95 protein-coding genes and 3 pseudogenes (1 of these 98 running past the window's edge) are annotated in these 114326 nt (G+C 71.7%); 38 read left to right on the top strand and 60 right to left on the bottom strand.

All coding sequences use genetic code 11. From position 1 onward, the window contains the following. A protein-coding gene (locus ABZ370_RS25515; protein WP_358625103.1) for a CapA family protein crosses the window boundary here: on the bottom strand, positions 1–24 show its 5' end (the start). Its footprint begins 1095 nt before the window's first position; 24 of the gene's 1119 nt are visible here — the first part of the coding sequence; its start codon is at positions 22–24; its stop codon lies beyond the left edge, outside the window. Positions 25–196: 172 nt separating this feature from the next. On the opposite strand from ABZ370_RS25515, the gene ABZ370_RS25510 reads away from it, so the two are divergent. Continuing rightward, complete coding sequence (locus tag ABZ370_RS25510; RefSeq protein ID WP_358625101.1) at positions 197–2248, top strand: phosphocholine-specific phospholipase C; 2052 nt, start codon at positions 197–199, stop codon at positions 2246–2248. A 41-nt stretch (positions 2249–2289) separates the two neighbouring features. Here ABZ370_RS25510 and ABZ370_RS25505 read toward each other — a convergent pair whose 3' ends face one another. The 4 genes from ABZ370_RS25505 to ABZ370_RS25490 form a co-directional block, all read right to left on the bottom strand. After that, positions 2290–3261, bottom strand: a complete 972-nt coding sequence (locus ABZ370_RS25505; protein WP_358625099.1) for an antibiotic biosynthesis monooxygenase — start codon at positions 3259–3261, stop codon at positions 2290–2292. A 3-nt stretch (positions 3262–3264) separates the two neighbouring features. Further along, complete coding sequence (locus tag ABZ370_RS25500) at positions 3265–5982, bottom strand: molybdopterin cofactor-binding domain-containing protein (RefSeq protein ID WP_358625097.1); 2718 nt, start codon at positions 5980–5982, stop codon at positions 3265–3267. Further along, positions 5979–6806: an FAD binding domain-containing protein gene (locus ABZ370_RS25495; RefSeq protein WP_358625095.1), complete on the bottom strand. Its 828-nt coding sequence runs from the start codon at positions 6804–6806 to the stop codon at positions 5979–5981. The genes ABZ370_RS25500 and ABZ370_RS25495 overlap by 4 nt, the downstream gene beginning before the upstream one ends. A gap of 75 nt (positions 6807–6881) precedes the next feature. After that, positions 6882–7772, bottom strand: a complete 891-nt coding sequence (locus ABZ370_RS25490; protein ID WP_358625093.1) for an AraC family transcriptional regulator — start codon at positions 7770–7772, stop codon at positions 6882–6884. Positions 7773–7894: 122 nt separating this feature from the next. Here ABZ370_RS25490 and ABZ370_RS25485 point away from each other — a divergent pair, with 122 nt between their 5' ends. Genes ABZ370_RS25485 through ABZ370_RS25475 form a run of 3 tightly spaced genes read left to right on the top strand, consistent with a single transcriptional unit; the run spans position 7895 to position 10225 of the window. Continuing rightward, a complete protein-coding gene (locus ABZ370_RS25485) occupies positions 7895–8467 on the top strand; it encodes a non-oxidative hydroxyarylic acid decarboxylases subunit B (protein WP_358625091.1) in 573 nt (190 codons plus the stop codon). A gap of 20 nt (positions 8468–8487) precedes the next feature. Next, complete coding sequence (locus tag ABZ370_RS25480; protein ID WP_358625089.1) at positions 8488–9912, top strand: non-oxidative hydroxyarylic acid decarboxylases subunit C; 1425 nt, start codon at positions 8488–8490, stop codon at positions 9910–9912. A gap of 31 nt (positions 9913–9943) precedes the next feature. Beyond that, complete coding sequence (locus tag ABZ370_RS25475) at positions 9944–10225, top strand: non-oxidative hydroxyarylic acid decarboxylases subunit D (protein ID WP_358625087.1); 282 nt, start codon at positions 9944–9946, stop codon at positions 10223–10225. On the opposite strand, the gene ABZ370_RS25470 is transcribed toward ABZ370_RS25475, so the two are convergent. From ABZ370_RS25470 to ABZ370_RS25430, 9 genes are all read right to left on the bottom strand, one after another. Next, a complete protein-coding gene (locus ABZ370_RS25470) occupies positions 10192–11427 on the bottom strand; it encodes a cytochrome P450 (protein WP_358625085.1) in 1236 nt (411 codons plus the stop codon). The genes ABZ370_RS25475 and ABZ370_RS25470 overlap by 34 nt on opposite strands. A 57-nt stretch (positions 11428–11484) precedes the next feature. Next, a complete protein-coding gene (locus ABZ370_RS25465; RefSeq protein ID WP_358625083.1) occupies positions 11485–11685 on the bottom strand; it encodes a ferredoxin in 201 nt (66 codons plus the stop codon). After that, complete coding sequence (locus tag ABZ370_RS25460; RefSeq protein ID WP_358625081.1) at positions 11682–12374, bottom strand: TetR family transcriptional regulator; 693 nt, start codon at positions 12372–12374, stop codon at positions 11682–11684. The genes ABZ370_RS25465 and ABZ370_RS25460 overlap by 4 nt, the downstream gene beginning before the upstream one ends. A gap of 102 nt (positions 12375–12476) precedes the next feature. Beyond that, positions 12477–13496: a class I mannose-6-phosphate isomerase gene (locus ABZ370_RS25455; protein ID WP_358625079.1), complete on the bottom strand. Its 1020-nt coding sequence runs from the start codon at positions 13494–13496 to the stop codon at positions 12477–12479. 1166 nt (positions 13497–14662) lie between these two features. After that, positions 14663–15676 (bottom strand): tagatose 1,6-diphosphate aldolase, encoded by a 1014-nt coding sequence (locus tag ABZ370_RS25450; protein ID WP_358625077.1) that lies wholly within the window; start codon positions 15674–15676, stop codon positions 14663–14665. Further along, entirely contained in the window at positions 15663–17087 is a 1425-nt protein-coding gene (locus ABZ370_RS25445) for an ADP-dependent glucokinase/phosphofructokinase (protein ID WP_358625075.1), read from the bottom strand. The genes ABZ370_RS25450 and ABZ370_RS25445 overlap by 14 nt, the downstream gene beginning before the upstream one ends. Beyond that, the gene (locus ABZ370_RS25440) at positions 17084–17965 is read right to left on the bottom strand and encodes a carbohydrate ABC transporter permease (RefSeq protein ID WP_358625073.1); all 882 of its coding nucleotides are present in this window, start codon (positions 17963–17965) and stop codon (positions 17084–17086) included. Before ABZ370_RS25440 ends, ABZ370_RS25445 begins: the two co-directional genes overlap by 4 nt. A gap of 3 nt (positions 17966–17968) precedes the next feature. Beyond that, positions 17969–18988, bottom strand: a complete 1020-nt coding sequence (locus tag ABZ370_RS25435) for a sugar ABC transporter permease (protein ID WP_358625072.1) — start codon at positions 18986–18988, stop codon at positions 17969–17971. Beyond that, on the bottom strand, positions 18988–20325 hold the full coding sequence (locus tag ABZ370_RS25430) for an ABC transporter substrate-binding protein (RefSeq protein WP_358625070.1): 1338 nt from the start codon (positions 20323–20325) through the stop codon (positions 18988–18990). Before ABZ370_RS25430 ends, ABZ370_RS25435 begins: the two co-directional genes overlap by 1 nt. Positions 20326–20520: 195 nt before the next feature. On the opposite strand from ABZ370_RS25430, the gene ABZ370_RS25425 reads away from it, so the two are divergent. Next, on the top strand, positions 20521–21330 hold the full coding sequence (locus ABZ370_RS25425; RefSeq protein ID WP_358625068.1) for a DeoR/GlpR family DNA-binding transcription regulator: 810 nt from the start codon (positions 20521–20523) through the stop codon (positions 21328–21330). A gap of 57 nt (positions 21331–21387) precedes the next feature. Here ABZ370_RS25425 and ABZ370_RS25420 read toward each other — a convergent pair whose 3' ends face one another. The 12 genes from ABZ370_RS25420 to solA form a co-directional block, all read right to left on the bottom strand. Next, entirely contained in the window at positions 21388–22671 is a 1284-nt protein-coding gene (locus ABZ370_RS25420; protein WP_358625066.1) for an FAD-binding oxidoreductase, read from the bottom strand. Positions 22672–22696: 25 nt separating this feature from the next. Then, the gene (locus tag ABZ370_RS25415; protein WP_358625064.1) at positions 22697–23362 is read right to left on the bottom strand and encodes a haloacid dehalogenase type II; all 666 of its coding nucleotides are present in this window, start codon (positions 23360–23362) and stop codon (positions 22697–22699) included. A gap of 29 nt (positions 23363–23391) precedes the next feature. Then, positions 23392–24327 (bottom strand): aldo/keto reductase, encoded by a 936-nt coding sequence (locus ABZ370_RS25410; protein ID WP_358625062.1) that lies wholly within the window; start codon positions 24325–24327, stop codon positions 23392–23394. Beyond that, positions 24327–25808: an aldehyde dehydrogenase family protein gene (locus tag ABZ370_RS25405; RefSeq protein WP_358625060.1), complete on the bottom strand. Its 1482-nt coding sequence runs from the start codon at positions 25806–25808 to the stop codon at positions 24327–24329. Before ABZ370_RS25405 ends, ABZ370_RS25410 begins: the two co-directional genes overlap by 1 nt. After that, positions 25805–26779, bottom strand: a complete 975-nt coding sequence (locus ABZ370_RS25400; protein WP_358625058.1) for a M14 family metallopeptidase — start codon at positions 26777–26779, stop codon at positions 25805–25807. The genes ABZ370_RS25405 and ABZ370_RS25400 overlap by 4 nt, the downstream gene beginning before the upstream one ends. 32 nt (positions 26780–26811) lie before the next feature. Further along, positions 26812–28206, bottom strand: a complete 1395-nt coding sequence (locus ABZ370_RS25395; protein ID WP_358625056.1) for an aminotransferase class III-fold pyridoxal phosphate-dependent enzyme — start codon at positions 28204–28206, stop codon at positions 26812–26814. Then, positions 28203–29066 (bottom strand): ABC transporter permease, encoded by an 864-nt coding sequence (locus ABZ370_RS25390; RefSeq protein ID WP_358625054.1) that lies wholly within the window; start codon positions 29064–29066, stop codon positions 28203–28205. Before ABZ370_RS25390 ends, ABZ370_RS25395 begins: the two co-directional genes overlap by 4 nt. Continuing rightward, a complete protein-coding gene (locus ABZ370_RS25385) occupies positions 29063–30001 on the bottom strand; it encodes an ABC transporter permease (RefSeq protein ID WP_358625052.1) in 939 nt (312 codons plus the stop codon). Before ABZ370_RS25385 ends, ABZ370_RS25390 begins: the two co-directional genes overlap by 4 nt. 3 nt (positions 30002–30004) lie before the next feature. Continuing rightward, positions 30005–31105: an ABC transporter ATP-binding protein gene (locus ABZ370_RS25380; RefSeq protein ID WP_358625206.1), complete on the bottom strand. Its 1101-nt coding sequence runs from the start codon at positions 31103–31105 to the stop codon at positions 30005–30007. 28 nt (positions 31106–31133) lie between these two features. After that, positions 31134–32228: an ABC transporter substrate-binding protein gene (locus tag ABZ370_RS25375; protein ID WP_358625050.1), complete on the bottom strand. Its 1095-nt coding sequence runs from the start codon at positions 32226–32228 to the stop codon at positions 31134–31136. Further along, the gene (locus ABZ370_RS25370) at positions 32228–33247 is read right to left on the bottom strand and encodes a succinylglutamate desuccinylase/aspartoacylase family protein (protein ID WP_358625048.1); all 1020 of its coding nucleotides are present in this window, start codon (positions 33245–33247) and stop codon (positions 32228–32230) included. The genes ABZ370_RS25375 and ABZ370_RS25370 overlap by 1 nt, the downstream gene beginning before the upstream one ends. Before the next feature lie 99 nt (positions 33248–33346). Then, positions 33347–34480, bottom strand: a complete 1134-nt coding sequence (gene solA, locus ABZ370_RS25365) for an N-methyl-L-tryptophan oxidase (RefSeq protein ID WP_358625046.1) — start codon at positions 34478–34480, stop codon at positions 33347–33349. Positions 34481–34640: 160 nt separating this feature from the next. Here solA and ABZ370_RS25360 point away from each other — a divergent pair, with 160 nt between their 5' ends. Together ABZ370_RS25360 and ABZ370_RS25355 are read left to right on the top strand one after the other, a co-directional pair. Next, positions 34641–35384 carry an IclR family transcriptional regulator gene (locus ABZ370_RS25360; protein WP_358625205.1) on the top strand — a complete coding sequence of 248 codons (744 nt, stop codon included), beginning with the start codon at positions 34641–34643 and terminating at the stop codon, positions 35382–35384. Positions 35385–35593: 209 nt separating this feature from the next. Then, on the top strand, positions 35594–38284 hold the full coding sequence (locus tag ABZ370_RS25355) for a carbohydrate-binding protein (protein ID WP_358625044.1): 2691 nt from the start codon (positions 35594–35596) through the stop codon (positions 38282–38284). Between the two features lie 36 nt (positions 38285–38320). Here the strand turns inward: ABZ370_RS25355 and ABZ370_RS25350 are convergent, their stop codons facing one another. Continuing rightward, positions 38321–39256: a LysR substrate-binding domain-containing protein gene (locus ABZ370_RS25350; RefSeq protein ID WP_358625042.1), complete on the bottom strand. Its 936-nt coding sequence runs from the start codon at positions 39254–39256 to the stop codon at positions 38321–38323. A 37-nt stretch (positions 39257–39293) separates the two neighbouring features. Here ABZ370_RS25350 and ABZ370_RS25345 point away from each other — a divergent pair, with 37 nt between their 5' ends. Next, positions 39294–40205 carry a maleylpyruvate isomerase family mycothiol-dependent enzyme gene (locus ABZ370_RS25345; RefSeq protein ID WP_358625040.1) on the top strand — a complete coding sequence of 304 codons (912 nt, stop codon included), beginning with the start codon at positions 39294–39296 and terminating at the stop codon, positions 40203–40205. Between the two features lie 27 nt (positions 40206–40232). Here ABZ370_RS25345 and ABZ370_RS25340 read toward each other — a convergent pair whose 3' ends face one another. Next, positions 40233–40994 (bottom strand): hypothetical protein, encoded by a 762-nt coding sequence (locus ABZ370_RS25340; RefSeq protein ID WP_358625038.1) that lies wholly within the window; start codon positions 40992–40994, stop codon positions 40233–40235. 135 nt (positions 40995–41129) lie between these two features. Here ABZ370_RS25340 and ABZ370_RS25335 point away from each other — a divergent pair, with 135 nt between their 5' ends. Next, complete coding sequence (locus ABZ370_RS25335; protein WP_358625036.1) at positions 41130–41636, top strand: DUF664 domain-containing protein; 507 nt, start codon at positions 41130–41132, stop codon at positions 41634–41636. A gap of 16 nt (positions 41637–41652) precedes the next feature. On the opposite strand, the gene ABZ370_RS25330 is transcribed toward ABZ370_RS25335, so the two are convergent. Both ABZ370_RS25330 and ABZ370_RS25325 read right to left on the bottom strand, forming a co-directional pair. Continuing rightward, complete coding sequence (locus ABZ370_RS25330; RefSeq protein ID WP_358625034.1) at positions 41653–42912, bottom strand: MFS transporter; 1260 nt, start codon at positions 42910–42912, stop codon at positions 41653–41655. After that, positions 42912–43616, bottom strand: a complete 705-nt coding sequence (locus ABZ370_RS25325) for a pentapeptide repeat-containing protein (RefSeq protein ID WP_358625032.1) — start codon at positions 43614–43616, stop codon at positions 42912–42914. Before ABZ370_RS25325 ends, ABZ370_RS25330 begins: the two co-directional genes overlap by 1 nt. A gap of 201 nt (positions 43617–43817) precedes the next feature. On the opposite strand from ABZ370_RS25325, the gene ABZ370_RS25320 reads away from it, so the two are divergent. From ABZ370_RS25320 to ABZ370_RS25305, 4 genes are read left to right on the top strand one after another with little or no spacing between them, the layout of a single operon-like run. Then, positions 43818–44870, top strand: a complete 1053-nt coding sequence (locus ABZ370_RS25320) for a LacI family DNA-binding transcriptional regulator (RefSeq protein WP_358625030.1) — start codon at positions 43818–43820, stop codon at positions 44868–44870. A gap of 24 nt (positions 44871–44894) precedes the next feature. Beyond that, positions 44895–46175, top strand: coding sequence for a sugar ABC transporter substrate-binding protein (locus ABZ370_RS25315; protein ID WP_358625028.1), 1281 nt, complete (start codon positions 44895–44897; stop codon positions 46173–46175). Positions 46176–46185: 10 nt separating this feature from the next. Further along, on the top strand, positions 46186–47166 hold the full coding sequence (locus ABZ370_RS25310; RefSeq protein ID WP_358625026.1) for a sugar ABC transporter permease: 981 nt from the start codon (positions 46186–46188) through the stop codon (positions 47164–47166). Then, positions 47163–47990, top strand: a complete 828-nt coding sequence (locus ABZ370_RS25305; RefSeq protein ID WP_358625024.1) for a carbohydrate ABC transporter permease — start codon at positions 47163–47165, stop codon at positions 47988–47990. The genes ABZ370_RS25310 and ABZ370_RS25305 overlap by 4 nt, the downstream gene beginning before the upstream one ends. A 72-nt stretch (positions 47991–48062) precedes the next feature. Here the strand turns inward: ABZ370_RS25305 and ABZ370_RS25300 are convergent, their stop codons facing one another. Continuing rightward, positions 48063–48227 (bottom strand): hypothetical protein, encoded by a 165-nt coding sequence (locus ABZ370_RS25300; RefSeq protein ID WP_358625022.1) that lies wholly within the window; start codon positions 48225–48227, stop codon positions 48063–48065. 10 nt (positions 48228–48237) lie between these two features. Between ABZ370_RS25300 and ABZ370_RS25295 the strand changes: the two genes are divergently transcribed. Next, positions 48238–49065: a hypothetical protein gene (locus ABZ370_RS25295; protein ID WP_358625020.1), complete on the top strand. Its 828-nt coding sequence runs from the start codon at positions 48238–48240 to the stop codon at positions 49063–49065. 54 nt (positions 49066–49119) lie between these two features. On the opposite strand, the gene ABZ370_RS25290 is transcribed toward ABZ370_RS25295, so the two are convergent. The 4 genes from ABZ370_RS25290 to ABZ370_RS25275 are packed head-to-tail and all read right to left on the bottom strand — an operon-like array spanning position 49120 to position 55196. Beyond that, positions 49120–52083 carry a glycoside hydrolase family 2 TIM barrel-domain containing protein gene (locus ABZ370_RS25290; protein WP_358625018.1) on the bottom strand — a complete coding sequence of 988 codons (2964 nt, stop codon included), beginning with the start codon at positions 52081–52083 and terminating at the stop codon, positions 49120–49122. Continuing rightward, positions 52083–52937, bottom strand: coding sequence for a carbohydrate ABC transporter permease (locus ABZ370_RS25285; protein ID WP_358625016.1), 855 nt, complete (start codon positions 52935–52937; stop codon positions 52083–52085). Before ABZ370_RS25285 ends, ABZ370_RS25290 begins: the two co-directional genes overlap by 1 nt. 10 nt (positions 52938–52947) lie before the next feature. Beyond that, a complete protein-coding gene (locus ABZ370_RS25280; RefSeq protein ID WP_358625014.1) occupies positions 52948–53916 on the bottom strand; it encodes a sugar ABC transporter permease in 969 nt (322 codons plus the stop codon). After that, positions 53913–55196: an extracellular solute-binding protein gene (locus tag ABZ370_RS25275; RefSeq protein WP_358625203.1), complete on the bottom strand. Its 1284-nt coding sequence runs from the start codon at positions 55194–55196 to the stop codon at positions 53913–53915. Before ABZ370_RS25275 ends, ABZ370_RS25280 begins: the two co-directional genes overlap by 4 nt. A gap of 127 nt (positions 55197–55323) precedes the next feature. Between ABZ370_RS25275 and ABZ370_RS25270 the strand changes: the two genes are divergently transcribed. The 3 genes from ABZ370_RS25270 to ABZ370_RS25260 are packed head-to-tail and all read left to right on the top strand — an operon-like array spanning position 55324 to position 60694. Continuing rightward, positions 55324–56073 (top strand): DeoR/GlpR family DNA-binding transcription regulator, encoded by a 750-nt coding sequence (locus ABZ370_RS25270; RefSeq protein WP_358625201.1) that lies wholly within the window; start codon positions 55324–55326, stop codon positions 56071–56073. Beyond that, positions 56070–57416, top strand: a complete 1347-nt coding sequence (locus ABZ370_RS25265; protein ID WP_358625013.1) for a 6-phospho-beta-glucosidase — start codon at positions 56070–56072, stop codon at positions 57414–57416. The genes ABZ370_RS25270 and ABZ370_RS25265 overlap by 4 nt, the downstream gene beginning before the upstream one ends. Positions 57417–57427: 11 nt before the next feature. Then, positions 57428–60694, top strand: a complete 3267-nt coding sequence (locus ABZ370_RS25260; RefSeq protein ID WP_358625011.1) for a glycoside hydrolase family 38 C-terminal domain-containing protein — start codon at positions 57428–57430, stop codon at positions 60692–60694. Between the two features lie 252 nt (positions 60695–60946). Here the strand turns inward: ABZ370_RS25260 and ABZ370_RS25255 are convergent, their stop codons facing one another. From ABZ370_RS25255 to ABZ370_RS25235, 5 genes are all read right to left on the bottom strand, one after another. Then, on the bottom strand, positions 60947–62116 hold the full coding sequence (locus tag ABZ370_RS25255) for a damage-control phosphatase ARMT1 family protein (RefSeq protein WP_358625009.1): 1170 nt from the start codon (positions 62114–62116) through the stop codon (positions 60947–60949). A gap of 68 nt (positions 62117–62184) precedes the next feature. Further along, on the bottom strand, positions 62185–62430 hold the full coding sequence (locus ABZ370_RS25250; RefSeq protein ID WP_358625007.1) for a hypothetical protein: 246 nt from the start codon (positions 62428–62430) through the stop codon (positions 62185–62187). A gap of 69 nt (positions 62431–62499) precedes the next feature. Next, entirely contained in the window at positions 62500–63642 is a 1143-nt protein-coding gene (locus tag ABZ370_RS25245; protein ID WP_358625005.1) for an inorganic phosphate transporter, read from the bottom strand. Between the two features lie 84 nt (positions 63643–63726). After that, entirely contained in the window at positions 63727–64935 is a 1209-nt protein-coding gene (locus ABZ370_RS25240) for a flavin-dependent oxidoreductase (protein ID WP_358625003.1), read from the bottom strand. Next, the gene (locus ABZ370_RS25235; protein ID WP_358625001.1) at positions 64932–65330 is read right to left on the bottom strand and encodes a nuclear transport factor 2 family protein; all 399 of its coding nucleotides are present in this window, start codon (positions 65328–65330) and stop codon (positions 64932–64934) included. The genes ABZ370_RS25240 and ABZ370_RS25235 overlap by 4 nt, the downstream gene beginning before the upstream one ends. A gap of 120 nt (positions 65331–65450) precedes the next feature. Between ABZ370_RS25235 and ABZ370_RS25230 the strand changes: the two genes are divergently transcribed. The 3 genes from ABZ370_RS25230 (at position 65451) to ABZ370_RS25220 (ending at position 70644) form a co-directional block, all read left to right on the top strand. Continuing rightward, entirely contained in the window at positions 65451–66371 is a 921-nt protein-coding gene (locus ABZ370_RS25230; RefSeq protein ID WP_358625000.1) for a LysR substrate-binding domain-containing protein, read from the top strand. Between the two features lie 373 nt (positions 66372–66744). Beyond that, a complete protein-coding gene (locus tag ABZ370_RS25225; RefSeq protein ID WP_358624998.1) occupies positions 66745–67686 on the top strand; it encodes a TauD/TfdA family dioxygenase in 942 nt (313 codons plus the stop codon). A gap of 129 nt (positions 67687–67815) precedes the next feature. Next, positions 67816–70644, top strand: a complete 2829-nt coding sequence (locus ABZ370_RS25220; RefSeq protein ID WP_358624996.1) for a BTAD domain-containing putative transcriptional regulator — start codon at positions 67816–67818, stop codon at positions 70642–70644. 36 nt (positions 70645–70680) lie between these two features. Here the strand turns inward: ABZ370_RS25220 and ABZ370_RS25215 are convergent, their stop codons facing one another. The 3 genes from ABZ370_RS25215 to ABZ370_RS25205 form a co-directional block, all read right to left on the bottom strand. Further along, positions 70681–71532, bottom strand: coding sequence for an SAM-dependent methyltransferase (locus tag ABZ370_RS25215; protein WP_358624994.1), 852 nt, complete (start codon positions 71530–71532; stop codon positions 70681–70683). Between the two features lie 53 nt (positions 71533–71585). Beyond that, positions 71586–71918 carry a hypothetical protein gene (locus tag ABZ370_RS25210; protein ID WP_358624993.1) on the bottom strand — a complete coding sequence of 111 codons (333 nt, stop codon included), beginning with the start codon at positions 71916–71918 and terminating at the stop codon, positions 71586–71588. Between the two features lie 155 nt (positions 71919–72073). Beyond that, a complete protein-coding gene (locus ABZ370_RS25205; RefSeq protein ID WP_358624991.1) occupies positions 72074–72955 on the bottom strand; it encodes an alpha/beta hydrolase in 882 nt (293 codons plus the stop codon). A gap of 190 nt (positions 72956–73145) precedes the next feature. Between ABZ370_RS25205 and ABZ370_RS25200 the strand changes: the two genes are divergently transcribed. After that, positions 73146–74096, top strand: coding sequence for a sensor histidine kinase (locus ABZ370_RS25200; RefSeq protein WP_358624989.1), 951 nt, complete (start codon positions 73146–73148; stop codon positions 74094–74096). Between the two features lie 54 nt (positions 74097–74150). On the opposite strand, the gene ABZ370_RS25195 is transcribed toward ABZ370_RS25200, so the two are convergent. From ABZ370_RS25195 to ABZ370_RS25185, 3 genes are all read right to left on the bottom strand, one after another. Next, a complete protein-coding gene (locus ABZ370_RS25195; protein ID WP_358625199.1) occupies positions 74151–74876 on the bottom strand; it encodes a polysaccharide deacetylase family protein in 726 nt (241 codons plus the stop codon). A gap of 91 nt (positions 74877–74967) precedes the next feature. Further along, positions 74968–75915 (bottom strand): DMT family transporter, encoded by a 948-nt coding sequence (locus ABZ370_RS25190; protein WP_358624987.1) that lies wholly within the window; start codon positions 75913–75915, stop codon positions 74968–74970. 7 nt (positions 75916–75922) lie between these two features. Then, the gene (locus tag ABZ370_RS25185; RefSeq protein WP_358624985.1) at positions 75923–76759 is read right to left on the bottom strand and encodes an SDR family NAD(P)-dependent oxidoreductase; all 837 of its coding nucleotides are present in this window, start codon (positions 76757–76759) and stop codon (positions 75923–75925) included. Positions 76760–76933: 174 nt separating this feature from the next. Here ABZ370_RS25185 and ABZ370_RS25180 point away from each other — a divergent pair, with 174 nt between their 5' ends. After that, on the top strand, positions 76934–78058 hold the full coding sequence (locus ABZ370_RS25180) for a galactosyldiacylglycerol synthase (RefSeq protein WP_358625197.1): 1125 nt from the start codon (positions 76934–76936) through the stop codon (positions 78056–78058). A gap of 125 nt (positions 78059–78183) precedes the next feature. Here ABZ370_RS25180 and ABZ370_RS25175 read toward each other — a convergent pair whose 3' ends face one another. Together ABZ370_RS25175 and ABZ370_RS25170 are read right to left on the bottom strand one after the other, a co-directional pair. Then, positions 78184–78990, bottom strand: coding sequence for a prephenate dehydrogenase (locus ABZ370_RS25175; protein ID WP_358624983.1), 807 nt, complete (start codon positions 78988–78990; stop codon positions 78184–78186). Positions 78991–79328: 338 nt separating this feature from the next. Next, the gene (locus ABZ370_RS25170; protein ID WP_358624981.1) at positions 79329–80348 is read right to left on the bottom strand and encodes a 2-dehydropantoate 2-reductase N-terminal domain-containing protein; all 1020 of its coding nucleotides are present in this window, start codon (positions 80346–80348) and stop codon (positions 79329–79331) included. Between the two features lie 73 nt (positions 80349–80421). Here ABZ370_RS25170 and ABZ370_RS25165 point away from each other — a divergent pair, with 73 nt between their 5' ends. Further along, entirely contained in the window at positions 80422–81387 is a 966-nt protein-coding gene (locus ABZ370_RS25165; protein ID WP_358624979.1) for a D-2-hydroxyacid dehydrogenase family protein, read from the top strand. A gap of 9 nt (positions 81388–81396) precedes the next feature. Here ABZ370_RS25165 and ABZ370_RS25160 read toward each other — a convergent pair whose 3' ends face one another. The 4 genes from ABZ370_RS25160 to ABZ370_RS25145 all read right to left on the bottom strand — a co-directional run bounded on the left by ABZ370_RS25160 (position 81397) and on the right by ABZ370_RS25145 (position 86576). Continuing rightward, on the bottom strand, positions 81397–82989 hold the full coding sequence (locus ABZ370_RS25160) for a PucR family transcriptional regulator ligand-binding domain-containing protein (protein WP_358624977.1): 1593 nt from the start codon (positions 82987–82989) through the stop codon (positions 81397–81399). Between the two features lie 97 nt (positions 82990–83086). Then, entirely contained in the window at positions 83087–84469 is a 1383-nt protein-coding gene (locus ABZ370_RS25155; RefSeq protein WP_358624975.1) for an FAD-dependent oxidoreductase, read from the bottom strand. Positions 84470–84508: 39 nt separating this feature from the next. Continuing rightward, positions 84509–85174 (bottom strand): HAD-IA family hydrolase, encoded by a 666-nt coding sequence (locus tag ABZ370_RS25150; RefSeq protein ID WP_358624973.1) that lies wholly within the window; start codon positions 85172–85174, stop codon positions 84509–84511. Positions 85175–85256: 82 nt separating this feature from the next. Further along, positions 85257–86576, bottom strand: a complete 1320-nt coding sequence (locus tag ABZ370_RS25145) for an MFS transporter (protein WP_358624970.1) — start codon at positions 86574–86576, stop codon at positions 85257–85259. A 517-nt stretch (positions 86577–87093) separates the two neighbouring features. On the opposite strand from ABZ370_RS25145, the gene ABZ370_RS25140 reads away from it, so the two are divergent. Then, positions 87094–88068 (top strand): D-2-hydroxyacid dehydrogenase, encoded by a 975-nt coding sequence (locus tag ABZ370_RS25140; RefSeq protein ID WP_358624967.1) that lies wholly within the window; start codon positions 87094–87096, stop codon positions 88066–88068. A gap of 90 nt (positions 88069–88158) precedes the next feature. After that, positions 88159–89220, top strand: coding sequence for a hypothetical protein (locus tag ABZ370_RS25135; RefSeq protein WP_358624964.1), 1062 nt, complete (start codon positions 88159–88161; stop codon positions 89218–89220). A 66-nt stretch (positions 89221–89286) separates the two neighbouring features. Here ABZ370_RS25135 and ABZ370_RS25130 read toward each other — a convergent pair whose 3' ends face one another. Beyond that, entirely contained in the window at positions 89287–91302 is a 2016-nt protein-coding gene (locus tag ABZ370_RS25130) for a spermidine synthase (RefSeq protein ID WP_358624961.1), read from the bottom strand. A 200-nt stretch (positions 91303–91502) separates the two neighbouring features. Between ABZ370_RS25130 and ABZ370_RS25125 the strand changes: the two are divergent. From ABZ370_RS25125 to ABZ370_RS25110, 4 genes and pseudogenes are all read left to right on the top strand, one after another. Further along, positions 91503–91694, top strand: a pseudogene (locus tag ABZ370_RS25125) (plasmid stabilization protein); the annotation flags it as partial. Positions 91695–91944: 250 nt separating this feature from the next. Next, positions 91945–92943 (top strand): dihydroxyacetone kinase subunit DhaK, encoded by a 999-nt coding sequence (locus ABZ370_RS25120; RefSeq protein ID WP_358624958.1) that lies wholly within the window; start codon positions 91945–91947, stop codon positions 92941–92943. A 48-nt stretch (positions 92944–92991) separates the two neighbouring features. Further along, positions 92992–93702, top strand: a complete 711-nt coding sequence (gene dhaL, locus ABZ370_RS25115; RefSeq protein ID WP_358624955.1) for a dihydroxyacetone kinase subunit DhaL — start codon at positions 92992–92994, stop codon at positions 93700–93702. Between the two features lie 169 nt (positions 93703–93871). Beyond that, positions 93872–94957 (top strand): acyltransferase family protein, encoded by a 1086-nt coding sequence (locus ABZ370_RS25110; protein ID WP_358624952.1) that lies wholly within the window; start codon positions 93872–93874, stop codon positions 94955–94957. 5 nt (positions 94958–94962) lie between these two features. Here ABZ370_RS25110 and ABZ370_RS25105 read toward each other — a convergent pair whose 3' ends face one another. Further along, positions 94963–95211, bottom strand: a complete 249-nt coding sequence (locus ABZ370_RS25105) for a hypothetical protein (protein ID WP_358624949.1) — start codon at positions 95209–95211, stop codon at positions 94963–94965. A 245-nt stretch (positions 95212–95456) separates the two neighbouring features. Here ABZ370_RS25105 and ABZ370_RS25100 point away from each other — a divergent pair, with 245 nt between their 5' ends. Further along, positions 95457–96599 carry a S1 family peptidase gene (locus tag ABZ370_RS25100; RefSeq protein WP_358624946.1) on the top strand — a complete coding sequence of 381 codons (1143 nt, stop codon included), beginning with the start codon at positions 95457–95459 and terminating at the stop codon, positions 96597–96599. Between the two features lie 169 nt (positions 96600–96768). On the opposite strand, the gene ABZ370_RS25095 is transcribed toward ABZ370_RS25100, so the two are convergent. From ABZ370_RS25095 to ABZ370_RS25080, 4 genes are read right to left on the bottom strand one after another with little or no spacing between them, the layout of a single operon-like run. Further along, positions 96769–98868, bottom strand: coding sequence for a xanthine dehydrogenase family protein molybdopterin-binding subunit (locus tag ABZ370_RS25095; RefSeq protein WP_358624943.1), 2100 nt, complete (start codon positions 98866–98868; stop codon positions 96769–96771). Beyond that, entirely contained in the window at positions 98865–99860 is a 996-nt protein-coding gene (locus ABZ370_RS25090; RefSeq protein WP_358624940.1) for an FAD binding domain-containing protein, read from the bottom strand. The genes ABZ370_RS25095 and ABZ370_RS25090 overlap by 4 nt, the downstream gene beginning before the upstream one ends. Beyond that, positions 99857–100501 carry a 2Fe-2S iron-sulfur cluster-binding protein gene (locus tag ABZ370_RS25085; RefSeq protein ID WP_358624937.1) on the bottom strand — a complete coding sequence of 215 codons (645 nt, stop codon included), beginning with the start codon at positions 100499–100501 and terminating at the stop codon, positions 99857–99859. The genes ABZ370_RS25090 and ABZ370_RS25085 overlap by 4 nt, the downstream gene beginning before the upstream one ends. Continuing rightward, positions 100488–101558, bottom strand: a complete 1071-nt coding sequence (locus tag ABZ370_RS25080; protein WP_358624934.1) for an NAD(+)/NADH kinase — start codon at positions 101556–101558, stop codon at positions 100488–100490. The genes ABZ370_RS25085 and ABZ370_RS25080 overlap by 14 nt, the downstream gene beginning before the upstream one ends. Before the next feature lie 155 nt (positions 101559–101713). On the opposite strand from ABZ370_RS25080, the gene ABZ370_RS25075 reads away from it, so the two are divergent. Together ABZ370_RS25075 and ABZ370_RS25070 are read left to right on the top strand one after the other, a co-directional pair. Next, positions 101714–103048, top strand: coding sequence for a radical SAM protein (locus ABZ370_RS25075; protein WP_358624931.1), 1335 nt, complete (start codon positions 101714–101716; stop codon positions 103046–103048). Continuing rightward, positions 103045–103563 (top strand): GNAT family N-acetyltransferase, encoded by a 519-nt coding sequence (locus ABZ370_RS25070; RefSeq protein WP_358624928.1) that lies wholly within the window; start codon positions 103045–103047, stop codon positions 103561–103563. Before ABZ370_RS25075 ends, ABZ370_RS25070 begins: the two co-directional genes overlap by 4 nt. A 21-nt stretch (positions 103564–103584) precedes the next feature. On the opposite strand, the gene ABZ370_RS25065 is transcribed toward ABZ370_RS25070, so the two are convergent. After that, positions 103585–105468 (bottom strand): amino acid transporter, encoded by a 1884-nt coding sequence (locus ABZ370_RS25065; protein WP_358625195.1) that lies wholly within the window; start codon positions 105466–105468, stop codon positions 103585–103587. 244 nt (positions 105469–105712) lie between these two features. Here ABZ370_RS25065 and ABZ370_RS25060 point away from each other — a divergent pair, with 244 nt between their 5' ends. The 4 genes and pseudogenes from ABZ370_RS25060 to ABZ370_RS25045 all read left to right on the top strand — a co-directional run. After that, a complete protein-coding gene (locus tag ABZ370_RS25060) occupies positions 105713–106393 on the top strand; it encodes a hypothetical protein (RefSeq protein WP_358624925.1) in 681 nt (226 codons plus the stop codon). 173 nt (positions 106394–106566) lie between these two features. Beyond that, positions 106567–107682 carry a cation diffusion facilitator family transporter gene (locus ABZ370_RS25055; RefSeq protein ID WP_358624922.1) on the top strand — a complete coding sequence of 372 codons (1116 nt, stop codon included), beginning with the start codon at positions 106567–106569 and terminating at the stop codon, positions 107680–107682. A 78-nt stretch (positions 107683–107760) separates the two neighbouring features. Further along, a complete protein-coding gene (locus ABZ370_RS25050) occupies positions 107761–107991 on the top strand; it encodes a hypothetical protein (protein ID WP_358624919.1) in 231 nt (76 codons plus the stop codon). A gap of 93 nt (positions 107992–108084) precedes the next feature. After that, positions 108085–108656, top strand: a pseudogene (locus tag ABZ370_RS25045) (GntR family transcriptional regulator); the annotation flags it as partial. 104 nt (positions 108657–108760) lie between these two features. On the opposite strand, the pseudogene ABZ370_RS25040 reads toward ABZ370_RS25045, so the two are convergent. Beyond that, a pseudogene (locus tag ABZ370_RS25040) lies at positions 108761–108931 on the bottom strand (mandelate racemase/muconate lactonizing enzyme family protein); the annotation flags it as partial. Between the two features lie 100 nt (positions 108932–109031). Here ABZ370_RS25040 and ABZ370_RS25035 point away from each other — a divergent pair. Both ABZ370_RS25035 and ABZ370_RS25030 read left to right on the top strand, forming a co-directional pair. Continuing rightward, complete coding sequence (locus tag ABZ370_RS25035) at positions 109032–111008, top strand: hypothetical protein (protein ID WP_358624917.1); 1977 nt, start codon at positions 109032–109034, stop codon at positions 111006–111008. 155 nt (positions 111009–111163) lie between these two features. Then, complete coding sequence (locus ABZ370_RS25030) at positions 111164–114280, top strand: glycoside hydrolase family 2 TIM barrel-domain containing protein (RefSeq protein WP_358624914.1); 3117 nt, start codon at positions 111164–111166, stop codon at positions 114278–114280. Positions 114281–114326: the final 46 nt, after the last annotated feature.

The raw sequence follows: 114326 nt of genomic DNA, 5'->3' as shown, positions 1-114326 counted from the left end.
CAGCGTCACCGCGTCGCCACGCATGCTTCCACGTTAATGCGCCGCCCGAACGCGCTGCCCGTCGGGAATGTCGCGTCCAAGGTTCAACCAGGCTTTTCCGCCGTTTCTTCCGCATGCCGTTGTAGACGTCGGCCGGGCGGAAGACACTGCCCCGGTTGCCCGCTCCACTTCGGACGCCACAGGAGACCGGATTCTCATGACATCGATGGACCGTCGAAGATTCATGCAACTGGCCGGTACCACCAGCGCCATGTCCCTGCTGTCCACGAGCATCGCGCGCGCCGCGGAGATACCGGCGAACCGCCGCACCGGCAGCCTGCGCGACGTGGAGCACATCGTGGTCCTGATGCAGGAGAACCGCTCCTTCGACCACTACTTCGGCACTCTGCGCGGGGTCCGGGGGTTCGGCGATCCGCGGCCGGTGAGCCTTCCCGGCGGCAAGCCGGTGTGGCACCAGTCCGACGGGACGAAGGACATCCTGCCGTTCCGGCCCGACGCCGACGACCTGGGCCTGCAGTTCCTCCGGGACCTCCCGCACGGCTGGGGCGACACCCACGCCGCGCTCAACGACGGCGCGTATGACAAGTGGGTGCCCGCCAAGTCGGCCACGACGATGGCGTACCTCACCCGTGAGGACATCCCGTTCCACTACGCGCTGGCCGACGCGTTCACCATCTGCGACGCGTACCACTGCTCGTTCCTGGGCTCCACCGACCCCAACCGCTACTACATGTGGACCGGTTACACCGGCAACGACGGGACGGGCGGCGGCCCGGTGCTCGACAACGCGGAGGCCGGATACGGCTGGACGACGTACCCGGAGCGGCTGGAGAAGGCCGGGGTCTCCTGGAAGATCTACCAGGACATCGGCGACGGTCTGGACGCCAAGGGCGGCTGGGGCTGGATCGAGGACGCCTTCCGGGGCAACTACGGCGACAACTCGCTGCTGTACTTCGACCAGTACCGCAGCGCCACGCCCGGCAGCCCGCTCCACGACAAGGCCCGCACCGGCACCGACGCCCGGAAGGGCGAGGGCTACTTCGACCGGCTGAAGGCGGACGTGAAGGCCGGGACGCTGCCCCAGGTGTCCTGGATCGCGGCGCCCGAGGCGTTCACCGAGCACCCCAACTGGCCCGCGAACTACGGCGCCTGGTACGTGGCCCAGGTGCTGGACGCGCTGACCTCGAACCCCGAGGTGTGGAGCCGGACGGCGCTGCTCCTCACCTACGACGAGAACGACGGCTTCTTCGACCACATCGTGCCGCCGTACGCCCCCTCCCCCGGGCGCGGCGCGTCGACCGTGACCACCTCCGGCGAGCTGTTCCCCGGCTCCTCCTCGCAAGGGCCCGGTCCGTACGGGCTGGGGCAGCGGGTCCCGATGCTCGTGGTGTCGCCGTGGAGCAAGGGCGGCTATGTGTGCTCGCAGACCCTGGACCACACCTCGATCCTGCGCTTCATCGAGCGGCGGTTCGGCGTCGAGGAGCCCCACATCTCGCCGTGGCGGCGCGCGGTGTGCGGCGATCTGACGGCGGCGTTCGACTTCGGACGCACCGACCCGAGCATGCCGTCCATGCCGGACACCAGCGGCTACCTCCCCAAGGACCACAACCGGCACCCCGACTACGTGCCCACGGTCCCCGCCGAGCCCGCCCTGCCCCGGCAGGAGTCCGGACGGCGCCCCACCCGGCCGCTGCCGTACGACCTGTCCGCCGACGCCACCGCGGGCGGCGGCACCCTGCGCGTCGACTTCGCCAGCCACGGCCGGGCGGGCGCCCACTTCCACGTCACCTCCTCAAGCCATCCGGGAGGCCCGTGGGGGTACACCGTCGAGGCGGGCAAGCGGCTGTCCGGTGAGTGGAGGGCGGCGCCGGGCACGAACGGCTACGACATCGAGGTGCACGGCCCGGACGGCTTCCTGCGGCGCTTCGCGGGGGAGCTCACGGGCACGGGCCCGCAGGTGAACGCGCGGCACGACGGCAGGACCGGGCAGCTGCGGCTGACCCTCACCAACCCGGGCCGCACCACGGTGCGGCTCACCGTCCAGGACGGCCATCTGGACGGGCAGTCGGACACCTACCGGCTGCGCCCGGGCGCGCGGGCGACGCACACCGCGGATCTGCGCCGCAACCACCAGTGGTACGACCTGACGGTGGTCTCCGACCACGACCGCGCCTTCACGTACCGGCTCGCGGGCCATGTCGAGACGGGCCGCGCGGGGCTGAGCGACCCCGGGCTCAGCCCCGGCTGAACCACCCCCTGACGCGGCGCCCCGGGCTCGGGGCGCCGCCGTCAGGGCAACGTCCAGATCTGGGTCGTCACGACGTAGAAGACCGCGGCCCAGAACACCATCACCGCGGCGACGACGCCGAGGCCGATGAGGTTGGTCTTCGCCGCCGACTGCGCCGGGGACGGCCGCAGCCACCGCTTGAGCAGCCGGTTCACGTAATAGGGCATCGTCAGGAAACTCATGATGAAGCTCGACAGCAGATTCCCCACCAGCAACCCGAGCCAGATCGGCATGTGAAACGGAGACAGCGCGAGCGTCAGCAGCACGACGGTCGGGTACAGGCCGACCCAGACCGCGACGGCGGTTTTGGTTTCGGAGGGCGGCGGCGCCTCCTTGCCGTTCTCCTCGAAGGCGAACCAACTGCCGAACGAGTTGTCGATCGTGCGCAGTTCGAAATCCTTGTACTTCTCGCCCTCGGCGAGGACTTCACGCCGCTTGGCCGACGTCAGCCAGGCATCGAGGTGCTCGGCGTCGTCGAAACGGTACAGCGTGGTCCATTCGTCCTGAAGCCCCTCGATCGGGCGGAAGAGCTCGGTTCCGCGAAATCCTTCGAACTTGCTTTCCTCCTCGTTCAGGTGGCGCTGCCACTCCAGAAAGCCGTCGACATGGTCCGGGTGGACGCGGTGGGTGACCACTACGGTGACCAGCGGGTCCGCGGGCTGGGTGCCGCCTCTGATGACCTGCTGGGTCGCGGGACCGTCGAAGTATTCGCTGCCGGTGTCGAGGAACCTCTGCCTGGTCGCGCTGTTCATCCACGCTTGCAGATGGGCGATCGAATCGAATCGGTAGACCACGACCCAGTCGGTCTGCCGGAGTGTCGGCGGGGAGATCTCGGCACCGAGGTACCCGGCGTAGTCGGCGGCAGCGGCGTTGAGATCCTGCTGCCACTCCTCGTACTCACGCCCCCGTCCGGGCACGACTTTCTGGCCGATGATGACCGTTGCTGCGGCGTCCTCGAGATGTTCGGTGTTCATCGCTCACTCCCTCGGCACCGACTGGTTCTCGTTGAGCCGACGGTAGATCCGTTCCGGGGTCAGTGGCAGGGCGCGATAGCGCATACCAGTGGCGTCGTGGAGCGCGTTCGCCAGCGCGGGGGCCACCGGGTTGATACAGCATTCCGCCATCCCCTTCGACCGCAGGGGCCCGAAGGAATCCGCCGAGTCCACCAGGAGCACTTCGGTGCGGGGAATGTCGGCGTAGGTGGGGATGCGATAGTTGCGGAGGTTCGGGTTGGCCATGACGCCGTCCGCGTCGAGATGGTGGTTCTCGGTCAGCGCGAAGCCGATCCCCTGGGCGACCCCGCCCTCCACCTGGCCCCGGACTTGCGCGGGATTGATGACGACGGCGGCATCGGCCGCCTGGACGCTGCGCAGGATACGGATCTCACCCGTCACCCGGTGGACCGCGATGCGGAACCCCTGCGCGTTGGAGGTGACGCTTCGCGGTGAGCCGTAGGCCTTGCGGGCGGCGGTGAACCGGATTCCGCGTGCCCGGGCGGATGCGACGAGTTCGTCCAGCGACACATGCTGCTCGCCGCAGACGACCCCCGCGTCGTCCATTCGGCACGCCGTGAGCTCGGCACCCGTCTGCGCGGCGGCGAATGCGAGGATGCGGTCGCGCACGGCTTCGGCCGCTCGCAGCACCGCGTTGCCCGACACGAAGAGTCCCGCACTCGCGAAGGCACCGGTGTCGAATCCGGTGCGATCGGTATCGGATTGCACCAGGCGAATCCGCGACGGCGTCGTGCCGAGCTGGTTGGCCGCGAGCTGGACATGCGCGGTCGAGGTGCCCTCGCCGAATTCGACGGTTCCGACGGCCACCTCGTACACAAGGTCGTTCCCCAGCGTGACCCAGGCCTCGGAGATGTGCTCGGTCGGCGGCGCGGTCTCGTGCAGGGAACTCGCGACACCGGTGCCGACGAGCCATTCGGAGCCCGGCGGCGGATCATCGGCGGTACGCGCCAGGGCCTCGCCCACCATATCGAGGCACCGCACGATTCCGTCCTCGGTGAACCTCACGTCATCGGGGCCGTCGTGCAGGGCGATGAGCGGATCGCCCGGCCGCACGACATTGCGCCTCCGCAGTTCGAGCGGATCGATGTGCAGCGCGTGTGCCAGTTCGTCCATCGCAGATTCCACGGCGAACGCCGGTTGCGTCATCCCGTAACCACGCAGCGCCCCGCTCGGAACGGTATTGGTATAGACGGAGAACGCGTCGTACTTCTTATGGGGGCAGCGATAGATCATGACGGCCGCGCCGCCCGCGTACAGCGTCTCACCGCCGTGGTTGCCATAAGCGCCCGTGTTCGACACATTGCGGACCTGCAACGCCGTGAGCGTTCCGTCCGCCTTCGCGCCGAGCCTGACCGTCAGCGTCATCGGATGCCGTGGCGACGCCGTGGTGAACTCCTCCTCGCGGGTGTATTCGAGGCAGACCGGCCGTCCGGTGTCCAGGGTGGCGAGCGCGACCAGATCCTCCGAGATCACTTCCTGCTTACCGCCGAAACCGCCGCCGACACGTTTGCAGAACACCCGGAGCTGGTCGGGACGGAGACCGTACAGGTAGGCGATTTTGGCTTTCGCGATCGACGGCGACTGCGAACTGGTGCGGACGTTCAGGCGGCCGTGCTCCATCCAGGCGATCGAGCCATGGGTTTCGAGGTGGGCGTGCTGCACTCGCGGCGAGGAGTAGGTGCCTTCGTGGATCACGTCGGCTTCGGCGAACCCCGTGTCGACGTTCCCGATATGCGCGTGGATCTCGAACAGAATGTTGCGCACGGGGTCGTGGATGAACGGATCGTGCGTGCCGTGGAGTTGGGGCGATCCCTCGGCCATCGCCTCTTCCGGGTCGAAGACCGCGGGCAGCACCTCGTACTCGACGGCGACCTTTCGGCAGCCCTCTTCCGCGGCCCCGACGGTGTCGGCCAGCACCGCGACGACGCGCTGTCCGGCGAAGCGCACCGTGTCGTCGAGGACGAAGGTGTCGTCCGGATCGACGAGGTGGTCGGTGTGGATCGCCGTGGTGAAACGCTTGCGCGGCACATCTTCCCAGCTGTAGACGCGATGCACACCGGGAACCGCGAGGGCCGCGGTCTTGTCGATCGAGACGATCCGGGCGTGCGCGTGCGGGGAGTGCAGCACCTTGAGGTGCAGCATGCCCTCGATGTGGGTGTCCATCGTGAACTCGGCGCAACCGGTCACCACGTCGTCGGCCGCCGGTGCGCCGACGCTCGTACCGACAGCCTCTCCCGGCACGGCCCGTTCCACTCCGGCGACGCCCTTCACGGCGTCCTCGATGCCCCGATAGCCGGTGCAGCGGCAGAGGTTGCCCTTCAGCGCGCGCGGCAGGTCCCCTTTCTGGTCCTCGGTGAGCGCCGCCGACGTCATGATCATTCCAGCGGTGCAGAAACCGCACTGGAATCCCGGTGCGTCACGGAACTGCCGCTGCATCGGATGCAGATCACCGGGCGCCCCCAAACCCTCGATCGTCGTCACCTCACCACCGTCCGCGCGGAATGCGGGGGTGATGCAGCTGTGTACCGGATGACCGTCCAGCCACACCGTGCACGCCCCGCAATCGCCCGCGTCGCAGCCCTTTTTGACACCGTAGTGACCGAGTGAGCGGAGAAAGGTGCGCAGGCACTGGCCGGGGTCCGGCTCGTCGTCGAAGGTCTTCCCGTTCACGATGTACGTCACGCCGGGCTCCCAGCCATGAGTTCGCGGCGAATGTCCTCGGCGAAGTGCCGTGTCAGATGGTGACGGTGGCCGGGGGTGCCATTGGGGTCGGCGAACCAGATATCGGCGGGAATGGCGTCGATACGCCGCCCCAGGCTTCGTGCGTCGGGCATCGCGTCGAAGGCGATGCGCACCGGCCGGGTCGTACCGGCCGTCACCGTGAGCAGCAGGTCGCTCGTTCCCGGCGTTTGCGTCCCGATGAGGAATACCGTCGAGCGGCCGAGGCGGGTCAGCGTGAAGCGCCGGTGCGCGGTGCGTTTCTCCAGAGCGCGCGCCGGAATGTGGACGCGCCGGAGGATCTCCCCGGGGGCGAGGATGTTCTGGTGGTCCCCGGTCACGAAGTCGGCGGCGTCGACGGCTCGCACGGACCCGTCGGAAGCCCACAGCTCGTACCGTGCCTCCAGGGAGACCGCCAGCGTGATCATGGGACCCGCGGGCAGAGACATGCAGATATTGCCGCCGACAGTCGCCGCGTTCCAGACTTTGAACGACGACAGGAACGCCTCGCAGCTCGTCGCGAAAAGGCCGCCCGCGATCCAATGATCCGGCGGCGTAAAGGCATACACATCGCGGATGGTGCACGTGGCGCCGATTTCAAGGCCCGCGCTACTCGGGACGAGGGGAGCCCACCGCAGTGCTGTCAGGTCGATCAGGCGGCGCAGATCTGGCTGTTCCACGGAGAACAGCCAGGTGCCACCCGCGAGCCAGGCATCGCCTTCTCGCCAGTCCGCGCCCGGCCTGGCGGACGGTCGCCGTATCACTTCGGAGATGGTGTTGAGGTCCATGGGAAGTGATCTCCCTTCTCATCGAGAAAGGACCCCCGGACGCAGTTATTACTCTCAAGTATATCGCTGAACGGTCTACTGGCCTCCGGTACCGGTGGTGCGGGCCCGGAAGCCCGCCGGGGTCTCGCCCGCCCGGCGGCGGAAGAACTTGGTGAAGACCGTGGCGTCCGGGAAGCCGAGCCGCTCCCCGATGGCGGTGGCCGACAGATCGGTGTGCACCAGCAGCCGCTTCGCCTCCAGCAGCACCCGGTCGTCGACGAACCGCTTGGCGCCGCACCCGGCGGCGTCGCGGGTGGCCCGGGTCAGGGTGCGGACGCTGTAGCCGAGCTGTGCGGCGTAGTCCTCGACCCGGTGCGTACGGGCGAAGTCGCGCTCCACCGCCCGCCGGAACCGCCGGAACGCCTCACTGCCGGTGTCGCTCCCGCTCTCCGCGCCCGGCAGATGGGCCAGACGCAGCACGAGCACGGCCACCAGATGGCGCACTGCCTCGATATGCGCCTCCAGGGGCCCGGCCATCACCCGGCGCTCGCTCTCCAGCAGGTCCAGGATGCCGCGTACGGCGTGGGCGGCGGCGCCCTCGGGGACCAGCGGGACCTGCCGGATGTGCCGGTCGAGCCGGGCGGCGGTGGTGGTGGCGGCGTCCAGATAGCCGGGCGGGAAGAGCACGACGGCGCCCTCGGCGGCGGTGAGGCCGGAGCGGAACTGATGGATCTGCCCGGGCCGCACCCACATCCAGCTCCCCTCGGTCAGCTCGTGCTCGGTGAAGTCCACCGAGCAGCGGAGCGTCCCGGAGCGCACGGTGATCAGCTGGTGGAAGGTGAGCCGCATCGGTGCGCAGACGTCGAGGCCATGGGTGCGGGCGCGGGCCAGCAGGCCGGGGAAGTCCAGCACCGCCGCCCCCGGCGGAGCGCCCACGGAGGGCCGGAACGGGACCTCGGTGACCTCAGTGCGTCCGTTTCTGTCCATAGCGCGTCCTCGGTGTACGGCCGCATAACTCCGGATCGAATCTAGCGTGGCATACGAACCGAGGACGCGGTGACCGAAAGAGTCCTCCATCCACCCATTCCGGCGAAAGGGAGCGTGCCGCCGTGCGACTGATCGTGGGCATGACGGGAGCCACGGGTGCCGTGTTCGGCATCCGGCTGCTGGAGGCGCTGGCCGACCTGCCCGACGTGGAAACCCATCTCGTGCTCAGCCGGTGGGCCCGGACCACGATCGAGCTGGAAACCGGCCGGTCCGCCCGCGACGTGGCGGCGCTCGCCGACGAAACGCACTCCCCCGGGGACCAGGGCGCCACGATCTCCTCCGGCTCCTTCCGGACCGACGGCATGATCATCGCGCCGTGCTCGATGAAGACGCTCGCCGGGATTCGCGCGGGCTACGCCGAAGGGCTGGTCGCCCGGGCCGCCGATGTGGTCCTCAAGGAACGGCGCAGGCTCGTCCTGCTGCCCCGGGAGACCCCGCTCGGCGACATCCACCTGGAGAACATGCTCGCGCTGTCCCGGATGGGGGTGCGGATGGTGCCGCCCATGCCCGCCTTCTACAACCACCCGCGGTCGGTGGACGACATCGTCGACCACATCACGGCCCGGCTGCTCGACCAGTTCGACCTGCCCGCGCCCACCGCCAAGCGCTGGTCAGGCATGCGCGCCGCGCACTGACCCACGATCAAGGAGTTCCCATGGCCTACGACGACCTCCGTGGCTTCCTCGACGCCCTCGACAAAGAGGGCCAGCTGCTGCGCGTCCCCGACGAGGTGATGCCGGAGCCGGACATCGCCGCCGCCGCCAACGCCGCCCCACGGCTGGGCGACCAGGCCCCCGCGCTGTACTTCGACAACATCAAGGGCTTCACCGACGCCCGCATCGCGCTCAATGTGCACGGCTCCTGGGCCAATCACGCGCTCGCCCTCGGCCTGCCCAAGGAGACCGGCACCAAGGAGCAGGTCGAGGAGTTCATCCGCCGCTGGGACGCCTTCCCGGTCGCCCCTCAGTGGCGCGAGAACCCCCTGTGGGCCGAGAACACCCTGGAGGGCGAGGACGCCGACATCTTCCGGGTGCTGCCGCTGATCCGGCTCAACGACGGGGACGGCGGCTTCTACATCGACAAGGCCGCGGTCGTCTCCAAGGACCCCGCCGACCCCGGGCACAGCGGCAAGCAGAACGTCGGCATCTACCGCGTCGAGGTCAAGGGCAGGCGGTCGCTCGCGATCCAGCCGGTGCCCATGCACGACATCGCGCAGCACTTGCACACCGCCGAGGAGCGGGGCGAGGACCTGCCGGTGGCCATCGCGCTCGGCAACGAACCGGTGATCTCCATCGTCGCCTCCACCCCCATGGAGTACGACCAGAACGAGTATGAGCTGGCCGGTGCCCTGCGCGGCGCGCCCGCCCCGCTCGCGACGGCCCCGCTCACCGGGCTGCCCGTGCCGTGGGGCAGCGAAGTGGTGATCGAAGGGGTCGTCGAGGGCCGCAAGCGGGAGATCGAGGGCCCGTTCGGCGAGTTCACCGGACACTACTCCGGCGGCCGCACCATGCCGGTCATCCGCGTCGACCGGATCTCGTACCGGACGAACCCGGTCTTCGAACACCTCTACCTGGGCATGCCGTGGACCGAGGTGGACTACCTGATCGCCGCCAACACCTGTGTGCCGCTGTACAAGCAGCTCACCCGGGACTTCCCCGAAGTGCGGGCGGTCAACGCGATGTACACCCACGGGCTGGTCGTCATCGTCTCCACCGAGAAGCGGTACGGCGGTTTCGCCAAGGCCGTCGGCATGCGGGTGCTGACCACCCCGCACGGGCTCGGCTACGCCGCCACCGTGATCGTGGTGGACGAGGACGTCGACCCGTTCAATCTGCCGCAGGTGATGTGGGCGCTGTCCACCAAGATGAACCCGGACGGCGATCTGATCCAGGTCCCGGGCCTCCCGGTGCTCGAACTGGCCCCGCAGGCCCGCACCCCCGGCATCACGGACAAGCTCGTCATCGACGCCACCACCCCCGTCTCCCCCGACAACCGCGGCAATTACGGCGCCCAGGTGCACGATCTGCCCGAGGCGGCCGAGTGGCTGACCCGGTTGCGGAAGCTCGCCGCCGCCCGCTGAACACTCTTGACGACGACACGGAAGGAACGAGATGTCAGAGCTGCCCGAGACTACTCCCCTGTGCCCGCGCTGCGCCCACGAGACGATCGGGCACATCTTCAGCTCGCCCGTCCCCGGGGTCTGGGAAGTGCTCCAGTGTTCGCGGTGCCTCTATATGTGGCGCACCAGCGAACCCGCCCGCCGCACCCGGCGCGACGCCTACCCCGAGGCGTTCAAGATGACGCCCGGGGACATCGCCGCCGCGCCGGAGGTTCCGGCCGTACCGCCGCTGGTGGCGGACTACCAGGTGACCGGGAGCGCGTGGACGCCGTAGATCACCGCGTCGTACTTGAAGGGGATCTTGTCCAGCTCCGTCGCCAGGCGCAGCGTGGGGATGCGGCGCAGCAGGGCCGGGTAGACCACCTGGAGTTCCATGCGGGCCAGCGGCTGGCCGAGGCAGTGGTGGGTGCCCGAGCCGAAGGCCTGGTGGTGGCGGGCGTCGCGGGCGATGTCCAGCCGGTCGGGGTCGGGGAAGACGGACGGGTCCCGGTTGGCCAGTTCGCCGAGCAGGATCACTCCCTCCCCGGCCCGGATGGTGCGGCCGGAGATCTCGATGTCCTCCAGTGCCGTCCGGCGGCGTCCGAGGTGGACGACGCTGAGGTAGCGCAGGAGTTCCTCGACCGCGGCGGCGATCACCTTGGGGTCGTCGGTGTCGCGGACCCGGGCGAGCTGGTCGGGGTGTTCGAGCAGCAGCAGCGTCCCCATGGTGATCATGTTCGCGGTGGTCTCGTGTCCGCCGAGGAGCAGCAGTACGCCCATCGCGACCGCTTCGCGGCGGGTCAGCTCACCGGCCTTGATCTGCTCGCCGAGGCTGGAGAGCAGATCGTCGCCGGGCTCGGCGAGCTTGGCGTCCACGAGCTGGTCCAGGTATCCGCTCAGGTTGCCGTGGGCGGTCTGGCGCTCCTGGGGCGTGGCCACGGCGGAGACGAGGACCTTGCTGTTGGTCTGGAAGAACTCGTGGTCGTCGTAGGGGACGCCGAGCAGTTCGGAGATCACCAGGGACGGGACGGGCAGGGCGAGGGCCTGGACCAGGTCGGCGGGTTTCGGCCCGGCCAGCATGCGCGTGAGGAAGTCCTCCACCATCTCCCGCACGACCGGGCGCATCGCCTCGACGCGTTTGATGGTGAACGCGCCGCTGACCATGCGGCGCAGCCGGGCGTGCTCCGGATCGTCCATCCCGACGAAGCTCAGGTCGGTGGCGCCGTGTTCGCCGCCCGAGTGGTCGACGGGGCTCGGGAAGCCGGGGTGGGAGAAGTCCGCGCTGAGCCGGGGGTCGGAGAGCAGCGTCTTCTGCTCGGCGTGGCCGGTCACCACCCACGGGGTGCTGTCGCCCCAGGACTTGACGCGGGTCAGCGGTCCCCACTGGGCCAGGCCGCGCAGTTCGGGGGACGGGTCGAAGGGGCAGGCGGCGGCGCGCGGCGCGGGGAACTGGGGGATCTCGGCCGACGTGTCGTCGGCCACGGGTGCGGTGGTCATGGTCTTCCTCCGGTGGGCGGTCAGGGGGGTGTGGTCACACACCGACGGCAGGCGCGTTCACGCGGTCCCGCTCACGTCTATCGCGAGAGTCGGGCAGACGCCCGCGGCCTCGCGGACCGCGGCGTGGTGCTCCTCGGCGGGCTCGGCGTCGAGCAGGAGCACGATGCCGTCCTCGTCACGCTGGTCGAACACCTCGGGTGCGAGCAGCACGCACTGGCCCGCGGCGCAGCACTTCGCTTCATCAACGGTGATCTTCATATCTGGTTCTCCTTGGCGGTGGGACGAAGGCTGGGACGGGGTGTGACGGGGGCGAGGAGCAGCCCGGTGATGGCGTCGGTCAGCGCGGCGGCGGTGTCGTCCCAGGACGGCTGGCGCGTACTGGCACCGTCGGCGAGGGCGCGCTCGCGTTCGGCGCAGGTGTGGGTGATCAACTGGCGGGCCATGTCGCCGCGTTCGGCCCGGGTGTCGGCGGACAGGGAGCCGAGGCAGTTACCCAGCCCCTGGAGGATTTCCCACAGGGGCTCGCGGGAGAGGGCCTCTTCGGTGACGATCGCGCGCAGGACGGGGTCGGTCATCACCTGTACGGCGAACCGGGCGTGCCAGGAGGGGACTCCCAGGGTGGCCAGGTGCTCGGGGGCGGGCCGCACCAGGCAGGCGACCCAGTCCCGGACCTCCTGGCTGCCGCGGGTCTCGTCCAGCATCCGCTGCCGGATGGCGTCGATGGCCGCGGAGTGCTTGCGCATGATGGCGCGCACCAGGTCCGCGCGGGTGCCGAAGTGGTAGCCGACCGCGGCGACGTTGCCCTGCCCGGCCGCCTCGCTGATCTGCCGGTTGGACACCGCGACGAGGCCGTGTTCGGCGTAGAGCCGCTCCGCCGCGGCCATGATGGCCTCGCGGGTCTCGGCGGCGCGGTCTGGCTGCGCGGTCCTGCCCTGGGCACCGGCCACGGTGGCCTCCTCACTCGATCGTGCTGAGCTGTGGAAGCCACGTTAAAACACGTGAATTAAATAAAGCAACTGATTGAAGAAACTGATGCCCTGCGGCGGGATTCAGCGCCCGGGCGCGGGCGGGCGGCAGCGCAGGGCGGTCACCGGGCCGGACAGCCCGAGGGGCCCCGCCGCGTGCGGGAGGAGCACGGTCTGCCCCTCCGCCACGTCGAGCGGGGGACCGAAGTCGCAGGTCAGCGTCCCGGCTCCGGTGAGGCAGACCAGTACCGAGAAGCCCGCGTCCAGCGTCGTCGCCGGGTCGCCCCGGCACAGCTCGGCGCGGAAGTACGGGTCGGCGTCCGGCGGGAGCACGCTCCCGGTCCCGGCCGCCGCGCCCGGGCCGCGCAGCCGGTCCAGCGCGGCGGCGGACAGGCCCCGGCGGTCGACTCCGCCGAGCGCCAGGTCGAAGCCGAGGCCGAGATGGCCCTCGGCGGCGCCGTCGATCGCGAAGCCCTCCCACTCCAGCAGCACCGAGAAGTCGGTCGGCTCCTGGAGTTCCACCAGCAGCACCCCGGCCCCGATCGCGTGGGGCATCCCCGCCGGGCACAGCAGCGCGTCACCGGGGGCGACCGGCACCCGGTGGACGGCGTCCAGCATCGCGCCCGCGTCCCCGGCCGCGACCCATGCGGCCAGCTCGCGGGCGGTGACGTCGCGGTCGAAGCCCATCCGCACCTCGGCCCCGGGGGCGGCGTCCAGGACGTACCAGGCCTCGGTCTTGCCGTGCGCGCTGCCCAGATGCGCCCGGGCGAACGCGCGGTCGGGGTGGGTGTGCAGGGGCAGCCGCTGACCGGCGTCCAGCAGCTTGACCAGCAGCCCGGTGTCGGCCCCGTACGCCGCCGCGTGCTCCGGCCCCAGCCACGCCACCGGGTCGGCGGCCACGGCATCGGCCAGCCGGGCCCCGCCGGGCAGCGTGGACAGCCCGGCCGGGGACCGCGCGAAGCGGGAGGTGGTCGAGCCGACCCAGTCCTCGGGCCGGTAACCGTCACCGCCGGGCGCGGTCCGCCGGAAGCGGGCGATGGCGCCGGAGTCACGGTAGAAGGAACGCGGCTGATTGGGCGTCAGCGGGATGGGTGCGGCGGTCATGCAGAACATCTCCCGGTGGGGTACGACCGTACTGAGGGCTCGGGGCCGGACGGTAGCCGGGGGCTGGACGGCCCCGTACCGAGGCTGCGGGTCGTCCCCGCAGGAGTCCGGGAACGTGCCGGACGAGCCCGGCAACGCAGCCAGCGGGGGCCCCAAGGCGGAGGGACGTCCGCGCGGGGCGCCTCCCCCATGGAGCCCGAGACGGGCCCGGACGCTCGGCGGTAGCCAGGGGTTCGCGCGATCGGATCGCTCTCGCGAAGGCGCCTCCCGCATGGAGCCCGGAAATGGGCCGGACGAACCAGACAACGCAGCTCGGGGACACGCACCGGCCGAAGCCGGGGGCGGACACGCGGGGCACCCCGGGCCGAGTCCGGGGCGGGCCCCCTCGGACGAGCCCGACAACGCAGCGAGCGGGGGCACCTCCCGGCGGAAGCGCGGGGAGCGTGCGTCCCAAGGCGGAGGAGCGTCCACGCGGGGGGACTCCCGCGCGGAGCCCGGGGGCGGGCCCGGGCTCGCGGCGTAGCCAGGGGTGCACGCGATCGGGAACGTCCTCGCGAAGGCTCCTCCCCCACGCGTCCGGCAACGCGGCGCGCGGGGACAACACCAGCCGAAGCCGGGGGCGGACATGCGGGGCACCTCCCCGACAACGCAGCGAGCGGGGGCGGAAGCGCGGGGCGTGCACCCCAAGGCGGAGGGGCCGCCGCGCGGGGCGCCTCCCGCACGGAGCTCGGGAACGGGCCGGACGAACCAGGCAACGCGGCGCGCGGGGACACGCACCGGCCGAAGCCGGGAGCGGACACGCGGGGCACACCCCGGGCCGAGTCCGGGGCGTCCGCGCGGGGGCGGGCCCGGGCGCTCGGCCGTGGCCAGGCGTGCGCGATGGGGGCGGACTCGTGGGCGCACCTCCCGCACGCGTCCGACAACGCGGCCAGCGGGGACACGTACCCGCCGAAGCCGGGGCAGCGCGCGACCGGGAACGCCCTCCCGCACAGAGTCCGGCAACGCGGACAGCGCGGACACGCACCGGCCGAAGCCGGGGCGGGCACGTGGGGCACCTCCGCGACGTGTCCGGCGGGCTGGCTCGTGGGGGCGCCTCCCGGCGGGGGCCGGGAGGCTTGTTGGGCCCGGCGGGGTCCGGGAGGCGCCCCCGAGGTTCACGACGGGCGTCAGACGGCCGGGTGCCAGTCGTGGAACCAGCCCTCGGGCAGGCGGTCCAGCGCCTGGTCGAGGGAGCGGCCCGGCAGGAACGGGCGGCCGTGTTCGCGGATGACCGCGTTCAGCTCGTCGAGGCGTCCCCGGGCCTGCTCGATGCCCGCGGCGCGCTCGGCCGGGTCGTGGGTGGAGACGGCGTCGCGCCAGATGGACCGGCCCGCCAGATAGCCGCACGCCCCGGCCTGCGCGGAGATCCGCACCTGGGTGCGGAAGTCCTCGTAGCCGACGCCCGCGGACAGGATCACCCACGGCACGTGCACCGAGGAGTCCAGCTCCTTGCAGGCCGCGGCGGCCGCCTCGCGGCCCCGCTCGGTGTCGACGTAGCCGGGGAACTCGACCTTGAGCATGTCGACTCCGAGCCGGTCGGCCTCCACGGCCGACTGGATGATGCCCGCGACCCGGTGCTCCTTCCACTCCGCCGAGGACGGGTCCTCACCGGGCAGCGGGTACCAGATGGGCTCGACGACCAGCGGCAGGCTCAGCTCGGCGCACTCGGCCACCAGGTCGCGTACCACCTGCCGCTGGTGTTCGGCGGTGGCCGCGTCGCCGTCCGGGCGGTACCACCACAGCAGCTTGGCCACATCGGTCCCGGCCAGCTTGATCTGCCGGGTGGACCAGCCGTCGCGGTGCCGGGTGCGGCGTGGCCCGTCGGGGATGCTGTAGTCCTCGTCCTCGATGCTGGCCATCAGGCCGACGTCGCGGGGCAGGGCGCCGCTCGCGGTGAGGTGGCCGACGCCGTAGTGGGCGTCGAGGAGCACGGCGGTCACGCTGGGCGCGACGGCGCGGATGACGGCGTCCTTCGCCCGGACCACGTCCGCGAAGCCCACCGTGGAGGGGTCCGGGGCGAGCAGTTCGGCGAAGTCCGAGAGATGGTCGAGGGCGCAGATCAGGAAGAACCCGTCCTCGCTGGTCACACGGGTCAGTCCGCGCAGCTTGCCCGGGTCGGTGGTCAGGTCAGGCGTGGTCATCGGGGTCCTTTCGGATACGGGTCCGGGCAGAGCCGGAGTGGAGCGAGCGGGCGAGCAGCAGCCCGCCCACGAACGTGTCACCGAGGCCGATGGTGGCCGTGGGGTGGCTGAGGTGGGGCGCGGGGACGCAGTCCGCGCGCAGCCCCTCCCCCAGCGGCCCGTCGGCCGGGCGGTCCTCGGTGTAGTCGGCCGCCGGTGGCGGCTCCAGGTCGGCGGCGGGGGCGCCGCGCGCGGCCCGCGCGGCGGCGAGCAGGCTGCCCGTCATCAGCGCGGTCCGCTGTTCGGTGGGGTCTCCGCGGTGGACGGCGAGCACCCAGCCGTCCGCGTGCACGCACACCCGGTCCAGGTGGTACGCGGAGGCGAACTGGGCCGCGGCGGCGACGGGCGCGGTGCGGGCCGAGGGACCGGCGAGCGCGGCGAGTTCGGACAGGCTCATGCCGACGGAGTCGGCCAGCGGGGCATACTCCTCGCATCCGGCGCGCAGGGCGCGGACGCTGGCGAACTCGGCGAGTTCGAGGTGGAGCAGCGGCAGTCCGCCGTCCCGCCAGGCGCGGACGACGTCGGCGAGCCAGGCCCGGTCGGCGGTCCCGGTGCCGTCCTCGGGCAGCCCGTTCATGCCGGACAGCAGCCCGGCCGCGGCGGTGCGGGCCAGTTCGCCGGAGCGGGCGGCGAACCATTCGTCGCGCTCGATCCCGTCGTCCACGAACCGCAGGATGATCCGGGAGGAGCGGGGCAGCCCGCCGGGCAGTCCGGGCGCGGGGGTGCCCGCGGCGAACTCCAGGACGCTGTGCGGCTGTTTGGCCGCGCCGGGCCGGGCCACGGGTGCGTCCGCGCCGGGGCCGCCCGAAGCGTCGGCACCCGCGAGGCGCTCGGCGTCCCCGAGACGATCGGCGCCCCCGAGCCGTCCGGCACCCGCGAGCCGCCCGGCGGAGGCGGTGCCGTCCGCGGTGCACAGCGTCACGTCGGGGTGGAGCACCGCGAGCTGCTGCGCACTGCGGTCGGCCAGCGGGACGACGCTGGGCGCGCCGAGCACGGCGAGCGCCCAGGCGGCCTGCGGTCCGGTGCCGCCGAGCTGCACCCGGTCCGGCGCGCCGAGCAGGGTGCCCACCCAGTCGGTGCCGCCGGGCCACGGCAGGGCGATCTCGCCGCCACGGCCGTGGCGGAGGCGTTCCATGACCTCGGCGGCGATCTCACCGGCCGGTCCGACCACGGGGACCTGGGCGGCGAGGGCGGCGATCCGGTCCGGGTCCATCCGGCGGACGTGGTCGACGCAGGCGCTGAACCCGGCCAGTACGGGGGCGGCCTGCCGGGCCCGGGCGCGGACCCGGTCGGCCAGCGCGCGGTACCGCTCGGCCCACAGCTCGTCGCGGGCGACGACGCGCGGGATGGAGAGGCCGGTGCGGGCGGTCACTCCTTCACCGCCCCGGAGGTGACGCCCGCGACGATGCGCCGCTGGAAGAGCATGACGATCAGCACCAGCGGCAGGGTGACCACGACGGACGCGGCGGCCATGTCGCCCCAGGGGACGAAGTACTGGGACTGGAAGCCCGCGATGCCGACCGGCACGGTCTGGTGCTCGGGCGAGGAGGTGAAGGCCAGCGCGAGCATGAACTCGTTCCAGTTGGTGATGAAACCGAGCATTCCGGCGGCCGCGATCCCGGGCAGCGCGAGCGGCAGGATCACACTGCGCAGGGTGCGCAGCAGTCCGGCGCCGTCGATGGCCGCGGCCTCGTCCAGCTGGGTGGGCAGGGAGCGGAAGTGGGCGTACAGGACGAAGATCATCAGCGGCAGCGCGAGTCCCACGTACGAACCGGAAAGACCCGTATAGGTGTCGAGCAGCCCCAGCGAGTTGAGCACCAGATAGAGGGGGACGACGATCGAGATCTGCGGGAACATCGACAGGCCGAGGACGACGGCGAGGACCACGCCCTTGCCGGGCACCGGCAGCCGGGCGAGGGCGTAGGTGGCCAGGGCCGCCAGCAGCAGCCCGATCGCGGTGGCGGTCACCGTGACGATGACGCTGTTGGCCAGGTACTTGCCGAACTCGTAGTCCGTGAAGACGGCCCGGTAGTGCTCCAGCGTGCCGGGGACGGGCAGCCAGTGCGGGGTCACCGAGGACAGGTCGCGGTCCCGCTGGAACGAGGTGCTGAGCTGCCACAGGAACGGCGCCAGGGACCATACGACGACGGCGGTGACGGCCAGCCGGAACAGCATCCGGCGGGTGACCGCCCGGCGGCGGGCCCGGAGGGCGGCGGGCGCGGCGGGGACGGGCGCGGGGATGGCGGTCATGGCTCAGCCCTCCAGGGCGCGGTAGCGCCGGCTCAGGTAGTAGGCGAAGCCCGCGGCGATGAGCACTTCGGTGAGGAAGGCGGCGGTGGCGATCATCGAGCCGTAGCCCAGTTCGAGGCCGGAGAAGAGGGTCTTGTAGCCGAAGGTGGACAGCGTCTCGGTGGAGTCCGCCGGTCCGCCGCCGGTGAGGACGTACGGCAGGTCGAAGACCCGGAAGGCGTCGAGGACCCGGATGAGGGCGGCGATCAGCAGGGCGGGCGCGATGACCGGCAGGGTGACGGAGCGGAAGGTGCACCAGGGCGAGGCGCCGTCGATCTTCGCGGACTCGCCCAGTTCCTTCGGCACGGTCTGCAGCGCGGCGAGCACCAGCAGCGCCATGAACGGGGTGGTCTTCCACACGTCGGCGAGCCCGATGGTGGCCAGCGCGGTGTGCGGATTTCCGAGGAAGTTGACGTATCCGTCGGTCAGATGGAGGCGGGTCAGCAGATAGTTGGCGACGCCGGACTGGCCGTCGAAGATCCAGCCGAACATCCGCGAGGTGACGACGGTGGGGATGGCCCACGGGATGAGGACGGCGGCACGGGCCCAGCCGCGGCCGCGGAAGGACTGGTGCAGCACGAGGGCGAAGCCGATGCCGAGCGCGGTCTCGACCAGGGTGGTGCCGAAGGCGAAGGCCACCGTGCGCCACCAGGCGTTCCAGAACAGGTCGTCCCCGAGCAGCCGGGACAGGTTGGCGGTGCCGGTGAAGTGCGAGCCGCTGGAGAATCCCGCGTCGTGCAGGGACAGCCACAGGGTGCGCAGCACCGGATAGAGGGAGACAGCGAGGACGGCGGCGAGCGCGGGCGCCAGCAGGACGATGCCCGTCAGCCGCGGGCCCGCGGACGAGGACTCGCGCGACGGCACACAGCGGCGCGGCCCTTCGGGGCCGGACGTGAGCTGCGGGTGCTCCAGGGAGGGTGTGCGGTGCTTGCCGCGCAGCGGGGTCTGTCCGGGCGCTCTGTGGAAGAAGGCGAGGTGGCCCATCAGACGATCGCCTCCAGGTCGCGCCGGGCAGTACGGAGGGTGCCGCGCACATCGCCGTAGACCAGGGCGCGGGAGACCGCGGACTGGAGGGCGAGGCTGACCCGGGAGTAGTGCGGGGTGACGGGGCGGGGCACGCCGTTGCCGAACGCCTCCTTCAGCTTGACCATCGCGGGCTGGCCCTTGGCCAGCTTCTTCTCGTCGTAGACCGAGACGCGGGAGGGGGCGTTGCCGAAGTCGAGCGCGAAGGCGAGCTGTGCTTCGGTGCCCGCGAGCCAGTGCAGGAAGTCCATGGCACCTTCCTTGTTGCGGGAGCCCGCCGCGACGCCGAGCTGGTAGCCGCCGAGACAGGAGGAGGACGTGCCGCCGGGGAAACGGGGCAGCGGGGCGACGTCGACCTTGCCGACGACCTTGGACTGGTCCGGGTTCTGGGAGACGCCATAGACATAGCTCCAGTGCCGCATCATCCCGACCCGGCCCGCGGTGAACGGGCGGCGGCTGGGCTCCTCGTCCCAGGAGAAGACCTCGGAGGGGCTGACCTTGTAGCGGTACACCAGGTCCCGCATGAACTGGACGGCCTCGACGCACGCGGGGCTGTCCACGCGGACCGCGCCCGAGGAGTCGATGATGTGGCCCCGGTTGGAGGCGATGAACTCGACCAGGTCGCAGAGGAGGATCTCGGCCTGCTTGGCCTGCCACAGGTAGCCCATGGGCACCCGGCGGTGCTGCATCTCGGCGGCGATGTCGGCCAGTTCGTGCCATTCGGTCGGCGGCTTGCGGCCGAGTGCGCGCATCAGGTCGGTGCGGTAGTAGAGGCCGCCCGCGTCCACGTACCAGGGCAGGGCGACGAGACGGCCCTTGTAGGTGCACGCCTCGACCACACCGGGGAAGAAGGAGCGCCGGAGGCCCGCGGAGATGTCCTGGTCCAGGGGGTGCACCCAGCCCGCGTCGGCCAGTTCGGCGATCCACACCACGTCCTGGGCGAAGACGTCGACCGTGCCGTCCTTACGGGCCAGCAGCTGGGTGAGCTGCTGGTGGCATTCGGTGCTGGAGCTGGGCGGCGGCAGGTTGCGTACGGTCACCCGGTAGCGGCTCTGGGCGGCGTTGTAGCGGTCGGCGAACGACTGCATACCGGCCGCGCCACCGGTGAACGCCGCGCAGGCGAAGGTGAGTTCGGTCCGCCCGCCGCCACCGCCGCCCACCCGCCGGGCCGGTTCACCACCCCCGCACGCGGCGAGCAGGGGCGTGGCGGCGAGCGCGCCGAGGGTCGCGGCGCCGGTGGAAAATGCCCGGCGGCGGGTCCACGGTGGTTCGGGATGGGTGGGTGGGTGCGGCTCCACGGCGACTCCAGTGACGCGACGCAAGCTGTGCAAGGGGGGGTACGCAGAAAGACGTACAAAGAAGCGCTGGTTTCTGCGACTCTCTGCTGCAAGCTACGGCGGCGACACCCACCGGTCAAGGGTCGTGCTGCAGCTTCTTGCGGTAAGGTGCAAGAATCTGCGGTGTTACGCAGGATTACGAAGGGGGACCACACGATGACGTCAGCAGAGGGCACCCGGGTGGCGAACCTGCCCGCGCGCCGCCGGGCCGACCTCACCGCCTTCATCCAGCAGCGCGGCCAGGCCACCATCGGGGAACTGGCGAAGGAGTTCGCCGTCTCGGTGGACACCGTACGGCGCGATCTGGACCATCTGGCGGCGCGCGGCCTGGTGGCGCGCACCCACGGCGGGGCGGTGCCGGGCGGCGAGCTGGCCACGGCCGACAGCCCGGTGGCGGACCGGATGAACGAGCGCCGGGAGGCCAAGGAGGCCATCGGCGCGGCCGCCGCCCGGCTGGTGCGGGACGACGAGACCCTGCTCGTCAACGGCGGCACCACGGTGCTCTCGGCGGTGGCCGCGCTCGGCGGCCACCGGGGGCTGACGGTCGTCACCAACAATCTGCGGGTCCCGGGGATGGTCCCGGCACAGGCCCTGCGCGATCTGTTCGTCCTCGGCGGCGGCTGCCGGACCACCGCGCTGGTCACCATCGGCCCGATCCGCTTCCCCGACACCGCCGGGGTGAGCGCGGACACCGCCCTCATCGCGGTGGGCGGGGTCAGCGCCTCCGGGCTCTCGGTGTCCAACATCCCGGAGGCCCAGATGATCCAGGAGATGATGGACTCCGCGTCCCGGGTCGTGGTGCTGGCGGACTCGGCGAAGTTCGAGCGCCGGGCACTGGCCCGCATCTGCCCGCTCAGCCGCGTCGACGTGCTGGTCAGCGAGCAGCCGCCCAGTGGCGAGCTGGCCCTCGCCCTGGAGCGGGCCGAGGTCACCCTCGCCGGTCCGTACCTCCCCGAGGACGGCTGACCCCGCCGGGCACACGGCTCCGGCGGGGTGTCCGGGGTATCCGGATTACCCGAGGGCTTACGTGAGCCGGTCCTTGGCCTTGTAGTACGCCCCGGCGAAGGGCAGAAACCAGGCCGTCCCGTTGTAGAAGGGGACCGGGATCTTCGGGAAGCCGATGCCGCGCAGCGGATTGGCCTCCGGGTGGCCGTCCATCACCTCGGCCATGGCGCGGCCCATGTACGTGGCCATCTGGACGCCGTGGCCGCAGTAGCCCATGGAGTAGTACACCCCGTCGGCCTGGCCCGCGTGCGGGATGCGGTCGTAGGAGAACCCGACGCTCCCGCCCCACACATAGTCGATGCCCACATGGCTCAACTGCGGGAATATCTCCACCATTTCGCGCTTCAGCACCGCCCCGCTGCGGCGGTCCGAGGCCGGGTCGGAGGGGGCGAAGCGGGCCCGGCCACCGAAGGCGAGGCGGTGGTCGGGGGTGAGCCGGATGTAGTGGCCGATGTTCTTGGAGTCGACCACCAGCCGGGCCTTCGGGATGACCTGGCGGGCCAGCTCCTCGCCCAGCGGCTCGGTGACGATGACGAAGCTGCCGACGGACACCAGCCGCTTGCGGAACCACGGCAGCGACCGGTCGGTGTACGCGTCGGTGGCGGCCATCACCTGCTTCGCCCGCACGGTGCCGTGCCACGTCTCCACCAGGAAGGAGCCGTCCGGGGCGCGGGTCACGGCGGTGACCGCGTTGCGCTCGTGGAGCCGCGCCCCGGCCCGTTCGGCGGCCTCCGCGAGGCCGTGTACGTACTTCCCAACGTGCAACCCGGCGCTGAGCGGGTCCAGCAGCGCGCCGTGGTAGTAGTCCGAGCCGAGTTCGGCGCGCAGCTCGGCCGGGCTCAGCAGCACCGTCTCATGGCCGAAGTTCTCGGCCAGATCGCGCTGCTGGGCCTTCTTCTGCTCGAAGTGCTCGGGCTTGTACGCCACACCGAGGCGGCCGCACCGGTTGAAGTCGCAGTCGATGCCCTCCTTCTCCGTCAACTCCTCGACGACGTCCACCGCCTCGCGGAAGGCGTCGTAGAGCTCGCGGGCGCGCGGCTGCCCGTAGCGCTTGCGCGCCTCGCCGGTGGAGATGGTGATGCCCTGGGTGCACATGCTGCCGTTGCGCCCCGAGGCACCGGAGCCGATCTTGTCCTTCTCCAGGAGCAGGACCTCGGCGCCCTTGCGGGCGGAGTGCAGGGCGGTGGACAGCCCGGTGAGGCCGCCACCGATCACCGCCACGTCCACCGCGTCCGGCAGCTCCTTGCCGGAGCGGTCCGGAAACGGCGGGGCGGTGTCGAGCCAGTACGGGATCTGCTTCATGCGGTGCTCCTAGCAGTTCAGCAGTTCAGCAACCCAGCAGTGCGGGCAGGCCGGACAGGTCGGAAAGTTCGTCGTAGGGCTGGTAGGCGGTGCTGCCCCGGCGGCCGAACCGGTTGATCCACACCCGGCGGGCCAGCCCCAGGTCACGGGTGGGGATGAGGTCGTACTCCCAGCCCTGGGCGGTGTGGATGACCTGGGACGGCTCGACGCCGATGGTCTTGTACGCGTACGCGAAGGTCTCCCGGGACGGCTTGTACGCCCCGGCCTGCTGGGCCGTGATCACATGGTCGAACTCCACACCGATGCGCTCGATGTTCCGCGCGATCAGATCGTCGTTGGTGTTGGAGATGATGGCGATCTCGTAGCGGGACTTCAGCGCCCGCAGCGCCTCCGGCACCTCGGGGAAGGGCCCGAAACCGGCCACGGCCGCCACCAGGGCGTCGCCGTCGGAGGTGCGGAACTCCAGCCCGTGCAGCCGCATCGCCTTCTCCAGGCTGGAGTGGAGCACCTCGTCGTACGGGCGGTAGGCCTCCAGGACGGCCTGGTAGCGCATCACCCGGAAGTTGTCGATGAACGTATCGACGTCGAGCCCGTCCAGATCGAGCCGGTCCTCCAGCGTCCTCAGGGTCGCCGGGACGAGTTCGAAATCGACGAGGGTGCCATAGGCGTCGAAGGTCACTACCTGGCGCATGTTCTCCACCTCACTGGTTGTCATAGGTCTCAGACCACCCGTTCGCCGGGGGCCACGATGTCGTCGAGGGCGGCCAGATCGGCCGCGTCCGGTGTCCAGGTGGCCGCCGCCGCGTTGGCGGTGGCCTGGTCCGGGGTCATCGCTCCGCAGATGACGGAGCCCACCCCGGGAAGCGCGGCGAGCCCGCCGACCGCCACCCGCAGCAGCGGCTGGCCGCGCTCGGCGCCGTAGGCCGTCAGCGCCTCGACCCGGTCGAGGGCCTCGTCGGTCAGCCACCCCTGCCGCCAGGACAGCCTGCTGCCCGGCGGCGGTGGTTCGCCGCGCCGGTACTTGCCGCTGAGCAGGCCGTTGGCCAGCGGATAGTACGGCAGCAGCGCGGTGCCCAGCCGGGTGGCGGCGGGGGTCAGCGCGGTTTCGGCGGTGCGGTCCAGCAGGTGGTAGCGGACCTGGGTGGACACGAACCCGGCCACCAGTTCCGGGCCCGTCATGTTGGAACAGCCGTAGTGGCGCACCATGCCCTCGGCCACCAGCTCCTCCAGCGCGGCGGCGGTCTCGGCGACCGGGGTGACGCCGTCCGGCTCGTGGTACTGGTACAGGTCGAGGTAGTCGGTGCCGAGCCGCCGCAGCGACATCTCCAGGGCGTGCCGGATGTACGCCCGGGAGCCGCGCGGGCCGAAGCGGTCGTATTCCGGTCCCATGGCCATGCCGAACTTGGTGGCCAGCACCACCGTGTCGCGACGGCCCTTGAGGGCGGCCCCGAGCAGCCGTTCGCTGTCGCCCGTCTGGCCGCCCCCGCCGTATCCGCCGTAGGTGTCGGCGGTGTCGAAGAGGGTGATGCCCGCGTCCAGCGCGGCGTGGACGACGGCCCGGGTGGCGTCCTCGTCCAGCCGTGAGCCGAAGTTGTTGCCGCCGAGGCCCACCACCGAGACGCGTGGCCCGGTGCCGCCGAGCTGCCGGTAGCGCATCAGCCCTCCCCCTCGGCGGAGCCCGCTCCGAAGCCGACGCACACGTTCTTCAGCTGGGTGTAGCTGTCGAGTGCGGCCAGGCCCTTCTCGCGTCCCCAGCCGCTGTGCTTGTAGCCGCCGAAGGGCAGCTCCACTCCGGTGCCCACGCCCACCGCGTTGACGTTGACCTGCCCGGCCCGGATACCGTCGGCGAGCCGCAGCGCCGTGGGCAGGTCGCGGGTCCAGACGTAGGAGGACAGGCCGTACGGAGTGTCGTTGGCGAGGGCGAGGGCGTCCGCCGCGTCGTCGAATTCGATGACGGTGATGACCGGGCCGAAGATCTCCTCCTGCGCGGTGCGGGTGTCGTTGGTGAGCCCGGTGAGCACGGTCGGCTCGATGAAGTACCCGTCGGCGAGCGCCGGATCGGCCGGGCGGCCGCCACCGGTACGGATCACGGCGCCCTCCTCGCGGGCCAGCCGCAGATAGCCCTCGACCCGGTCGCGCTGCCGGGCCGAGACCAGCGGGCCCAGGTCCGGGTCGTCCGGGCCCGGCCCCAGCCGCAGCGACGCGGCGTGGGCGACGAGCCGGTCGGTGAACTCCTCGGCGAATCCGTCGCCGCGCTGCAGCAGCAGCCGGGTACCGGCCGAACAGGTCTGCCCGGCGTTGCCGAACACCGAGCCCGCCACCGCGCCCAGCGCCAGGTCCACGTCCGCGTCGGCGAAGACCACGCTCGGGGACTTGCCACCCAGCTCGACCACCGAGGGCACCACATTGGCGGCCGCGCTCCGGGCCACCGAGATGCCGGTGGCCACCGAGCCGGTGAAGGTGACTTGGTCGATGCCGGGGTGTCCGGCGAGGGCCGCGCCCGCCTCGCCGTCGCCCGGCACCACGTTGAGCACCCCGGGCGGCAGCCCGCACTCCAGGGCGATACGGCCGATCTCCAGCGGCGTCAGGGGCGCCTCCGGGGACGGCTTGAGCACCACCGTGCAGCCCGCCGCGAGGGCGGGGGCGCTGCCCCGGGCGGTGTTCTGGAGGGGGTAGTTGAACGGGATGATCTGTCCGGAGACCCCGACCGGCTCCCGCACGGTGTAGTCCAGGAGCCCCGGGCCGAGCGGCACGGTCGTACCGCCCAGCTTGTCGGCCACGCCCGCGTAGAACTCGAAGTAGCGGGCGGCGGCCTCCACATCGGCCAGCGCCTGGCTCAGCGGCTTGCCCACGTCCAGCGACTCCAGCCGGGCCAGGGCGGTGGCCCGGACGCGGATCTCGGAGGCGATCCGGTACAGCAGCCGGCCCCGGTCGGCGGGGCGCAGCCGCGCCCAGTCGGCGGCTTCCAGGGCGCTCCGGGCGGCGGCCACCGCCCGGTCCACATCGGCCGGGCCCGCCTTCGCCACCTCGGCGATCGGGGTGCCGTGGGCCGGGTCGAGGACGGTGAAGGTGGCGCCGTCCGCGGCGAGGACGGGCTTGCCGTCGATGAGCAGTTCGCTCACGGGCTCCGACGTCACGGCCGGATCTCCCCCTCCACGCCGCCGAAGATGACCACCTCGTCGCCGGGCCGTACGGTGCGCAGCCGTCGCACCCACAGCACGATGCCGTCCCAGGGGGCGCGTACCTCCTCCAGCACGGTGCCGTAGTGGTCGGTGATGGTGCCGATCCGGTCGCCCTCCTTGCACTGTTCGCCGGGCGCCGCGTGGGCGAGGAAGAAGCCGCCGTCAGTGGAGCGGGCGAACGTGCCGCTCACCGCCGTGTAGCCGGTGCGCAGTTCGGCGTCGCCCTCGATCATGCCCAGTTGGCGCATGATGTTGCGGACCGAGCCCAGGTGGAGGTCCACGGTCTCCTCACGGTACGTACCGCCGCCCGCCTCGATGGTGATGGCGGGCTTGCCCGCCTGGAGGGTGGACAGCCGGGCCGTACCGCCCCAGGAGCCGCCCTTCCAGATCAGCTCGTGTCCGGCGGCCAGCCCGATGGGGGTGGCCAGTTCCTCGAAGCCGCCCTGGACGATGGTCAGCGGCGCGATTTCCCCGAAGGTGCCGCCCGTGTGCAGGTCCACCAGGGCGTCGATGACGGGGATGACCTGGTCGACGAAGGTGGCGGCGAGCCGCAGCGAGTACGAGCCGTCCGCGTCGCCGGGGAAGATGCGGTTGAGGTTGGCGTGGTCGAGGCCGCTGGTGCGGGCTCCGGCCTCGAAGGCCGGGGTGTTCATGCAGGGGATGCCGACGAGGGTGCCGCGCAGGGTGCCGGGGTCGGTGGCGGCGACGGCGCGGCGGACGGCCTCCATGCCCTCGTACTCGTCGCCGTGGATGCCGCCGTCCACGCACAGCACCGGGCCGGGGCTGGTGCCGTTGACGACGAGCAGCGGGATGCCGAGCTGGACGCCGTAGGAGTGGGCGCCCACCGGGATCAGGCCCTGGGCGCGTTCGCCGGGGGCGCAGGTCACGGGGCCGATGGTGTAGGGAGCGACGTCGGTGGTCGTCATGGGCGTGAAAACCTCGTATGTGTGAGTGCGGATCAGGCGGTGGGAAGGTGGGCGGCGGCCTCGCCGAGGGTGGCGCCGATGATGTCGACGATCCGGTCCAGCAGTGCGCGGTCGCTGATGAGCGGCGGCGCGATCTGCACCAGCGGGGCGGCGCGGTCGTAGACGCGGGCGAGCAGTCCGGCCTCGCGCAGCCGCCGCGGGATGAGGTCGCGTACGAGGGCGGCGCGCAGGGGGTCGCCGAAGGTGCCGTGTTCGCCGTCCCCGGCGAGTTCGACGGCGTAGAAGAAGCCCTCGCCGCGGACGTCAGCGACGATCGGCAGCGCGTTCAGCTCGGCCAGCCGATTGGCGAGGTGGTCCTGGCCGTCGCGGACGCCTGCCAGGATTCCGTCGCGTTCGATGATCTCGATGCTGCGCAGGGCGATGGCCGCGCACAGCGGATGTCCGCCGAAGGTGTAGCCGTGGTTGAGGACCACCCCGGGGCGGTTGAGGACGTCGGCGACCCCGGTGCTGATCATGGTGGCGCCCATCGGGGCGTAGCCCGCGGTCAGGCCCTTGGCGAGGGTGATGAGGTCGGGGCGGGCGCCGTAGCGGGTGCCGCCGAACCATTCGCCGAGCCGTCCGAAGGCGGTGATCACCTCGTCGGCGGCGAGCAGGAAGCCGTACCGGTCGGCGAGGCGTCTGAGCCCCTGCCAGTATCCGGCGGGCGGGGGGATGCAGCCGCCGCGGTTCTGCACGGGCTCGGCGATGAGCATGGCGATCGTCTCCGGGCCTTCGTCCAGGATGGCGGCTTCCGCGTCGGCTAGGAGGAGTTCGGTGAAGGCGGCGTCGTCGAGCGGTTCGGGCAGCCGGGCGCGGTTGGTGTCGGCGATGAACCGGGTGGTGACGGCCGCGGGGCCGTACGGCTGGGTGAGGCCGGGGTCGTCGGTGAAGGACAGGGCGCCGAGCGTCAGCCCGTGGTAGGCGCCGTGGCGGGCGATGGCCTTGGTACGGCCCGGTTCGCCGCGCAGCGCGTGGTATTTGCGGGCGATCTTCCAGGCGGTTTCGACGGCCTCGGAGCCGCCGCCGCTGAAGAAGGTGTGAGTGATGCCGTCGGGGGCGAGCGCGGCGAGCCGGTCGGCGAGGGCGAGCGCGGTGGGGTGCGCGGAGCTGGACCACAGCGGGCTGTAGCACAGCTCGCCGAGCTGGTCGCGGGCCGCTTCGGCGAACTCGGCGGCGTAGCCGTAGCCGAGCTGGGCGCAGTACAGGCCGGAGAGTCCGTCGATGTAGCGGCGGCCGTCGGCGTCGTGGACGTAGGGGCCCTCGCCTCGGGTGACGACGAACAGATCGCGGCCCGGGGCGCCGATCGATCCGTTGGCGGTCATGTTGAGCAGCAGATGCCGCTCCGTGGCGAAGGAACCTGTGGTGGTGAGGGCTTCGGTGCTGGTCATACGGCGTCGCCTCCGGGGGCGAGTCCGGCGGTGTTCTCCACCGACAGCAGCGAGTGCTGCCGTCCGGTGCCGATCCAGCGCACCAGGCCCACCAGGACGAGCGCGAGCACCGCGAAGGCGATGAGCACGGCACTGACCGCGGTCACGCTCGGGTCGACGTCGTAGGAGAGGGCGTTGAAGACCTGCACGGGCAGGGTCACGGTGGTGGCGGAGGACAGGAACTGGGAGATGAAGAACTCGTCGAAGCTGGTGATGAAGGAGAAGATGGCGGCCGCGACGATGCCGGGCGCGGCCAGGGGGAAGGTGATCCGGCGGGCCACGGTGAGCCGTCCCGCGCCCATGCTGGCGGCGGCGTCCTCCAGCCGTTCGTCGATGCCGCGCAGGGTGGCCACCAGGATCATCACCGCGATGGGCGACGCCAGTACGGTGTGGCCGAGCGCGATGGCGAGGGGGCTGCCGAGCATGGAGGCCGGTTCGAAGAGCAGGAACAGGCCGAGCGCGGTGACGACCTGCGGGATCAGCAGCGGGCCGAGGACGAGGGCGTACACCGCGGAGCGCAGCGGCAGTTCGCTGCGGGTGAGCGCGGTGGCCGCGGTGATGGCGAGGACCACGGAGAACACGGTGGTGATGGAGGCCACCAGCACGCTGAGGGACAGCGCGGCGGGCCATTTGCTTCCGTCGGCGAAGAGCGCCCGGTACCAGCCGAGGGTCCAGGTGCTGGGCGGGAACGAGCCGAAGGCGTCGCCGCCGAAGGAGGTGACGACGATGACGATGATCGGCAGGGCCAGGAAGAGCAGGGTGAGGGTGGCGGCCGTGGTGAGCGCGATCCGTCCGGTCCAGGTGCCGCGTAGTCCGATCATGACGTACTCCTCTTCCGCGCCCCGGCTCCGATGGACCGGGCGGCCTTGAGCAGCAGCAGTCCGGCGAAGGTGATGAGCAGCAGGACGACGCCCTGGGCCGCGGCCCCGTTCCACTGGTCCTGCTTCATGACCTGGTCGTTGATGAGGGAGGCCACCATGGTCTGCTTGGTGCCGCCCATCAGGGCGGGGGTGATGTAGTAGCCGAGGCACAGGATGAAGCTGAGCAGTCCGGCGCTGGCCAGGCCGGAGGCGACCAGCGGCAGATAGATGCGGACGAAGATGCGGACGCGTCCGGCGCCCATGCTGGCCGCGGCGGCGAGCAGCCGCCGGTCGACGCCGCGCATCACGCCGTACAGCAGCAGGACGGTGTACGGGAGCATCACGGCGGTGGTGCCGATGACCACGCCGGTCTCGTTGTAGAGCATCCGGAACGGGGCGCCGGGGATTTTGAGGTCGGTGAGGGTCTGGTTGGCCAGGCCGTGGTCGCCGAGCAGGATGATCCAGCCGTAGGTGCGCACCAGGGCGCTGATGAAGTGCGGGACGACGACGATCAGCATGACCAGTCCGGCCCAGATCGGCCGCAGCCGGGAGAGCGCGTTGGCGAGGACGAAGCCGACGGCGAGGCTCAGCAGGGATGTTTCCGCGGAGATCCGCAGCGTGGTGAAGAGGACCGAGAGATTGGCGCCGCTCAGCGCCTCCGCGTACCAGTGCAGGGTGAGCGAGCCGTCGGCGCTCTTCAGGCTGAGCAGCAGGGTGCCGACGATGGGGAAGACGAAGAGGACGAGCAGGTAGAGGACGATCGGCGAGACGTTGAGCAGGCCGATACGGGCCCTGCGGGTGCCCACCAGCCGGTGGCGCAGCCCACGGGGGCGGCTCGGCTTGGGGGCGCTGTGGGGACGTACGGGCGTGGCGGGGCGCACCAGAGATCCGGCCATGGGTCAGCCGTCCGCATCTGCCGGGAAGACGTTGATGTCCTCGGCGTCGGCGGTCAGTCCGACCCGCTCGCCGGTGACGGGCGCGCGCCCGGCGGGCACTTCGAGGCGGAGCAGCGGGGTGTCCTCGGCCAGCCGTACTCCGGTGCGGACCAGGGTGCCCACATAGGTGACGGTTTCCACGGTGCCGGTACAGAACCCCTGGTCCGGGGCGCAGACACGGAGCCGTCCGGGCTGTACGGCGGCCTGGACCGGCTGGCCGGGGCGGATGGGGTGGGGGCGCGCGGTGAGCAGTCCGCCGTGGTCGAGGCGGACCAGGGTGACGTCGTCGTCGCCCTTCATCACCCGGCCGGGGAGGAAGTTGGCGGCGCCGAGGAAGTCGGCGACGAACGGGGTCCTGGGCCGCTCGAAGAGTTCGCGCGGGGTGTCGAACTGGTCGATGCCGCCGTCCCGCATCACCGCGATGCGGTCGGACAGGACGAGCGCTTCTTCCTGATCATGCGTCACATAGATGACGGTCAGGCCGAGTTCGCGCTGAATGGCCTTGATCTCGACCTGGAGCTGGTCGCGGAGTTTCTTGTCGAGCGCGCCCAGCGGTTCGTCCATGAGGATCACCGGCGGGCGGTAGATCAGCGCCCGGCACAGGGCGACGCGCTGCTGCTGGCCGCCGGACAGCTCGCGCGGGCGGCGCCCGGCGAAACCGGCCATGCCCGCCATCTCCAGGGCCTCGTGCACCCGGCGCCGGATCTCGGACTTGGCCACGCCGCGCAGTTGCAGCGGGAAGGCGAGGTTCTCGTAGACGGTCATGTGCGGGAAGAGCAGGTACTGCTGGAAGACGAAGCCGAAGCCGCGCTTCTGCGGGGCGAGCCGGGTGACGTCGCGTCCGCCGACGGTGACGGTGCCGGAGTCGGGTTCGACGAATCCGGCGACCATCATCAAGGTGGTGGTCTTGCCGGAGCCGGAGGGGCCGAGGAAGGTGACGAACTCCCCCGCCGCTATCTCCATCGAGGCGGAGTCCACGGCGACGGCGCTGCCGTAGGTCTTGTGGAGCCCCACGATGGACAGGGCCTTGCCGGTGGGCGACGTCTGCGCGGACGCGGTCGACATGGCGGGTGCGGGATCGGCGATGTGGAGGTCAGGCACGGGACCACTCCAGCCAGCGCTTGAGGATGGCGTCTTCGTTCTTGACCCACCAGGCGACGTCCAGGTCGAAGCCGGACTCCAGGTGGGCGGGCGAGCTGGGCAGCATGGCCTTGACGTCGGCGGAGAGGTGGTCGTACGCGGACGGCACGACCGGGCCCATCGGATAGACCTTGGCGAAGGCGGCCTGGATTTCGGGCCGCAGCGAGAAGTCGATGAGCTGATAGGCGGCGTCGGTCTTGTCGGTGCCCTTGGGAATACCCCAGCCGTTGGACTGCCTGCGGGCGCCGTTCCACTGGTACGCCATCGGGCTGCCGCCCTTGATCAGCGCGTCCAGCCGGCCCTGCCAGACGCTGGTCATCACCACTTCCTTGCGGCCGAGCAGCACTCCGGGGAGCGCGCCGGTGTCCCAGTACTTCTTGACCGACCCCTTGATCCGGTCCATGGACTTGAAGGCGCGGTCCACGTCGAGCGGGTACAGCTTGTCCATGGGTACGCCGTCGGCGAGGAGGGCGAATTCCAGCTCGGGCAGGTCGGCGTCCTGGTTCTGCAGGGAGCGGCTGCCGGGGAACTTCTTGGTGTCCCAGAAGTCCGCCCAGGACGCGGGCTTGCGGCCGCCGAAGGCGTCGGTGCGGTAGGCCATGACACTGGCCCAGTAGTTCTTGCCGATCGAGTAATCGGTGACGAGCTTGCTCGCGATCCGGGCCTTCTTGAAGTTCTTCAGCCGGTCGTGGTCGAGCTGCTGCAGGGAGCCCGCCTTCCCCAGCTTCATGAAGTCGGCCATCGAGTCGTCGATGACGTCGAACTGCGGCCTGCCCTGCTTGATCTGGGCGAGCATCTGGGCGTACTGGATGTTGACGACCTGGATGGAGATGCCGGTTTCCTTGGTGAAGGCGTCGTACAGCGCCTTCTGGTTGGCGTCCCCGTAGGTGCCACCGCTGTTGCGGACGGTGAGGGTCTTCTTGCCACCGCCGCTGTCGGCGCGGCTGGTGCCGGTGCCACAGGCGGCCAGCGACGGCAGGGCGGCGACGGCGGCGAGGCCACCGGCCCCGCGCAGCAGCGCTCTGCGTCCGATCAGGGGATCTCTCATCACTGCACCTCCGGGTTGTGCGGGTCGGGCGGGTCGAGGGGGTTGGGAAAGGACGTGTGCGGGGTCGCGATGGCGGCCAGTTCGGCGCCGGTGGCGACGGTGAGGCCGTGCATCCCGTAGAAGAGGCGGCCGGTGACGGGCGCGGTGACCTTGTGCTCCCGGCCGTCGGCGGGGTCGACGAGCCGGCCGAGGCTCTGGCCTTCGGCCACGTCCCCGCCACGGCCGGTCTCCGGGTACCACAGCCCGGTGGCCGGGGCGGTCACGGACGCGGCCCACACCCACTCCCGGGCGGCGGGCCGCCGCGCGGTGTCCGGCTGCGGGTCGAGGGTGCCCAGGTGGCGCAGCAGCCGGAAGAGGCCGTCGAGCAGGGTGCGTACGGTGGCCGGGTCGCGGTCCCCGAGCTGACCGGTCTCGACGAGGATGGCGGGCACGCCCCGGCGGGCGGCGGCGGCCTGGCTGTTGCCGCCGGAGGCGTCGGTGCCGAGGATGACGTCCGGGTAGCCGACGGCGTGGGCCATACCCCGGGTCGTGGCGTCCAGTGCGGCGTCCCCGGTGAGGCGGTAGCCCACGAAGTCGGTGAGGGTCTCGTCGATGCCGCCGCTGTGCAGGTCGGCGTAGGCGTCCGCGCCGGGCAGCAGATGGGCGAAGAGCCAGGCGGCCAGCCGCTCGGTGGGCCCGCCGTCCGGGTCGCCGGGGAAGACCCGGTTGATGTTGACGCCGTCCAGCGGGGACGCGCCCAGGCGGCCCTGGTAGACGGCCGGAGGGTTGGCGACGGGGCAGAGCACTACCTGTCCGCACACCTCCTCGGAGGTCAGCAGACCGGCGAGCTGCGCGGCGGCGTCGACACCGGCGAACTCGCCGCCGTGGACTCCGCCGGTGAGCACGACGCGGGGGCCGGGGCGGGCTCCGTTGACGAGCGTGACCGGGAGGCCGACGGTGACCGGGCCGAGGTCGACGGGGACGGTGCCCCGGGCCTTGCGGCCGGTATCGGCGGTCAGCGGGCCGACGGTCAGTGTCATCTCTTACCTTCCGTGAGGGGTTCGTGCGGTGGGGGGTTCGGGCGGTGGGGGTTCGGGCCGTGAGGGGGGCGGCGGCCGTGGGAGTCAGGCCGCGACGGGTCAGGCCGTGGTGCGGTCGCGCGTGGACAGGAAGTCGATGGGCTGGAGCGTGTCGCCGTCCAGCGCCAGGTCGGCCGCGATGTCGCCCATGGCGGGCGAGAGCTTGAAGCCGTGCCCGGAGAATCCGGCCAGCAGCACGATGTCCTCGCAGCCGGGAAGTGGGCCGACCAGCGGGCGGCTGCTCTCGGTGTAGCCCTCCATGAAGACCGAGAGCCGCACCGGGTCGGGGTGCAGATCAGGCATGAAGCGGCGGGTCAGCTCGGTGAAGACCGCCAGTTCCTCCGGTTCGACGGTGCGGTCCAGTCGCTCCGGATCGGACACCGCGCGGTGCAGGACGCGGGAGAGGCCGAGCTTGACCGAGATGCCGTCGGGTGAGGGCAGCCCGTAGCAGTGGGTGGGCGCGGTGCGGATGAAGGCGGGCGCCTCGGCGCCGTGCCAGTCGTGGGCGGTCGGCAGGAACCAGGCGTTGATCAGCCGCCGGATGTCCACCTCCCACTCCAGGTCAGGCAGGAGTTCGTTGACCCAGGGGCCGACGGTGACCACGGCGGCGTCGTACGTCTCGGTGCCCTGGTCGGTGCGTACGGCCACGCCACCGCCGGAGGGGGCCACCTCCCGCACCGGGGTGTAGCGGTGCAGCCGGGCACCCAGCCGCTCGGCGCGGGCCGCGGCGGTGTGCACGCTCAACTCGGGGCGCAGAAACCCGGCGTTGCGGTCCAGTACGGCGGCGTCGCCGTCCTCGATACGGAACTGGGGGAAACGTTTCGCCAGCGCGTCCGCGTCCAGCACCTCGTGGTCGAGGCCGTGCTCGGCGATGGACTCCAGGACCGTGCTCATCTGCTGGTGTTCGGTGGGGCCCATGAGCAGACATCCGGTGAGCCGCCGCAGCTCGCGGCCGGTCTCCCGCTGGAGCTCCTTCCACAGCGCGTCGGCGTGGCGCAGCAGCGGTACGTAGCGGGAGTCCTCGAAGTGGGCGCTGCGGAAGATCCGGGTCTCGCCGCCCGCCGCGCTCCGGTCGTGGCCGGGGGCGTACCGGTCGTAGCCGGTCACCTCCGCGCCCCGGGAGGCCAGCCGCCACATGGCCTGGCTGCCCATGGTCCCGGTGCCGATGACCGCTACCCGCTTCCTCGTTGCCACGGATGCCTCCTGGGGTGGAGTGAGGAGATTTCCCAGACGGCCTGTTCCACTATGTGGCACGCCGTGCTAGATTGCAGCATCAATGTCGCAGCGCCCCAGGGACCGGTCAAGAGCTCGTGCAGCGAATAATCCAGAACTTAATGGCGGAAACCCGATGGAAATGAAGAGCGTGATCCGCAGTCTCCGCATCCTCGAAGCGGTCGCCCAGCATCAGCCGGTGACCGTCGGCGAGCTGACGAAGATCTTCGGACTGCCCAAGTCGACCGTGCAGCGCACCCTCGTGACGCTCAACGAGGCGGGCTGGCTGCGCGCCAGCCGGGGCGACACCACACGCTGGGAGGTCGGCGCCCGGGTGCTCGCGGTCCGTCCGGCGGCACATCAGGGGTCGAGCCTGTTCGCGGCGGCGCGCGAGCCGATGTGCCGGCTGCGCGACGCGGTCGACGAGACCATCCATCTGTCCGTCCCGGACGGGCTGCGCTGCATGGTCATGGTCGACCGGGTCGACTGCACCCAGGCGGTGCGCACCTACCACCAGGTCGGCGACACCTCGCCGATGCACGCCACGGCCACCGGCCACGCGGTCCTCGCCCTCCTCCCCGCCGACGAGATCGACGAGGTCATCACGGACGGCCTGGACCGCTACGGCGATGCCACCATCACCGATCCGCAGGAGCTGCGCGCGGAGCTGGAGCGGGTCCGGCGGGACGGCTACGCCGTCAATCGCAACCAGTACCTGCCCGACGTCTGCGCCATCGCCGCGCCGATCGTCGCGGGGAGCGGGGCCCCGGTGGCCACCGTCGCCATTTCCATGCCCGACTCCCGCTACGACCCGCACGAGGTGGACCGGTGGGGGCGGCTGGTCGCCGAGACCGCGGCAGAGATCAGCGCCCGTCGTTTCGAGTGATGTCCGGGCCATGCTCGGCGAGCGGGCCGCTTTTTGTCAATAAGTCGACTTATCTGCGTGCATAGGCGATCCGGGACAAGATACATCGGATCTGTCACCCGGGATTTCCGGAATTCCGGCCCGCTTCGCGCTCGAATTCGCCTCCATCCGTTGACCTCATCCGATGTTTCTCCTAGGTTGCGGTCGACCCTGAACACTGGAGGCGGTAGATGAGATCCACGCTCAGGCGCATTTCCGTGTCCGCCGTGGCGGCGCTGGCCGTCCTGACCGCGGCGCTGCCGGGCACCGCGACGGCACAGGAACGGCAGGGGCGTACGTACCACGTCGCCACCTGGGGCGCCGACCGCGACGGCGGCAGCGCACGACAGCCCTTACGCACCATCGGCCGCTGCACCGAACTGGTCCGGCCCGGGGACACCTGTCTGATCCACCGCGGGACCTACCGTGAGCGGGTCGCGCCGCCCTCGGGCCGCGCGGGCGCGCCGATCACCCTCGCGGCGTACGGGGACGGGGCGGTCACCGTCGACGGGACGCGGACCGTGACCGGCTGGAAGGACGCGGGCGGCGGTCTGGTGGCCGCCGATGTCGGCCTTCCGCTCGCCCGCGACGAGAACGCGCTGTTCCTCGACGGCGGCCGCGCCATGGAGGGCCGCTGGCCCAACTCCGGCCCCGATCCGCTCAATCCGTCCTGGGCGGTCGCCGAGCGCACCTCCACCGACCAGCACATCGACGACCCCGATCTGCCCTCCGGCGACCTCACCGGCGCCACCGTCCATCTGTGGGCCGGGTCCAACCCGTGGAGCCAGCAGACCGGCACCGTGACCGCCACCTCGGACGGTGCCCTCGATTTCAAGGGCGGCAATTACCGCTGCACCCCGCTGTGCATGGGCGACCAGACCTACCGCAACTATTACCTGGTGGGCGCGAAAGCCACTCTCGACGAGCCCGGTGAGTGGTATTACGACACGGGCGAGAAGCGGCTCTACCTGGTCCCGCCGAAGGGCGGTATGGCGGGCCACACGGTGACCGCGAAATACGAGAAGTGGGGCCTGGACCTCTCCGGCAGCTCCCATGTCACCGTCCGCGGGCTCGGTGTGTGGGGCACCTCGCTGCGCACCGGGGAGAAGAGCACCGGTGTGCGGGTGGAGGGGATGCGGGCCCGCTACCTCTCCGAGTTCTCCACCCTGCCCATGCCGCGCGACGACGAGCTGGCCATCCCGCCGGGCGAGGGCCATATCGTCGCCTCCCGGGTGCTCGACTCCGGCATCCAGATCCTCGGCACCGGCAACACACTGCGGGACAGCGACATCGGCTACTCGGCCGGGACCGGTGTGCTGCTGCGCGGCAGCGGCAACACCGTCACCAACAACTACATCCACGACGTGGGCTGGATGGGCAGCTACACCCCCGGTATCGAGATCAACGGCAGCGGGCAGACCGTCACCCACAACACCGTCCGGCGCACCGGCCGGGCGAGCATCGACACCGCCTGGCAACTGAACGGCGTGCCGTTCCACGACAACCGCATCGCCTACAACGACCTGTCCGAGGCGATGCGCACCTCCCGCGACGGCAGCCCCTTCTACGTGTGCTGCAACCTGGACGCGACGGGCACGAGCGTCGACCACAACACCGTCCATGACGCGGACGGCCAGGTCGGCTACTACGTCGACAACTCCTCCAGTCAGTTCCTGCTGCACCACAACGTGGCGTACAACACCGGCACCCGCGGCACCTTCTTCAACGGCCACAGCGGGGTCAGCCTCGGCAACCGCGACCACCACTCGACGTACGGGGCGGGGGTTTCCACCGCCGTGCGGATGAGCGGCGCGACGGACGCCACCGGTACGTACGTCAGCAACGATGTGGCGCTCGCCCCGATGGAGATCTCCGGACCGGGTGATCCGGCCCCCGTCGTCCGTAACAACCTGGTGCCACCGGCCGATCCCCGGTACACCGACGCCCGCAACGGCGAGCTGTGGCCCCGGGCCGGATCTCCCGCCATCGACGCGGGTGAGACGGTCGACGGGGTGACCACCGGGGTGCGCGGCGCCGGACCCGACCAGGGCGCGTACGAGTACGGGGCGCCGATCTGGTCGGCCGGGTGCGACCTGGCCGGGTGCGAGTCGCGGGTGCGCAACGACGGGTGGAAGGCCACCTTCTCCGGGGGCGGTGACGCCTCGGCCGCCGTCGACGGTGTGCAGACCACCCAGTGGAAGGCGGGCGCCGCCCAAGCCGCCGGGCAGGCGCTGACCCTCGACCTGGGCGCGGCGAAGTCCTTCTCCCGGCTGGCGCTCGACGCCGGTATGGACGCCACCGGCCACCCCTACGGCTTCACCGTCTCCGTCAGCCGCGACGGCCACGACTGGGGCTCCCCCGTCGCCCGCGTCGCGGGCCGCTCCTTCACCCAGGACGCGGTCTTCGCGCAGCGCACGGCGCGGTATGTGCGGATCGAGCTGACCGCGGCCGGTGACGTGCCGTGGGCCGTGAACGAGATCCGGCTGTACGCGGACGGGCCGGACGCGGCCGCTACGCTGCAGGCCGAGCGGGCGGAGGTGGTGCGCGGCGCCGGGCGTGGCGACGCGGCGACGGGCGTGCTGGGCTCCGGCGGCCTGGTCGGCTTCCGCCGGGTCGCGTTCGGGGCGGACGCCGCCGACCGGCTGACGGTGCGGATGGCGTCGGCGGGCTGCGGCGGTGGCTGTGCGCTCCAACTGCGGCTGGACGGCCCCGAGGGCCGCGTGGTGGCGAAGCTGCCGGTGCGGGACACGGGCGGTGCGGACCAGTGGCAGGAGCGGTCGGTGCGGCTCTCGCGCGCGGTGACGGGCACGCATGACGTGTACCTCGTCGCGACGGGCGCGCGGAAGGTGGCCGCGGTCGACTGGCTGACGCTGCGCGGCTGACACCTGCGATGAGCACGGCCGGCGCGCCTCGGTTCGTCAACGACGGCCGAGGCGCTCCAGCCGCTCGTCCACCCCGGGGCACAGCTCCCGGGCCGTGTCCAGGAACGCGGCCAGGACGGGTGAGCGGTCCCGGGCACGGAAGGACATCACCAGATCCGGCAGTTCCACGCGCGGGCTCACCTCGCACACCCAGGTGCCCGGCCGCGCCACCACCCGCAGACACGCCGGGCCGAGCCCCACCCCGACGCCGCACGAGGCCAGCCCCACGATGGTGTGCACATCGCGGGCGTCGGTGACCCCGCCGTCCGGCACGGCCGCCCCGGCTCCGTCGTCCAGCAGCGCGTCGAGCCACCCGGCGACCACCGGTTCCTCGTCCGCGGGCGCCACGATCAGATGCTGCCCCCTGAGCTGCTCGACGGCCACCTTCGGCTGCCCGGCGAGGGGGTGGGCGGCCCCGACGACCGCGACCAGATGGTCCCGGCCGACCGTGACCGACACCAGATCCTCGGCCCCGGCGCCCCGGGGCGCGCCACGCCCGATGCTGATGTCCAGCTCACCGCCGAGCAGGGCGGCCGCCGACCGGCAGGTCGACATCTCGTGCAGCCCCAACCGCACCTCGGGGCGCTCCCGGACGAACCGGCCGAGCAGGGACGGCAGCAGCTCCAGCAGCGCCGAGCCGATGAAGCCGAGCCGCAGCCCGCCGGTCTCGCCCCGGGCGGCCCGGCCGGTGTCGGACACGGCGGCCGACATCTCGGCCAGCGCCCGGCGTGCCCTGGCCAGGAACGCCTCTCCCGCAGCCGTCGGGAACACCCCGCGCGCCGTACGGTCGAAGAGCCGCGCGCCCAACTCCCGTTCCAGCGCGGCGATCTGCTGGGACAGCGGGGGCTGAGCAATGCCGAGGGACGCGGCCGCCCGCCCGAAGTGCTGGTGGTCGGCCAGGGCCAGGGCGTACCGCAGATGTCGTGCTTCCACAGATGGATGATATCGAGGGGCTATCGGCGGGCCGGTCATGAGACATGGCCGTGGACCCGGCGCCGAGCTGGTGCCGGACGAAGTGGCCGCCGTGGTACTGCCGTTCCTGGCCGGGCGGGGCTGCCGGTGGCACAGTGCTCATATGGACTTCGCCACCGCCTTCCGCCGCGAGACCCTGGCGTTCGAGGCCGCCGCCCGCCGGGCCGCCGACGCGGGTACGTCGCCACCGGTGCCGTCGTGCCCCGATTGGTCGATGGCCGATCTGGTGCTGCACCTGGGCGGTGTGCACCGCTTCGTCATCCGGATCGTCGAGGGAGGGCTGACGGAGCCGCCGGACATCACGGACGTGACGGTCTTCGGGCTCCCCGAGGACCGTACGAACTGGCCCACGCCGGAGGGCGGGCCGCACACCGGAGCGGTGCCGCCGGGCCTCGTCGACTGGTTCGCCGAGGGGGCCCGGGCGCTGGAGGCACACCTGCGGAACGGCGATCCGGAGCAGCGGGTGTGGAGCTGGTCGCGGGAGCGGACCGCCGGGTTCTGGTGGCGGATGCAGACCATCGAGGCGGCGCTGCACCGCTGGGACGCCGAGAGTGCGCTCGGGGCGCCCGGGCCCGTCGAGGCCGCGCTCGCGGCGGACGCCATCACCCAGACGTTCGAGGTCATGGCCCCGGCCCGGCGCGTCTGGAAGGAGGCGCCACCGGGCGCGGGCGAGCGGTTCCGGCTGCGGCAGACGGACGGCCCGGGCGTCTGGACGGTGTCCTTCGAGGGCGAGGAGGTACGGCTCGCCCGGCTCGACGGGGACACCGGACCGTGCGATCTCGAACTGACCAGCACGGCCTCGGACCTGATGCTCTTCCTCTGGCAGCGGATGCCCGCCGACCGGCTGGACGGGGTGCGGGGCGACCGCGCGATGGCCGACCGCTACTTCACCCTCGTCCCACCGGTATGACCGCCTGCGCGACCGGGCGCGTGGCCGCTACTTCTGGTCGTACTCCTGGGAGATGACCTCGACGCGCCGTGTGCTCTGGTCGACGCGCACGGTGTCGAGCCCCATGGTGTCGAGGTGGCTGATCGTGTCCGCCTCCGCCACCGGGTCCAGCACCCGCAGGGCGATGGCCGGGTCCGCGTCGCCCTGCGCGGGCAGATCCCCCAGCAGCGACTTCATCAGCCGGTCGGAGCTGCCCTCGGGCGCCTCCGCGCCGACGGCCATGTGCACCATCAGCTGCTCCACACCGGTCTCGATCCACCGGGCCTGCGCGATCCACACCGCGTGCACCCCGGGGAAGTCCAGCAGCCGGTCGCGCAGGGCGTCGCGCAGCGCCACCGCGCGCGGATGGGTGGACCAGGCGAGGATCAGCGAACGGTCCCCGGAGAGCCGCTGGCCGCGCTCCTGGAGAACCTGGTGCAGCAGGGACAGGGGTACCCCGGCGTAGCCTCCGGTCGAGAACACCGACAGGGTCGCCACCTTGGTCTGCCGCTCGATGTCCAGCAGCCGCGCCACGTCGCAGTGCACCGCCCCGGCGGCCTGCGGAAGCCGCTCCCGGCAGCACTCCTCGCTGGTGTATCCGGGCAGGCTCGGGCCGCTTCCTTCCATGCCGACGAACATCACCGAGCCGTTCGCGTCCGCGGGCACGTACACCCCGAAGTCGACGATGGCGTTGAGCAGTTGTTCCCCTTCGGTCCGGGCGGCCTGGCGGTCGAGTATGTCGGCGAGTGCCGGGTTCCCTGTTGTTGTCACGCACCGAGCATAGAAGCGGTCCATCCAGGTGACGACGGCCGGGTTCCGTGGCCCGTCCACCGGGTCGCGTCCCGGTAACCGTGGTGTGCGGATGCCACCATGAGCACACGGGGACGACAAGCGAGGGAGCGGCGCGTGAGGAGCGCAGATCTGCTGGCCGACGCCTTCGGCCGGGTGCGGGAGGCCGTGCACGAGGGGGTCGGGGGGCTCACCACGGACGACTTGGCCGCGCGTCTCGACGGCGGCGCGAATTCCGTCGCCTGGCTGGTGTGGCATCTGACCCGCGTCCAGGACGACCACGTCTCCGACGCCGCGAACACCGAGCAGACCTGGACCACCGAGGGCTGGTACGAGCGGTTCGGGCTGCCGTTCTCCCCGGCGGCCACCGGCTACGGCCACCGCGGCCGGGACGTGGCCAGGGTCCGCGCACCGGCCGATCTGCTCCTCGGGTACCACGACGCCGTGCACGAGCGGACGGTCGCCTACGTACGCGGGCTGCGCAACGCGGACCTCGACCGGGTGGTGGACGAGGCGTGGACCCCGCCGGTGACCCTCGGGGTGCGGCTGATCAGCGTCATCGAGGACGACTTGCAGCACGCGGGGCAGGCGGCGTTCATCCGCGGCGCGCTCCGCAGGCGCTGAGCGGTTCGGCGGGTAGTCACCTGGCGGCCACCACTCCCGGGGCGCGCTGCCGGATCGGGGTGCATGCCCCGACCGCCACGATGAGCAGGAACAGGGCGGCGGACCCGAGCAGCGGGCCGCGCACCCCGAACCGCGCCACCAGCGCGGTGAGCCCGGCGGCGCCGAGCGGGGCGAGCGAGTTGTGCAGCGTCCAGAAGGCCGAGGTGACCCGTCCGAGCAGATGGTCCGGGGTCACCGCCTGCCGCAGGGACATCGAGGAGATGCCCGCGAGCGCCATGCCGAACTGGTAGCAGAGCACCGTCACCGCCGTCCCCAGCACGGTGGTGGACCGGGACAGCATGCCGAGCGCGAGCCCGCACAGCGTGTACGAGCCCAGCCAGCACACCCCGAACCCCCAGGTCCGCCGCAGCACCGGGATGAGCACGGCGGCCAGTACGGCCCCGGCGCCCGCCACGCCCATCACGACGCCGACCGTGCGGTCGCCCGCGTCCAGCCCCTCCCGTATCTGGTAGATGAAGACGTCGGTCATGCCCAGGCTGAGCAGTGAGACGCCGGTGAGCAGCACGGTGAGCCAGCGCAGGACCGGCGCCCGCCACAGGAAGACGAACCCGGCCAGGAACTCCCGCTTCGCTCCTCGCCACCCGGTGGCCACGGGGGATCGCGTGGCGTCCCCGGCCGCCGTCTCCCGGAATCTGATCAGCGAGAGCGCGAGGGCCGAGGCGGCGAAGCTCGCCGCGTTGACCGCGATGGCCGCCGTGGGCCCGAGCAGCCCGGACAGCCCGCCCGCCAGCATCGGCCCCACGATGAAGGCGATGGCGTTCGTCGTGTTCAGCCGCCCGTTGGCCTCGATGATCCGCTCGGCGTCCACCAGGTTGGGCACGGCGGCGACATAGGTGACCTTGAAAACCATGTCGAAGACCGCGGCGGCCGCCATCACCACATAGAGCAGCCAGACCTGGGGACCGGCCACGGCCCAGCTGGCGGGGACGAGGGCGAAGAGCGCCACCCGGACCCCATCGCACACGATCATCAGCTGCCGCCGGGGCAGCCGGTCGACCAGGATGCCCGCGAACAGCCCGGTGGCGATCGACGCGACGCCCGCGACGGCCGTCAGCAGCCCCATCTGGGCGACCGACCCGGTGGCTTTGAGCACCAGCAGCGGCAGCGCCACCAGGGCGAAGGCGTTGCCCAGTTCGGACAGGGTCTGCCCGCACCAGAAGACGGTGAAGTCACGGTTGGCCCGTAACGGAGGCCGCCCCGCGGTCGTCCCGGCCATCACCGCCCCTGCCGTTTCCGCCGGGCGGTGCGGGGTGCGCGCAGAGCGTCGCCGCGCTCCTGGACCGTGACGCCGATGGCCTGGGCGAACTGCGGTGCCAGTTCGAGGAGTTGGCCGCCGGTGATGGTGGCCCCGCGCAGCGCGTCGAACCCCTCGGTGATGTCCAGCCGGGTGGCGTCGCGCAGATCGACCCGGGTCATACGCGCGTTGCCGCACCGCACCCCGTCCAGCGTCGATCCCGGGAACGCGACGTCCGTCAGCTTCGCGCCGCCGAGGTCGGTGTCCCGCAGAAGGCAGTCCGCGAAGGTGACCTCGCGCAGCTCGGCGGTGCGCAGATTGACCGATTCGAACTTGCACCGGTGGAAGGTCACGCGGTTCATCACCGTGCCGAACATCTCCAGTCCGGCGAGGACGCAGCCGATCAGCTCGCCGTCCAGCCAGTCGCTGTCCGCCACGTCGGAGCCGACCCAGCGCACTCCGTCCAGCCAGACATCGTTGAAGCGGGCACCCCGGTAGCGGCCTCCGGTGAAGGCCACGGCGGAGAACGCGGATTCCAGGAAGCGGGCCTGACCGGCGTCGGCGCCCTCGAACTGCCCGCCGTCGAAGTGGACGGTGTCGTAGTCCCCGTCCACGGTCAAGGAGCCGTCGAACGGGCGCAGATGGCTCGCGTACGGCAGATCGGCGAGCTGACGCGGGGATGACATGGCGAAACCTCATTTCCGGGCATCACCGGCCCGGGCGCGTGGTGTGCGAGATCGATGGTGAATCGATAGTGCCATTCAACTTCCTGGTTCCCGACCGTTGACATGTGGTGTGGGCCACTCCTACGTTCGGGCAAGCCGGTTCGGGTCTCCGGCACCCCTTCGATATTTCGAACGCGTGGATCTCCCGAGAGGTGTGCGTCAGTGGTGTCGAACCGGTTCGACCAGCAGTCCCCGCCCGTCAACATCGGCGAGATCGCCCGGCTCGCCGGCGTGTCGCGCAGCACCGTCTCGTACGCGCTCAGCGGCAAGCGGCCGATCTCCGACCGCACCCGGCAGCGCATCCAGCAAGTCATCGAGGACCAGGGCTTCCAGCCGAACGCCAGCGCCCGTGCGCTGGCCCACGGCCGCACCCGCACCCTCGGGCTGGTCTTTCCGACCGTCAGCCGCCGCTACACCGATATGCAGCTGGACTTCATCAACAGCGTGGTCGACGCGGCCGCCGCGCACGACCACGACATCCTGCTCTCGCGCAGCGACGGCGACGGCGACGACTCCTTCCGCCGCCTGGTGGGCGAGCGGCGGGTCGACGGCGCGCTGCTGATGGAGATCCGGGCGCCGGACGCGCGGCTGGAGCCGCTGGTCGACTCGGGCTTCCCGTTCGTGTCCATGGGGCACACCGCGCACACGGACACGCTGTCCTGGGTCGATCTGGACTTCGCGGAGCTGACCGCCGCCTGCGTAGCTCATCTCGGGCGGCTCGGCCATCGCCATCTGGCGCTGGTGGGCCGTCCCCGGGAGCTGTTCGACGCCGGGTATGTGCCCGCGCACCAGGGGCGGACCGGCTTTCTGCGGGCCGTCGGCGAACTCGGGCTCACCGGCGAGGTCCACCACTGCGGTGACGACGCCGCCTCGGGCCAGGCCGTGGTGGCGCGGCTCCTCGACCGGGACCCGTACACCACCGCGGTCGTCACGCTCAACGAGGCGGCGCTGGTGGGCCTGTACCGGGGGCTCGGCCTCGCGGGGCGCTCCGTACCCGGGGACTTCTCGGTGACCGGAGTGGCCGCGGCCCGCTGGGCGGAAGCCGTCACCCCGATGATGACCGGCGCCGACGTGCCCTCCGATCTGATGGGCCGACTCGCCGTGGAACTGCTGCTGGAACGGCTGGACGCCCCGGCCGCGGCGCCCCGGCAGCATCTGCTCACCCCTCCGCTCACCCCGCGCGCCAGCACGGGACCGGCACCGCACCGCAACTGACCGACTCACCCCTCGGAGACGCACATGGCCAACCGAGCCAACAGGCCCCCGACCGCCGCCGGGAGAGGTCCCCTCCCCCGCCGCTCCTTCCTGCGGATATCGGGCTCCGGGCTGCTCGCCGCGGGGCTGGCAGGTCCCCTCACCGCCTGCGGGGGCGGGGGCGGCGGGTCGTCGGACAAGAACCTTCTCTGGTGGGACTACCTCGTCGAGGACGCCCGTCAGCCGGGCATCAAGGCCCTGATCACCGGCATCGAGAAGAGCGTCCCCGGGCTGAAGATCACCCGCCGGACCTTTCCGTACGCCGAGCTGGAGCCCGCCCTCATCAAGGGGGCCGCCTCCGGCGATCTGCCGGACCTGGCGATCGTCGACAACACCTCGATGAACTCCCTCGCCCCGCAAGGGCTGCTCACCGACCTCACCGACCGGGTGAAGGAGTGGGGACAGGCCGACGCGTACTACAAGGGCCCGTGGAGCAGCGGGGTCATCGACGGCAAGACCTACTCGGTCCCCAACAACGCCAACTGCCTGGCCCTCTACTACAACACCGAGCTGCTGGAGAAGGCGGGCGTCGAGCCGCCGAAGACCTGGGACGAGCTGTCCGCGGCGGCCCGCAAGCTCACCAGGGGCAGCACCTTCGGGCTGGCGATGAGCGCGGTCAAGACCGAGGAGGGGGTCTTCCAGCTGCTGCCCTTCCTGTGGTCGGCGGGCGGCGATCTGGACACCTTCGCCACCGGCGGCGCCACCGCGCTCACCTTTCTGGGGGAGCTGGTGAAGGCGGGTGCGCTGTCCAAGCAGTGCGTGGGCTGGACCCAGCAGGACGTCAACACCCAGTTCACCTCGGGCCGCGCGGCCATGCAGATCAACGGGCCGTGGCAACTGCCGGGCCTCAAGCAGCAGTCCAAGGTGAAGTGGGGTGTGGTGCCCCTCCCGGTGGACAAGGAGCCCGCGAGCTGCCTCGGCGGGGAGAACTGGGTGATCCTGGGGACCAGTGGCAAGGCCGACCAGGCGTGGCGGGCCATCGAGTACAGCCAGCGCAAGAAGCCCCTGGCGGCCTATCTGGGGTCGGTGGGGCTGCTGCCCGCGCGCAGCGACATGGCGGAGAGCGGCGACTGGGCCACCGATCCCACGCTGAAGGTGTTCGTCCAGGAGTTCGGCAACGCCCGGCCGCGTGCGTACGGCGAGCACTATCCGCAGATGTCCCAGGCCATGGCCGAGGCGTTACAGGCCACTCTCACCGGCAGCTCCTCCCCCGGGGCCGCCGCGAAGAAGGCAGCGGACGCCATCACGCCGAAGCTGTCGAAGTAGCGGGGCCGCGATGTCCACGCAGAACACGGACCTGAAGGTCCGGGAGCCGGTGGTGTTCAGGAGCCCGGCGGCGGGTACCGGCGGGCGGCGCCGTGGCGGCTCCCTCGCCACCCGCCGCACCCGGGCCGGGTACGGCATGTCGGCGCCCGCGCTGCTCTTCCTCGGCACGACCATGCTGTTTCCGCTCGTCTACAACCTCTGGACCTCGGTCCATCAGGTCGAGATCGGCGATCTGGTCACCGGCGACTGGGCGTTCAACGGCGCCGACAACTATGACGCGGTGGTATCCGAGGGCGCCTTCTGGCACGCCGCCCGGATCTCCCTGCTGTTCACGGCCGGTTCGCTGGTCTTCCAGTTCACCATCGGCTTCGCGCTGGCGCTGCTGTTCGTACGGCGGTTCCCGCTGGCCGGGCTGTTCCGGGGGCTGATGCTGGTGGCGTGGCTGCTGCCGCCCATCGTCAGTGGCACCCTCTTCCGCTGGATGCTGGACGCCGACTCGGGCGCGTACAACGAACTGCTGCGCACCATCGGGCTGGACGCGCTGGCGCACAACTGGCTGACCGATCCGAGCACCGCGCTGCCCGGTGTCATCGCCGCCAATGTGTGGGTGGGTGTGCCCTTCAACATGCTGCTGCTCCTGGTCGGGCTCCAGTCCATCGACCCCGCCCTGTACGAGGCGGCCGCCATCGACGGCGCGGGGCCCTGGCAGCGGCTGCGCCACCTCACCCTGCCGCTGATGCGGCCGGTGGCGGCGGCGGTGCTGCTGCTCGGCCTGGTGTACACGTTCAAGGTCTTCGACCTGGTCTTCGTGCTGACCGGCGGCGGCCCCGTCGACTCCACGACCGTACTCCCCCTCTACGTCTACCAGTCGGCGTTTCGGCTCTTCCAGCTCGGCCGGGGCGCGGCGGCCGGCACGCTGCTGCTGCTCGTACCGCTGCTGGTGGCCGTGGCGTACGTACGCCGGTTGCGCAAGGAAGGAGCCGCCGCATGACCCGCCCCCGCCGCCCCTGGCTGCTGACCCTGGTCGCGGGCGTCATCACCGCCTTCTTCCTGCTGCCGCTGTACTGGATGATCGCCACCTCGCTGAAACGCCCCGACGAGGTGCTCAGCTCGCCGCCGCAGTGGTTTCCCACGCCGCCGAGCGGCGAGAGCTACGCACGGGCGCTGGACAAGCCGATGCTCGGGCAGGCGCTGCTCAACAGCGTCGCCATCTCGTTGGGCGTGGTGGCGCTGACCCTGGTGCTCGCGGTGCCGCTCACCTACGCCGTGGCACGCATCCGGATGCGCGGCTCGGCGGCCATGGTGCTGTCGCTGCTGGTGGCGCAGCTGCTGCCGAGCATCGTACTGGCCGCCCCGCTGTTCATCGTGCTCCGGGACGCCGGGCTGAACAACACGCTGCTGGGGCTGGTGATCGCGGACACCACCCTCACCCTGCCCTTCGCGGTGATCATTCTGCGGCCGCTGGTGCGCGCCATGCCCGCCGAGATCGAGGAGGCGGCGCTGGTGGACGGCTGCGGTCTGCCGGGGGTGCTGTGGCGGATCGTGCTGCCGGTGATGCGGCCGGGGCTGATCGCGGTCGGCGCGTTCTCCTTCCTGCTCGGCTGGGGCGAGTTCGTGTTCGGCATCACCGTGAACAGCGACCCCGAGGTCCAGCCGGTCACCGTGCTGCTGAATACGTTCGTGGGCCAGACCGGCACCGCCTGGGGGCCGCTGATGGCGGCCGCGACGATCGTCAGCGTGCCGGTGGTGGCTGTCTTCGCGATGCTGCAGCGGTTCATCGTGGGCGGGCTCACCGCCGGAAGCGTCAAATCCTGAAGGGGATTGGCCGATCGGGGCATATGCCTGCCTTCGGGATGCGGCTAGCTTTCTGCTCATCCTGACGTCACGTCAGGACATGTTGAGCGAAGGCGAGTTGATCGGGATGCGAAGACGCAGGGACATCCTGAGGGCGGCCGGGGCCGTGGCGGGCGCCACCGCGGTGGGTGCCTTGGGCAGCGGCACGGCCGCCGCCGTGTCCGGAGGGGCGGCGGCCGTACGGGGTACGAGACGCATCTCCAGTTCCGTGGGGACCCGGCTGAACACCTTCCGGGACGCCTCGGGGCTGGTGACCGTGTCGGTGTTCTCCCATCGGGGGAACCCGCCCCAGCAGCACTGGATCGATGAGACCGTGCTGGTCGGCGACGGCGACATGATCGCCATCGGCGGTGGTGCCACCGCGGTCGAGTACCCGAACGGGGCGCTGCTGACCGCCTCGTACCCCACCGACGACCTCTCGGGCTGGACCGTCGGTTCGAAGGACCATATCGACGCCCAGGCCCATGAGCTGACGTCCTATGTCATCGGTCTGAAGATCGCCGGGATGAGCCGGGACGAACTGCTGCGCTCGGTGTACGTCTCACGCGCGGACAGCGGAGTCGCCCCGCATCCGGAGGCCGAGGCGGGACTTCCGTCGTCCACCGACTATGTGCTGGTCGGCGGCGGGTTCCGGGTGGACTGGCACGGTGGCGGCAATCTGGCCACCGCGTCCTTCCCGTCGACGGAGACCTCCTGGAAGGCGCGGTCGAAGGACCATGAGGTGTCCGATCCGGCCAACATCCGGGTGTTCGCGATCGCGCTGCGCCGCCAGCTGCGGGTCGGGACGGTGTCCAACAGCTTCATGCGGTCCGACTCCGGCCAGTCGCCGCACCCGGCCGCGGTGGCGTCGGTCGAGCCCGGGTTCGCGCTGACCGGAGGCGGCGCCGACGTGCACTGGCGGGGTGCGGGCAACATGCTGTGGAAGCTGGAACCGGCGACCGGCCAGACGCCGAGCTTCAGCGCGGCCGCCAAGGACCACCGGGTCGCCGACCCGGCCACGATCACGGCGTACTCGGTGGGCATCCGGATCGGCTGACCGGACCGGGCGGGCCCGGCGGGGCCTGCCCGTCTCCACCGGCGGGACCAGGTGTCACCGCCGGTGGAGGCTCCATGACCAGCGGTACGTCCCCGCCCCCAGCCGGTAGCGCGGCAGGGTGTCCGGACCGCAGGACGCCGTGCCCAGACCGCGGTGCGCGGCGTCGAGGTGCACCACACACCGCGGTCGGGGCACCAGTTCGTCGTGGTGGGTGGCGGCGGCCAGATCGGCCGCCCGGTGGCGGGTGACCGACACCTGGCGCGGCAGGTCCAGCCGCACCGCCAGCCCGCCGCCCGCGTCCGCCGACAGCAGCGAGAAGCCGCGCACCCCGTGCCGTCCCCCGCTCTCCTGCGGTCTGAGGTACGGGGTGAACAGCCGGTCCACCCGGACGCTGTGGTGTCCGACCGGCCCGCCCGCGCACCGGTCCGGGTACGTCTCCCAGGGGCCCTGGCCGTACCACTCCAGATGGTCCAGGCCGCACACCGTCTCGAAGACCGTGCCCACGCGCGCCGCGTCGGTCAGCCCCTGGGGAAGGTCGGCCGTCTCCTCCACCAGCAGTCCGCCGTCGGGCAGCGGGGTGAAGACCTGGAGGTGTTCGACGGTGCCCGCGGCGGTGGCGTACGCGCCGCGCACCAGGGTCCGGGCGCCGTCGCGGTCGACGGAGAGGGGTTCGCGTTCCAGCCGGTCCAGGCCCAGGGCGCGCCAGTGGTCGGCGGCGCCGCCCAGCAGGTCGTTGTCGGTGGGCGCGCGCCACAGGCTGAGCACGGGCGGGGAGGTCAGCAGCGGATGGCGCAACAGGCCGTCCGCATCGAGGGAAACCACCGGGCCGGACGCCGTCACGGGCGCGGGAGCGGCCCGCTGACGGAGCCGGATCTGCGGGGTGCACACCTCGGTGCCGCGCGGCGCCCAGGGCTCGTCGCCCCGGGTGGTGACCCGCAGCGTGAGCCATGCCTCGCCGCCGTCGACGGGCAGCGAGTCCACCAGTTCGGGTGGGGGGTCGAGGCGCCCCGACGCCCCGGGCGGGAGCGCGGCTGGCAGCGTGGCGGGGGCGGTGCGGGTGCCCGCGTCCTCCAGGGACAGCACCCACTCGGCGGTCAGCCAGGACAGATCGCGGAAGTGCTGGGCGTTGGTGAGGCGCGCGGAGCCGTCCGGCTCGCGCGACAGCCGCAGGGGCGCCGCGAGTTCGCGGTGTTCGTACAGGGCGGGTTTCGGGGTGCGGTCGGGGAAGACCACTCCGTCCGCGCAGAACGCGCCGTCGTTCGGGGTGTCGCCGAAGTCGCCGCCGTACGCCCAGCGGTAGCCCTCGGCGGCCACCCCGTGGGCGTACGCGCCCTCGCCGCCGCGGCCCGCCGGGCGGCCCGCGGCGCGTCCGGTGGTGCGCTGGAGCAGTCCGTGGTCCCAGAACTCCCAGATGAAGCCGCCCTGGAGGCCGGGGGTGGTCTCGATGGCGGCCCAGTGGTCGGCGAGGGTGCCGTTGCTGTTGCCCATGGCGTGCGAGTACTCGCACAGGATGAGCGGTTTGGTCTGCTCGCCGGAGGTGGCGTGCGCGGTGATCTCGTCCAGCGAGGCGTACATCGGGCAGAGGATGTCGGAGGCGACCTCCGGCGAGGCCCAGCCGGTCTTGGCCGCGCCCTCGTACTGGAGCGGCCGGGTCGGGTCGTAGCGGCGCAGCCATCCGGCGGCCGCGTCGTGGTTGGCGCCGTAGTCGCTCTCGTTGCCCAGCGACCAGATGATGACGCTCGGGTGGTTCTTGTCGCGGAGCACCATGCGCGCGACCCGGTCGGTGAAGGCGGCCAGGTAGCGCGGATCGTCGGCGATCTCATGGGCGTGGTCGTGGCTCTCGATATCCGCCTCGTCCACCAGGTAGAGGCCGAGTTCATCGGCGAGGTCGAGGAGCGCGGGATCGTTGGGGTAATGCGAGGTACGGACGGCGTTGAAGCCGAAGCGCTTGATGGTCTCCAGGTCGGCGCGCATCTCCGCGGGCGTGACCGTGCGCCCGGTGAGCGGGTGGAAGTCATGCCGGTTGACGCCGCGGATGAACACCCGCTCGCCGTTGACCAGCAGATCCCGGCCCACGACCGCGACGGTGCGGAAACCCACGCGGTGGCGGGAGGTGTCGGCGGTCGTCCCGTCGGGGCGGTGCAGCGTCACGGTGAGCCCGTACAGCTCGGGCGTCTCGGCGGACCAGGCGCGCACCCCGGGGACGGTCGTGTGCAGCCGTGCCTCGCCGAGGAAGTCGGACACCCGCCCCTCGTCGGCGCACCACGCGTCGTACTCCTCGTCCACGGCCAGCTCCCCGACGCCGTCGAGGTGGGCCGAGACCCGCCATCCGGCGGGCAGCGCGCCGTCCGCCGTGCGCACCTGGACGTCGACCCGCAGCCGTCCGTCCGCGGGTGCGGTGATCCGCACATCGGCCAAGTGCAGCGGATCGGTGGCGTAGAGGAGGACGGGCCGGGTGATGCCGCCGTGCCACCACTGGTCCTGGTCCTCGATGTGGGAGGCGTCGGACCACTTCACCACGGTCAGCCGCAGGGTGTCGCTCGCCCCGGGGTGTACGGCGTGGCTGATGTCGAACTCGCTCGCGAGGTGGGAGTCCTTGCCGATGCCCACCGGGCGGCCGCCCACCTCGGCGAGCAGCACGCTCTCCGCGGCGCCGACCTGGAGGACGATACGGCGGCCCGCCCACGCGGCCGGGATGTGGAACTCCCGCTCGTGGACTCCGGTGGGGTTGTCGGCGGGCGGGTGCGGCGGGTACTCCGGCCACGGCATCCGCCAGTTGGTGTACGACGGGAGGTCGCCGGTGTCCTGGGTGGTCCAGGGGCCGGGGACCTCCAGCCGGGTCCAGGTGCCGGCCGGCTCGGTCGTGGGCGTGGGCAGCAACTGGAAGCGCCAGGGGCCGTCCAGGGAGAGGCTGTCCGGCCTGCGGTCGACGGCGTGCGTCGGCAGCCGTCGCCAGGAGGTCAGCTCGGGGGATTCCCACGGCCGCAGCTCTCCCCACAGGGAGGGGGGTACGGACATCAGCGGATGGCCCCCTTGCCGAGGTCGGCCATGATCTGCCGGGCGCCGATGAAGAACACCACGAGCAGCGGGAGCAGCGCGAGCAGCGCCCCGGCCATCACCATGCCGTAGTCGGTGGTGCCGTGGACGCTGTTGAGCTGGGACAGCGCGACCTGGAGCGTCACATGGTCGGGGTTGATCAGCGCGATCAGCGGCCAGGCGTAGTCGTTCCACTGGCCCATGAAGGTGAAGATGCCGAGGAAGGCGAGGCCCGGCCGGACCACGGGCAGCGCCACGTGCCAGTACTGCCGCAGGAAGCCGCAGCCGTCGAGCCGGGAGGAGTCCATCAGCTCGTCGTGGATGGCGCCCCGCATGTACTGGCGCATCCAGAAGATGCCGAAGGCGTTGGCCGCGGCCGGTACGACCAGGGAGGTGAGGGAGCCGATCCAGCCCAGCTTCGCCATGATGACGAACTGCGGGATGGCCTGGAGCTGGGCGGGCACCATGAAGATGCCCATCATCAGGACGAACAGCAGGCGGCGGCCGGGGAATTCGTACTTGGCGAAGACGAAGGCCGCGAGCGAGTCGAAGAAGAGCACCAGGAACGTCACGGAGGCCGCGACGATCAGGGTGTTGGCCATCGAGCCGAAGAAGTCGATGTTCTGGAAGAGATGGCGGACGTTCTCCAGGAAGTGGGTGCCCGGCAGCAGCTTCGGCGGGAACTGGAAGATCTCGGTCGACGTGCGGGTCGACATGACGATCGTCCAGTAGAAGGGGAAGAGCGAGAGCAGCACCCCGGCGATGAGCGAGATATGGAGGGACAGTCCCCGGGCACGTGTGCCCTTCATGCCCTTCACACCTTTTATACCCTGCATGACGGTCTCCCTACGCGTCCTTGCGCTGCACCAGGCGCCAGTTGATGATCGAGAAGAGCGCGACGACGAGGAAGATGCCCCAGGCGATGGCGGCGCCGTAGCCGAAGTCGTTGTTGTCGAAGCTCTGCTGGAAGAAGTAGAGGACCATCGTCTGGCCGGAGTTGCCCGGGCCGCCCGCGAAGGTCGAGGTGTTGTTGGTGTTGGCCAGCAGCACCTGGGGTTCGGTGAAGCTCTGCAGGCCGGTGACGGTCGAGACGATGAGGGCGAAGAGGATGATCGGCCGCATCATCGGCACGGTGATCCGGAAGAAGGTCTGCACCGGTCCCGCGCCGTCGACGCGGGCGGCCTCGTACAGCTCGGTCGGGATGGTCTGCAGCCCGGCGAGGAAGATCAGCGCGTTGTAGCCGGTCCACTGCCAGGTCATCAGCATCGCGATGGCGATCTTGATGCCCCAGGCGGAGTTCAGCCAGGCCACCTGGTCCAGTCCGAGCCCCTGGAGCACGGCGTTGGCGAGGCCGAAGTTGGTGGAGAAGACCGAGGAGAAGATGATCGCGACGGCGACGACGGACGTGACGTTCGGCAGGAAGTAGGCGAAGCGGTAGAAGTTCTTGAAGCGCACCGCGGAGTTGAGCATCACGGCGGTCACCAGCGCGAGGAAGAGCATCGGCAGGGTGGCCATGGCCCAGATGGTCAGGGTGTTGGTGAGGGAGTGCCAGAACTGGGCGTCGCCGAGCAGATAGCGGTACTGCGAGAGCCCGGCGTACTCCATCGTGCCCAGCCCGTCCCAGCGGTGGAACGAGAGGTAGAGGGAGTACCCCACCGGGATCAGCCCGAAGCAGAGGAAGAGCAGGTAGAACGGGGAGATCGCGAGGTAGAGCCGCCAGTATCCGAGGATGGACCGCGGCTTGTGGCACACGGCGGCGGCCTTCGTACCGCCGCGGGCGGCGGGCGGGGCACCGAGCCCGGGCACGGCGGTCATACCAGCACCCCCATGTGCTCCGCTATGCGTCGGCATTTGCTCATGGCGTCCTTCCAGGCCCGGGCGGGGTTCTTGTCGAGCGCGTTCACATTGCGCAGTTCGTCCGAGACCACCTGGTCCAGGGCGTAGTCATAGGGGCTGTGGTAGGCGACCGGGATCTTCCGTGCCGCCGGGCCGAAGACGTCGATGGTGGCCTGGCCGCCGAAGAACGGGTCCGGCGCTCGCATCGCCTTCAGCCGGTACGAGGCGGGGGTGGACGGGAAGAGGGTGGCGTCCGTGAAACCGCGGGCCTGGTTGGCGGGGTTGAGCAGCCAGGTGATGATCTCAAAGGCCTGCTCGGGTTCCCGGCAGTACTTGGTGATGGCGAGGAAGGAGCCGCCGTTGTTGGCGGCGCCGCCGGGCATGGCCGCCACCCGCCACTTGCCGCTGGTCTTCGGCACGGTCAGCTTGAGGTCCCCGGCCGCCCAGGAGGCGCCGAGCTGGCTGGGCAGCAGGCCCTTCTCGATCGCCGAGTTGGAGTCCGGTGTGCCGGACTGGTACTTCGAGCACAGCCCGCGCTGATACGCCTCGATCGCGGTGCCCCAGGCGCGGCGCACATGCTCGCCGTCGCCGATGAAGTGGCGCTCCTTGTCGACGTAGCGCTTGGTGCTCTGGGCGAGCATGTACTGGTAGACCGTGAGCGCGTCGATGAGCAGATAGGCGCCCCGGACCTTCCGCTTCAGCCGCTCGCCCGCGTCGAGGTACGCGTCCCAGGTGTTCATCTCCCGGGCGACGTCGGCCGGGTCCGTGGGCAGTCCGGCCCGGTCGAACACAGCGGGCATGTAGTAGTGGGCGACCGGTCCGGTGTCGATGGGGAAGCCGACCATACGGCCGTCGGGGGCGCAGCCCTCCGCCCATTTCCAGGGCAGGTACTGGCTCTTGAGCCGTTCCGCGCCGAGGGTGCGCAGATCGACGAACTGTCCGGCGTTCGGGAGGTACGAGGCCATGTCCTCGCCCTTGAGGCCGGTGATGTCGGGGACGTACGACCGTCCGGCCATCGTGGTCATCAGCTTGGACTTGAAGTAGCCGCCGATCTGGGCCGGCTTCAGCGAGACGCCCGTGAAGCGCGTCCTGGCGTCGGCGACGACCTTGTCGCTGAGCCCGCCGGTCCAGTACCAGAGGGTCATGTCGCGGCCCGTGGAACCGCTCGGTACCGAGCAGCCCGCCGTGGTGCCGCCGAGCGTCGCGACCGCCGTGGTGGCCAGTCCCGCGCGCAGCAGCCCTCTCCGGGAGAGGTGCACCGCTCCCACCACCCTTCAAAAGTGTGCAAGGTATGGCACAGGATCGTGCGCCTCCCGATCAGAAAGAGCAATAGTTGAGCAGAAGCAAGCATAGAAATGATTGAGAATGACGAGTACTGTGCACGGCGTGCTGGCTGAGCGACGACATCAAATGATCTTGCGAGCGCTGCGTTCCGGTGGACCGGCCGCTGTGGCGGACCTCTCCGCCCAGCTGAACGTGAGCGCCGCGACAATCCGCCGCGATCTGCTGAAGCTGGAGGAGGAGGGGCTGCTCACCCGGGTGCACGGCGGCGCGGTCGTGGAGGGCGGCGACCAGCCCTTCGCCGAGGTCGCCGAGGTGCGGGTGGCGGACAAGGACGCCATAGCGGTCCGCGCCGCCGAGCTGGTCGAGGACGGGCAGACCGTGCTGCTGGACATCGGCACCACCGCCTATCGCCTCGCCCGGCAGCTGCACGGCCGCAGACTCACCGTGATCACCAGCAATCTGGTGGTCTACGAGGAGCTGGCCGACGACGACGCCATCGAGCTGGTGCTGCTCGGCGGGGTGCTCCGGCGCGAGTACCGCTCGCTGGTCGGCTTCCTCACCGAGGACAATCTGCGCCAGCTGCACGCCGACTGGCTCTTCCTGGGCACCAGCGGTGTCCGCCCCGGCGGCCAGGTCATGGACACCACGGTCGTCGAGGTCCCGGTCAAGCGGGCCATGATCGGGGCCTGTGACCGGGTGGTGCTCCTCGCCGACGCGGCCAAGTTCCCGGGCACCGGGATCGCCAAGGTGTGCGACCCCGGCGACCTCGACACCGTGGTGACCAATGCCCCCTCGACCCTGCCGGCCTGTGCCGCGTTCGAGGAGGCCGGAGTGGAAGTGGTGCGGATATGAAACTCACGATCCTGGGCGGCGGCGGATTCCGGGTGCCGCTGGTGTACGGGGCGCTGCTCGGCGATCACGCGGAGGGCCGCGTCACCGAGGTCACCCTGCACGATCTGGACCCGGCCCGGCTCGCGGCCGTCGCCCGGGTGCTCGCCGAGCAGTCCGACGGCATACCGGACGCCCCCGGCGTGAGCGTCACCACGGATCTGGACGAGGCGCTGCGCGGCGCCGACTTCGTCTTCTCCGCGATCCGCGTCGGCGGCCTGGAGGGCCGGGCGGCCGATGAGCGGATCGCCCTCGACCAGGGCGTCCTCGGTCAGGAGACGGTCGGCGCCGGTGGCATCGCGTACGGGCTGCGCACCGTACCCGTCGCCGTGGACATCGCGCGGCGGATCGCCCGGCTCGCGCCCGACGCCTGGGTCATCAACTTCACCAACCCGGCGGGGCTCGTCACCGAGGCCATGTCCCGCCACCTCGGCGACCGGGTCATGGGCATCTGCGACACCCCGGTCGGGCTGGGGCGGCGCGTGGCCCGGGTCCTCGGCGCCGATCCGGACCGGGTGTGGATCGACTACGTCGGGCTCAACCACCTCGGCTGGCTGCGGGCCTTGCGGGTCGACGGGCGCGACGAGCTGCCGCGGCTGCTCGCCGACGACACCGCTCTCGACGCGTTCGAGGAGGGCAGGCTGTTCGGCCGCGAGTGGCTGCGCTCCCTCGGCGCGATCCCCAACGAATACCTGCACTACTACTACTTCAACCGCGAGGCGGTGCGCGCCTTCCAGGAGGCCAAGCAGACCCGCGGCGCGTTCCTCCGCGACCAGCAGGCGGTGTTCTACGACGCGATGCGGGACCCCGCCGCGCCGCCGCTCGCCACCTGGGACCGCACCCGCGCCGAGCGCGAGGCCACCTACATGGCCGAGAACCGTGAGGCGGCGGGCGCCGGTGAGCGCGACACCCACGATCTGGAGTCCGGCGGCTACGAACAGGTGGCGCTCGCGCTGATGCGGGCCATCGCCCGCGACGAGCACGCCACGCTGATCCTCAACGTACGCAACCGCGCCACCCTGGGCGTCCTGGACGAGGACGCCGTCATCGAGGTGCCCTGCCTGGTCGACGCCAATGGCGCCCGGCCCGTCTCCGTCGCTCCCCTCCCCCACCACGCCACCGGCCTGGTGTGCGCCGTCAAGGCCGTCGAACGCGAGGTCATGGCCGCCGCCGAGAGCGGTTCGCGCACCACCGCGGCCAAGGCCTTCGCCCTCCATCCGCTCGTGGACTCGGTCACCGTCGCCCGCCGCCTCGTCGACGACTACGCGAGCGGGCACCCCGGCCTCGCGTATCTGAACCGGAAGTAGGAACCCCCGCCATGCACGATGAACGCCGTCGTATCGAGGAGCGCGTCGAGCGCGTCCTGAAGCAGCGCATACAGCCGGCCGTCCACACCGCGTCCGTGCCCCTCACCATCGAGGCGTGGCAGGTCCCGGACGAGCCGGTGCCGTTCGCGGAGGCCGCGGCCGCCGGGTACGAGCCGTTCGCCCTCGGCACCCCGTGGGGGCCGCCGTGGGGAACCACCTGGTTCCGGGTCCGGGGCGAGGTCCCGGCCGGGTGGGCGGGGCGGCGGGTCGAGGCCGTCTTCGACCTGGGCTTCGTCGGCGACTGGCCGGGCAACCAGGCCGAGGCGCTGGTCCACACCCTGGACGGCCAGCCGCTGAAGGCCGTCAATCCGCAGAACCAGTACGTGGCCGTGGCCGACCCGGCGAAAGGCGGCGAACAGATCGCGTACCTCATCGAGGCCGCCTCCAACCCCGACATCCTCGCCGACGACTTCGCCGCCCCGACCCCGCTGGGCGACAAGCTCACCGCGGGCCGGGCCCCGCTGTACACCTTCGCCCGCGCCGACCTCGCGGTGCTGGACGAGAACGTGTGGCACCTCGCCCTGGACCTCGCGGTGCTGCGCGAACTGATGCTGGAGCTGGACGTACACCAGCCGCGCCGCCACGAGATCGCCCACGCCATCGACCGCGCGCTGGGCCTGCTCGACCTGGAGGACGTGTCCGGCACCGCCGCCGCCGTACGCGACGCGCTGCGCGGTGTCCTGGAACGCCCCGCGCACGCCTCCGCCCACACCATGTCGGCCGTCGGCCACGCCCATATCGACTCCGCGTGGCTGTGGCCGATCCGCGAGACCAAGCGCAAGACCTCGCGCACCTTCTCCAATGTCACGGCGCTGGCCGCCGAGTATCCCGAGTTCATCTTCGCCTGCTCGCAGGCGCAGCAGTACGCATGGGTCAAGGAGGAGTACCCGAAGGTCTGGGCGCGTATCCACGAGGCGGTACGGGCCGGGCAGTGGGCACCGGTCGGCGGCATGTGGGTCGAGGCGGACGGCAACCTGCCCGGCGGCGAGGCCATGGCCCGCCAGCTGGTGCACGGCAAGCGCTTCTTCCTGGACGAGTTCGGCATCGAGACCAAGGGCGTGTGGCTGCCGGACTCCTTCGGCTACAACGCCTGCTTCCCGCAGCTGGCCCGGCTCGCCGGAAACGAGTGGTTCCTGACCCAGAAGCTGTCCTGGAACCAGACCAACAAGCTTCCCCACCACACCTTCTGGTGGGAGGGCCTGGACGGCTCCCGGATCTTCACCCACTTCCCGCCGGTGGACACCTACAACGCCGAGTTCTCCGGCGAGGAGATGGCGCACGCGGTCCGCAACTACGCCGACAAGGGGCGCGGTACGCGCTCCCTGGCGCCGTTCGGGCACGGCGACGGGGGCGGCGGCCCGACCCGGGAGATGCTGGAGCGGGCGCGCCGGCTGGCCGATCTGGAGGGCTCGGCGAAGGTCGTCATCGAGCACCCGGACGACTTCTTCGCCGCCGCGCGCGCCGAGTATCCGGACGCCCCCGTGTGGTCGGGTGAGCTGTATCTGGAGCTGCACCGCGCCACGTACACCTCCCAGGCCCGCACCAAGCAGGGAAACCGGCGCAGCGAGCATCTGCTGCGGGAGGCGGAGCTGTGGGCGACGGCGGCCGCGCTGCGGGTCCCGGGCCACCCGTATCCGTACGAGCGGCTCGACCGGCTGTGGAAGACGGTGCTGCTGCACCAGTTCCACGACATCCTGCCGGGCTCGTCCATCGCCTGGGTGCACCGGGAGGCGGAGGCGGAGTACGCGAGGGTGGCGGCGGAGCTGACGGAGCTCACGTCCTCGGCGCTGCGGGCGCTGGGCACGGAGCCTGGTGGCGCGGACGCCCGCCCGCATGTGTACAACACCAGTCCGCGTCCCCGCGCCGAGGTCGTCGCCGTCCCCGCGGGCACCGCCGACGGGCAGCCGCTCTCCGACGGCCGGGTGGCGGTCTACACCGAGGTGCCCGCGTCCGGCAGCGCTCCGCTCGCCACCGGCGCGGACCCGGCGAGTGAGCCGAAGGGGCGCGCCGCTGTCGAAAGGGAGACGCGCACAGGGAGCGAGGGCTCGTATCGATATGCGGCTCCGCCGCGCGAGCGACCGAGCACGTCGACCGTCGACCAGGGGCTGAGGCGCCCCGGAGGCGAACCGAGCCCCAAAATTGGGCACGTGGTCGTCGGCGACCGGGTGCTCGACAACGGTCTCATCCGCCTCGAACTGGCCCAGGACGGCACCCTCGCCTCCCTCCGCGATCTCACCGCCGACCGCGAGGTGTTCGCCCCGGGCGCCCCCGGCAATCTGCTGCGGCTCCACACCGACCTCCCCAACTGCTGGGACGCCTGGGACGTCGACAAGCACTACCAGCAGCGCTACACCGATCTGCGCGACGCCGAGTCGGTCACCGTCGCCGAGAAGGGCCCGCTGCTCGGTGCGCTGCGTGTCGAGCGCGCCTTCGGAAAGGGCTCGCGGATCGTCCAGACGATCACGGTCAGGGCGGGCAGCCGCCGTATCGACTTCGCCACCGACATCGACTGGCACGAGTCCGAGAAGCTCCTCAAGGCGGCCTTCCCCGTCGACATCCACGCCGACCGCTCCACCGCCGAGATCCAGTTCGGCCACGTCCACCGCCCGACGCACACCAACACCAGCTGGGAGGCGGCCCGGTTCGAGGTGTACGGCCACCGGTGGGTGCATGTGGGCGAGCCGGGCTACGGGGTCGCGGTGCTCAACGACGCGACGTACGGCCACGATGTGTCCCGCACGACCCGCGAGGACGGCGGTACGACGACCACGGTGCGGCTGAGCCTGGTGCGCGCCCCGCGCATCCCCGACCCCGAGGCGGACCAGGGCAGGCACCGCTTCACCTACGCCCTGCTCCCCGGCGCCACCATCCAGGACACCATCGCCGAGGGGTACGCGCTCAACCTCCCGCTGCGGGTGGCCGAAGCGCGGACCGCCCCGGCCCCGCTGGTCACCACGGACGGCCCGGCCGCCGCCATCGAGGCGGTCAAGGCGGCCGACGACCGCTCCGGCGATGTGATCGTGCGGCTCTACGAATCGCTCGGCGGCCGCACCCGCACCACCCTCCGCCCGGGCTTCGCGCACACCGGTGCCGTGGTGACGGACCTCCTGGAGCGGCCGACGGACGACGCCCAGCCCGTCACCGTCCACGAGGACGGCGGCGTCACCGTCGATCTGCGGCCCTTCCAGATCCTCACCCTCCGGTTCAACAGGAGCTGACCGCATGGTGCTCTGGTTCGACGGGGAGTGGGAGCGCGCCGAGGAGCAGTTCCAGCACCATGACGACAACTACAAGTCGACCGGGCAGCTGATCCGCTACTTCACCGAGACCATCGGCGCCGGGGGTGCTGTGGATCGACCCGCCCGCGGCCGCCGGTCTGGACGGTCACGCGACGGTGCTCGCCGTGGAACTCGACGGCGAGCTGGAGCTGTACCGGGGTTCCGGGCGCAGCTGAGGACGGACGGGGCGGGTCAGCGCCGCACCTGGATCAGCGCATGGGTGCCACTGGTACGCCAGTGGCGCTCGCGCGCGTCCAGCGCGGCCTCGGTGTCCGCGTCGAGGCCGGTGATGACGTCCGACTTCAGGGTGCGCAGGGCGGCCACCGGCCCGGGGAAGTACGCGGTGCGGTCGGTGAAGGGGGTGGTCGGGGACCACAGCTGGTCGCCGACGAGGCGGCGGTAGTTCAGATCGCCCTTGAACACGGTGAGCGTGGCGTCCGCGAACTCCCGCCGCAGATCGTCCGGCATCCCGGTGTACGGCAGCGGCGCGCAGAAGAAGTCGTGCGCACGGACGGTGAGCCGCCCATCCGCCATGGCCGCCCACAGCCGCGCCCCGGCCTCGCCCGCGGCGCCCTCGGCGCGGGCCAGCTGGCGCAGACAGTCGACGACGTCGGCGGTGGTCGCGTCGGACACGTAGTACGGGTACGGCTTCACCTGAAGGACGACCCGTCCGGCGCGCCGGTGGCGGAGCAGATGGTCGATGAGGACCAGGTCGGGGAGGAGTTCGCGGCCCGCGTTGTCGGCGACCAGGCACACCGTGACCGGGGCGTCGGCGGGCAGCAGCCGCCACAGGGCGGCCGACTCGCCGGCCACCAGCGGTGCCCCGTCGGACGCCGCGGCGCCACCGGAGGTGATGCGAAAGCCGAGGTCCGCGCGGTTGCCCCAGAGCGAGCCGTGCAGCAGCGCGTCCGCGGCCTCGTCGGCGGGCCGGTCCAGGAGGTCGTCGAGAGCGGTCAGTTCCCGGGCGGCCTCGGGAGTGTCCAGCTCGGCCTGTTTGAAGGGCCGGAACGGGTCGACGCCCTGCCAGGGGCCGGGTGCGAAGTAGCCGACGGCTCCCAGGAGACGGCGGTAGAAGTAGCTCTCGATCCAGAGGAAGGGGACCTCGAACCACGAGCGGCCGAAGTACTCCCGCCCCCAGGTCTGCCACCGGTCGTGGTCGTGCGCGCCCGGGTCGAGCGGGGTGATGACGCCCTCGGCGTGGTCGTGGCGCAGCGCGTCGAGCGCGCGGTGCTGGCCGGGGCTGTACGGGAAGGCGTCCCGGACCTTCTCGATGAGCGCCGGATGCCGCTCGGCCAGCACACTGCGGGCGAACGATCCGGGCTCATCGCCGAGGATCACGGGCGCGTCGACGGGTTCGCACATGGCAGCCAGGGTTTCACACCGCGCCGCGGGGGACGGTCCGCCGGTCACCGGGTCGGCCGGTAGGCCGGTCAGCTCGGGATGATCAGGTCGATGCCGTACGCGGCGACCGCCAGGCAGGCGGCGAAGCACACCACCGCGACGGCCACGGCCCCCTTCGCCCGGCCGTCCCGCCTCGGCGAGGACCCGCCGCCGCGATCGTCGCCCGCGGCACGGGCCCAGGCGGCGATGCCGAGCGAGAACATCACGACCACCACGACGGTGATTCCCAGGCTGACTCCGAAGACCCCTCCGAGGGTGCCCCACTCGACATTCATCGCGTCCGCCTCCTTCGCCGCGCCGTCCATGGTCCGCATCTGGTGGGGTGCGTCAGTGCGGGGCCGGGGTCACGCCGCCGGGCGGACGGCCTGCTCCGGGCGTTCGGCGGCGGGCAGCTCGTTGACGTTGCCCGAGGTGACCGGGCGGCGGCGGGAGAGTGCGTAGAAGCCCGCGGCCGCCACCACCGCGACGCTCGCCACCAGGGCCACGCCCGCGTCGCCCCGGTCGGCGACCCAGGCCGCGACACCTCCCACGGCCGCCGCCGCGGGCAGCGTGAGCAGCCAGGACACCGCGATCCGCCCGGCGATCCCCCAGCGCACCTGGGCCAGCTTGCGGCCGAGCCCGGCGCCCAGGATGCTGCCGGTGCAGACCTGGGTGGTGGACAGCGCGAAGCCCATATGGGACGAGGCGAGGATGACCGCGGTGGCGCTGGTCTCGGCCGCGAACCCCTGCGGGGTCTGGATGTCGGTGAGCCCGCGGCCCATGGTCCGGATGATCCGCCACCCTCCGGCGTACGTGCCCAGGGAGATCGCCATCCCCGCGGTCAGCACCACCCACCACGGCGGTCCGGTGCCATGGTCGAGCACCCCGGCGGAGATGAGGGAGAGGGTGATGACGCCCATCGTCTTCTGCGCGTCATTGGTACCGTGGGCGAGAGCGACCAGGGAGGCCGAGCCGACCTGGCCCGCGCGGAAGCCTTTGCGGACCGCCCCGCGCGCCGCGCGGCGGGTGATCACATAGGCCAGATAGGTGGCGAGCGTGGCCACCACGCAGGCCACCAGCGGGGAGGCGACCGCCGGGATCACTATCTTTTCGAGGATCTCGGCGAACCGCACCGCCGATCCCCCGGCTCCCACCCACACCGCCCCGATCAGCCCGCCGAAGAGGGCGTGGGACGAACTGGAGGGCAGCCCGATCAGCCAGGTGACCAGATTCCACAGAATCGCCCCCACCAGCCCCGCGAAGATCATCGCCAAGGAGACCCGGGCATCGTCCACGATGCCGTTGGAGATCGTCTTGGCCACTTCGGTGGAGAGGAACGCACCGGCCAGGTTCAGCACTCCGGCGACGGTGACGGCGATCCGGGGAGACAGCGCTCCGGTGGCGATGGAGGTGGCCATGGAGTTGGCCGTGTCATGGAAGCCGTTGGTGAAGTCGAAGGCCAGCGCCGTAATGATCACTACGATGAGCAGGAAGGATACGGACCCCATCCGGACCTCCCGCGCCGGAGTGCCACGCGCCGTCGCGCCGAACCATCCGCGGAATTCGCTGCCTTTCCCACGCTAAGCGCGAGTTCACCCGCCCGCCAGTCCGGTTCGGCGGCGGGTCAGGGAAGGTCGGGTGTTCAGCGTCTCCACCTCGCTTCCGGTGGCGCGCCGGTAGGTGTCGGTGGTCCGGGCCAGTTCCCGTGGGGTGCGCCCGCCGTCCCGGTGCATGGCCCGGTTCGCCCGTACGACGGCCGCCGTCGCGTCGCGGCGCGCGGCCTCGTAGCGGGCCCGGCCGGCCCGTACCCCGTCCGGTGCGGAGAGTTCGTACGCCAGGACCCGGGCGTCGACGATGGCCTGGGACGCGCCGTTGGCACCCACCGGATACATCGGATGCGCGGCGTCGCCGAGGAGGGTGACGCGGCCGCTCCCCCAGGACGGCAGCGGGTCCCGGTCGGCCATCGGGTACTCCAGGATCTCGTCGCAGTCGGCCAGCAGGGCGGGCACATCGAGCCAGCCGAGCGCCCAGTGCGCGTAGTACGGCAGTACGTCGGCCGACCGCCCGGGGCGGTTCCAGGCCGCGTCCCCGGGCAGCGGGCCCGGTTCGGCCACCCTCACCTGGCACACCCAGTTGATCCGGTCGCGGCCGATCGGGTACGCGACCATTTCCACGTCCCCGTCCCGCACGATGGCCATCGAGCGGCCGGTGAGGAACGGCGCGGCCCTCGTCGTGCCGCGCCACATCCGGATGCCCGACCAGAGCAGGGGCCCGTCGTCCGGGTGGAGTTCGGCGCGGACCGCCGAATGCAGCCCGTCGGCGCCGATGAGCGCCTCCGCGTCCTCTTCCCCGGCCGTGCCGGTGGCGCGGTCGAGCACCCGTACCCGGACGGTCTCCCCCGAGCCGTGCTCGAAGCCCGCCACGCGCGCGCCGGTGCGGACCGCGCCGGGGCCCAGCCGCTCCCGGACCGCCGCGAGGAGCAGCAGTTGCAGCTCCCCGCGGTGGATCGAGTACTGCGGCCAGCGGTAGCCCTGTGCCAGGCCGCGCGGCTCGCTGAAGATCCGGTGGCCGTCCCGGTCGGCGTACACGTTCTCGGCGGTGGCCACGCCGAGGTCGGCGAGGGCGTCGCCGAGGCCGAGTTCGGTCAGCTCCCGTACGGCGTGGGGCAGCAGGTTGATGCCGACGCCGAGCGGGCGGATCTCCCGGGCGCTCTCGACGACGGTGGCCTCGATACCCGCGGCGTGCAGGCTGAGCGCGGCGGTCAGCCCGCCGATGCCCGCTCCGGCGACGAGGACGCTCATCGCCCGGCCGCGGGACGGTTCTCGGTGCGGGCCTCGGGACGGTTCTCGGGGCGGTCGATGATGCGCAGCCAGGTGCCGTCCGGCTCACGGCGGACGACCTGCACCCGGCCGCCGGTGTTGTCGCCGGACGGGGTCGAGGTGAGGGCGAGGTCGCCGTAGCGGACGGTGGGCAGCGGCTCCTCCGGCCGGAAGGGCTCCGTCGTGTGGTCGAGCAGAGCCTGGCACACGGCGCGGATGGCCGCCCGGCCGACGGTCGCGGCCCCCGGCGGGTACGCGAGCACCGCGTCGGGTGCGTACAGCTCGGCCATGCCCTCGGCGTCGCCCTCGTTGGCGCGCTCGACGAACAGCCTGGTCAGGTCCTCGGGGCTGGTGGCGCGTTCGCGTGTGCCGGTCATGTCGGGTCCTCCTGGGTGGTGATTCCTGCGTCCTGCTCTCCACTCTCCGGCCGTTCGGATCAGAAGTCCAAGAGATGATGGATCTGGCCATGAGAAGCACTGGTTATAGAATCGGGAGCTATGGAACTGCGTCAGCTCGCCTACTTCGTGGCCGTGGCCGAGGAGCGGAACTTCACCCGGGCCGCGGAGCGGGAGCATGTGGCCCAGCCCGGGGTGAGCGCCCAGATCCGCCGGCTGGAGCGGGAGCTGGGCCAGGAGCTGCTGGACCGCTCGGGCCGCTCGGTGCGGCTGACCGAGGCGGGCGAGGCCGTCCTGCCGTACGCGCGGGCGGCGCTCGCCGCGGTGGAGGGCGCGCGGCAGGCCGTGGACGAGCTGACCGGGCTGCTCCGGGGGCAGGTGGCCGTGGGGACGGTGACCTCGCACACCGTCGACCTGCCGGACCTGCTGGCGGAGTTCCACGACGCCCATCCGGCGGTGGAGATCACCCTGTCCGAGGCCAACTCGGACCAGCTCCTGGAGGGTCTGCGGACGGGGCGGCTCGACGCCGCGATCGTCAGCGTCGGCCGGGAGACGCCGCCCGGGATCGAGCTGCGGGTGCTCACCGACCAGCCGATCGTCGCGGCGGTCGGCCATGACCATGAGCTGGCCGTGCACTCCGCCATCTCACTGGACACCCTGCGCGGGCGGGCCCTGATCAGCCTGCCGCCCGGTACGGGGCTGCGCACCCGGCTCGACGAGGCGTGCGCGGCCGCCGGGTTCGCGCCGCATATCGCGTTCGAGGCGAGCGATCCGGAGGTGCTCGCCCAGCTCGCCGAGCGGGGACTCGGCGCGGCGATCCTGCCCGGCGCCTTCGCCGAGGCGCGGGCGGACCGGCTGCGGACGGTCCGGATCACCCGGCCCGCGCTGCGCGGGCGGCTGGTGTTCGCCTGGCGGGCGGGCGGCCCGAGCGGCCCGGCGGGCCGCGCCCTGATCGCCCGCGCCTGCCCGGCCCTGATCGAGCGCGCCCGCCACACCCTGGGCGACCAGACCGCGCCCCCGTAGCCGGTCGCACCACGGGGGCGTCCGGTGACAGCGGCCATTGACAGGGGTGAACGGCCGATCCCAGAATGGCCCCATGATCAGGAACCGGTTCGACACGACGGGACACCTTCGCGCCCCGGATCGGACCGGCTGTGAGCGCTCGGGCCGCTAGTCGGCCTTCCCCGGCCCTCGCGACGGCCGTTGCGTGCCGCCAGGCCCGCGCCCGGTCCGCTTCCTGACACTCCCGGACTCCGCCGACGCCGACGCCGTCGAGCGCGTGTCCGCGATGATCCGCACCGCATCCCACCGGGTTCCCCGTGCGCGGCGCGAGGGCTTCTCTGCCATCCGTCCCAGCGGCTTCGCCGCCGCCGCGTCACGCATGAGGAGAAACACCATGACCGTCATCGACACCCAGCCGAACCCGCCCGTGCTGCGCGATGCGCGCATACCCGCGGGTGGCCTGTACGAAGGGCCGCGCACGCTGCGCCGGTTGCCCGAGGGGTGGCAGGAGCGTCCGTACGAGCGGTTCGAGCTGGTGCCCCAGGGGCGCACCATCGGGGCCGAGATCCGCGGGGCGGACCTCTCCCGGCCGCTGGAGCCGGGGCTGCGCGAGGAGCTGAACCGCGCCCTGCTGGAGTGGAAGGTGCTCTTCTTCCGCGGCGCGCACCTCACCTCCGCCCAGCAGCGCGACTTCGCCCGGCACTGGGGCGAGCTGGAGACCAACCCCCTGCTCGTCAGCGGATCGAGCGAGGACGTGGTCCGCTTCGACAAGAGCGAGGGCGCCCCCGTCACCTTCGAGAACGTCTGGCACGCCGATGTCACGTTCCGGGAGCGGCCCGCGCTCGGCGCGGTGCTCCAGCTGCGCGAGGTCCCGCCCGTCGGCGGGGACACCATGTGGGCGGACATGGCCGCCGCGTACGACAACCTGCCCCGGGAGGTGCGGGACCGTATCGACGGCGCCACGGCCGTGCACGACTTCATCCCCGGCTTCTCCCGCTTCTTCGGCCCCGAGCGGCTCGCCCCGTTCCAGGACGTGTTCCCGCCCGTCGAGCACCCGGTGGTGCGCACCCACCCGGAGACCGGGCGGCGGATGCTCTTCGTCAACACCTCCTTCACCACCCGGATCACCGGCATGGACCGGGAGGAGAGCGACCGGCTGCTGGCCCATCTGTGCCGTCAGGCGCAGGTACCGGAGTACCAGGTGCGCTTCCGGTGGCTCCCCGGCGACGTGGCGTTCTGGGACAACCGCGCCACCCAGCACTACGCGGTGAACGACTACGCGCCGCACCCGCGGGTCGCCGAGCGGGTGGCCATCGAGGGAGACCGCCCGTTCTGACGGATGCCGGGATATCGACGCAGCCTTGGCCAACGGTGAGGTATACCGTTACCGGGGCAACGAGTTGACGGTCCGCAGGGACCCACGAGACAGAGGCCGGGCTGTGGCAGGGGGCCTCGGAGGTTACGGGTGCGATACCGGGTCCTTGGGGCGCTCGAACTGTGGGACGGTGACCGATGGGCGACCCTCGGCCCGGCGAAGTGGCGCACCCTGCTCGCGGTGCTGCTGTGCCACGCCAACCGGACCGTCCCGGCCGAACGGCTCCTGGACGAGCTGTGGGGCGAGGGCCGGGCGCCGCAGAGCGCGGCCAAGGTGCTGCAGACGTATGTCTCGCGGCTCCGGCAGAGCCTGGGTGACGCGTCCGGCCGGACCCTGATCACCGACAAGCAGGGCTACAAGGCGCACGGCTACCGACTGGCGGTGGAGACGGCCGACTTCGACGCGCACCGGTTCGAGCAGCTGGTCGAGGAGGGGCGGCGCGGGCTGGACCGGGAGGCCGAGTCCCCCGAGGACGCCGCCGAGCGGCTGCGCGAGGCGCTGACGATGTGGCGGGGCACGCCGTACGCGGACGTGCCCCCGACCCCGTCCGTCGAGGCGGAGATCACCCGGCTCGGGGAGCTCCGGCTCCAGGCCGTGGACGCCCGTATCGACGCCGATATGCGGTGCGGCCGCCACACCGACGTCCTGGGCGAGCTGGAGGCGCTGACCGCCGAGCACCCGTACCGCGAGGGGCTGCGCGGCCGTCTGATGCTGGCTCTGTACCGCTCCGGTCGGCAGGCCGACGCGCTGGCCGCCTACCGCGATCTGCACCGGCTGCTGGCCGAGGAACTCGGGGTCGAGCCGATCCCGCCGCTGCAACGGCTCCAGCAGCGCATCCTCACCGCCGACGACTCCCTGCTGGCGCCCCCGGCCCCCCGCAAGGAGGAGCGGCCCGCCGCCCCGGCCGCGCGCCGGGCCGCCCGGGGCCCTCGCCAGCTGCCGCCCGCCAGCCCGGCGTTCACCGGCCGCCATGGCGAAGTGGCGGTGATCCAGGCACTCCTGGACCAAGGCGACGAAGGGGATCAAAGCAGCCAAGGGGATCAAGGCGACCAGAGCGACGAAAACGGGGGAAGCGGCGGGGCCGGGCGGCCCGTGGTGATCGCGGCCATCGACGGCACCGGCGGCGTGGGCAAGTCCACGCTGGCCATCCACGCCGCGCACCAGCTCGCCGAGCGGTTCCCGGACGGCCAGCTCTACGTCGATCTGCACGGCACCACGGCCGGGCTCTCGGCCCTCGAACCGGCCGAAGTGCTGGGGCGGTTCCTGCGCGCCCTGGGGGTGGACGGGTCGAGCGTGCCGGGCGACACGGACGAGGCGGCGGCCCAGTTCCGTTCGCTGGTGGCGGGGCGGCGGCTGCTGGTCATCCTCGACAACGCCGCCTCCGTGGACCAGGTCCGTCCGCTGCTGCCCGCCGGGCCCGACTGCGCCGCGCTGGTCACCAGCCGCGAGATGCTGACCACCCTGGAGGGCGCCACCCATCTGCATCTGGACGTCCTCCCCCACGACCAGGCCGTGGCGCTGCTGGAGCGGATCGTCGGGGTGGAGCGGGTGCGGGCCGAGCGCGAGGAGGCCGAGGACATCACCCGGCTGTGCGGCCGTCTGCCGCTGGCGCTGCGGATCGCGGGCGCCCGGCTGGCCGCCCGCCCGGCGTGGCCGCTGCGCACCCTGGTCGCCAAACTGACCGACGCCCGCGGCCGACTGGACGAGCTGCGCTTCGGTGACCTGGCCGTGCGTACCAGCTTCGAGGTGAGCTACGACGCCTTCCGGCTCGGCGGGCGCTCCGACGACGCGGACGCGGTACGCGCCTTCCGGCTGCTCAGCACGGTGCCCGGGCAGGACGTGAGCCTGCCGGTGGCGGCCGCGCTGCTGGACCACCCCGCCGACCGCACCGAGAACGCGCTGGAGCGGCTGGTCGACGCGCAGCTGCTGGAGAGCCCGGACTCGGTCCGTTACCACATGCACGATCTGCTCCGGCTGTTCGCCTCGGAGCGGGCCGAGCAGGAGGAGCCGGAGGCCGAGCCCGCCGCGGCGCTGGAGCGGGCGATGTCGGCGTACGTGGCCACCACCCAGCGGGCGGTCTCCCTGCTCGACCCGCACCGGCCCTGGCCACGGCATCCGGTCGAGGGCACGGTGGTGGTCCCGCTGCGGGACCGTGCGGAGGCGGAGGCGTGGCTGAAGGCCGAGGCGGGCAATCTGCTGGCCGCCGTCGCCCACGCCGTCACCCAGTCCGACGCGCTCGCCCGGCTCGGCATCCGGCTGGCCCAGGCCTTGCAGTGGTTCCTGTATCCGCGGGCGCACGCCCAGGACCTGCAGACGGTCAACGAGCTGGCGGTCGGGGCGGCCAGGCGGCTGGGCGACCTGGAGAGCCAGGCGTGGGCGCTGGACCATCTCTCGGGCGCGTACTGGCTGCAGCACAGCTACGAGGAGATGCGGGCCACCCTGGGGGCGGCGCTGGAGATCTGGCGCGCCATCGGCCATCAGCGCGGCGAGCAGCGGTCGCTGTGCAACCTGGCGGACGCGCTGTCCGAACTGGGGCTGTTCGAGGAGGCCATCGAGGTGCAGCGGCGTCAGCTCGCGCTGGCCCGGGACACCGGGGATCTGGCGGCCGAGGTGGTCGGCCTGGGCAACCTGGGCCGCGCGTACCGCGGCGTCGGCCGCTCCGAGGACGCCATGACGTGCTTCAAGGAGAGCCTGGAGCAGGCCCGGCGCACCGGTGACGTCCACCATCAGGGCTTCGCGATGTACGAGATCGGCATCACGTACATGGAGCAGGGGAAGTTCCCCGAGGGCCGGGCGCATCTGGACGAGGCGTTGCCGGTGTGGCAGCGGCCGGGTACGTACGAGAGCTGGCGCGGGCACACCTGGAGCGGGGTGTTCCCGGCCTGTATGACGCTGCAGATGGGGCCCGGCCCGCACTGAGGCGCGGCCGGGGGCGGCAGGGCCCGGGGGCGGAGGTTACTGGGTCACGGGGTACGGCTTGCGGCCCACCCCGCCGTAGGCCCACACCCGGCTGGGGTCGTGCTCGGCTCCGATGCCCGGACGCCAGGCGGGCAACTGCACCAGGCCCGGGTCGAGCAGGTCCAGCCCGTGGAAGAAGCCCATGATTCCGTTGTAGTCGCGCGGGGCCGCGGCCACCGGGCTGAGGCTGAGCGGAGCCCAGTCGCGGTCGTCGGGCGTATCGTCGGTGAAGTCGCCGGTGACATGAGACACGATCAGACAGCTGCCGGGGGCGGCCCATTCCATGAGCCGGGCGACGATGCCGTACGGATCGTCCTTGTCCTCGAAGTAGTCGAGGATGAACGTGAGCACGAGCCCCACCGGCTGCCCGGGGTCGAGCAGTCGGCGTACTTCGTCATGGGCCAGGATCTTCTCGGGCTCGCGCAGATCGCCACTGATCATCGTGGTGCCGGGGACGGCCAGCCGGGCCTGCCCGTGACTGGCCACGATCGGGTCGTTGTCGACGTAGACCACGCGGGAGCGGGGATTGACCGCCTGGGCGATCTCGTGCACGTTCGGCGTCGCGGGCAGGCCCGATCCGATGTCCAGGAACTGGCTGATCCCCGCGTCGGCGAGTTCGGCCATCGCCCGGTGCAGGAAGCGGCGGTTGGCCAGGGCGGTGTCCTGGATCTCCGGCGCGATCCGCAGGAACCGCTCGGCCTGCTCGTAGTCGGCGAGGTAGTTGTCCTTGCCGCCGACGAGGTAGTTGTAGACCCGGGCCGGGTTCGCCCGATGGCCGGGATGGCGGCCGTGGTCGACCGGCTGCCAGTCCACCGTGGTGAGCCCGATACCGGGCCCGCTGCTGTTCATCCGAGATTCCCCTGCCCTCAAGCCTGCTTCGCCTCAACCGCTCGCCGGGTCCGTCACCGCGGATGCGGTGCCGTACCGGGACGCCAGGTGACCGTGTCACTGGGCCCCGGTTCCGCCCAGGCGACCGGGGCCCGTGACCAGAGGTGGAACGGCAGGTCGACGTCCGCGGACACTCGGCTGAGCTGTCCCCAGGAGTACGCGTGGGAGTGGACCACCGCGGCGTGGAGCGCCGCTTCGAGACAGGCGCGCGCGGTCCGCTCGGCACGGCAGGTGCCGCTCGGGCCGGAGCCCTCCACCCCGCCGCACACCTGAAAGGTGCTCCAGGCGTAGAGGGCTGCGGTCTCGGTGTGCGGTGTGTGCGGTTGCTGCTGCTGGTCGACGTTCACAGACCCTCTCCAGACACGTCTCCACCGGCGGGGCTTGGCGATGCGACCAGCATCGGAGAGGGCGGATTACCGGCGGTATAGCGGCGGTAAAGCGGTATGCGACGGCGCTATACCGGCCGGGACGTGCGGGCCTTACGGAGCGTGCGGAGAGCCGGTCACTCGGCGAGCCAGGACAGCACCTCGCGGTTGATCCGCTCGGGCTGCTCCAGGTGCAGGAAGTGACCCGCGCCCTCGACCAGTTCGATGCGGGAGCCCGCCGCGAGATGGTCCTTGGCGCTGTGGATCACGTCGGAGCCGATGCAGCCGTCGTCGGTGCCGTGCAGGAAGAGGATGGGCCGCTCACCGGTGGCGGTGATCGCCTCCTGCTCCGCCGCGTAGGCCGGAACGTGGCGGGTCGGGTCGAACAGGGCCTTGTAGTAGCCGACCGCGGCGGCGAGGTGGGCCGGGTCCTTCAGGCTCTCCTTGACGTGCGCGATGTCCTGCGCGGAGTCGTGGTAGCCGGGCGACCAGTCGCGCCACAGACCGTCGATGAGCGCCATGTCGTGGGCCGCGACGGCCGCCTCGGCCAGCGGGGTCTGGAACAGGAAGATGTAGAAGGAGCGCTTGAACTGGCCGTAGTCGAAGCCGAAGAAGTCGGGCAGGACGCCGCCCAGCGGGGGCACGGACATCGTCACGGCGCGCCGCCAGCGCTCGGGGGCGTGGGCGGTGGCGCCGTAGGCGGCGATGGCACCCCAGTCGTGGCCGATGAGCACCGCGTCGCCGTCGGCGCCGAAGGCCTCGTGCAGGGCGTTGGCGTCGGAGGCGATGGCGCCCGCCTGGTAGGCGCCGTCGTCGGGTATGCCGGTGGGTGCGTAGCCCCGCAGGAAGGGGGCGACGGCGTGGTAGCCCGCGTCCGCGAGGGCGGGCAGCAGGTGGTGCCAGGAGTGGGCGGTATCGGGGAAGCCATGCAGACAGAGCGCCAGCGGGGCGTCCGCCGGGCCCGCTTCGAGATAGCCGAACTCAAGTCCATTTGCGGTGATGCTCTTGACCTTTGTCACGCTCAGCGATGCTAATTCACCGTCAGGAACACGTCCACGCACGGCATCGGGGGATTTTTCTCACCGCACGATGATCCGGCTGCGCGGTGGCCGTGAGGGTGGCAGACTGCGCGCTGTGCCGTCCGGGTCGACGAGACCGGAATCGGGCACCCCGCGTGTGATGCCCCGCCCCGGCCCGAGGGAGGCCCCCATGACCGGCCCGACCAGCACCGTCGCGGACCACCACGAGGCCATGGAGCACCGCGGGTTCCTCTACCGCGACGAGGGGGAAGTGGTCGATGTCTGCGTCCCCTTCCTGCGCGCGGGTCTGGAAGCCGACGACGCGGTGGCCGTGGTGGCGGCCAAGTCGAACATCGCGGCGCTGCGGGACGCCCTCGGGCAGGACGCCCCGGCGGTGCAGTTCGAGGACGCGCTCAGCTGGTACCAGCACCCGGTGAAGACCATCGCCGCCTACGACTCGTTCGTGAAGGCCGAGTCACCGCGCCGGGTCCGGGTGATAGCCGAACCGGTGTGGCAGGGCCGCACTCCGCTGGAGGTCGTGGAGTGGGCGCGCTACGAGTCGATCGTGAACGCGGCGTTCGCCCACTCCGGTGCCCGCGCCATCTGCTGTTACGACCGCCGGGTGCTGCACCCCGAGATCCTGACGTACGCGCGCCGCACCCACCCCGAGATGATCGACGGTCAGGGGCCCGAGGAGAGCCTGGAGTACCTGGCCCCCGGCCCGTTCAGCGCCACCTGTGACCGCCGGGCGCTGCCGCCCGCCCCGGCGGCGGCCGACCGGCTGCCGGTCGAGGGGGCCGACCTGGACGCCGTGCGCTTCTTCATCGCCGAGCGGGGCGGTCGGCACGGCATGGGCCTGGAGGCCGTGCGCAACATGGTCGCCGCCGTCGCCGAGGTGGCGAACACCGCCCTCCGCCACGGCAGTGCCCCGGCCGAGCTGCGGGTGTGGACCCAGGACGGCGATCTGGTCTGCGAGATCGCCGGACCCGGCCACTGGTACCCCGACGCCCTCTGGGGCTTCACCCCGCCGGAGGGATCGGAGACCGGGTTCGGGCTGTGGGGCGTCCGGATGCTGTGCGACGTCGTCCAGATGCAGGCGGACGCGGACGGCACGCTGATCAGGCTGCGCACCGGGCTCTGACCGGCGGAACCCCCCTCCCGTCCCGGGTGCGCGTCACCGTCAACTTTCCCGGGTTCACATCGGCGATGCCGGGAGCCGGGGCACTCCGTGGTCGGCCAGCGGGCCCACCTCCAGCCCCTCGGTGCGACACGCGGTGACCAGGTGCGGCAGGGCGGCCAGGGTGACGCGCCAGCAGTCGAGGGAGCCGCACCGGTCGGAGTCGTGCAGCAGGACCGTGGCGCCGCCCCGGAGGCCGCCGCGGAGGCTGGCGAGCACCGAGGCGGGGGTGGCGTTCGGGGACCAGTCGTGCCCCCAGGCCGACCACAGGACGGGCCGCAGCCCGGCGCGTACGGCCGCGAGCCAGCGGCCGCCGGTCAGGACGCCGTACGGAGGCCGGTACCACAGCGGGACAGCACCGGTGGTCAGCCGCACCGCCCGGGCGGCGGACGCGACCTCGGCGACGTCCCGGACCGGCCGCGGCAGCCAGGGGCGGTTGTGGGTCCAGCCGTGGACGGCGAGTTCATGGCCGCGGAGCGCGATCTCGCGGGTGGTGCGGGGGTAGCGCATCACGCTCTCGCCCAGGACGAAGAACGTTGCGGTCACCGCCAGCTCGTCCAGGGCGTCCAGGAAGCGCGGGGTGGAGTGGGGGTCGGGGCCGTCGTCGAAGGTGAGGGCGATGTGGTCGGACCGGCCCCGCCCGGCCAGGGCGGGGAACAGGACGCGCCGGGGCCCCGGCAGCCAGGTACCGGCCGGGACCAGATGCGCGGCCGCGGCCAGCGCCGCCGCGTTCCGGGCCAGCACACCGGTCCGGGCCGCCGCCGCACGCCCGGCGGTCACGGCGGGCTCCCGGGGGTCATGACAGGCTCCCGGCGCTCACGGCGGCTCCCCGGGGTCATGACGGGCTCCCGCCGTCCGCGACCCGCCGTACCGTCGGCCCGACCGCCGCGCCGGTGGTGGTGTTGTTACTGTCCCAGCCCTGTGCCATGGCGGGCGACCGGGTGAGGCCGACGATCCCGGCCGCCATCAGGGCGATGCCGACCACCTCGGGCAGCAGGCGCAGCCCGAGTTCGACGCGTTCGCCGAACAGCACCCAGCCCAGCGCGATGCTCACCAGCGCGTCCCCGAGGGTCAGCGCGGGCTGGGAGGCGGCCAGGGTGCCCGCGCGCAGGGTGCTCTGGAGCATGAGAAAGCTGAGCAGCCCCACGAGGCACACCGCGTACAGCGGCCAGCTGGTGAACACGGCCGCCACTCCCCCGCCGAAGTGCCCCGTGAGCTCCTTGATGAGGGCCGCCGTACACGCGAAGCCGACGGCGGTCACGCAGCCGAGCGCCGCGGCCCGCGCCGCGCCCCGCAGCGCCCGCGCCACCAGGAGCAGGGTGCCCACGACGAGCACCAGAACCGCACCCGCGGGCAGCCAGAGCCCGTTGCGGGCCGTGGCGTGGCCGTGCGAGGGATCGGCCGCGACGAGGAAGAGCGCGAGCCCGGCGGCGAGCATCACGAACGCCAGCCAGGTCCGGCCGCCCGGCCGCCGGCGGAACACCAGACTCCCCACCACCAGGGTGAACAGCAGCTCGCTGACCAGCAGCGGCTGGACGACCGAGAGCCGCCCGACCGCCAGCGCCCCCACCTGGGCCACTGCCGAGACCACCATCGCCGCGCCCCCGGCCAGCCAGTACGGGCGCCGCAGCAGCCGCAGCAGATGCCGCAGCGCCTGCCCCACCCCGCCCCCGTCCCCTGGAAGCTCCCGCTCCTGGTCCATCGCGGCGCGCCGCTGCAGGACGGACGCCGCGCCGTTGCCCAGGGCGGACAGCAGCGCGAGGAGGACGGTCAGGACGCCCATGTCACCCTCACCCGAAGCGGGCTGCCAGCCGCTGGTACAGCCCCGGGGCCGCGCCGCGCACCAGCACGGGCAGCCGCAGCCAGGCCGGTACGTACACCTCGTCCCGGCCGCGCGCGACCGCGTCCCACACGGCGTCGGCGACCCGCTCGGCCGGCAGCGGGCGTGGCATCCGGCGGGTGTACGGGACGCCTCGGCGGGCGAAGAACGGGGTGTCCACCACGCCGGGGACCACATGGGTGACGCGTACGCCGCCCCGGCTGCCCAGCTCCTGGCGGAGGGCGTCGGCGAAGACGCCGAGCGCCGCCTTGGCCGCGGAGTACACCGCCTCGCCCCGCACCCCGACGCTGCCCGCGACCGAGCCGATGAGCACGATGTGGCCGTGCCGCCGGGCCAGCATGTGCGGCAGGACGAGCCGTACCAGCCGCATGGTGGCGAGCAGGTCGACGCCCACCACCCGGTCGATGGCGGCGGGCGGCATCGTGCTGAAGGGGCCCGCCCAGCCGATGCCCGCCCCCGCGACGAGCAGATCCACCCGCCCGGCGGTACGGAAGGCGGCCTCGGCCAGGCCACGGCCGCCCTCGGGAGTGGCGAGATCGGCGGGCAGGGCGACGGCCGAGGTGCGCGCGGCCACCCGGTCGAGACGTTCCCGGTGGCGGCCGCTGACCAGCAGCCGCCAGCCGCCGCCCGCCGCGAACCGGTGCGCGACGGCGGCGCCGATCCCCGAGGACGCGCCGGTCACCAGCGCGACCCCGACATTGGTGGGGGCGGCCCCGGTGGCAGCGGGACCGGCCGGGTCACGCGCGGCGCCGCGCCGCGGGTGTGCGTCCGGCAGAGGGCGGGCCATGGCATCTCCCTGTCTCGCCGCTGACCGGCTGTCTCGCTGCTGACCGGCGGCGTCGGCACACCACCGGCCGGGGAGCGCGCGGTTTGACGGCACGCGGAGCGGATACCTCCAGTGAGCCACGAGCGGCCGCGCCTCGCACCATCGGAGAAGAGCCCCGGACCATCGGAGATGAGCATGCACCTGCCGTCGCAGCGTTTTCTCGTGGTCAGCGCGAGCATGGGGGCCGGTCATGACGCGGTGGCCGGAGAGCTGGTGCGCAGACTGGAACGCGCGGGGCACCGGGCGGACCGGGTGGATGTGCTGGACCTGCTGCCCGCCGGGATCGGCCCGGGGCTGCGCGCCTTCTACCGGGCGGCGGTCCGCCGGGCCCCGGTGGTCTACGCGGGCATCTACCGGGCGTTCTTCCGGTCCGGCCCCGGCAGCGGGCCACGGCCCGGCACCGCGCCGCTGGCCGCCCTCGCCGAGGACCGGCTGCTGGCGCTGGCCGAGCGGCTGCGCCCGGCCGCGGTGGTGCCCGTCTTCCACCTCGCCGCCCAGCTCACCGGACGGCTGCGGGCCCGCGGGGCGCTGACGGTGCCGAGCGCGGTGGTGGTCACCGATTTCGCGGTGCACCGCCAGTGGCTGCATCCGGGCAACGATCTGCACCTGTGTGTCACCGAGGAGGCCGCCGAACGGGTACGGCAGGCCCTCGGCCGCCCCGCGGTGGCCACCGGCCCGGTGGTGGCGCGGCGTTTCCTCGGTCCGGCGCCCGGGGCGGCGGACTGGCGGCGCCGCTTCGATCTGCACGCCCCCGGCCGACCGCCGGTGGTGCTGTCCGCCGGGGCCTGGGGGGCCGGTACCCAGCTGGCGGCCACCGCACGGCTGCTGTCCGCCGCGGGCTATCTGCCGGTGGCGCTGTGCGGCCGGGACGAACGGCTGCGCCACCGGCTGTCCCGGTGGCCGCGGGTGGCGGCCCTCGGCTGGGAACCTGACCTGCCCGGACTGCTGGCCGCGACGCGGGCGCTGGTGGACAACGCGGCCGGACAGACCGCGCTGGAAGCACTGGCCACCGGGGTCCCGGTGGTGGGCTACCGCCCCATCCCGGGCCATGGGCGCGAGGGGGTCGGCCGGATGGCCGCCCTCGGCCTGACGGACCAGGCGGCGGACTCATGGGAGCTGCTGCGCCTGCTCGACGCGCTCACCGAGCCCTCGGCGCTGCGGACGCGCCGTATCGCCGCGGGCCGACGGCTGTTCGCCACCGACCCCGCCGAGGTCGCCGCCCGGCTGGCCGAGGTGGTGGCCGTGTGTGACCCCTTCTGAAGGAGTGGGTGGACCGCTGCTCCGGCGCGTGCCCAGCCGCCGACGCGTCCGGGTCCACCCTCCCCCCACGCCACTTCCGCATCCGCTACCGCTGAGGTGGCGGCGCATTGACGGGAGAGCGGCGGTCAGCTGGTGGCCGCGGCCTCGTACAGGCCACGCCCGGATCGCTTGGCGCGGTCCGTCGTACGCAGCCGCTCCAGCGTGTTGCGCACCGAGTTGACGTTGGTGCGCGTCTCGTCGCGGCCCAGGGCCTCGTTGACCTCGGACGCGCGCATCGGACGGGCCGCCTTCTTCAGGGCGCCGAGCACCGACTCGGCGAGCCCGGTGGAGCGCTCGGAGGAGGTGCCCGCCGCCTTGGCCGTCTTCTCGGCGGCCTTGGCCGCGGGCTTCTCGCTCGTCTGGGCGCTCTTCTCGGTGGTCTTGGCCGCCTTGGTGGTGGCCTTGGTGGTGGTGTCCTTGGTGGTGGTGTCCTTGGCCACCGCCTTCTTGGCGGGCTTCTTCGCGGCGGCCGTCTTCTTGCCCGTGGCCTTGGTGGCGGTCTTCGCGGTCCGGCCGCCGGCGGTGGACTTGGCCTTGCTGCGCTGCCGGCCGATGGCGGCCTTGCGCGCGGCGGGGGTCCGGGTCGCCGGAGCCGCCTCGGCGGCCGGCTTCGACTCGGCCTCGGTGGCCGCGTCCGTGGCGGTGGCGGTGGCGGTTTTCGCGGCGGCCGGCTTCGCCTCCGCGATGTCGCCGTTGGCGGACTGCGGGAGCGAGGGGGCTCCCGAGAGGGCCTGAAGACTGCTCAGAGCGGTGCTGACCACCTCCAGCCGCTGCGTGACGGCGTCCAAATCACCCTTGAGGGCCTCCTGTTGCTTCTCCAGTTGCGGAAGCTCTGCCTTCAGTGCCTCGATCGTCGAGCCCACACTGTTGTCGGCACTCAGCGCGTTCACCATCACTTCGTCCCCTTTCTGGGCGTCTGCGCCCATCGTTGCTGCGATTATGCCTGCTGTTAGGTGTGTGCGGTGCCCTGTGTGCCACCACGCAAAACAACTCCGACCGCCTTGACGGCTACGGAGCAGCCAACTTTCCGTGAAGTCAGGTGGCACGAACCCCCTTGTCAGACCGGATGTGTCATCCGCAGGAGTGGTGGCGCGCGTCGTGATGACGACGTATCAGGCGTGAAAAACACCGCGCGCCCCCCATGCCACCCGGATGCGGTGGGACGCGGCCCGAGCCAAAGGGGTTGCCATCGTCGCGGTGGTGCCCGCCGCCGTGCGGCAGCGGGCGTTCCTCACCGAGGTGTTGAGGCAGCCGCCGCCGTGTCGACGAGGGCGGTGAGGCGGCCGGGGGTCAAGCTGCCCGGTGCGCGGCGCTCCCGGGCGCAGTCGCCCGCGATCCGTCCCAGTGTCTCGTTGACCGGGGCCGGGATGCCGTGTTCGCGGCCGAGCAGCACGATCTCCCCGTTGAGATAGTCCGCCTCGATCGTGCCGGTCCCCCTGGTCAGGCTCTGCCACGAGGAACCACCGCCGCGCTCCACACCGTCGGCCGGCCGCATCTCCACCTTGCCGGAGCGGAGTGCGGCCTGTTCGGCGGCGTCGGCGTGGGCGATGCCCACGGCGTCGAGGACCGCGGTCCCCTCCGCCTTCGCCCGCGCGGCGAGGGCCTGGGCCTCGTCTCCGGTGAGCGGTCCGCAGATCGCCTCGACGGCGTTGGCGAGGTTGTTGATGAGCTTGGCGTACTTCCAGCGCATCACGTCCGGTACGACCGGCGCGAGGAACACGGTCTCCGCCAGGTCCGCGGCCACCCGCCGGATGGTGTCGTCCGCCCCCGAGGGATAGCGGCCCAGGCTGAGAATCCCGGTGTACGGGGCGCACGGCGCGGCGACCACACCCGGTTCCAGATAGGTCGAGGGCAGCCAGACGCAGACGCCGTAGACCCGGCGGAAGCGCCGCAGCGCCAACCGCTCGTTCTCCACCCCGTTCTGGGCGCAGAGCAGCGGCAGCCGCTCCCCCGCGGTGCCGCCGCCGGTGACCGGGCGCGGCGCCCAGGCGTCCAGCGCCGCCGCGCTGTCCTGGGTCTTCACGGCGAGGACGAGCACATCGCCGGGGCGCAGTTCGATGTCCTCCGGGCCCGTGGCGGCGGGCGCCGGGACCTCGTGGGTGGACTCGGGCGCCGTGAAGCGCAGTCCGCGCTCGCGCAGCGCCTCGTAGTGCGCGCCGCGGGCCACCAGGATCACGTCATGACCGGCGAGATGGAGCCGGGCGCCGATCGTGCCGCCGACCGCGCCCGCTCCGATGATGATGTATCGCACCAGGACCCTTTCCCCGTGGGTGGTAGAAACAACGTACCTGCACGGACCTGTTGGAAGAGCCCGAGGGGATTCGATGAAACTGCGCTGTGCCGTGCTCGACGACTTCCAGGGCGTGGCCCTGTCCTCGGCCGACTGGTCGGGGGTCCGCGACGCGGTGGACGTGGTGTCGCACCGGCGCCACTTCACCGACCGGGAGGCGCTGGTCGAGGCGATCGGGGACCGCGAGATCGTGGTCATCATGCGGGAGCGCACCCCGTTCCCCGCGGAGCTGTTCGCCCGGCTGCCCCGGCTCAAGCTGCTCATCACCACCGGGATGCGCAACGCTTCCGTCGATCTGGCGGCGGCCGCCCGGCACGGGGTCACCGTGTGCGGTACGGCCAGCTCCTCCGAGCCGCCCGTCGAGCTGACCTGGGCGCTGATCCTCGGTCTGGCCCGCCACCTGGTGCCGGAGAGCACGGCGCTGCGGGACGGCGGGCCGTGGCAGAGCACGGTCGGCATGGATCTGCACGGCCGGCGGCTCGGCCTGCTGGGGCTGGGCAAGATCGGCACCAAGGTGGCGCGGATCGGGCAGGCGTTCGGCATGGACGTGGCCGCCTGGAGCCGGAATCTGACGGCCGGGCGGGCGGCGGAGGAGGGAGTCCGGTTCCTCTCCTCCAAGGAAGAGCTGCTGGAGACCAGCGATGTGGTCTCGGTGCATCTGGTGCTCGGCGACCGCACCCGGGGGCTGCTCGGCGCGCCCGAGCTGCGGCGGATGCGCCCGACCGCGTACCTCGTGAACACCTCCCGCGCGGCCATCGTGGACCAGTCGGCCCTGGCGGACGCCCTGCGGGGCGGCTGGATCGCGGGCGCGGGGGTGGATGTGTTCGACGAGGAGCCGCTGGGTCCGGAGCATCCGTTCCGTACGCTGCCGAATCTGCTGGGCACCCCGCATCTGGGCTATGTGACCCGGGGCAACTACGAGGGCTACTACCGCGACACGGTGGAGGACATCCGCGCCTATCTCGCGGGCGAACCGGTCCGTGTCCTCAGCTCTCGGTAGTTCACAGGCTCAGGAGGGTCCACTGCCCAGGGTGTCCAGGGCCATGACGGCGACGTGGAGACGCGACCGCTGGGCGCCGGACTCCAGGTCGCCGCCGACCAGCCGCTCGATGGTGTGCAGGCGCTGGTAGAAGGCCTGCCGGGAGAGTCCGGCCTGTTTGGCGGCGACCGACTTGTTGCCCGCGGCGTCGAGGTACTGGCGCAGGATGGCCAGCAGGTCGCCGCCGTGGCGTTCGTCGTGCTGCATCAGGCGGCCGAGCTGGCGCTCCACATAGTTCTGGACGCGGACGTCGTCGCGCAGGGTGTACAGCAGTTCCGGCAGCCCGAGGTCCGTGGACACGTGGAACGGGCGCCGCGGCGTGCCGGGGCCGATGGCGTCCGCGACCTCCTCGGCCTGGCGGAACGACCGCGCCACCTGGTCGAGCGCGGTCACCCCGGGGCCGACCGCGAAGACGGCTTCCTCGCCGAGCGTCTCCTCGGTGATCCGGCCGATGCGCTCCACGACGGGCTGCCACGCGGCGGCGAGCGGCAGGGTGAGCAGGACGCCGGTGCGGTCCGGGGAGAGCCTGCCGACCAGCGCGTGGATTCCGGCGCCGCGCAGGTCCTCGCCGACCCGGCTGTCCAGGTCGGCCCGGTCGGCGGCGTCGGGCCGGTGGCCGATGGCGAGGGCGATGAAGAGGTGGCCGACGGTCGGCAGGCCGAGGGCCTCGACCCGGATGCGGGACTCGGTGCGGCCGAGGTGGCTTCCGTGCCGCAGCTCCAGCAGGGCCGACGCGCGGGCCTGCCGGTCCCACTGGGTGTGGCCGGTCATCCGGGCCAGGGTGAGGGCGGTCGCGGCGCGCCGGAGGATCAGGGTGTGCTCGGGGCCGGAGGGCGGTCCGGTCTGGTCGGGCAGCGCGACGAGGCGCCCCCAGCGCTGCCCGTCGTGTTCGACGGGGGCCACCAGCCAGCCTTCGGGCCCGCTGGGCGCGGCGTGGTCGGGGGTCGGCGTGGCACGGGACCGGCGCTGCCACGCCACGAGTATCTGGCCGCCGGGGTTGCCCGCCGTACAGACGATCACGGCGTGGTGCACCAGGTTCTCCAGCACCACCGACCGTCCCATCAGGTCGGCCGCGACCTGGACCAGCTCTTCGGGCCGGGCGCCGCGCAGCGTCAGGTCGGTGAAGAGTTCGTGGACCTGGTGGGAGCGGCGCAGCAGTTCGCCCTGGGCGTCCAGGATCAGCGCGTGGACGGTCTGGGTGACCTCGATGAACCGGACGCCGTGGGAGAGCACGATCAGCGGGAGGTCCCGGGCCCGGCAGGCGGCCACCAGGTCCGGTGGCACCTGCTGGTAGCGGCGGCCCAGCTCCACGACCAGCCCGGCCGCGCCGACGTCGGCGAGCTGGTCGGCGTAGCCGCGCAGCCGGGTGGGGTCGTTGGGCTGGGGCATGCCGGTGGTGAGCACCAGCTCGCCGCCCTCCAGGAACGACGCGGGGTCCAGCAGTTCGGTGACGTGGACCCACCGGACGGGGCGGTTCAGCCGGTCCTCGCCCGCCATGACCCGGGGCAGCCCCGCGGCGATCACGGGCAGCCGCAGAACGTCGGCGACGGTGAGCAATGCCATCCGGCCCGCTCCCTCCCTGCACTGTGCCCGCCGTGGCGGGCGGATCTCCGGAGTCCCGGCGGCGCGCGGTGAGGCGGGCCGCCGGGACTCCAGGATCTCAGGGTCGCCGGGCAATGAGGTCGGCGACGGTCGCGATGGGCGAGGTACGGGTGCGGCCGCCCGCCTCGTGCCGGTCGGCCAGCCGGTAGGCGACGTACAGTCCGCGCACCCCGAGCCAGCGGAACGGCTCCGGCTCCCACGTGCCCGGGCGGTGTCCGGTCCACGGCAGCCGGGTCAGCCGGGTCTCCCGCTTCAGCACCAGGTCGGTGAGGGTGCGGGCGGCCAGGTTGGTCGAGGTCACCCCGTGGCCGACGTAGCCCCCGGCCCAGCCGGTGCCGGTGGCCCGGTTCAGGCCGACGGTGGCCGACCAGTCGCGGGGCACTGCGAGGACCCCGCACCAGGCGTGGTCGACCCGGACGCCGGTGGTCTGCGGCAGCATGCGATGGAGGGTCTGGGTGAGCTCGCCGATCGTACGGTCGCTGACCCGGCCCGAGTCGTCGGTGCGGGAGCCGAAGCGGTACGGCACACCGCGCCCGCCGATGGCGATCCGGTCGTCCGGGGTGCGCTGGGCGTACATATGGCCGTGTGCGGTGTCGCCGAGGGTTTCCCGGCCCTCCCAGCCGATGTCCTTCCAGACCTCTTCGGGCAGCGGCTCGGTGACGATCATCGAGCTGTTCATCGGGAGCCAGGCCCGCCGCAGCCCCTTGAGCGAAGAGGTGAAGCCCTCGGTCGCGCGGAGCACCACGGGCGCGCTGACCGTGCCGCGGGCGGTGAGCGCGCGGCCCGGCTCGATGGCGGTGACGGGGGACTTCTCGTAGATCGTGACACCGAGCCGTTCCACGGTCTCGGCGAGCCCCCGGACCAGGGCGGCGGGCTGGAGCCGGGCACAGTGCGGGGTGTACGCCCCGGCGGTCACCCCGTCGATGGCGATGTGCCGGTCGGACTCGGCGGGGGTGAGCAGAACGGACTCCGGCACACCCCACTCGTGGTCCTGCTCGATCTTGTGCCGCAGCCGGGTGGCCTGGGCGGGGGTGCGGGCGACGCGCAGGGTGCCGCCCTTGACGATGTCGGCGTCGATGCCCTCGCGTGCGGCGACGGCGATGATCTCGTCCACGGCCTCGTTCATGGCCTGCTGCCAGTCGAGGACGGCGTCGCGGCCGTAGAGGCCGGCCAGCCGGTCGCGGGCGCCGGGGATCAGTCCGGAGGCCCAGCCGCCGTTGCGGCCGGAGGCTCCGAAGCCCGCGAACTCGGCTTCCAGGACCGTGACGCGCAGGGACGGGTCGGCCTTCTTGAGGTAGTAGGCGGTCCACAGTCCGGTCATTCCGGCGCCCACGACGCATACGTCGGCGTCGCGGTCGCCGGGGAGCGCCGGGCGGGGGGTGGGCAGTTCGGCGAACCAGTGGGCGACGCGCCCGTTGACCGGTGCCGTGGTGGCGGACATGGGGTCCTCTCGCGGTGTGGGGGTGGCCGGGGAGCCGGGTCAGACGCCGAGCAGGCCGGGCAGCTCGGACAGGTCCTTGATCTCCTCGTACGGCTGGAACGCGGCCGAACCGGGGAAGCCGTACCGGTTGACCCAGATCCGCCGCATGCCCTCGTACCGCTTGGTCGGCATGATGTCGTACTCCCAGCCCTGGGCGGTGTGGATGATGTCCTCGGGGCCCCGGCCGGTGGCCTTCATGAGGTATTCGAAGGCCTGCGGCAGCGGCTTGAACGCCCCCGCCTGCTCGGCGGTGAGGACGTAGTCCCACTCCACGCCCAGCTCGTCGACGGCGTAGGAGATCAGGTCGTCCTCGCTGTTGGAGAGGATGGCGATGTCGTACTCGGCCTTGAGACGGCGCAGCGCGTCGGGGACCTCGCGGAACGCCTTGAACTTCTTGATGGCCTCGATGAGGGCCTCGCCGTCCTCGTCGCGGTACTCCAGGCCGTGCAGCAGCATGACGTTGTGCAGGGTGCGGCGGACGGTGTCCCGGTACGGGCGGTAGTGGTCGACGACGCCCTGGAACCGCATCACGTACGCGTCGTGGTGGAACTGGTCGGGGTCGACGCCGAGCGCGGCGAGGCGGTCCTTGACGATCTCGTGGGTGGCGGTGCGGGTGTCGAAGTTGATGAGGGTGCGGTAGCAGTCGAAGGAGACGACCTTGCGCATGGCGGGGTCCTTTCGGAGAACCGTGAGAGCCGGCGAGCTGGCGAGCTGACGAGTCGGAGGGGCCGGGACGGACGGGGCGCGGTCAGGCGCGGCGGCTGGCTTCCGCCAGGCCGAGGTCCTTGGTTTCGGGGGCGAGGACGATGGAGGCCACGAGGCCGATGATGGTGATGCCCACACCCATCGCGAGGGTGCCGCGGACGCCGAAGTCGGCGGTGAGCATGGGCAGCAGGAAGGTGCTGGAGGCGGAGCCGACCCGGCTCATGGCGGTGGCGACGCCGACGCCGGTGGCGCGCAGGTCGGTGGGGAAGAGCTCGCTCGGATACACGAACTGCAGTCCGCTGCCCGCGGCCTCGAAGAACTGGAACCCGGCGAAGAGGGCGACCACCAGGAACGCGTAGTGCAGCGGCAGCACGATCAGGGCGATGAGGCAGACGTTGATGCAGGCGAAGCTGGAGATGAGCAGGGGCCGCCGGCCGATCCGGTTGACCACGAGCAGTCCGACCGCCGTACCCGCGACCGCGATCGTGGTGATGAGCGCGCTGGCACCGAAGGTGCTGGTCACCCCGAAAGACTCCAGCATCTGCGGCTGGAAGGACCGTACGGCGAAGGCGGGCGCCACCTGACAGATCCAGAACACCGAACAGAACAGGGCGGGGATCGCGTAGCCGCGGCGGAAGATCTCCACCAGGTTGCCCAGGCCCGAGCCGCCACGCCGCGTACCGCTCTCGGCGAGGAGTTCCTCGGTGCTGACCTCCAGGTGGAGGTGGCGGCGTACGACCTCCTTGGCCTCCTCCACCCGGCCGCGGGAGGCCAGCCAGCGGGGCGATTCGGGCACTCCGGCCCGGAAGAACATGAAGATCACGGCGGGGACCGCACCGGAGGCCAGCATCCAGCGCCACGCGTCGTCGCCGGTGCCCATCAGCAGCCAGCCCGCCCAGAAGCTGACGCCGTAGCCGACCCACCAGGCGAGGACCAGGCCGGACAGGGCCGGGCCGCGGATCTTGCGCGGCACCAGCTCGGAGGTCAGGGCGGACGCGATCGGGTAGTCGGCGCCGATCGCGATGCCGATCAGCAGCCTCAGCACAAGCAACTGCCACGCCTCGGTGACGAAGAACTGCAGGGCCGAGAAGACCACGAAGGTCAGCAGGTTGAGCACATACATCAGATGGCGGCCGACCCGGTCGGTTACGGGTCCGAAGACCGCGCCGCCGATGAAGACACCGATCAGGACGGAGGCGGCGATCAGCCCCTCCCACATGGTGTTCAGGCTGAGCGCCGGGGTGATCAGGCTGAGGGCGACGCCCATGATGCCCAGCAGATAACCGTCGCAGAACGGGCCGCCCATGGCGACGGCGATCATCTTGCGGTGGAAGCCGGTGACGGGGGCCTCGTCGAGGCTCACGGTTCTTGTGGTGGTTTCTTGCGAAGGGTGTGACGGGCGGGACAAAGACATGCTTGAGACTCCTGGGGACGAGGAGGTGGCGCTGAGGCGCTGAGGCGCTGGGCGATGCGGCACGAAGGGTGGCATCGGGCGTCAAGCATTCGTGCGGGTCACCGCGGGGGCGGCGGGGTGTGCTGCCGGGAACGGGGAGATGAAGGCAGGTTGGCTGGCCATCACCCTGGTTCAGCCGTCCGGCACCGTCAACGGCCATCCTGTTCCATCGCCGGTTCCGTGGTGGACACTGTGTACGCCTTGTCCGCACCGGGGCTGCGCAGGACTTTGGTCCCGGGACGTGCGGTCGGCGGGGACACAGCGTCCACAACCGCCCGCCGGGGCGGACACTGTGCCCGTTGCCCCGGTGCGCGGGGGCGGCCAGGGTGTGGGAATCCGTTGCGCACCCTTCCTGACCTCGGGAGAACCGTCATGACACTCCGGTGTGAGCCGCCGGGCGGCGTGAGCGACCCGCCGGGAGGCGGCCATGGGTGACCGGCGTGCCCCGCTCATCGTCTTGTACAACGACCATCTGCCCTGCAACCGGGAGCGGATCGAGTCCCTGGCGCGGACCGTGTACGCGACCGAGGAGGAACTGCCGGACCTCCTCCCCGGTGCGGACACCCTGCTCGCCTGGTGGCCGCTGAGCCCGGCCGTCGCCGCCTCGTGGCCCGACGATCCCGCGAAGGCCCCCCGCTGGGTGCATGTGGCCGCCGCGGGCGTGGACCCGTATCTGTTTCCCGCGCTGACCGGCAACCCGGATGTGGTGCTCACCAACTCGCGCGGGGTGTACGACCAGCCCATCGCCGAGTACGTCCTCGGGCTGGTCCTGTCCCTGGCCAAGGACTTCCCCGGCATGTGGGACCACCAGCGCGGCCGCCAGTGGCGGCCGCGCGACAGCGAACGCGTCGGCGGGCGCACCGTACTGGTCTGGGGCACCGGGTCCATCGGCCGGGCCGTCGCCCGGCTGCTGCGCGCGGTCGGCATGCGGGTGAGCGGCGCGGGCCGCACCCCGCGCGACGACGACCCCGACTTCGGCACCGTGCACGGCCCGGCGACGCTGCGCACCGGGCTCGGCGAGGCCGATTACGTGGTGCTGGCCGCCCCGCTCACCGCGGCCACCCGCGGCATGGTGGACGCCTCGGTGCTGGCGGCCATGAAGCCCGGCGCCCGGCTGGTCAACGTGGGCCGCGGTCAGCTGGTCGACGAGCCCGCCCTCGTCGACGCCCTGTCCGGCGGCAGGCTGGCCGGTGCCGCGCTGGACGTGTTCGCCCAGGAGCCGCTGCCCGCCGCCTCCCCGCTGTGGGAGCTGCCGGGGGTCATCGTGTCCCCGCACACCGCGGGTGAGGTGGTCCACTGGCGGAACGACCTGGCCGAGCTGTTCCTGGACAACCTGCTCCGCAGGGCCGAGGGCCGTCCGCTGCGCAATGTGGTCGACAAGGAGCTGGGTTACGTCAGGTAAGTGGTGGCCACCGCTTCCGTTTCATGGTCGCCCCGGCCGGAAAGCCGCAGAGGACGGGGAAAAAACATCGGCCCGAAGACGGAGGGGAACGTGGCGCACACCACACCAAGTCAGGGCACCGGCGTCGAGCCGATCCAGGAGAACAGCAGAGGACAGGGCGGTCCGCCGACCCGGCGGGGGCTGCTCTCGGTGACGGCGGCGGCCGGTCTCGGTCTGCTCGCCGGATGCGGCGAGCAGAACAGCGAATGGGCCCGTGGTTCCTCCAGGAGCCCCACGCCCTCCAAGGGCCGCGAGACCTCCGCCGCGGGCTCCGACAGCAAGGCCGGCCGCTCCCCGTCGCCGAAGCCGACGAAGCGACGGCCCGAACTCCCCCGCGGCGGCCGCGATCTGTCCCGGTACCGCATGGTGGGGTACTGCGGACTGCCCGGCGCCGCCGCACTCGGCCGGCTCGGTACCGGTGACCTGAACCAGCGGGTCAAGGAGATCGAGAAGACCGCGCGCGACTACGCCGCCGACCGGGAGCCGCTCCCGGTCCTCGAACTGCTCGCGACCGTCACCAACAGCTCCGCGGGACCGGACGGCACCTATCGCACCCGGGTCCCGGACGACACCGTCCGCCGTTTCCACGAGGCGGCCCGGCGCCATGACGCGCTGCTGCTGCTCAACATCCAGCCGGGCCGGGCGTCGGCGCTGGACGAGGTCAAGGCGCTGCGCAAGTGGCTCGTCGAGCCCGATGTGGGCATCGCGCTGGACCCGGAGTGGGACATGGGCCCGGGAGAGGTACCCGGCGACACCTACGGCCACACCAGCGGGCAGGAGCTGACCGACGTGGCGCGCTATCTGTCCGGGATCGTCGCGGAACACGACCTGCCGGAGAAGCCGCTCGTCTTCCACCAGGTGGCGGTGTCCGTGGTCCGCGACCAGTCCGCGCTGCGCCCGCAGCCCGGGGTCGTCACGATCAAGAGCGCGGACGGCATCGGCTCGCCGGGCATGAAGCGGGACACCTGGCGGCAGCTCGTGAAGGACCAGCCGGAGGGCGTGCGTACCGGCTTCAAGCTCTTCTACGAGGAGGACGCCGAGGTCAGCAGGCTGATGACACCGAAGGAGGTGCTGGCCCTGCGGCCGCGGCCGGACTACGTGATGTTCGAGTGACGCACCTGAGGCCGCCCCCGGCCCGAAGGACCGGGGGCGGCCTCATGCCGCGGGACGGTGGCCGGGTCAGGTCCGTGGCGCGGTGGCCACGGAGACCGGTTCGGGTTCGGCGCGCTCGCCCGCGTCGGGCCGGGTGAAGCGCATCAGGACGCAGGCTCCCGCGTACAGCACCGCCACCACGAGCAGCAGGGCCTGGTAGCCGGTGACCAGCGCGAGGTATTCGAGGGTGCCGCCGACCAGCGAGCCGAGCAGGTTGGCGCCGAAGGCCGACGTGGGGTCGGAGGCCGCGGCCAGCCGGTCGGAGAAGATGAGGTTGGCGCAGAAGATGGGGGCGAAGGCCAGCGCGATCGCGGCGGCGAGGCGGCCCGCGAAGGGCAGCCCGAGCACCAGATGGGCCGGGATCAGCCAGGAGACGGCCAGCGAGGCGAAGAGCAGGAGCTGCAGCGCAAGCTGGTTGAGCTTGGTGATCCGCCGCCGCACCTCGACCGCGCACAGGACGGCCAGCAGCACACCGGCGAAGACCATGGCGTTGACCAGCCAGGTGGTGCCGAAGTACAGCGCGAAGCCGATCACGTTCTTGGTCTCCAGCAGCATGAAGGCGGTGCCGAGCAGGAACATGTCCGCGTACCGGACGGTCCGCCGCAGCCGTACTCCGGTCAGCCGCACCGAGGCCAGGGTCACCAGCAGGATCGCGCCCAGCACACCGAGGTAGAGGGTGGGAATGGTGCGGTGCAGCAGATACGGGAACGGATGGTCGTCGCTCGCGGCCTTCGGCACCGGGCCGGACGCCTTCCACGTGGCGCCGCAGGACTGCGCGGCCGGGGTGGTGCCCGCGACGAGGACCGCGGCCCTGCTGTTGCCGTAGTGGGTGATGCAGGGGGCATGTCCGAAGACGGAGGTGAGCGTCCCGCCGAAGCGGTCGATGAGCCAGTTCTGCCGGTAGTAGTTGTACATGGCGAACGCGCCGCCCGGGGCCAGATGGCGATGGGCCGCCTCGAACGCCTGGCGGGTGAACAGATAGCTCTCCAGCCGCAGGTTGCTGGCCCCGGACACCAGGGTCAGGGAGTCCGGCAGCGCCAGGACGACCAGGTCGTAGCGGGCGTCGGTCTGCTCCAGGAAGGCGCGCCCGTCGTTGATGTGGACGTGCACCCGGGGGTTGTCGTACGGCCGGGCCGGGTGCAGGGATGCGCCGATCTCCTGAAGCCTGGGGTCGATCTCCACGGCGTCCACGCTCCGGGCCCCGTGGGCGAGGGCGAGGGCGACGTCGTTGCCGTTGCCCGCGCCGATGACCAGCACCCGGCGGTGGGAGTTGCGCGGGGTCTCGCGGTAGGGCTGCTCATACGGTGAGCCGGGCTTCGTCAGCGCCTTCAGCGGGGCGATGGACTGATGCGGAACACCGTTGGCGGCGATGTTGTAGTCCCGGGCCTTGGAGGTCGACCGCTTGACCTCGATCTTGTAGTACGGCGACCACGAGATGCCGTTCGCCACCGACTCCAGGGCCAGCACCGCCACCATCACGGCCAGCGGGATCGTGTACCGGACGGTGTTGCGCCGCCCGCCCAGCACCAGCATCGCCAGCGCCGCGATCACACCCCACACCACCGACGGGGCGCGCAGCCACGACAGCAGGGCGAAGGACACCGAGCCGGTGAGGGAGCCGAGCAGGTCGAAGCGGTACGCCTCCAGCGACGGCAGTTGCCGGAACTGGTCGGCCGTCATCTTGCCGATCGCCATCATGATGAGCGCGGTCAGCCCGAACAGCACGGGCAGGGTGACCCACTGCGGCAGACCGGTGGTCTTCACCGCGGTGAAGTAGATGACCTCGCCGCTGCTCTGCCGCACCTGGACGGGAAACTCCCGGACCAGGACGACGAGGACGGCCAGCGGGATGGGCGCCCAGCGGGTGAGCCACTGCCCGCGGCCGGCGGGAAGAAGGAATCCGAGGCCGATTCCGAGGAACGAGCCCAGGAGGATGAAGTTCGAGAAATAGCTCAGATGGACGATATTGGCGCCGGTCCACCGGATCAGCGCGAGCTCGACGAAGAGCATGGTGGCGCTGGCCAGCAGCAGCCTCGCGCGCACGTTTTGCGGTCCAGGGCTGTGCTCCATGTCGGCACACGCTGTCATCCGAGGCGGGGCAGGTCGAGCACCAGCAGGGCGGTCCGACCGCCCCCGGAGCACATCTCACCTGATGGGCCCAATCGTTCGCCCCGGGCAGCCGCGGCGCTGTTGCGGGCCGGGTGCCGGGAGCGAAAATGGTGGTTGTCTCTGTGGTGCTTGACTCCGGGGAGTCCCGGACGGCGAGCCGTATCTCCACCGAGGACATGTCGCCGTCGCGGCGCGGTGGCAAGCGGTCGCACACCGGGTCGCAGGGCCCCACCAGGGACCAGCTCTACGCCGAGGCCAAGCGCCGGAACATCGAGGGCCGGTCCCAGATGAACAAGTCGCAGCTGAAGAAGGCCCTGGGGAAGTAGCCCTCCCGGGAGCACCGACCCCGCACCCCGACCCCGCGCCACAGGTTCACGGCGCGGGGTCGGTGCTTGGAGATCTCGCCGTCGCGTACAAGGTAGTTCGCCGTGGTCCGTGTGCACCCCTGCCCCGTCGCCCGACCGGCCTATGCCCGTAGGCCGTTCGGGGTCGGTCGGCGCGCCCGTCCCCTGGATCGCGGCGGACTATCGAAGCGAGTGTCCCTGTCCGTCCCACTCCTCCAGGGAAGCCGCGACCATGCCGCTGTACTTCGCCGACTCCTCAGAATCGCTGGTCCCCGACGCGCACGCCGGTTTCGCCGTCGCCCACGCCGCCCTCGTCGAGCACCATCCCGGCCACGGGTACTTCCGCTCCCGTCTCACCTCGCCCGCCCGCCGGGTCGGGCTGGTCTCCGGCGGCGGGTCCGGCCATGAACCGCTGCACGCCGGATTCGTCGGTGCCGGGATGCTGGACGCCGCCTGCCCGGGCCGGATCTTCGCCTCGCCGCACAACCGGCAGATCTTCGAGGCCAGCCGCGCCGTCGCCGGGGACGACGGCGTACTGCATCTGGTCAAGAACTACACCGGCGACCGCATCAACTTCGGTATCGCCGCCGAACGCCTCCACCACGAGGGCATCCGCTGCGAGCGGGTGCTGATCGACGACGACCTCGCCACCGACTCCGACGAGATCGCGGTCGGCCGTCGCGGCACCGGCGCCACCCTGATCGTGGAGAAGATCCTCGGCGCCGCCGCCGACGAGGGGCGCAGCCTGGACGAGCTCGTGGCGCTCGGTGTCGATCTGACCCGCCGCTCCCGCAGCCTCGCCGTCGCGTCCGCCGCGCACACCACCCCCGCCTCCGGGGCCCCGGCGTTCTACCTGCCCGAGGACGTGCTGGAGTTCGGCGTCGGCATCCACGGTGAGCGCGCCGACAAGACGGTGCCGCACGCGCCGCTCAGCAAGCTGATCGAGACGATGACGGACCGGCTGCTGGCCGCCCTCTCCCCTGGCCCGCCACCCCGGGTGCTGGCGCTGGTCAATGGTCTGGGGTCGGTCACGTCCCTGGAGCTGTACGGAATCCACCACATGCTGGCCAAGGCGCTCGACGCCCGGGGCACCGCCCTCGACCGGTCCCTGACCGGCACCTTCGTCAGCGCCCTCGACATGCGTGGTTTCTCGCTGTCCCTGCTCGCCACCGACGACGAGGTCCTGCGGCTGTGGGACGCCCCCGCCCGCACCGCGGCCTGGCCCCTGTGACCCCCTTACCGCCGGTCACCCCCGAGAGCCCCGAGGAGCCCCGCGCCCATGACCGTGAACCCCGCCCCGCGCTCCCTGACCCGCGCCACCGTCACCGCCTGGCTGATGCGCTTCGCCGCCACCGTACGGTCCGTCGAACCCGAGCTGACCGCCCTCGACCAGCAGGCGGGCGACGGTGATTTCGGCGCCAACCTGGCCACCGGGATGGACGGGGTGCGCCGCGCCCTGGACAGTCTGTCCGCCACCCCGACGGTCGGTGAGGACACCGCGGAGGCGCCGCTCGCCGCCGCCGCCGGGGTCTTCCTCGACGACGTCGGCGGCACCAGCGGTCCGCTGTTCGGCCTGCTCTTCCAGGAGCTGGCCGACGCGGTCGCCGCGGCCGCCCCCACCCCGCCCGGCACCGGCGAGCTGGCCGCCGGGATCGCCGCCGGGACGGCCGCGATCCAGCGGGTCGGCGAGGCCGAGGTCGGCGACAAGACCATGGTCGACGCGCTCCTCCCGGCCGCGAAGGCGCTCGCCGACTGCCCGCCGACCGCCGATCCGGCCCGCTCGCTGCGGCTCGCGGCGGTGGCCGCCCACCGCGGCGCGCGGGCCACCGCCTATCTGCGCGCCCGGCGCGGACGGGCCAGTTACACCGGGGACCACGCGGTCGGTGTGCCCGACCCGGGTGCCCTGGCCGTGGCGCTGCTGTTCGCCTCCGCCGATGGTGAGCTGACCACCGTTAGCAGACTTCCCGAGCACCGGGGGGCCGAATACTGAGCCTTTAGGGATGTTCATGAAATTCGGCCGGTTCCACACGGAAGTGGTGTCATGTGCCACTAACGTGATCAGTCATGAGCGGGGCCACGTCGGGCAGGCGAAACAGGAAACCTCGCTGGCTCGATGAAGGTGACCGGGAGAAGTAGTGCACCAGGACACCCCCACCCGTGTGACAACGCCGCAGTCCACCGCGGAACGGCCACCACGGGGTGAGGGCGCGGCTCAAGGCAAGCCCCGCGACGCGTACTTCGACAACGCGAAGTACCTCACCATCGTGCTGGTGGCCTGTGGCCACGCATGGGAACCACTGACCTACGGCAGCCGGGCCTCCATGGCCATCTACCTGCTGGTGTACGCGTTCCACATGCCCGCCTTCGCGCTGATATCGGGGTATTTCTCCCGCAGCTTCGACATGGCCCCCAAGCGGCTTCAGCGGCTGGTCACCGGCGTGGTCGTGCCCTACGTCGTCTTCGAGATCCTGTACACCCTCTTCTCCCGCTGGGCGCAGGACAACCCGGACGAACCGTTCAGCCTGCTCGACCCGTGGTACGTGATGTGGTTCCTGGTCGCGCTGTTCATCTGGCGGATCACCACCCCGCTGTGGCTGGCGCTGCGCCATCCGGTGCCGGTCGCGCTGGCCGTGGCGGCGCTCGGCTCGCTCTCCCCGGAGACCGGCGGCGATCTCTCGCTCCAGCGGACCCTGGCGTTCCTGCCGTTCTTCGTGCTCGGGCTCACCCTCCGGCCGGAGCACTTCGCCCGGCTGCGCACCTGGCGGGCGCGGTGGATCGCGCTGCCGGTGGGGATCGTGGCGCTGGTGACGGCGTACGTGGTGGCTCCGTGGTTCAACTCGGAGTGGTTCTACCACCGCAAGAGCGTCGCCGCCCTGGACGGCGTCCCGGAGTGGGCCGGGCTGCTCTCCACGCCCATCCTCTTCGCGGGCGCGGTGGTGCTGACGGCCTGCTTCCTGGCGTGGGTGCCGGGGCGGCGCATGTGGTTCACGGTGCTCGGCGCGGGGACGATGTACGGCTATCTGCTGCACGGCTTCATCATCAAGTCGTCCCGCTTCGGCCGGTGGTACGACCACCCGTGGCTGCACACCCCGCTCGGCGAGCTGGCGGTGACCGCCGCGGCCGTCACCATGATCACGGTGCTCTGCACCTCTCCGGTACGGCGGGTCCTGCGCGGCGTGGTGGAACCGCGCATGGAGTGGGCGTTCCGGCACACCAGGAGCGGAAAGCCGGGCAGCGGGAAGTAGGGGCGTCATCCGGAGGGCTCGTCGGGCACCGGCTGCTCGGGGTGCACGCCTCCGCTGTGCGGCTTTCCGCGCCGGCGGGTGCCGGGTTCGTCCAGGTCGGGGACGTCGTCCGGGCGGTGGGGCGGGCCGGTGCGCGGCGCCCCGTCGGGGATGTCCAGCGGGTCGGGGCCGCCCTGTGCCTGCTGATCGGGCAGGTCCCTGGGGACGGCGGGGGCATGCTCCCCGGGGGCTTCCGGCTGCTTGTCGTCACTCACGACGCGCTCCTCTCTGGTAGGCGGACCCCGTCCCGGGCCTGTGGGCGGGAAAGGGGCACGAGACGGCCGGTACCCCGCACACGGACACCAATGCGGGCATCGCCGCTCCTTCGTCCCAGCTGTGAGACCTGTCACCGCGACGCGTGGAAATTGGTCTGAACACAACCAGCGGCCCCTGCGTATCCACTGCCGTAGCGAACCCGTCCCCTGCGTACGACCCGTGCGCCCCCACAGGAGGTCACAAGTTGAGCCGGAGTCACAAGCGCATCCCCAAGACAAAGATCATCATTGGGGCTGCCGCGGCCGCCGCCGTCGTGGGTGCCGCCATTGTGCTGCCCAACGCCAACGCCTCGGAGGACAAGAAGACCGAGGCCATCGATGCCAAGCCCAAGGCGTTCAACTCCGATTCCGCCTCGGACGCGATCGCGCAGCTCGCGTCGAGCCTGGGCGAGGCGTTCGGCGGTGCCTGGTACGACAAGGACCAGCAGCAGGTCATCGTCAATGTCATCGGTGACAACAACAATGTCGACGTCGCCGCGGTCAAGAGCGCCGGGGCCGTCCCCAAGGCCGCCAAGAACACCATGAAGTCGCTGAAGGCCGCCGAGTCGACGCTCAAGGAGAAGGCCACGATGGCGGGCACCGCCTGGGCCATCAACCCCAAGACCAACAAGCTTCAGGTCACGGCGGACAGCACCGTCAAGGGCGCGAAGTGGGACACCCTCACGTCCACCGTCAAGTCGCTGGGCGCGGACATGGCCGACGTCAAGCGCTCCGCGGGCACGTTCAAGACCTTCGCCGAGGGCGGTGACGCCATCTTCGGCGGCGGTTCGCGCTGCTCCCTGGGCTTCAACGTCACCACCGACAGCGGCGCCCCCGGCTTCCTGACCGCCGGTCACTGCGGTGTCGCGGCCGAGGAGTGGTCGGAGACCCAGGACGGCGCCCCGGTCGCCACCATCCAGGACGCCACCTTCCCGGGCACCGGCGACTTCGCGCTCGCCACGTACGACGACGCCGCCACCGAGGCCCCGAGCACGGTGAACACCGGCGGCGGCAAGACGGTGGACATCACCGAGGCGGCCGAGGCGTCGGTGGGCCAGGAGGTGCAGCGCATGGGCAGCACCACCGGGCTGAACGGCGGCTCGGTCACCGGTCTGAACGCGACCGTCAACTACGCCGAGGGCTCGGTCAGCGGCCTCATCCAGACCGACGTCTGCGCCGAGCCCGGCGACAGCGGCGGCTCCCTCTTCACCGAGGACGGGGCGGCCATCGGCCTGACCTCCGGCGGCAGTGGCGACTGCACCGCGGGCGGTGAGACGTTCTTCCAGCCGGTGACCACCGCGCTGGAGGCCGTCGGTGCCACCATCGGCGACGGCGGCGCGGCCCAGTAAGACGCTGCCATCAGGCAGTTGACCCTCACGCACCGGGTGTCCCGCGCCGTTACCGCGGGACACCCGGGCGGGGCCTTTCCTCACGCTTGACCGAAAGGCCCTGTTCAGTGTGTCACGTCAGGGCGCCAGGTCAGCGCGGTAGATCAGAGGCTCGGGTCAGCGCGCCGAATCAGTGCGTCGGATCGGTGCGGACCCGCTCCAGGGTGATCGGCAGGTCGCGCACCCGCACCCCCGTGGCGTGATGGACGGCGTTGGCGACGGCCGCGGCCGTCCCGACGATGCCCAGCTCCCCCACGCCCTTGGCGCCGATCGGGCTGAGCTGGTCGTCGTCCTCCTCGATCCAGTGCGCCTCGACATCGCGCACATCGGCGTGTGCCGCCACGTGGTATCCGGCGAGGTCGTGGTTGGCGAAGTCGCCGAAATTGGGGTCGAGTTCGAGGTTTTCGTACAGCGCCATCGACAGCCCCATGCACATGCCGCCCCGCAGCTGCGAGCGCGCCGTACGGGCGTTGATGATGCGCCCGGCGGCGAACATCCCCAGCAGCCGGTCGACCCGTACCTGCCCGGTGTCCACGTCCACCCTCACCTGAGCGAACTGGGCGCCGAAGGCGTGGCGACAGAGCTCCTTCCGGGCCCGGATGTCGTCGGTGGTGTCCGCGTGGGCCTCCAGCCCGCCGGGCGGGACCTGGCCCGATGCCTCGTCGAGCCGCTTGGCCAGCGCCCGGCACACCTTGCTCACCGCCCACCCCCATGAGCTGGTGCCCATGGAACCGCCCGCGAAGGGTGCCTTGCCGTAGTCGCTGCGGCCGATCTCCAGGGTGACCCGGTCCAGCGCCACCCCGAGTTCGTCCGCGGCCACCTGGGTCAGCGCGGTACGGGCTCCGGTGCCGATGTCGACGGCGGCGATCCGTACCGTGAACCGCCCGTCGGGCTCCGCGCGGGCGGTCGCGGCGGCGGGCCAGGTGATGGCCGGATAGTTGCCCGACGCGACGCCGGTGCCCACCAGCCACCGCCCCTCGCGGCGTCGGCGGGGGCGGGGGTCGCGCCCCGCCCAGCCGAACCGGGCCGCGCCCTCGCGCAGACAGGCCACCAGATTGCGGCTGCTGAAGGGGTGCCCCGTCTCGGGGTCCACCGGCGGTTCGTTGACCACCCTCAGCTCGATGGGGTCCATGTCCAGCGCGTACGCCAGCTCGTCCATCGCGCTCTCCAGCGCGAACATCCCCGGTGCCTCGCCCGGCGCCCGCATCCACGACGGCGTGGGCACGTCGAGCTGCGCCAGGCGGTGGATGGTGCGGCGGTGGGGCGCCGCGTACATCATGCGGGTGGCGGCGACCGTCTGCTCGCAGTACGGGGTGAGCCGGGAGCTCTGCTGGAGCGCGTTGTGCGAGATCGCGGTGAGCCGTCCGTCGCGCCCGGCCCCCAGCCGGACCCGCTGCAGGGTGGGGGTGCGGTACGAGACCATCGTGAACATCTGCTGCCGGGTGGCGGCCAGCTTCACCGGGCGGCCGACGGCGCGCGCGGCCAGCGCGGCGAGCACCGTGGGCGGCCGGGGCACCGCCTTGGAGCCGAAGCCACCGCCCACATGGTCCGCCACGATCCGTACGGCGCCCTCGGGGAGTCCGAACAGGGCGGCGAGCGTATTCGCCGTCATCCAGGGCCCCTGGTCGCCGTTGTAGAGGGTCAAGGTGTCGCCCTCCCAGACCGCGATGGTGGCGTGCGGCTCCATCGCGCTGGTGTGCTCGGGCGGTGTGGTGTACGTGGCATCGATCGTGACCGGCGCCGTGGCCAGGGCGGTGTCCACGTCCCCGGTCTCCGCGCGGCCCGGGTATCCGGCGTTGACCGTGTCGGGGACGAAGATGCCGGGATCGCCGTCGCGCAGCCCGACGTCGTACGCCTCCTCCTGGTAGACGACGCGTACCGCGGCCGCGGCCTGGCACGCCGTCTCGAAGGTGTCCGCGACCACGGCCGCCACGATCTGCCCCCGGTAGGCGACCTGGTCGGACTGCAGGACGGACAGCTCCGGGTCGTCGGTCGGGCGAAGCCGCGGCACACTGCCGCTGTCCAGCACGGCGACCACTCCGGGGAGGGCCAGCGCGGCGCCGGAGTCGACGGAGCGCACCCGGCCGCGGACGATGGTGGACTGCACCGCCACGCCGTACAGGGCATCCGGGACGGGGTACTCGTACGCGTAGAGCGCGGTGCCGGTGACCTTCTCGCGCCCCTCGACGCGGGTCACCTCGGCGCCCACGGTCCGTTCGAGTGTGGTCATCGCCCCTCCCCTGCCACGAGGTCGCGCACGGTGGCCGCGACGAGGTCCACGGCGAGGCCGACCTTGAAGGCGTTGTGCGGCAGCGGGCGGGCCGCGGCGAGTTCGGCCAGGGCCGCGGTCCGCAGCGCGTCCTCGGTGGGCCGCTGCCCGGTCAGCAGCTGCTCGGCCTTGTGCGCACGCCACGGTTTGGGGGCCACCCCGCCGAGCGTGAGCCGGATCTCCCGCAGCGCTCCCCCGTCGTCGGTGGCGGCCACGGCGGCGAGGGACACCACGGCGAACGCGTAGGACCAGCGGTCGCGCACCTTGCGGTAGCACATGGCGCCGGGCGGTGGCGGTGGCAGTTCGACGCCGGTGATGAGGTCGCCGGGCTGGAGCACCGTCTCCCGGTGCGGGGTGTCGCCGGGCAGCAGGTAGAAGTCGGCGAGCGGCACGGTGCGCGGGCTGCCGTCGACGCGCCGCAGATGGACGACGGCGTCGAGCGCGGCCAGGGCCACCGCCATGTCGGAGGGGTTGGTGGCCACGCAGGAGTCGGAGGTGCCGATGACCGCGAGGTCGCGGTGGCTGCCCTGGATGGCCGAACAGCCCGTGCCCGGGGAGCGCTTGTTGCAGGGCTTGGTGACGTCCTGGAAGTACACGCAGCGGGTGCGCTGGAGCAGATTGCCACCGGTGGTCGCGCGGTTCCGCAGCTGCCCGGAGGCCCCGGCCAGCAGCGCCTGCGCGAGGGCCGGGAAACGTGTCCGGATGCCGCGGTCGCCGGAGAGTTCACTGCCCGGCACCAGGGCCCCGATGAGCACCCCGCCGTCCGCGCGGTGCTCGACGCGGTCGTACGGCAGTCCGGTGATGTCGACGACCATGGCGGGCTCGGTGACGCCGAGCTTCATCAGGTCGACCAGATTGGTGCCCCCGGCCAGGTACACCGCCTCGGTGGAGTCCGCGACGAGGGAGGCGGCGGCCTCGGGGCGGGTGGCGCGCTCGTACGCGAAGGGCTTCATCGCACACCGCCCCGGACCGGTGCGCCACCGTCCGGTGCGCCACCGGCCACGCCCTGTCCGTCCACCCCGGCTGCCTCACGGATGGCGTCCAGGATGCCCCGGTAGGCGCCGCAGCGGCACAGGTTGCCGCTCATCCGCTCCCGGATCTCGTCGTCGTCCAGGGCGTCGGGCGCGCGGACACCGGCGGCCACGTCCTCGGTGGCGTGGCTGGGCCAGCCGCGGGCCGCCTCGGCGAGCGCGCCGATGGCCGAGCAGATCTGGCCCGGGGTGCAGTAGCCGCACTGGAAACCGTCGTGTTCCAGGAACGCCCGCTGCAGCGGGTGCAGATCGCCGTCCGTGGCGGTGAGGCCCGCGACCCCCTCGATGGTGGTGATGTCGTGGCCTGCCGCGGTCACGGCGAACACCAGGCAGCTGTTCACCCGTTCACCGTCGATGAGGACCGTGCAGGCGCCGCACTGGCCGTGGTCGCAGCCCTTCTTGGTGCCGGTCAGCGCGAGGTGTTCGCGCAGGGCGTCCAGCAGGGTCACCCGGTTGTCGAGGGTGAGGGGCCGGTCGGCGCCGTTGACACGCAGCGTGAGATCGGTGTGAAACCTCTGAGCTGTCACAACCCTCACGATGGCACCGGGTTCAGGGCCCCGCATCTTCACCGTGCCCCGGTGGCGGAGGCAGCCGCAGATGGGCGAGGTCCTCGGGGACCGGGCTGCGCGGCCGGTAGAACGGCGGGGCCTGGTCGGCGGCGGGCGAGTCGGCGAGCCGGAAGCGGTCGCGCAGCCGGTGGTAGAACTCGGTGGGCCGCATCCGTACCATCCGCAGCCGGGCCGGGGCCCGGTACGCCGCCACCCAGTCGCCCGGCTCCAGCACCCCGCGCAGCTGCCCGTCGATGGACACGGCCACCCGCCCGGAGTGCGGCAGCACCCGGATCGCGACGGCCTCGTCCACCGCGGCCACCACGGTGCGGTCGAAGGCGATGTGCGGGGCGACGGGGGTGAAGACGACCGCGTCCATGTGCGGGGAGACGACCGGGCCGCCCGCGGCGAAGCTGTAGGCGGTGGAGCCGGTGGGGGTGGCCACGATGATGGCGTCGGCCGAGTACGAGGCGAGCAACTGCCCGGACACATAGACCGCCAGTCCGGCCTGGCGGTCACGGGCCAGCTTCTCGAACACCACATCGTTGAGGGCGGTGACGTCCAGTGCGACGCCCCAGCCGACCTCTTCGGGGCCGCCGGGCCGGAGCTTCGGCGCGGGCAGCACCGGTCCGCGTCCATAGCGCAGCAGCGCGTCCATCCCGGTGGGCATGTCCAGCGGCCGCGACGCCCGCAGCGTGAGCATCATGCGCTCCTCGACCGTGGTGCGGCCCGCCTGCACGGCGTCCAGGGCGCGCGGTACGTCGTCGGGAGCGATCTCGGTGAGGAATCCCACCCGGCCCGCGTTCACCCCCAGCGCCGCGGCGCCGTCCTTGGCGGCGATCCGGGCGCCGCGCAGGAACGTGCCGTCGCCGCCGAAGGTGACGATCAGATCGGGATGCCCGGCCGCCGCGGACTCCTCCTGGGCGCTGCGCCGCGGACGCTCCCCGCTCCATACGTCGATCTCGGTGCAGGAGACATCCCGCGCGGCGGCCCAGGAGTGCGCGGCACGGGCCGCCGCGACGGCGGCGGGGCGGGCCTGGTGGACGACCAGGCCGAGCCGGTTGACAGGCATCCTCCTCCCCACCGTAGAGCGCCCCGGCCCGCCGCGCCCGGCAGCGGCCCCGGTGGTCCGCGCGCGGCCGGACGGACCGGCTGATCTAGGGTGGCGGGGACGACAGAGCCACGGGGGAGCCGTCGAGTCCCATCGAGTCAGGGAGGGTGCAGCAGATGACGAGTCCGAACCGTACCGCGCTGGTCGAGGAGCTGATGGGGCGCTTCCCACGGGTCCCGCAGGAGGCGGTGATCAAGGAGGATCTGCTGCGCGGCGGCATGGCCTTCGACGAGTCCGCGCTCAGCGGCGGCGACGACGGGGACGTCAAGCCGAAGTCGTACTTCATCTTCTCCTTCGACCACCGCACCCTCCCCGAGCTGGGCGCGGCCGCGCTCAACCGGCCGCCGGAGGAGATCGTGCTCACCGGCGGCCCGTACGGGCTGCGGCGCACGGTGGTGTCGGTGCGCGTCAACCCGGACTCGCCGTATGTGGTGCGGGCCGGTGAGGACGGGGCGCTGGGGCTGTATCTGGACGGGGCCCGGATCGCGGACGTCGGGCTGCCGCCGATGCCGGACTACTACCGGCACACGCTGTCGAACGGCAAGTCGGTGATGGAGGTCGCGCCGACCATCCAGTGGGGCTACCTCGTCTATCTGACGGTGTTCCGGGTCTGCCAGTACTTCGGCGCCAAGGAGGAGTGCGGGTACTGCGACATCAACCACAACTGGCGCCAGCACAAGGCGGCGGGCCGCCCGTACACCGGGGTCAAGCCGGTCGAGGAGGTGCTGGAGGCGCTGGAGATCATCGACCGGTACGACACCGCGGGCGCCTCGAAGGCGTACACCCTCACCGGCGGCTCGATCACCTCGAAGGTCGCCGGACGCGATGAGGCCGACTTCTACGGCCACTACGCGAAGGCCATCGAGGAGCGCTTCCCGGACCGGTGGATCGGCAAGGTGGTGGCGCAGGCGCTGCCGCGCGACGACGTCCAGCGGTTCCACGACTACGGCATCCGCATCTACCACCCCAACTTCGAGGTGTGGGACCGGCGGCTGTTCGAGCTGTACTGCCCGGGCAAGGAGCGCTACGTCGGCCGGGACGAGTGGCACCGGCGCATCCTGGACTCGACCGAGGTGTTCGGGGCGCGCAATGTGATCCCCAACTTCGTGGCGGGCGTGGAGATGGCCGAGCCGTTCGGCTTCACCAGCGTGGACGAGGCCATCGACTCCACCGCCGAGGGGCTGCGGTTCTTCATGTCCAACGGTGTCGTCCCCCGGTTCACCACCTGGTGCCCGGAGCCGACCACGCCGCTGGGCAAGGCCAACCCGCAGGGCGCGCCGCTGGAGTACCACATCCGGCTGCTGGAGACCTACCGGGCGACGCTGGAGGAGTACGGGCTGACCTCGCCCCCGGGGTACGGCCCGGCCGGGCCGGGGCGGGCCGTGTTCTCGGTCAGCTCGTTCATGGACAGCCTGTCGGCCGACGAGCCGGTGGCCGCGGCGTCGGAGTGAGCGACCCGGTCCGCGCGGCGGTCATCCCCACCGCGCGGCTGGAGCTGCGGCCGCTGCGGATCGAGCACGCCGCGGAGATGGCCGGGGTGCTGTCCGACCCCGGCCTGCACACCTTCACCGGCGGCGCCCCACTGGACGCCACGGCGCTGCGCACCCGCTACGAACGCCTGGTCGCGGGCTCGCCCGACCCGGCGGTGACCTGGTGCAACTGGGTCGTCCACGCCGCTGCCGAGCGGCGCCTGGTGGGCACGGTGCAGGCGACACTCAGCGGCCCCGCGGCCGGTCGCACCGCCGAGGTCGCCTGGGTGGTGGGCACACCGTGGCAGGGGCGGGGGTACGCCACGGAGGCGTCCCGGGCCCTGGTGGCGTGGCTCACGGCCCGTTCCGTGGCCCAGGTCATCGCGCACATCCACCCCCGCCACGAGGCCTCGGCGGCTGTCGCCCGGGCCGCCGGGCTCGTGGCCACCGGCGACCGGCAGGACGGCGAGGTCCGGTGGCGGACGGGGATGCCGTGAGGGGGCCGCGCGGGGCCGGGTTCAGCCGACGTGGATGTGGGGGCGGCGGTTGCGGTCGGGTTCGGCCTCGCGGAGCACTTCGCGGGTGACGGGGGCCACCTCGCCCTGGCCGAAGAGGAAGAAGCGGAGGAACTGGGCGAGAGGGTTGCCCTCGGTCCACTCGAAGTGGATGTGCGGCCGCTGACCCGTTTCGTCGCGCACCGCCAGCAGCATGGCGGCGAGCGCGTTGGCGACAGTGGCGCTCTCCAAGGTGAGCACCCGGTAACGGTCGTGCATCACCTTTCCGCACACCCACAGCTCGCTCTCGAACTCGGACGGGTCGGCGACGGTGACCTCGACGAAGATGATGTCGTCCTCGGGTGGAATGTCGTTGTTTGCCCGGATCTCCTGCTCCTTGTCATGGTATTCGGCCAGGTCACAGGCTTGCGGCTTATTGGCGATAAACCGGATCGTGCGGTGGGCGGTGTCGCGGACGAAGCGCTGGGCCATGGTGTCGAACGTGACGCTGGAGACCCGCAGCTCGAAGGCGCGGGCGGCCCGGGACAGCAGGGACACGGCCATGATGCCGCCGATGAAACAGGCACCGATCTTGACGCCGTCGGGCCGCTCGACGACGTTCGCGGCCGTGGTGTAGAGGAAGACGACCGCGATGGTCCCGAAGCCGAGGGTCCAGCCGTGCTGCCCGGCGCGCCGCGCGGCGATGGTGACGGCGATGGCGGCGGAGGTGATGAGGACGAGGACACCGGTGGCGTACGCCCCGCCCTGGGCGTCCACATCGGCCTTGAACAGCCAGGTCACCAGGAACGCGATGAGGGTGAAGACGAGCACCATCGGGCGCACCGCGCGCGCCCAGTGGGGTGCCATGCCGTAGCGCGGGAGGTAGCGGGGCATGAGGTTGAGCAGTCCGGCCATGGCGGAGGCGCCCGCGAACCAGAGGATGGCGATGGTGGCGGCGTCGTAGACGCTGCCGAAGGCGGAGCCCAGGTACTGGTGGGCGAGGTAGGCCAGCGCGCGGCCGTTGGCCGCACCGCCCGGCTTGAACTCGTGCTGCGGGATCAGCAGGGTCGTGATCAGGCTGGAGGTGATCAGGAAGACGCTCATGATCAGCGCGGCGGTGGTGAGCAGCTTGCGGGCGCCCTGGATACGGCCGGTGGGGCGCTCCTCGGTGTCACCGGGCTTGCCCTCGATATGCGGCATGACGGCGACCCCGGTCTCGAATCCGGACAGCCCGAGCGCCAGCTTGGGGAAGATCACCAGGGACACGGCGACCATGACCAGGGGGTTGCCGCGCTGGGCGGTGAGCGCGGTGGTCCAGTCGGTGATCACATGCGGCGCGCTGAACACATGCCACAGCCCCACGGCCACCACGACGACGTTGAGCAGCAGATACGCGGCGACCAGGACGACGGCCAGCCCGATGGCCTCGGTGAAGCCCTTGAGGAAGACCGCGCCGAGGAGCCCGACGAGGACGAGGGTGATGGCCACCTCATGGCCGTGCAGGAGATCGGCGACGTGCGGGTTCTCCACCACATGGGCGGTGGCGTCGGCGGCCGAGAGGGTGATGGTGATCAGGAAGTCGGTGGCGGCGAAGCCGAGCAGGGTGAGGACGAAGAGCTTGCCCTTCCAGAAGGTCAGCAGCCGCTCCAGCATCGCGACCGAGCCCTGGCCGTGCGGGCTCTCGACGGCCACCCGCCGGTAGACCGGCAGCGCGCCCGCGAGGGTCACCACCACCAGCACGACCGTGGCCAGCGGGGAGAGCAGCCCGGCGGCCAGGGCGGCGATACCGGGCTGGTAGCCGAGGGTCGAGAAGTAGTCGAGGCCGGTCAGGCACATGACCCGCCACCACGGGCGGCCCCGGTCCGGACTCTCCGGTTCGGCGTGCGGCCCGGGCTGCCGCTTGGCCATGTCGGTCAGACCCTCCAGCAGCCAAGCGCGCAGCCGGTGCCGCGGTCCGCCCGGCGGGGCGGAACGGCGATGAGGAGAGCCGGTCACGATGTACTCCTGTCGGTGCGGCGAAGAGTTTCAGCCATCGTGAGACTGCCCGGCCAGCGTATGCGCAGAGGCCCGTGTGCACCGTTCGGCCGCACCCGGCCGGAGGCCGGGGCTCATTCTCAGCGGACTCTCATTTTCGGCACCTACCGTCCGCCCCATGGACACCACCAAGACGGACCAACCGACCGACCGCACAGCGAAGCCCGCAGAAGCCGAAGAAGCAACGGCGGAGGGTGTCCCGAACGCTGTTTCCGACTCCAAGGAATCGGACTCCAAGGACTCCAAGGACTCCAAGGAGCCGCAGTCCAAGGAAGCGCACACCGAGGCTCCCGCCGAGGAGTCCGCCGCGGACCGTTCCGACGAGCCCGTGACCGTTCCGGCCGCCGCCCCGGCGGCGGCCTCCGCCGGGGTGTTCTCCGGTGCCGGCGCGGTGGTCTCCGCGGGCCTCGGGCTCGCGTCGCTCACCGGCACCTGGCTGGGCACCATGCTCCAGGAGCGCAAGCAGCTGACCGGGCAGATCAAGGCCCAGTCCGGTTCCGCCGCCAACCAGATCGAGGCGGTCTACGGCACGCCGTGGCACACCACGGCCATCATCAACGGGCTGTTCGGGCTCGCGGCCGTGGTGATCGCCGCCGTGGTGCTGCTGCGGCAGCGCTCCGCCGCGACCACCGCGACCGCCCCGGGCACCTCCGGCACCAACTGGGTCACGGCCGTGGCCTGGGGCGCGGTGGCGCTCGGCGTCATAGGCCTGCTGATCGCGGCCGTGATGGGGCTGGACGTGTTCACCCCGATGCCCGAGGTCCCGGCCAGCCCCGGTGGTGGCGCGCCCACCGGCTGATCTGCGCCGACCTACGACCGGACAACCCGGCACGCCCCGCGGGAGTGGTTCTCCCCGGGGCGTGCCGCGTTCCGGGACATCGCGGGACGTCGCGGGGCGGGTGTGATGGTTAAGGCCGCCGCATCGGGACACCAGAGAGGGGCACCAGACGAGTCGACGCAGGGAGTCCCACGATGAGCGAATCCGCGGCGCGCACCCCCGGCTCCCGGTCCGGCGAATCCGGCCAGTCGGGCAAGCCCGGCCAGTCCGGCCAGTCCGGCCAGTCCGGCCAGTCCGGCCAGTCCGGCGAGGACACCAGAACCGCGGTCACCGTGCTCGTCGCGCTCGGCGCCAACCTCGTCATCGCCCTGGCCAAGGCGGTCGGCGGGGTCTTCACAGGCTCCCCCGCGCTGCTCTCCGAGGCCGCCCACTCGGTCGCCGACAGCCTCAACGAGGTGTTCCTGCTCGCCTCCCTCAAACGCAGTAAACGCGCCCCGGACGCCCAACACCCGTTCGGCTACGGCAAGGAACGCTACTTCTGGGCGCTGCTCGCCGCCGTCGGCATCTTCGTCATGGGTGGCTGCTTCTCCTTCTTCCAGGGCGCCGAGGCGCTTCAGTCGGGCAGCTCGGAGGACCACACCGGCTATCTGATCGGCCTCGCCGTGCTGGGCGTGGCCCTGCTCGCGGAGGGCGCCTCGCTGGTCCGCGCCCTGATCCAGGTCCGTGGCAAGGCCCGTAAGGCGGGCCGCGGCATGCTCGCGGAGATCCGCGCCGGGGACGATCCCACGCTGCGCACGGTGCTGGCCGAGGACTCCACCGCCTGCCTCGGCGTGGTGTTCGCCCTGCTCGGCATGTGGCTCCACATGCTCACCGGCGACGGGGTGTACGAGGCGGTGGCGTCGTTCCTGATCGGGGCGCTGCTCGTCTACGTGGCATACCGGCTGGCCATGGAGTCGCGGGGGCGGCTGATCGGTGAGTCGATCGATCCGGCGCAGCGGCGGGAGATCCGGCGCTTCCTCGACGAGCAGCCGGAGATCGACACGGTGACCACGCTGCTGACGATGCGTCTGGGCACCGAGTCCACCCTGATCGCGGCCCGGATCGACCTCGTCGGCGGGCTCGACAGTGAGGAGGTCGAGGAGGTCCTGATGCGGGTCAAGGCCAAGATGACGGACGTCTGGCCGCACGCCGACCAGATCTTCCTGGACGTCACCGACGCGTCCGCCAAGGACCGCGCCCGGGCCCGCAGGGACCTCCGGGCGCTCGACGAGGCGGTGGCCGCGGAGGCCGATGGCGGCGGCAGCTCATGAGATTGGAGGGGCCTTTGACGGGTACTCGGGACCGGACCGGCCCGGAAGAGAGCTAATTGATGTTCGGAGGCAATACTCATGGGCTTGGGCGGTTGCATCCTCATGGTCGCGATCGGAGGCATCCTCACCTTCGCGACGGACTGGAACAGCAGCGGATTCAATGTGCATTTGGTGGGCCTGATCCTCATGGCCGTCGGCTTCATCGGCATGGCGGCGTACGTCAGCGTCTACAAGCGTCGGCGGGTGACCGCCGCACCTCCGGTGGTCGAGGAGCCCGCCCCGCACCACCGGCACCACTACGAGATGTGAGGCCGGGCCCGAGGGCGCCGGGCCCGCCTTGTCGGCGGGCCCGGCGCCCTTCGCCGCGTCCAGGCCTTCGGCCACCCGCCCCACCTCGGTAAACTGCCGTTCACGGTAACGGCAAGAGCCCTGACTCCGGCCCGCACGCTCCATGTCTCACCGACCCCTGTGCGCGAGGCTCTGGCCCGGCCGGAGGCCGACGGTCTCGTCGTCAAGCGCTCCCTGTCCGGATACCGGGCGACCGAGTTGCTGACCGGCAGGGGGTGGAGGAGCTGTTCGAGATGAGGCTGCTCCTGGAGCCGCGGGCCGCGGCACTGGCCGCCCTCCACGCCGACGATTCCCAACTCGACGGCATCGAGGCGATCCTGGAGGCCATGCAGGCCCACCCCGGCCCCGCCGGAACGTACGCGGCCTACCGTGACTTCGCCGCCCTGGACCAGCGTTTCCACGACGCCGTCGCGGAGGTCGCCCACCGGCCTCTGCTCGCGGACGCGGTGCGGCGGCTCCACGCGCATCTGCACGTCTTCCGGCTCAGCAGCCTTCAGGGCGAGGGCGATCCGACCCCGACGGAGCACGGGCGGGTGGTACGCGCCATACTCCGCCGCAGGGCCGAACCTGCGGCCGAGGCGATGGCAGAGCATCTCACCCGCAGCCTGGAGCGGCAGCTCGACCGGTTCGAACGACCGGGACGGCGAACGGCAGCCGGTGGGCGGGGCGCGCCGCGCCGGTGGGGCGGTCCGTCCCGCTGCCGGGCCCGGTGACGGCCGTCTGCATGACACCTCCGGTCCTCGATGGCGTCCATGTCCCAGCCGATGCCGATGCCGATGCCCGGCCGGTCGGGTGCTACGGCCAGGCCGTCCCGGACGGTCAGCTCGGTGCGGGTCACGGCGCGCAGCTGTGGGATGTACTCCACGTACGCGCCATTGGGGACCGCGGCGACCAGACTGACGACCGTCCGCGGAGGTCCCATTGAACCGGCTCTTCGGCCCTGTTAGCTTTCCGCCACCATTCGGCCGCCCACCCGCCGTCGCCGAAGACCGGGAGACCCGATGAAGCCCTCAAGACTCATGCTGCTCACCGCTGTTGCCCTGCTCGCGCCGATGACCCCCGCACTGTCGGCCACGGCGGCGCCGGGCGACGGTGCGGTTCCCACCGCTCGCCCCCAACTCGCCCTCGACGACCCGGGGTTCGAGAACGGCGGCACGGGCTGGACCTTCGGCCCGGGCACCGGGGTCGGCACCGGCAACTCCCACGGCGGTGCCCGCTTCCTGTACCTCGACGCCGGAGCGGGCAAAAGCGCCGAGCTGGCCCTCGTCGCGCCCCGCGACGGCGGCTACGACTTCTCCGCGTGGGTCGGAAGCGCCGGCACCGGCGGTACGTACACGGTCCGGCGCAACGGCGAGACCGTCGGCACGATCGCCCTGCCGCAGCGCGCCACGTACGCCCGGTACACGATCAGCCGCGTCGAGCTGAAGACCGGCGACCGGCTGGAGATCGCCTTCGGCTCGGGCAGCGCCTGGGTCAACGCCGACGACCTGATGATCTCCCCTGCCGCGCCCGCCGACCCCAAGGTCACCTCGTCCTCCCCCGAGGTCGTCGAGATGTTCGACTGGGCCGGGAAGAAGGCCAACAGCTGGGCTCAGCTGCCCGGCACGACGGGCCCGGTCAACGTCGACGAGCACCAGACCGGCGGCACCGGTACCGCGCCGTACGCGGCCACCTACTGGGCCGGATACGCCAACCGCAGCGCCTACTACTCCCGGGACATGACCCACCAGCTCACCGGCGCCCACATCCTCGGCCTCGACGCGGCGAACAAGACGATGCTCGGCTCGTACGCGGCGTCGGCCACCGCCGCGCACAAGTACTTCCCGGTGTGGTCGGTCAATTTCGACGCCAAGACCTACCTGAGCATCGACTACAAGAGCCCGGACAACTTCGTGCGCGAGGTGCCGGCCGTCTTCGAACTGGTCGAAAAGGCGGCCCAGGCGTACCTCTGGACCGGCGACCGGAGTTACGTGGACGACCCGGCGCTGTGGGACTTCTACCGGCACTCCACCGAGGAGTTCATCGACCTGCACAACAGCGCCAAGCCCAACGGCGAGGTCAAGGTGGCCGAGGGCACGGGCAAGGGCATCTTCGCCGGTGCCGCCAGCTACAACGAGCAGGACGGCGACGGGCTCGCCGAGGCCGGGGACGGCATCGCCGCGCAGTACCAGGCGTATCTGGCGATGGCCACACTCGCGCGCGGCAAGGGCGACACCGCCCTGGCCAGGACATATGACCGGCGCGCCGCCGAGCTGAAGGCGTACTTCAACGACACCTGGAGCGGCGGCGGAAGCGGAGCCGACATGGTCCGCGCCTACACGACGTCCAACGCCCCGGTCACCGGCTGGGGCAAGGAGAACAGCGTGTTCATGCCGATGAAGCAGATCATCGATCCCGGCCCGCGCAACGACGCCTATCTCGACTACATCGAGGCGCAGGAGCTGGGGCCGGACGGGTCGGACAACATCGAGTCGACGACGTACCTGCCCGACTTGTTCTTCAAGAACAACCGCGCCGACACCGCCTGGGCGTGGATGAAGAGGATCTACGACCGGCGCGAGCTCCAGCACGTCAACTCCCGCCAGGGCCCCAACGGCGACTACCCCGAGGTGTCGTTCACGCTGGTCAGCCAGACCATCGAGGGCCTGATGGGCATCGCACCGGACGCGGCGGACCACAAGGTGACCACGCAGTCGCGACTGCCGTCCGGCATGAAGTGGCTCCAGGCGGCGGACGTACCCATCGGTTCGAGCACGATCACCGTGCGACACGACGGCGCGACAAAGACCACGCTGACGAACGACGCACCCGAGGGCGCCTACGGCTGGGAGGCCCGCTTCCCCGGGGTCCACAAGAAGATCAAGGTCAACGGTGTCCCACAGCACGTGCGCACCAAGACGGTCCACGGCGTCACGTACACGTACGCCACGCCGACGGTGCGGGCGGGGGCGACGGCGGTGGTGCAGGTGAGCGACTGACGCGAACGGAAGCGCGGACGCGACGGATGAGGCGCATGTGGTGCGCGGGCCTTGACATCACGCTGTTCGAAACTGTCAGAATCTGTTCAGCAGAGGGGAGTTGAGGCCGTTCGTCACTCCCAAGAAGCAACATAATCGAAGAGAAGGGGATCGCCATGGCGGTCACTCGTAGATCGTTGCTGATCGCCGGCAGCGCCGCGCCCATGGCGGGGACGCTCGCAACCGGCATCCCCGCACAGGCGGCCGCCCCGGCGGCCGACACACCCCGGGCGACCGGCGGGCGGAGCATCCCGCTCGACGACGGCTGGCGGTTCACACTCGTCACGCCGGACGGAAACGCCGAGCCGGATGGGGACTACGCCGACGCGCGGCAGCCCGGCTACGACGACTCCGCCTGGCGCACGGTCGCGGTGCCGCACGACTGGAGCATCGAGCTGACCCCGACCACCGAGCACGGCACCACGGGCGGGACCGGTTTCCTGCCCGGTGGCATCGGCTGGTACCGCAGATCCTTCACGCTGCCGTCCGGGGTCGCGGGCAAGCGGATCTCCGTCGAGTTCGACGGGGTGTACATGGACGCGTACGTGTACTGCAACGGCAAGCTCGTCGGCAACCACCCCTACGGCTACACCGGATTCGCCCTCGACCTCACCGACGTGGCGCACACCGACGGCACCACCCCCAACGTCCTCGCCGTCCGAGTCCGCAACCAGTTGCCCAGCAGCCGCTGGTACTCCGGCAGCGGCATCTACCGCCACGCCCGGCTCGTCATCACCGACCCCGTCCACGTGGCCCGCTGGGGCACCTACATCACCACCCCCGCCCCGAGCCAGGACCACGCCACCGTGCGGGCCCGGACCAGCGTGGTCAACGCATCGGACGACGAGCAGTCCGTCACCGTCGTCTCCACCGTCAAGGACCCTGACGGGAAGACGGTGGCGCACACCCGGTCCACCGTCACCGTCGGCGCGGACACCACCCGCGACGCCACCCAGGAACTGACCGTCGAAAAGCCCCGGTTGTGGTCCCTCGACACCCCGTTGCGCTACACGCTGGAGACCGAGCTGCGGGTCGGGGACAAGACCACCGACCGCTACCGCACCCCGTTCGGCATCCGCCACGTCACCATCGACGCCGACCAAGGGCTCACGCTCAACGGCGAGTACATCAAGCTCCAGGGCGTCGACCTCCACCACGACCTCGGGGCACTCGGCGCCGCGTTCAACGCCGACGCCGCGCTGCGCCAGATGACGATCATGAAGAGCATGGGCGTCAACGCCCTGCGCACCTCGCACAATCCGCCCGCACCCGAGCTGATCGAGATCTGCGAGCGGCTCGGCATCGTGATGCTGGTGGAGGCGTTCGACTGCTGGCGCACCGGCAAGAACCCGTACGACTACGGGCGCTTCTTCGACGAGCACTGCGAGGCGGACATCACCGAGATGGTGCGGGCCGCCCGTAACTCCCCCGCCGTCATCATGTGGTCCATCGGCAACGAGATCCCCGACTCCACCAGCACCGCCGGGCTCGGCATGGCGGAGCGTCTCATCGACGCCGTCAAGAAGGCCGATGACACCCGGCCGGTGGTGATCGGCTCCGACAAGTACCGCTCCCTGCCGTCCCCCGGCTCCGCCGCCGACCGCATGCTCGCCAAGCTGGACGGGCTGGGCCTCAACTACAACACCGCCGCCTCGGTGGACGCCCTCCACGCCCGCTATCCACATCTGTTCCTGTTCGAGTCCGAGTCCTCCTCCGAAACGTCTTCGCGCGGGGCCTACCAGGAGCCCGAACACCTCAACACCGGGGAGAACCACACCCCCGGCAAGCGCGAGACCTCCTCCTACGACAACAACCTCGCCTCATGGACCATGAGCGGTGAGTACGGGCTGAAGAAGGACCGCGACCGGAAGTTCTTCACCGGGCAGTTCCTGTGGTCGGGCATCGACTACATCGGTGAACCCACCCCGTACGACGTGTTTCCGGTGAAGGCGTCCTTCTTCGGCGCCGTGGACACCGCCGGGTTCCCCAAGGACATGTATCACCTGTTCAGGAGCCAGTGGACCAGCGAGCCCATGGTCCATCTGGTGCCCATGGACTGGACCGGCCACCGGCCGGGTGAGGACGTCGAGGTCTGGGCCTACGCCAACGTCGACACCGTCGAACTCTTCCTCAACGGCGACTCGCTCGGCGTACGCCGCTTCGACACCAAGAAGACCACCGACGGCCGCACCTACCTGGAGACCACCGAAGCCACCGGAGACGACAAGACCATCACCACCGGCAAATACCCCGGAAGCTACACCAGCCCCAACGGCAGCGCCGGAAAACTCCACCTCACCTGGAAAATCCCCTTCACCCCGGGCGAGCTGAAGGCCGTGGCCCGACGAGGCGGACGAGTGGTCGCCACCGATGTGCTGCGTACCGCCGGACGCGCCCATGCCGTACGGCTCACCTCCGACCGTAAAACCGTGCACGCCGACGGCCGCTCACTGTCCTTCATCACCGCCGAAGTGGTCGACACACACGGCACAGTGGTCCCCGACGCCAACCACCTCATCACCTTCGACGTCACCGGAGGCGCCCTGGCGGGCGTCGACAACGGCCGACAGGAAAGCGCCGAGCGCTACCAGACCACCACCCGCACCGCCTACCACGGCAAAGCCCTGGCCATCGTCCGCTCCGGCACCAAGTCCGAACGACTCAGCGTCACCGCGCGCGCGAAGGGGCTGCGTACCGGCACCGCCACCGTCCGCGCCACCAGCGGAACATCCCAACGGGTCACCCCCACCCCGCCGTTCGCCCCCGACCCCGGCCCGGCCGCGCCCGGCTACCCGCTGGCCGACGCCAGCTACTCGGGCGCGCCCACGACACTGCCCGCCGCCATGCTGGACGGCGACCCGGCCACCGGCTGGTCCAACGCCTTCCAGAAGCCCGCCACCGCGCTGCTGCCCGCCTTCGACGGGGCCAGGAAGACCGACTGGGTCTCGCTGACCTGGGCCACAAAGCGCCGGGTCCGTCGCGTCGAGGTGTCCTTCACCGTCGACGCGACCCACACCCTGCCCGCCTCGATCACGCTCTCCGCCTGGGACGGCCACACCTACGTCCCGGTCCGCGGAACGGACATCACGTGGGCCCAGTCCTCCGGCGAACCGACCGTCATCACCTTCAGCGCGGTCCGCACCTCACGGCTCCGGCTGGACCTGGTCAGCCGGTACCCCGGGGAGGCCAAGGGCGCCCAGCGGATCAGTACGTTCGACGTCCCGGAGGCCTGAGAGACGGCCCTCGCCCGTGCGGCACGGCACCGGTGACCGGTGCCGT

Origin of the sequence: Streptomyces sp. NPDC005962, from assembly GCF_040629205.1 — a bacterium.
In the GTDB taxonomy this organism is placed as follows: domain Bacteria; phylum Actinomycetota; class Actinomycetes; order Streptomycetales; family Streptomycetaceae; genus Streptomyces.
The sequence above is the reverse complement of the archived record's forward strand: the minus strand, read 5'-3'. Positions and strand labels throughout refer to the sequence as shown.

What these genes read in the sequence shown, in the direction of transcription:
- ABZ370_RS25510 (WP_358625101.1), top strand. Translation starts at nt 197, where the DNA reads ATGACATCGATGGACCGTCGAAGATTCATGCAACTGGCCGGTACCACC.
- ABZ370_RS25505 (WP_358625099.1), bottom strand. Translation starts at nt 3,261, where the DNA reads ATGAACACCGAACATCTCGAGGACGCCGCAGCAACGGTCATCATCGGC.
- ABZ370_RS25495 (WP_358625095.1), bottom strand. Translation starts at nt 6,806, where the DNA reads ATGGACCTCAACACCATCTCCGAAGTGATACGGCGACCGTCCGCCAGG.
- ABZ370_RS25490 (WP_358625093.1), bottom strand. Translation starts at nt 7,772, where the DNA reads ATGGACAGAAACGGACGCACTGAGGTCACCGAGGTCCCGTTCCGGCCC.
- ABZ370_RS25480 (WP_358625089.1), top strand. Translation starts at nt 8,488, where the DNA reads ATGGCCTACGACGACCTCCGTGGCTTCCTCGACGCCCTCGACAAAGAG.
- ABZ370_RS25475 (WP_358625087.1), top strand. Translation starts at nt 9,944, where the DNA reads ATGTCAGAGCTGCCCGAGACTACTCCCCTGTGCCCGCGCTGCGCCCAC.
- ABZ370_RS25470 (WP_358625085.1), bottom strand. Translation starts at nt 11,427, where the DNA reads ATGACCACCGCACCCGTGGCCGACGACACGTCGGCCGAGATCCCCCAG.
- ABZ370_RS25465 (WP_358625083.1), bottom strand. Translation starts at nt 11,685, where the DNA reads ATGAAGATCACCGTTGATGAAGCGAAGTGCTGCGCCGCGGGCCAGTGC.
- ABZ370_RS25455 (WP_358625079.1), bottom strand. Translation starts at nt 13,496, where the DNA reads ATGACCGCCGCACCCATCCCGCTGACGCCCAATCAGCCGCGTTCCTTC.
- ABZ370_RS25450 (WP_358625077.1), bottom strand. Translation starts at nt 15,676, where the DNA reads ATGACCACGCCTGACCTGACCACCGACCCGGGCAAGCTGCGCGGACTG.
- ABZ370_RS25440 (WP_358625073.1), bottom strand. Translation starts at nt 17,965, where the DNA reads ATGACCGCCATCCCCGCGCCCGTCCCCGCCGCGCCCGCCGCCCTCCGG.
- ABZ370_RS25435 (WP_358625072.1), bottom strand. Translation starts at nt 18,988, where the DNA reads ATGGGCCACCTCGCCTTCTTCCACAGAGCGCCCGGACAGACCCCGCTG.
- ABZ370_RS25425 (WP_358625068.1), top strand. Translation starts at nt 20,521, where the DNA reads ATGACGTCAGCAGAGGGCACCCGGGTGGCGAACCTGCCCGCGCGCCGC.
- ABZ370_RS25420 (WP_358625066.1), bottom strand. Translation starts at nt 22,671, where the DNA reads ATGAAGCAGATCCCGTACTGGCTCGACACCGCCCCGCCGTTTCCGGAC.
- ABZ370_RS25415 (WP_358625064.1), bottom strand. Translation starts at nt 23,362, where the DNA reads ATGCGCCAGGTAGTGACCTTCGACGCCTATGGCACCCTCGTCGATTTC.
- ABZ370_RS25410 (WP_358625062.1), bottom strand. Translation starts at nt 24,327, where the DNA reads ATGCGCTACCGGCAGCTCGGCGGCACCGGGCCACGCGTCTCGGTGGTG.
- ABZ370_RS25400 (WP_358625058.1), bottom strand. Translation starts at nt 26,779, where the DNA reads ATGACGACCACCGACGTCGCTCCCTACACCATCGGCCCCGTGACCTGC.
- ABZ370_RS25395 (WP_358625056.1), bottom strand. Translation starts at nt 28,206, where the DNA reads ATGACCAGCACCGAAGCCCTCACCACCACAGGTTCCTTCGCCACGGAG.
- ABZ370_RS25390 (WP_358625054.1), bottom strand. Translation starts at nt 29,066, where the DNA reads ATGATCGGACTACGCGGCACCTGGACCGGACGGATCGCGCTCACCACG.
- ABZ370_RS25385 (WP_358625052.1), bottom strand. Translation starts at nt 30,001, where the DNA reads ATGGCCGGATCTCTGGTGCGCCCCGCCACGCCCGTACGTCCCCACAGC.
- ABZ370_RS25380 (WP_358625206.1), bottom strand. Translation starts at nt 31,105, where the DNA reads ATGTCGACCGCGTCCGCGCAGACGTCGCCCACCGGCAAGGCCCTGTCC.
- ABZ370_RS25375 (WP_358625050.1), bottom strand. Translation starts at nt 32,228, where the DNA reads ATGAGAGATCCCCTGATCGGACGCAGAGCGCTGCTGCGCGGGGCCGGT.
- ABZ370_RS25370 (WP_358625048.1), bottom strand. Translation starts at nt 33,247, where the DNA reads ATGACACTGACCGTCGGCCCGCTGACCGCCGATACCGGCCGCAAGGCC.
- ABZ370_RS25360 (WP_358625205.1), top strand. Translation starts at nt 34,641, where the DNA reads ATGAAGAGCGTGATCCGCAGTCTCCGCATCCTCGAAGCGGTCGCCCAG.
- ABZ370_RS25355 (WP_358625044.1), top strand. Translation starts at nt 35,594, where the DNA reads ATGAGATCCACGCTCAGGCGCATTTCCGTGTCCGCCGTGGCGGCGCTG.
- ABZ370_RS25345 (WP_358625040.1), top strand. Translation starts at nt 39,294, where the DNA reads ATGAGACATGGCCGTGGACCCGGCGCCGAGCTGGTGCCGGACGAAGTG.
- ABZ370_RS25330 (WP_358625034.1), bottom strand. Translation starts at nt 42,912, where the DNA reads ATGGCCGGGACGACCGCGGGGCGGCCTCCGTTACGGGCCAACCGTGAC.
- ABZ370_RS25325 (WP_358625032.1), bottom strand. Translation starts at nt 43,616, where the DNA reads ATGTCATCCCCGCGTCAGCTCGCCGATCTGCCGTACGCGAGCCATCTG.
- ABZ370_RS25315 (WP_358625028.1), top strand. Translation starts at nt 44,895, where the DNA reads ATGGCCAACCGAGCCAACAGGCCCCCGACCGCCGCCGGGAGAGGTCCC.
- ABZ370_RS25310 (WP_358625026.1), top strand. Translation starts at nt 46,186, where the DNA reads ATGTCCACGCAGAACACGGACCTGAAGGTCCGGGAGCCGGTGGTGTTC.
- ABZ370_RS25305 (WP_358625024.1), top strand. Translation starts at nt 47,163, where the DNA reads ATGACCCGCCCCCGCCGCCCCTGGCTGCTGACCCTGGTCGCGGGCGTC.
- ABZ370_RS25300 (WP_358625022.1), bottom strand. Translation starts at nt 48,227, where the DNA reads ATGCGTCTCGTACCCCGTACGGCCGCCGCCCCTCCGGACACGGCGGCG.
- ABZ370_RS25290 (WP_358625018.1), bottom strand. Translation starts at nt 52,083, where the DNA reads ATGTCCGTACCCCCCTCCCTGTGGGGAGAGCTGCGGCCGTGGGAATCC.
- ABZ370_RS25285 (WP_358625016.1), bottom strand. Translation starts at nt 52,937, where the DNA reads ATGCAGGGTATAAAAGGTGTGAAGGGCATGAAGGGCACACGTGCCCGG.
- ABZ370_RS25280 (WP_358625014.1), bottom strand. Translation starts at nt 53,916, where the DNA reads ATGACCGCCGTGCCCGGGCTCGGTGCCCCGCCCGCCGCCCGCGGCGGT.
- ABZ370_RS25265 (WP_358625013.1), top strand. Translation starts at nt 56,070, where the DNA reads ATGAAACTCACGATCCTGGGCGGCGGCGGATTCCGGGTGCCGCTGGTG.
- ABZ370_RS25260 (WP_358625011.1), top strand. Translation starts at nt 57,428, where the DNA reads ATGCACGATGAACGCCGTCGTATCGAGGAGCGCGTCGAGCGCGTCCTG.
- ABZ370_RS25255 (WP_358625009.1), bottom strand. Translation starts at nt 62,116, where the DNA reads ATGTGCGAACCCGTCGACGCGCCCGTGATCCTCGGCGATGAGCCCGGA.
- ABZ370_RS25250 (WP_358625007.1), bottom strand. Translation starts at nt 62,430, where the DNA reads ATGAATGTCGAGTGGGGCACCCTCGGAGGGGTCTTCGGAGTCAGCCTG.
- ABZ370_RS25245 (WP_358625005.1), bottom strand. Translation starts at nt 63,642, where the DNA reads ATGGGGTCCGTATCCTTCCTGCTCATCGTAGTGATCATTACGGCGCTG.
- ABZ370_RS25240 (WP_358625003.1), bottom strand. Translation starts at nt 64,935, where the DNA reads ATGAGCGTCCTCGTCGCCGGAGCGGGCATCGGCGGGCTGACCGCCGCG.
- ABZ370_RS25235 (WP_358625001.1), bottom strand. Translation starts at nt 65,330, where the DNA reads ATGACCGGCACACGCGAACGCGCCACCAGCCCCGAGGACCTGACCAGG.
- ABZ370_RS25230 (WP_358625000.1), top strand. Translation starts at nt 65,451, where the DNA reads ATGGAACTGCGTCAGCTCGCCTACTTCGTGGCCGTGGCCGAGGAGCGG.
- ABZ370_RS25225 (WP_358624998.1), top strand. Translation starts at nt 66,745, where the DNA reads ATGACCGTCATCGACACCCAGCCGAACCCGCCCGTGCTGCGCGATGCG.
- ABZ370_RS25215 (WP_358624994.1), bottom strand. Translation starts at nt 71,532, where the DNA reads ATGAACAGCAGCGGGCCCGGTATCGGGCTCACCACGGTGGACTGGCAG.
- ABZ370_RS25200 (WP_358624989.1), top strand. Translation starts at nt 73,146, where the DNA reads ATGACCGGCCCGACCAGCACCGTCGCGGACCACCACGAGGCCATGGAG.
- ABZ370_RS25190 (WP_358624987.1), bottom strand. Translation starts at nt 75,915, where the DNA reads ATGGGCGTCCTGACCGTCCTCCTCGCGCTGCTGTCCGCCCTGGGCAAC.
- ABZ370_RS25185 (WP_358624985.1), bottom strand. Translation starts at nt 76,759, where the DNA reads ATGGCCCGCCCTCTGCCGGACGCACACCCGCGGCGCGGCGCCGCGCGT.
- ABZ370_RS25180 (WP_358625197.1), top strand. Translation starts at nt 76,934, where the DNA reads ATGCACCTGCCGTCGCAGCGTTTTCTCGTGGTCAGCGCGAGCATGGGG.
- ABZ370_RS25175 (WP_358624983.1), bottom strand. Translation starts at nt 78,990, where the DNA reads ATGGTGAACGCGCTGAGTGCCGACAACAGTGTGGGCTCGACGATCGAG.
- ABZ370_RS25165 (WP_358624979.1), top strand. Translation starts at nt 80,422, where the DNA reads ATGAAACTGCGCTGTGCCGTGCTCGACGACTTCCAGGGCGTGGCCCTG.
- ABZ370_RS25160 (WP_358624977.1), bottom strand. Translation starts at nt 82,989, where the DNA reads ATGGCATTGCTCACCGTCGCCGACGTTCTGCGGCTGCCCGTGATCGCC.
- ABZ370_RS25155 (WP_358624975.1), bottom strand. Translation starts at nt 84,469, where the DNA reads ATGTCCGCCACCACGGCACCGGTCAACGGGCGCGTCGCCCACTGGTTC.
- ABZ370_RS25150 (WP_358624973.1), bottom strand. Translation starts at nt 85,174, where the DNA reads ATGCGCAAGGTCGTCTCCTTCGACTGCTACCGCACCCTCATCAACTTC.
- ABZ370_RS25140 (WP_358624967.1), top strand. Translation starts at nt 87,094, where the DNA reads ATGGGTGACCGGCGTGCCCCGCTCATCGTCTTGTACAACGACCATCTG.
- ABZ370_RS25120 (WP_358624958.1), top strand. Translation starts at nt 91,945, where the DNA reads ATGCCGCTGTACTTCGCCGACTCCTCAGAATCGCTGGTCCCCGACGCG.
- dhaL (WP_358624955.1), top strand. Translation starts at nt 92,992, where the DNA reads ATGACCGTGAACCCCGCCCCGCGCTCCCTGACCCGCGCCACCGTCACC.
- ABZ370_RS25095 (WP_358624943.1), bottom strand. Translation starts at nt 98,868, where the DNA reads ATGACCACACTCGAACGGACCGTGGGCGCCGAGGTGACCCGCGTCGAG.
- ABZ370_RS25090 (WP_358624940.1), bottom strand. Translation starts at nt 99,860, where the DNA reads ATGAAGCCCTTCGCGTACGAGCGCGCCACCCGCCCCGAGGCCGCCGCC.
- ABZ370_RS25085 (WP_358624937.1), bottom strand. Translation starts at nt 100,501, where the DNA reads ATGCGGGGCCCTGAACCCGGTGCCATCGTGAGGGTTGTGACAGCTCAG.
- ABZ370_RS25080 (WP_358624934.1), bottom strand. Translation starts at nt 101,558, where the DNA reads ATGCCTGTCAACCGGCTCGGCCTGGTCGTCCACCAGGCCCGCCCCGCC.
- ABZ370_RS25075 (WP_358624931.1), top strand. Translation starts at nt 101,714, where the DNA reads ATGACGAGTCCGAACCGTACCGCGCTGGTCGAGGAGCTGATGGGGCGC.
- ABZ370_RS25065 (WP_358625195.1), bottom strand. Translation starts at nt 105,468, where the DNA reads ATGGCCAAGCGGCAGCCCGGGCCGCACGCCGAACCGGAGAGTCCGGAC.
- ABZ370_RS25060 (WP_358624925.1), top strand. Translation starts at nt 105,713, where the DNA reads ATGGACACCACCAAGACGGACCAACCGACCGACCGCACAGCGAAGCCC.
- ABZ370_RS25055 (WP_358624922.1), top strand. Translation starts at nt 106,567, where the DNA reads ATGAGCGAATCCGCGGCGCGCACCCCCGGCTCCCGGTCCGGCGAATCC.
- ABZ370_RS25050 (WP_358624919.1), top strand. Translation starts at nt 107,761, where the DNA reads ATGGGCTTGGGCGGTTGCATCCTCATGGTCGCGATCGGAGGCATCCTC.
- ABZ370_RS25035 (WP_358624917.1), top strand. Translation starts at nt 109,032, where the DNA reads ATGAAGCCCTCAAGACTCATGCTGCTCACCGCTGTTGCCCTGCTCGCG.
- ABZ370_RS25030 (WP_358624914.1), top strand. Translation starts at nt 111,164, where the DNA reads ATGGCGGTCACTCGTAGATCGTTGCTGATCGCCGGCAGCGCCGCGCCC.